The sequence below is a fragment of the Gryllotalpicola ginsengisoli DSM 22003 genome (assembly GCF_000419445.1).
GTDB lineage: Bacteria > Actinomycetota > Actinomycetes > Actinomycetales > Microbacteriaceae > Gryllotalpicola > Gryllotalpicola ginsengisoli.
Map to the genome: position 1 here is coordinate 167,737 of NZ_AULK01000003.1, position 113,469 is coordinate 281,205.

The window sequence follows — 113,469 nt, forward strand, 5'->3', positions numbered from 1 at the left end:
CCTCCTCGCGCACCGGTTCGGCGTCGGCAAGACCGATCTGCGCGCCCTCGTGTTCCTCGTGCGCAACCAGCACGCGACGCCCAAGCAGCTCGCGGAGCATCTGCAGCTCTCCACGAGCGCCACGACCAACCTGATCGATCGGATGGAGGCCGCGGGGCTCGCTGCCCGGACGCCGAACCCGGCGGATCGCCGCAGCTCCGTGCTGGAACTCGCTCCGGAAGGCGAGGAAGCGGCGCGGCGCGTCAGCGCCTTCTACCACGAGGTGTTCGGGAAGGCCGTGCCGGCCAAAGACCTGGGCGTCATCGCCCGCGCGCTGCAGTCCATCGGTGACGCGCTCGTGGAGGCGGCCGAGGCGCACCCCGTGATCGGGCAGGAGACGCCGACCCCGACCGCACGCGAATCCCAGGAGAGCGAAGCGGCCTGAGGTCCAGGCGACCTCGGTAGCCGACGCGCGACCGAGTCCTGGACGCACGCCGGGGTCGACACGGTGCTGCGCCCCGAGGACACCATCCTGGTCACCGGGCCGACGCGCAAGGCCGAGGCGTTCAGCCAGCTCGCCTGACGCTGCGCGCGGCGCAGGCGAGGCATCACACGGCATAAGCGGATGCCGCACCGCGTTGCACCCCGCATGAGTGAGACCGGCGCGGCGGCGCGCGACGTGCACACCCTCGGCATCCTGGGCGCGGGCAAGCTCGGCACCCGGCTGGCGAAGCTCGCGGTGCAGGCCGGCTATCGGGTGATCGTCGCCGGCTCCGGCGACCCGGCCCGGATCAGCCTCATCGTCGACGTGCTGGCGCCCGGCGCATCCGTCGCCGCTGCGGCCGACGCCGCACGCGAAGCCGACGCCGTGATCCTCGCCCTGCCGCTCGGCAAGTACCGCACCCTGCCCGTCGACGCGCTCGACGGCAAGCTCGTGATCGACGCCATGAACTACTGGTGGGAGGTCGACGGCCTGCGCGACGACCTGAACGACCCGCGCACCTCGACCAGCGAGCAGGTGCAGGCGTTCCTCGCGGGCTCGCGTGTGGTGAAGGGCTTCAACCACATGGGCTACCACGACATCGAGGACGAGGCGCGGCCGGCCGGAACGCCGGGCCGCAAGGCCATCGCGATCGCGGGCGACGACGAGGCGGACGTCGCGACCGTGGCCCGCATCGTCGACCGGCTGGGCTTCGACCCCGTGGTCGCGGGCCCGCTGGCCGAGGGCGTGCGGATGGAGCCCAACACCGAGCTCTTCGGCGCCGACGTCGACGCGGAACAGGTGCGCGCTCTGCTCGACTCGTTCCCCGACTCCGCGCGCGGCCGAGTGGTCGCCCGGGCCCGCGAGACCGCCGCGTAGCCGCGGCCCCTCAGCGCTCCCGCCGCTCGCCGCCGCCTCCCCCTCGCTCTCCGGTTGCGCTACTCGGATCCGCTCTGCGCGCCTCGGGGCCGAGTGGCGCGATGCGGATCCGAGTAGCGCAAGGGGGCCGATCAGGCGCGAGCGGCGGGCACGGATGCCGCGGCGGGCGCCGGCGCCGCCGGCTGCTTCCCCGGCAGGGCGAGCGAGAGCAGCACGCCGATGCCGGTGAACCCGATCGCCCACCAGAACGACTGCTGGAAGGCGCCGGTCAGGCCCGCGGGAGTCGTGGCGGCGCTGACGGCCCCGGTCAGGATCACGGCGAGCACCGCGCTGCCGAACGAGCCGCCGACCTGCGTCGCGATCCGGGTGATGATCGAGGCATCCGGCACCTGGCGCCGCTCGAGCCCGCGGAAGCCGAGCGCCATCAACGGCACGGTCACGGCACCGAGCCCGGCGCCGCGCACGAACAGCGCCGCCATCAGCCACCACTCGTTCGTGTGCGCGTCGGCGAAGGCGAAGGGCAGGGTTCCGACCAGGGTGATCAGGAAGCCGCCGACGGCGAGCCAGCGGGCGCCCATGCTGTCGGAGAGCCGGCCTGAGATCGACCGGGTGGCGAGCGTGCCGAGGCCCTGCGGGATGAGCAGCAGGCCGGCCACGAGCACGGTGGTGCCGCGCAGCTCCTGGAAGTAGAGCGGCAGCAGCAGCATGGCGCCGTACAGCGTGATGCCGGAGAGGAAGAGCAGCAGCGAGGACGAGGCGAGCGGCCAGTGCTTCAGCAGCAGCAGGTCGACGAGCGCGCGGCCCTTGCGGCGCAGCGCCCAGACGATGAAGGCGGCGAGCAGCACCACGCCCGCGATCAGCGGGCCGAGCACGTCGCCGCGGGTGAAGGCGCCCGCCTTGCTCGTGTTCGACAGCCCCCAGAGCACGCCGACCAGGCCGGGCGCCATCAGCAGGAATCCGACGAGGTCGAAGGGGGCGCGGGCGACGGGGCCGTCCTTCGGCAGCATCAGGGCGGCGAGCACGAGGCCGACGACGCAGAACGGCACGTTCACCCAGAACATCCACGACCAGTGCAGGTGCTGCAGGATGAGCCCCCCGACCACGGGCCCCAGGATGGGCCCGAGCACGGCGGGAAGGCTCACGACCGACATGATCTTGCCGAGCCCGTGGCCGCCGGCGGCCTGCATGACGATCGTCGACATCAGCGGCAGCATCACGCCGCCGCCGACGCCCTGCACGACGCGGAAGGCGATCAGGCTGCCCGCGCTCCAGGCGAGGCTCGACAGCACGGAGCCGACGAGGAACAGGGTCAAGGCGAGGAGCCAGAGGCGCTTTGCGCCCAGCATCCGTTGCGCCCAGCCTGCGATCGGGATGGTCACGCCCAGCGCGAGCAGGTAGCCGGTGGTCACCCACTGGATCGTGGCGACGGATGCGTGCAGGTCGCTCGCCAGGGTGTGCAGGGCGACGGCGACGATGGTCGTGTCGAACAGCACCGCCAGCGCTCCGACGAGCACGGCGGTCACGGTGCGCCACACGGTCGGGTCGACCTTCGCGGGCTGTGCGGCGGGTTCTGCGGCGGGTTCTGCTGCGGGTTCTGCTGCGGTGGACATCTGCGACTCCTTAGAAACAGTCTGTATCTTAACGGTAGGACGCTAGACTAAGAAACACAATGCCTCCTAAGGACGAAATTCCGGCCCCGCAGCGGCGCCGGGGCGCGGCGCTCGAGACGGCCCTGCTGGACGCCGCCTGGGACGAGATCGTCGAGAAGGGCTACGACGGATTCACCATCGAATCGGTCGCCGAGCGGGCGCAGACCAGCCGGGCCGTGATCTACCGGCGCTGGGCGACGAAGCCCGACCTCGTGCGCGCGGCGGCCCTGCACGGCATGCGGCGCGAGCCGGCGTCGATCCCGGACACCGGGTCGCTGCGGGAGGACGTCATCGCGCTGCTGAAGGGCGCGAACCGCACCCGGGCGCGGTACGGCCTGCTGGTGCTGCTGCAGCTGAACCGCTACTTCGCCGAGACCGGGTCGAGCTTCGCCGACCTGCGCGAGGACTTCATCGGGGGGCGCACCACCGCGCTCGCCGAGATCGTGGCGCGGGGCGTCGAGCGCGGGGAGGCCGACCCCGCCAGGCTCACCGACCGCGTCGTCAACGTGCCGTTCGACCTGTACCGGCAGGAGCTGCTGATGACGCTCAAACCCGTGCCCGACGAGGTGATCGAGTCGATCGTCGACGAGGTGTTCCTGCCGCTCGTGCGCCCCGCCTGAGCGTGCGCTACTCGGATCCGCCCTGCGCGCCTCGAGACCGAGTGGCGCAGAGCGGAAGCGAGTAGCGCAGGGACCGGCTCGGATAGTCTGGCCACGTGCTGCTCAGCGACCGTGACATCAGGGCCGAACTCGACGGCGGCCGCATCCGGCTCGACCCGTACGAGCCCGCGATGATCCAGCCGTCCAGCATCGACGTGCGCCTCGACCGCTTCTTCCGGCTCTTCTCGAACCACAAGTACCCCTACATCGATCCGGCGGAGAACCAGCCCGACCTGACGCACCTGGTCGAGGTGAAGGGCGAGGAGCCGTTCATCCTGCACCCCGGCGAGTTCGTCCTGGGCTCGACCTACGAGCGCGTCGCGCTTCCCGACGACATCGCCGCCCGCCTGGAGGGCAAGAGCTCGCTCGGCCGCCTCGGCCTGCTCACCCACTCCACCGCCGGATTCATCGACCCGGGCTTCGGCGGCCACGTCACCCTCGAGCTGAGCAACGTGGCGACCCTGCCGATCAAGCTCTGGCCCGGCATGAAGATCGGGCAGCTGTGCTTCTTCCGGCTCACCTCGCCGGCCGAGAAGCCCTACGGCTCGGCCGACTACAGCTCGCGCTACCAGGGCCAGCGGGGGCCGACGGCGAGCCGCTCCTACCTGAACTTCCACCGCACCGACGTGAGCACGGCCGAGACCGGCCGGCCGGCGGAGTAGGCGCCGCCGCCCGAGAGAGCCGCCCAATACGGAGAGGAGCCGCCATGGACGACGCGACGCAGGACTTCGTCCGCGCCCTCCTCGCGGAGGGCCCGCAACACCATCGGCGGCTGCGCAACTTCGGCAAGCTCGTCGGCGCCTGGCACGTCGAGGGCCGCCGCTTCGACGAAGAGACGGGGCAGTGGCAGCCGCGGGACTTCCGGTACCTCGTCGCGTGGGTCTTCGAGGGCCGCGCGATCCAGGACCTCGAGGTCGTGACCGACCCCGACGGCACCGAGCACACGATCGCGATGGGGCTGCGCGTGGCTGACCCGCACGCCGGCATCGCGCGGGTCAGCTACTTCTCCCCCGTCACCAACCAGTACGCGAACCTGGTCGCCTCCACCTGGCGCACCGGGGTGCGGCAGGACGGCTCGCAGAACGACGGCCGCCCCATCCGCTGGAACTTCACGCACATCGGCGAGCATGACTACACCTGGGAGGGCTGGGTCAGCGACGACGAGGGCGCGACCTGGCGGCTCGTCGAGGAGCTCGCGGGCACGCGCCTCGCGTAGCCACGCAGACTCGGCTCAGCGGGCACGCATCGCGGCCAGGCGGGTGAGGTTCCGCATGGCCATGGCGATGGTGAGCGGGCCGACACGCGGCACGAAGGCGCGCGCGCGTTCCATCACGGATGCGTCGAAGTTGGAGTACTCCGCGACGTCGACGCAGATCGCGCCCTCGCGGATCTCGTCGCCGCGCACCAGCTCGAAGTCCTTGGACGGCACCGCGGAGATCACGACGTCGGCGGCGGCCAGGGCGGCGACCCGGTCGATGCCGGAGTCGCGCACGTCGTGCGTCCTGCGGCCGATCGCCGGTTCGAAGGTGACCGAGCCGCTCAGGTCGAGGGAGTGCACGCGCGCCCCGTCGTTGGCGAGCATGGCGGCCAGCGGCAGGCCGACGAGGTCGCTGCGGTTGATGACGCAGGCGGTCACACCCTCAAGCGGCGCGTTCACGTTGGTGCCCTCCATGCCGGCGTGCTGCAGCAGCTTGAGGATGGCCAGCGGCGTGCAGGGCAGGATGGCGCGCATCCGATGCTCGGCGTCGACGAAGCGCTGGTTCTCGTACAGCAGCCGGCTCCAGAACGAATGCAGGCCCTCGACGTCCTTGCGCGGGTCGACGAGCTCGCGCAGCCAGCGGTCGCCCGCCCGGTCGGTCAGCGGGTAGTACAGGAACACCCCGTCGACCTCGGGGTCGACGTTGGCCTCGGCGACCGCCGCCTCCACCTGCTCCGCGTCGACGTGGCGCACGTCGAGGTCGATGCCGACCGCCTCGCAGCCCCGGCGCGCGTAGCGCGCGTAGGTGGCGGCCGGGCCCTCCTCCTGGGCGAGCAGACCGCGGATGCGGGGCCGGCGGCCGGCCGCATCCGTCAGCCGCTCGACCTCGCGGCGCACCTCTTCGCGATATTGCGCGGCGATCGGCGACGGGTCGAGCACTTCAGCGGTCACGGGGTCTCCTCCGGGCTGGTCTTCTGCAGGCTCGCGACGAGGGCGTCTCTGCGCGTGCGCAGCCCGGCCGCTGCGGGCGAGGCGAGCCGATCGAGCTGGTCCAGGTTGATGTCGGCGGTGCGCACCGCGGCGCGTGCGGCGCCGATGACGAGGTCGCGCCCGGCGAGCACATCGCTGCGGATGCTCGCCTTCACCAGCGGCTCGAGCTCGCGGGACAGAGCGATCGCGTCGACGAGCGTCGCCACGAGCGCGAGCGGGCGCTCGGTCGCGGCGATGCTCGCGGCCTCGATCGCCTGGGCCCTGGCCGCGCGCTCGGCGTCGCTGCTGCGCGGCAGCCGGTAGGCGGACATCAGCGCGGTGAAATCCTGCACGTCGCCGTCGGCGGCGGGCTCGACCGCCGCGCGCACCGCCGCGAGACGGGCGGCGCGGTCGTCGAGGGCGGGATCGGCCGTCACCGCGACGGCCATCTGCACGAGGCCGACGCCGAGCGCGCCGCACACGGCCGCGATCGAGCCGCCGCCGGGGGTCGGATCGGGCGACGCCGTCATCGCCAACAGCTCTTCGGCGCTCGCCGCCCACAGACTCTCGCTCACGCGACTCAACCCTACCGACTGGCCCGGCTGCCGACTGGCCCGCGGGGCGCCGCTGCCGCGGCATCCGTCACCTGGTCCCAGACGCCTGCGGCTCAGACGCCGCGCACCTCGTCGTGCAGCCGCTGCATCTTCTCGTCGAGATCGCTCGCGACCTGCGCCGCCTCGCGCAGCCCGCGCAGCAGCTCGGCCGGCACCGTCTTGTCGTACTTGTAGTAGATCTTGTGCTCGAGGCTCGCCCAGAAGTCCATGGCGACGGTGCGCAGCTGCACCTCGACGATCACCGGGTGCGGTCCGTCGCTCAGGAAGACGGGGACCTCGATGATCGCGTGCAGGCTCTTGTAGCCGTTGGGCTTCGGGTTCGCGATGTAGTCCTTGACCTGCAGCACCCGCACATCCGATTGCGCGGTGAGCGCTTCGAACACCCGGTACACGTCGGAGACGAACGAGCAGACGACACGGATGCCGGCGATGTCGGTGATCTGCTCGCGGATGGCCTGGTACGACGGCTCGCACCCCTTGCGCGCCACCTTCTGCATCAGCGACTCGGGCGTCTTGACGCGGCTGGAGATGTGCTCGATCGGGTTCTCGTCGCGCAGCGCCGCGAACTCCTCGCGCAGGATCGAGATCTTGGTCATCACCTCGTCGATGGCGAACTTGTACGGCATCATGAACCGCGCGAAGTCGTCGCGCAGGCTGGTGATCTCGTTGAGGGCCGACTCGTCGAGACCCTCGAGCATCTCCTCGGTGCGCTCGGTGAGGATGCGCTTGTCGAAGTTCGCCTTGGGGTCCCTCGGGATGACGTCGCTCACGTCGCAGGACGCTATCGGCGGTAGTTGAGCGGATGCCGCGAGGCCGGTGTGCTCCGGGTAATCAGACCGGCTGCCGGCCAGCGAGCTTCGCCCCGCCCGGCTTCACCGGCAGCATCACCAGCAGGCCGATCAGCAGCACCAGCACGATGCCGATCACGCCGTAGATCTGCTTGCCGCCGAGGTCGACGAACAGCGCGAACGCGGTCGGGGCGAGGAACGTCGCGGCGCGACCCGTGGTCGCGTAGAGGCCGAACACCTCGCCCTCGCGCCCTTCCGGGATGAGCCGGGCGAGGAAGGTGCGCGAGGCCGACTGCGCGGGCCCGACGAAGAGGCACAGGATCAGCCCGAAGATCCAGAACATGATCTGCCCGCCGTCGTGCAGCAGGAAGACGAGCGCGCCGGCGATGACGAGCCCGATCAGCGAGGTGACGATCACGGGCTTCGGCCCGAGCCGGTCGTCGAGCGCGCCGGTCGCGATGGTGGCCACGCCCGCCACGATGTTCGCGGCGATCGCGAAGACGATCACGCCGCCGCTCGAGAAGCCGAAGCTGCCGGCGGCGAGCACGCCGCCGAAGGTGAACACGCCGGTCAACCCGTCGCGGAAGATCGCGGAGGCCAGCAGGAACCACACCGTGTTCCGGCTCTCCTGCCAGAGCCCGCGGATGGTGCGGAACAGGGTCGCGTAGGCGCCGAAGAACGAGCTGCGCTCGCGCGCGACGGCGGCGGGCGCCCGGTTCTCGTGCACGGCCAGGAGCACCGGCACGGCGAACACGGCGAACCACACGGTCGCCACGAGCATGGACACCCGCACGTTCCAGCCGCCGTCGGTGGAGACGTGGAACAGGCCTCCGTCGCCGGAGATGAAGCCGACGTACACGATGAGCAGCAGCACGATGCCGCCGACATAGCCGAGGCCCCAGCCGAGACCCGACACCTTGCCGATCGTCTTCGGCGTCGAGACCTGGGTGAGCATCGCGTTGTAGTTCACGGCGGCGAGCTCGTAGAAGATCGTGCCGACGGCCACCGCGCCGATGCCGAGCCACAGGTAGCCGGGCTCCGCCTTGACGAAGACGGTCGCCAGCAGGCACAGCGCGACGAGGGCCGAGAAGACCGCCAGCCACAGCTTGCGGCGGCCCGCGGCATCCGTCAGCTCGCCCGTGGCCGGCGCCGTGAGGGCGACGAGCACGCCCGCGACGCCGAGCGCCCAGCCGAGCAGCGCCGAGGTGTGGTCGGTGTCGCCGAAGCTCTTGCCGGTCAGGTAGACGGTGAAGACGAAGGTGGTCGCGACGGCGTTGAAGGCGCTCGAACCCCAGTCCCAGGCGCCCCAGGCGAGGACCTTGCGGGTGGGGATCTTGACCTCGGGCGGGGCGGCCGGCACTGTGCTCACGGCGCACAGACTAGAGGGCGCCGGTGACCGGCCGGTATCGACACACACCCCCAATACTGTGGGGGCATGGCCTTCGCGGAATGGGCGGACATCGCCGGCCCCTACGACCGTTCCTTCGGGGCGCTGTGCGCGCAGACGATCCCGGCGGTGCTCGAGGAGCTGGGGGCGGCACGCTTCGAGGCGCGTCCTGCGGACGCTCCTCAGCGACCCTTGGCAGGGACTCCTGCGGACGCTCCTCAGCGCGCGGGGTCGGGGGTCCTGCTCGACGCCGGAACCGGCACCGGGGCGCTCGCGGTGGCGGCGGCGCAGGCGGGCTGGCGGGTGCAGGCCTTCGATGCCGAGCCGTCGATGGTCGACTTCGCGCGCGCCCGCACGGATGCCGGGGGCATCCGCTTTGACGTCGCGCGGATGCCCGGGGTGCCGTACCCCGACGCATCCGTCGACGCGGTCGCCGCCAACTTCGCCATCAACCACGTCGACCACCCGCGCGACTGCCTCGCCGACCTGCGCCGCGTGCTGCGGCCGGGCGGCCGGCTCGCGGCCACGGTCTGGCCGTGGGAGCCGACCCCGACCGGGCGGCTGTGGCGGGAGATCCAGGAGGAGACCGGGGCGCGCCCGCCCGAGCAGAGCCGGCTGCCGGCCGGCAGCGACTTCGAGCGCACCGAGGACGGCCTCGCGGGCCTGCTCGCCGACTGCGGCTTCATCGAGGTGCGCGCCCGCCGCGTGCGCTTCACCTGGCGGATCGACGTCGACGACCTGTGGTCTGGCGTCGAGGCGGGCATCGCCGTGATCGGCTACGCCTGGCGCGCCGCCGACGAGACGACGCGAGAGCGGATGCGCGCCGCCTACGACGCCCGCACCCCGGCGCTCACCGGCGAGGACGGGCTGCTGCAGTTCGAGATGTCCGCGGTGCTGGCGAGCGGGGCGAGGCCTGTCGAGTAGCAGAGCCGGCCGATGAGCAGAGCTGATCCAGCAGCAGAGCTGGTTAGTTAGCAAAGCTAAACTCATGGCGATGACTGCACCCGCCCCGCTGCCGCCCGCGCGCCGCACGCTCGCACTCGTCTCGATCCTGCTGTCCACCCTCGCCGGCACGATCGACACCTCGATCGTCAACGTCGCCCTGCCCAAGCTGGCGGTCGAGCTGCACGCGGCGCCGTCGGAGACGGTGTGGGTCGCGACCGCGTTCCTGCTCGCCGTCTCCTGCGCCGTGCCGGCGACCAGCGCCCTCGGCGACCAGATCGGGCGGCGGCGGATGTACCTGATCGGGGTGCCCGTCTTCACCCTCGCCTCGCTCGGCTGCGCGCTCGCGCCCACGCTCGGCCTGCTGGTCGCCTTCCGGGTCGTGCAGGGGCTCGGGTCGGCGGTCATCCTCGCGGTCGCGATCCCGCTCTACCGGCGGCTGTTCCCGCCCGAGCAGCTCGGACAGGTGCTCGGCATCAACGCGATGACGGTGGCGCTCGGCACCTCGGCGGGGCCGACGCTGGGCGGCCTGATCCTGGCGGCGCTGCCGTGGCCGTGGCTGTTCCTGATCAACGTGCCGATCGGCGTGATCTCCTTCGTGCTGGCCTGGATCGTGCTGCCGGCCGGCACCCCGCAGCGCGGCGACTACGACTGGCAGGGCGCCGTATGGGCCGCGGCCGCGATCGCGTCGCTGCTCGTCGGCGTGCGGCAGCTGGCCGCCGTCGCGACGCTCTGGCACGCGGCGGTGCTGCTCGCGGCGTGCGCCGTGTTCGTCGCGCTGTTCCTGCGCCGCGAGCGGATGGCGCCGCGACCCTTGATTCCGCTCGGGCTGTTCACCGGCACCTTCAGCCTCACCGTCGCGACCGCATGGGCGTCGTTCCTCGGCCAGGGCGTCGCCTTCGTCGCGCTGCCGTTCCTCTTCCAGAGCGCCTACCACGCCACCCCGCTCGAGTCGGCGCTGCTGTTCACTCCGTGGCCGCTCGTCATCGTGTTCGTGGCGCCGCTCGCCGGCCGCGTCGCCGACCGGGTGCGGCCGGCCTATCTCGCGCTCACCGGCCTCGTGATCCTCACAGGCGGACTCGTCATGCTCGCCCTGCTCGGGTCGAATCCGCCGATCTGGCTCGTGCTGCTCTCGACCGCCGTCTGCGGCTTCGGCTTCGGCACCTTCCAGAGCCCCAACAACCGCGACATGATGGCCGCGGCGCCCCTGCTCTTCTCCGCGAGCGCGGCCGCCGTGCTCAACACCAACCGCACGATCGGCCAGTCGGCCGGGTCGGCGGCGGTCAGCATGGCGCTCGTGCTGAGCGGAGCCGCGGCGGGATCGGCGGCCGAGCAGGCCTCGGCTGCGGCATCCGTGCTGTGGATCGCCGTGCTCGCCGCGGTGCTCGCCGTCGCGCTGTCGGCCGCGAAGCTGCGCGCCACCGTCCCCGCGCCGGCGTGATCGGGCGGGCCGCGACCGAACGCAGGAGCAGCGCGGCCTCGAGCCGATATCTCCCTCGACTCGGCACTGGTCCTGAATTCGGCCGCGCAGCACGCGCAGAAGGGCCCGGCATCGCGCGCGACGCCGGGCCCTGGTGAGAGCGGATGCTTACGCGAACGGCCGCACCACGAAGTCGCCGCCGTACACGCTCGTGACGTGCACGCTGTTGGTGCCGCGCGGCGGTGCCGCCTCGATCATCTTGCCACCGCCGATGTAGATCGCCACGTGGGACGTCGAGCCGCCGTGGGTGCCCCAGAAGATCAGGTCGCCCTTCTTCATCTGGCTGACCGACAGGTGGCCCTTGTAGGTGAATCCGTTGCCCTTGTAGACGTTCTGCGAGCTGGTGGCCATGCCGATGTCGATGCCGGCGCCGGCCCAGAACGCATACTCGGTCAGGCCCGAGCAGTCGTAGCCGGCCCGGTTGTAGTCCTGGTAGCCGCTCGGGCTCACCGCGCCGCTGCCGCAGGCCGCGCCGCCCTTGCCGCCGGCGCCCCACGAGTAGCTCCAGCCCTTCTTGGTCTCGGCCAGCGCCGCGGCGACGACCCGGTCGATCTTCTGCTCCCGGGTGCCGGCGGTCGACCCCTTGGTCTTCGCCGGGCTGCCGGCATAGCGGCCGTGGCCGATCACGGTGCAGTTGTGCGAGCTGGGCGCCGCGCCGGAGCCGCTGCCCGAGCTCGAGCCCGAGCCCGTGCCTGTGCCCGAGCCCGTGCCCGTGCCCGTGCCCGAGGGCTTGTCGTTGTCGCAGCGCGGCATGTTCGGCACGAAGCCCGTGTAGCCGGTGTGCATGTAATAGTCGGGCACGAACAGTCCGTCGCCGGTCTTGTCCCAGATCGCGCTGCCGTAGGCCTCCTGGCCGTACGCCTGGCAGGTCACCTTGATCAGGCTGCCCTCCTGGTAGACCTTCGCGGCCGCCGCGGAGACCTTCTTGGTCTTGCGCCCGTTGAGGTCGTCGGTGGCGCGGAACGCCGTGCCGGCCATCGAGGTGCCGCAGCGCGGCAGGCGCGGGTCGAAGCCGCTGTAGCCGGTCTTGACGTATGCGTCGGGCACCCAGATCCCCGCGGCGGTGCGGTCCCAGATCTTCGAGCCGTACGCCGAGCCGCCGGTGCGCTGGCAGCTCACGGTGATGGTCGTGCCCTTCTTGTACATGTCGGTGCGGGCGGTGACGGCGGCGAGCGACGGGCCGGAGCGGCCGTTCAGCGTCGCGGTCACCCGGTACTTGTGGGCGGCGGTGGCGGCGTCGGCGGGCGTCGCTGCGGCCGTGCTGAGGCCGGAGAAGACCCCGGCCAGTGCGAAGCCGGCCACGATGAACGCGGCACGGCGGCGTGATGCGTGCATGATTCCCCTCTCGAGGTGTTCGGCGGGCCCCCTGCCCGCTCGCCACCACGATGGAGCAGCGGCGCGCGCGTGCCCATGGGCAGCACTCTCCTGGGGAGCACTCCCCACGGCGCCGGGGCGGGGCAGCCGGCCGGCGGCGTCAACGGCCGGCGGCGTCAGCTGAAGCGGCCGAGCCGCACCCCCGCCAGCGCGAGCGCCGCGATCGTCTCGTTGTCGGTGATGCGCCCGTCGCCGATCATGCGCACCACCTCGTCGAAGGGCACGAACCACACGGCCGAGATCCCCTCCTCGCTCTGCGTGACGCTTGCATCGGATGCCTCGCGCAGCCGCCTGGCGAGGAAGACGTGCTCCGGGGCATCCGCCGCCCCGTTGAGCGCCCTGACCTGGCCGATCCGCACCCACTCCTCGGCCTCGAGGCCGGTCTCCTCGAGCAGTTCGCGCCGCGCCGCCTCGAGCGGGTCCTGCCCGTCGCCGCCCCCGCCGGGGATCTCGATCGAGCGACCGACCGTGTACCGGTCGATCTCGATGAGCGCCACCTGGTCGTGCTCGTCGACGGCCACGATGAACACGGCGGGCCGCAGCTCGATCACGCCGTAGATCGTCTCGGTCCCGTCGGGGTGCACCACCTGGTCCTCGCGCACCCGGATCCACGGGTTCTGGTAGGCGGTGCGGGTGCTCAGGGTCTGCCAGGCCATGCGCCGAGCCTACGTCGGGAAAGTTTCCGCACTTCGCGCGTCACGATCCCCGCCCGCCCGGGTCTTCTCAGGTGAACGGAACGCATTCATCGAAAGGAACACAGCAATGCTGAAGGGGTTCAAGGAGTTCCTCATGCGGGGGAACGTGATCGATCTGGCCGTCGCCGTGGTGATCGGCGCCGCGTTCGGCGCGCTCGTGACCGCCGTGGTCGAGAAGATCATCAACCCGCTGATCAGCGCCGTCTTCAACGCCAGCAGCCTGGACAAGGCGCTGCAGGTGCAGATCCCGACCGTCTCCGGCGGGCACGCGACCCTCGCCTTCGGCGCGGTGATCGCGGCGGCGATCAACTTCGTGATCATCGCCGCGGTCGTCTACTTCGCCTTCGTCGTGCCGCTGCTGCACCTGCAGCGCCTGCGGAAGACCGAGGAGGCCGAGGAGGTGCCGGCCGGCCCGAGCGAGGCCGAGCTGCTGACGCAGATCCGCGACCTGCTCGCGGTGCGCACGGACTGGTCGGCCGCCGGCAAGCACTCCGCGGCCGAGTGATGAGACCCCCGGCGGCCGCCGCGGGGGCGGGCGGCCGCCGGGACCCTGATGAGCAGGCGCCTGTCGAGCAGAGACCCGAAGAGCGCAGGCCCGGCGAGCACAGACCCGACGGGCAGAGAGAGGACAGCATGGGACAGATCGTCGACCTCGAGGAGATCCGTCGCCGGCGCGCGCTCGAGTCGGAGGTGGAGTCGACCGCGTGGGACAGCCTGCTGGCCGCCGTGGCACGCGACGTCGTCGAGCACCTGCCCGACGTGCTGCCGTGGCGCGCGGCGCCGACCATGCTGCGCATCACGCGGGAAGAGCTCTACGACGTCGCGCTGCAAGGGCGCCTCGCGATCGCGCGCGTCGACGGCGAGCTGTGCATCCTCTCCCGCCGCAGCGAGGGATGCCTGATCGAGCTGCTCTCCGGCCGACTCGCGCTGCCCGCCACCGTGCAGCCGCGCCGCGATGAGGGCGAGTCGCGCCCGGAACCGCCGGGCCTGTCGCGGCCGGTCGCGAGCATCGATCGTGCGGTGGACGGAGGCGGGCGTTGAGCTGGGCCCGCCTCCTCCCCGCGCTCCCCATGACCTCACGGGTGTTGCGCGCCGCCCGCCTGTCATAGGATCGCACCCGATTCGATACGGATGCATCGACTTACGCACCCATGACCTCCACCCCTGAGCCCCAGACCCCCGCGGCCGAGAGCGACGCCGCGCTGCTGGAGCGCGCCCGCGGAGGCGACCGCTCGGCGTACGCGGCGCTGTGGCACCGGCACAGCGAGGCGGGACTGAAGGCGGCCAGGGCCATCACCTCCGCCTTCGACGCCGACGACCTCGTGTCGGAGGCGTTCCTGCGCGTGATGAAGGCGATCGAGCGCGGCAACGGGCCGACGGTCGCCTTCCGGCCCTACCTGATCACGGCCGTGCGGTCGGTGGCGGCCCGCTGGGGCTCGAAGCCCGCCGAGCTCACGCCCGAGGAGCTCGAGATCGTCGACCCGGCCTTCAGCGACGAGGCCCTGTCGACCCAGTTCGACAAGACCCTGACCGTGCAGGCGTTCAACTCGCTGCCCCGGCGCTGGCAGGAGGTGCTCTGGTACACGGAGGCCGAGCAGCTGCCGCCGCGCGAGGTCGCCACGCTGATCGGCATCAAGCCGAACGCGGTCTCCGCCCTCGCCAAGCGGGCGAAGGAGGGGCTGCGGCACGCGTGGGTGCAGGCGCACATCGCGAGCGTGCCCGCCGACTCCGAGTGCCGGTGGGCCGTCGACCGGCTCGCCTTCGCTGCGCGCAAGAGCCTGCCCGAGCGGGAGCGGGCGCGCCTGGATGCGCACCTGGACGACTGCGACCGCTGCCCGCTGGCCGCCGAGGAGATCACCGCCGCGACTCGCCGGCTCGGCGCCGTGCTCGTCATCGCGGCCGTCGGCGGCTCCGCGGCGGCCGCCTACGGCGTGCTGCTCAAGCCCGCCGCCGCGAGCGCCGCCGCGGCCGGATTCCTCGCCAAGCCGGGTATGGCCCGCAAACTCTCGCTCGGCGCCGGCGGAGCGGCGGCAGCCGCCGTGGTCGCCGTCGCCGCCGCCTACGGCGCGGGCGGGTTCCGGGGTGCCGAGCCGGCCTCGGTGAGCAGGCCCGCGGCCGTGGGGGCCGCCCCCGCGGCAGGAGCGCCGGCCGAGGCATCCGTGCCCGCGCCGGAAACCCGCGCCGCGTCGCCCGCGCCCTCGCGCACGCCTGCGCCCAGCCCGTCCCCCACGCGCCCGCCCGCGGCCGCGTCGTCGCCCGCGGCGACGAGCAGCGCCGCGTCGTCGTCGTCGGCGATACCGACCCCGGCCGACACCCCCGCCGACTCCTCGGCATCGCCGACCCCCACCGTCACCGCGACTGCCACCGCCACCGCGACTGCCACCGCCACCGCAGCCGTGCGGCTGACCGTCACCCAGGTCGACACCGGCGACGGCCTGTACTTCCCGATCATCTCGGGTACCGCGGAGCCTGGCGCCGCCGTCACCGGCGCCTACGGCGGCCACGGCGTCCAGGCGAAGGCGGCCACCGACGGCTCCTTCACGCTGCCGACCCTCACGGCGCTGCCCACGGGCGACAGCACCGTCACCGTCTCCGAGAAGACCGCGTCGGGCGGCACCGCGAAGACCACCGCCTCGGTCTCGCTCGAGGCGGCGAGCATCACCGAGGTGGTGCCTGCGCTGCTCGGCGGAGGATCGACCGAATCGATCACGGGCGTCGGCGGCGCCACGGTCGACGTGTGGAGCGACACCGACGAGGCCGCCCTGCGCGTCACCCTCGGCTCGCTCACCGGCCTCGGCATGGTGCAGCTCGACGGCGCGAGCTCTACCGCGTACGTGCGTTACACGACGACGGATGGCTCCCGCGTCGGCCCCACCGTCGCGGCCGCGCTCGGCTGACGGCGACGGCGGCTCTGGCGGGGCGTCCCGCCCGCAGGAGCTGGCGGGCAAGGGCAGGGTTCGACGTGAAGGGCACTCCGGAAACCGATGTCCGAGGTGCCCTCTACCAGGCGGACGCGGGCGCGGCGACGATGGGAACGTCGACCGCGTGCCACAGCGAGCCGTAGCCGTAGTGGCTGCTGGCCCAGGCCGAGTTCATGATCGCCTGCGCCGTGATGGCGGGATCCGAGTCGGCCGCGAGCGCCGAGGCGATGCCCGAGAACAGCGGCCGCTGCAGCTGCGCGGCCACGAACTCGGCCGCGGTGCCGAGGTTGTCATAGCTGCCGAAGCCCCCGCCGCCGCCCGAGCCGAGGCCGTTGTTGAGCGGGTTGTTGCGCAGCCACCAACTCTGCGGCGAGTTCTCGGAGTCCATCCACTGCAGCATCACCGTGAGGTTGTTCTGCGTGAGCGGCAGGCCCGCGTCCTTCAACACGAGCGCCGCCCAGTCGGCGTTCGTCACACCGCCGACGGTGATCGCGGCCGACGACTTCTGCGAGGTCGCGCCGTCCGAGGCATCCGCCGAGCCGGAGACGGACGCATCGAAGGTCACGAGGTCCGGCTTGGTCTGGCTCACGTCGGCGGCGACCTCGAAGGTCTGCGTCTCACCGAGCAGCTGGCTGGCGAGCATGGTGCCGGATTCGGCCGGCGCCGCATCGGCGGGCAGAGCCACGAACGCTCCTCCGGCCATCAGCACGGTCGCGACGGCGGCGACCGCGACGCGCAGCTTGGAGCGTGACAGCGGATGCGCCGTGACCCGGTGCCGCGATACGTGCTGCGGTGCGCGAATCCCGGCCTCTGCCTCGCGGCGGGCGCGGCGTGTGGGGTACTCGGTCATAGGCGGTCAGGAGGCTATCAGGCCCGCCTGGATGCGTCAGCCCCCCGTCTGCCATCCGTCTTTCCGCGGATGGGAATGTCTGCGCCCCCTGCAAAGTTGACACGAGCAGACTCAAGTTCGGGAGGTGCCGGATTGACAGGCATCCGTCGCCCGATAAAGTTGAGTCATCGCGGCTCAAGCAGTCGCGGCTGAGCTTTGGAGGCTTCGAGACGCCGGCGCCGCCGGTGCTCGGCCAGCGGAGGAAAGTAGGAGGGCCAGACACATGGCACGTGCAGTAGGTATCGACCTCGGAACCACCAACTCGGTGGTTGCGGTGCTCGAGGGTGGCGAGCCGGTCGTCATCGCCAACGCGGAGGGCTTCCGCACCACCCCGTCGGTCGTCGCGTTCACCAAGGACGGTGAGGTGCTGGTCGGCGAGACCGCCAAGCGCCAGGCCGTGACGAACGTCGACCGCACCATCTCGTCGGTCAAGCGCCACATGGGCACCGACTGGAAGAAGGAGATCGACGGCAAGCAGTACACGCCGCAGGAGATCTCGGCGCGCATCCTGGCGAAGCTGAAGCGCGACGCCGAGCAGTACCTGGGCGACACCGTCACCGACGCCGTCATCACCGTTCCCGCATACTTCAACGACGCCGAGCGCCAGGCGACCAAGGAGGCCGGTGAGATCGCGGGCCTCAACGTGCTGCGCATCATCAACGAGCCGACAGCGGCGGCGCTGGCCTACGGCCTCGACAAGGGCAAGGAGGACGAGCTCATCCTCGTCTTCGACCTCGGCGGCGGCACCTTCGACGTCTCGCTGCTCGAGGTGGGCAAGGACGACGACTTCTCGACCATCCAGGTGCGCGCCACCGCCGGCGACAACCGCCTCGGCGGCGACGACTGGGATCAGCGCATCGTCGAGCACCTGATCAAGCGGTTCAAGGAGTCCACGGGCGTGGACGTCTCGAACGACCGCATCGCGCTGCAGCGCCTCAAGGAGGCCGCCGAGCAGGCGAAGAAGGAGCTGTCGAGCTCGATGTCGACGAGCATCCAGCTGCCGTACCTGTCGCTGACCGAGAACGGCCCGGCCAACCTCGACGAGACGCTGACCCGCGCCCAGTTCGAGCAGATGACCAGCGACCTGCTCGACCGCACCAAGAAGCCGTTCAACGACGTGATCGCCGAGGCCGGCATCAAGGTCTCCGACATCGCCCACGTGGTGCTCGTCGGCGGCTCGACCCGTATGCCCGCCGTCAGCGAGCTGGTCAAGAAGGAGACCGGCAAGGAGCCGAACAAGGGCGTCAACCCCGACGAGGTCGTCGCCGTGGGTGCGGCCCTGCAGGCCGGCGTCCTCAAGGGCGAGCGCAAGGACGTGCTGCTCATCGACGTCACCCCGCTGAGCCTCGGCATCGAGACCAAGGGCGGCATCATGACCAAGCTCATCGAGCGCAACACGGCCATCCCGACCAAGCGCAGCGAGACCTTCACGACCGCCGACGACAACCAGCCGTCGGTCGCCATCCAGGTCTTCCAGGGTGAGCGCGAGTTCACCCGCGACAACAAGGCGCTCGGCACCTTCGAGCTGACCGGCATCGCGCCGGCGCCGCGCGGCGTGCCGCAGATCGAGGTCACCTTCGACATCGACGCCAACGGCATCGTGCACGTCTCCGCGAAGGACAAGGGCACCGGCAAGGAGCAGTCGATGACCATCACCGGCGGCTCGTCGCTGCCCAAGGAGGACATCGAGCGCATGGTGCGCGAGGCCGAGGAGCACGCCGCGGAGGACAAGCGCCGCCGCGAGTTCGCCGAGACCCGCAACACCGCCGAGCAGCTCGCCTACTCGATCGAGAAGCTCATCAAGGAGAACGAGGACAAGCTGCCCGAGGACGTCAAGTCCGACGTGCAGGGCGACCTCGACGCCCTGAAGAGCGCCCTCGCCGGCGAGGACGACGACGCCGTGAAGAGCGCCTTCGAGAAGCTGTCGGCCAGCCAGCAGAAGCTGGGCGAGGCGATCTACGCGCAGGGTGCGTCCGAGCAGGCGGGCGCGCAGAGCGCGGGCACGGATGCCCCGTCCGACGGCTCCGCGTCCTCCTCCTCCGACGAGGACGTGGTCGACGCCGAGGTCGTGGACGACGAGGAAGAGAAGAAGTAACCGATGACGGACGAGAACAGCGACAAGCACGAAGAGCGCGAGGAGCCGATCGTCCGTGACCGGCGGCGCATCGACCCGCAGACCGGGCAGGTGCGTCGGCCTGAGAGCGCCGACGGGGCCGAGGCGGATGCCTCGGCCCCCGAGGGGCAGGCGGCCGAGGCATCCGATGCCCCTGAATCGGCGCCCGAGGCGGCGCCCGACGCGACGGCGGAAGGCGAGAGCGGCCAGGACGGCGAGGAGCTGTTCGTCGAAGACATCCTGAACGCCGCCGAGGCCGAGACCTCCGAGCCGAGCGACGAGCACCTCGCCGACCTCAAGCGCGTCACCGCCGAGTACGCGAACTACCGCCGTCGCACCGAGAGCGAGCGCGTGCTCGAGCGCGAGCGCGCGGTGCGCGACACCGTGAAGGTGCTGCTGCCCGTGCTCGACGACCTCGACCGGGCGCAGAAGCACGGCGACCTGGAGGGCGAGGGCGCGTTCCCGACCATCGCCGCGAAGCTGCGCGGCGCCGTCGAGAAGCTGGGCCTGAAGCCGTTCGGCGAGGTCGGCGAGGTGTTCGATCCGCAGAAGCACGAGGCGATCTACCAGCAGCCGACCCCCGGCGCGACCGAGACCACCGTGCTCGACGTCGTCGAGGTGGGCTACACCCTCGGCTCCACGCTCGTGCGCGTGGCCAAGGTGGTCGTGGCCACCCCGGCCGACTAGTCCCTTCCGACCCCCGCTGGTCGACCCACGCCGCAGGCGTGAATGCAGACCAGCACCCCACCCGTTACATCCCACCGCACACAAGGAGGCGCGTTGGCCAGTCAAGACTGGTTCGACAAGGACTTCTACAAGGTCCTCGGCGTGAGCAAGGACGTCTCTGACGCCGACCTGAAGAAGACCTATCGCAAGCTCGCGCGGCGCTACCACCCCGACTCGAACCCGGGGGATGCCGCGGCCGAGGCGCGCTTCAAGGAGATCAGCGAGGCGTACTCGGTGCTCTCCGACCCCGAGCAGCGGCGGGAGTACGACCAGATCCGCGCGATGGGCTCGGGCGCCCGGTTCACGGCGCCCGGGTCCTCCGCGGGCGGGGCCGGCGGCTTCGAGGACGTGTTCGGCTCGATGTTCGGCGGCGGCTCCGGCAGCCGCTCGTACACCTTCCGGCAGGGCGGCGCCGACTACGACGACCTGCTCGGCGGGCTGTTCGGCGGCGGCAGGGGCTTCGGCCAGGCTTCGGGCGGGTTCCGGGGGTTCGGCGGCCCGACCAAGGGCCAGAACATCGAGGCCACCACGACGATCGACTTCCTCTCCGCCGCCCGCGGCGAGACGGTCACTCTGCAGGGCACCGGCGGCAAGCCGATCAAGGTGCGCATCCCCGCGGGCGTGTCCGACGGGCAGAAGATCCGGCTGCGCGGCCGGGGGCACCCGAGCCCCGACGGCGGTGAGGCCGGCGACCTGATCCTGCACGTCTCGGTGCGCAAGCATCCCGTGTTCGACCGGGACGGGCTGAACCTGCGGGTGAACGTGCCGGTCACCTTCGTCGAGGCGGCGCTCGGCGCCACCATCGAGGTGCCGACGCTCGAGGGCGACACGGTGAAGCTGCGCGTCGCGCCGGGCACCCCCTCCGGCCGGGTGCTGCGGGTGAAGGGCCGCGGCATCAAGACGCCGAAGGCGACCGGCGACCTGCTCGCCGTCGTGCAGGTGGCGGTGCCGAGCCACATGAGCGCCGAGGCCGAGAACGCCCTGCTGCAGTTCGCCGCGAAGCTGCCCAAGGAGAACCCGCGCGAGGATCTGCTGGCGCGGGCGCGCGAGTAACTAACCTGTGGCCATGCCTTCGCCCATGGACGTCGATCAGGACACCCCGCTGTTCGCGATCGCCGCGGCCGCGGAGCTCGCCGAGTTGCACCCGCAGACCCTGCGCCAGTACGACCGGCTCGGGCTCGTGAGCCCCAAGCGCACCGCCGGCAAGTCCCGGCGCTACTCGCTGCGCGACATCGCGCAGCTGCGCGAGATCTCCCGCCTCGGCGCCGAGGGGGTCTCGCTCGAAGGCATCCGTCGCGTGCTCACCCTCGAGAACCAGGTCGCCGCGCTGCAGGAGCGCGTGCGCGAGCTCGAGTCGGCGCTCGCCGAGGAGGTGCTGAACCGGCCCGGCCGGCGCGTGTTCGCCTCGGATGCCTCGGGCGAGGTCGTGCCGCTGCGCGCCGGCACCCGCGTGCAGCGCCGCGACCAGCTCGTCGTGTGGCGGCCGTGGGGGCCGCTGCTCTGAGCCGCTGACCGCGCGGGCACCGCTGTCGGCGGCGCGTGACAGCATGGTGCGGTGGCCGAGGCGGACTGGAAGCGCGCGTTGCGACCGCTCGCGCGCGCCCGCGAGGCCACGGATGCGTCGGCCGAAAGCACCTCGCCGTCTGGGGCTCCCGCGCCGTCGACGCCCCTCGGGGTGCAGTTCGAGGTGCGCGAGGTGGTGCGCCGCGGCTCGGCCCGCTGGCAGCACACGAGCAACACCACCGTGGCCGCGACCGCCGAATCGATCGGGCCGCTGCGGCTGACCGTGCGCCCCGTCATGCCGGGCCGTTCCGGCGGCTGGGTCGGCGCGAACCTCGCCTGGACGGGGCTGCAGTACCAGGTGCACCAGCTCGGACTCGGCCCGGCCCAGGTGCGCTGGTTCACCGAGTTCGCCGCGCTCGCCCGCGCCTCCACCGGCAGCTTCCTCGGGCAGGACGGCGTGCGCATCGCGCTCGACGAGTTCGGCTCGGCGCTGCTGTGGCGGCTGTTCGACGAGGCGCGGGCGCTCGGCATCACCCTGGTCGCGGCCGGCCGCGACCCGGCGCTCGCCGTCGCCGACTCGGCCGAGGCGCGGCTCGAGGCGGCGGAGGCGCCCGGCGGAGGGCTGACGTTGTCGCCGGTCGTGACCATCGGCGCCGCCGAGGTGACGGGCCAGTCGCTCGGGGCGCTCGGCCGGCACGGGCTGTACGCGGTCGAGTGGCCGCCCGGCGGCGGTCCGGTGATCCGGCTGGGGCCGGCGCCGCGGCCGATCACGGCCGAGGTGCTGCGGCTGGTCGCATCCGATGCCCTCGAGATCCCGCGCGAGGGGCGCGACGAGTTCCTCGCCGACTACCTGCCCGCGCTCGCCCGCGTCGTCCCGGTCACCGGCATCGAGCCCCCGCACCCTGAGGAGCCGCCACAGGCGGCGTCCCCGTTCCCTGAGGAGCCGCCGCAGGCGGCGTCCCCGTTCCCTGAGGAGCCGCCGCAGGCGGCGTCTCGAAGGGCGGCGCCCCCGCCCGGCACCCCGCCGCCCGACGACTCCCCCGTGCTGGCCGGCGTGCCCGGGCTCACGGTCACCGCCGTGCCCAGTGACGAGCGCGACTGGCTCGACCTCGGCTTCGTCGTCACCGTCGACGGCAAGCAGGTGCCGTTCGCGCCGCTGTTCGAGGCGCTCGCCGGCGGAAAGAAGGTACTGCGGCTCGTCGACCGCTCGGTGCTGCGCCTGAACCAGCCGGTGTTCGCGCGGTTGGCCGAGCTCATCGCCGAGGCCGAGGGGCTCACCGAGTGGCAGACGGGTGTGCGCATCCACCGCACGCAGGTCGCCCTGTGGCGCGAGGTCGAAGAGCTCGCGACCGAGTCGCAGGCGGCGCGCGAGTGGCGCGACACCGTCGCGAGGCTCACGGATGCCGCACCCGAGCCGCTTCCGGCGCCCGAGGGCCTCGACGCCGAGCTGCGCCCCTATCAGCTCGCCGGCTACTCGTGGCTCGCGTTCCTGTACGACCACGGGCTCGGCGGCATCCTCGCCGACGACATGGGGCTCGGCAAGACGCTGCAGACCCTCGCCCTGATCCAGCGGGCCGCTCGGTCTCCATTCAGCGGCTCCGCCGCTGAGTCGACCGGCGGGCCGCCCGAACCGCCCGAGCCGCCGGTCGACTCGGCCGCGCAGCGGGCGAATGGAGACCACGGCGCCCCGCGCACCCCCTGGCTCGTCGTCGCCCCCGCGTCGGTCGTCGGCAATTGGGTCGCGGAGGCGCAGCGCTTCGCGCCGGACTTGCGGGTCGCATCCGTCACCCGCACCCAGTCGCGGCAGACCACGAAACTCGCGCAGCTCGCCGCCGAGAACGACGTGATCGTGATGTCGTACAACCTGTTCCGGCTCGACTTCGACGACGTCGAAGACGTGCGCTGGGCCGGGCTCGTGCTCGACGAGGCGCAGTTCGTGAAGAACCACCGCAGCCGCGCCCACGAGTGCGCCGCCGCGCTGCCCGCCCCGTTCAAGCTCGCGATCACCGGAACGCCGCTGGAGAACAACGTGCTCGAGCTGTGGTCCATCCTCGCCATCGTGGCGCCGGGGCTGTTCCCGAGCCTGCGGCGCTTCACGGAGCAGTACGTGCGGCCCCTCTCGCACGTGCGCGACCCGAACACCGTGCCGGCGGGCATCAGCGCGGATGACGCCCGGCGCGTGGTGGAGCGGCTGCGGCGACGCATCCGCCCCTTCGTGCTGCGCCGCACCAAGGCGCTCGTCGCGCCCGAGCTGCCCGAGAAGCAGGAGCAGGTCATCCGGGTCGAGCTCGCCCCGAAGCACCGGCGGCTCTATGACCAGGTGCTGCAGCGCGAGCGGCAGAAGCTGCTCGGCCTCGCCAAGGAGGAGTTCGACCGGCAGCGGTTCATCCTGTTCCGCTCCATCACGCTGCTGCGCCTGCTCGCCCTCGATGCCTCGCTCGTCGACGACGCGTACGCCGATGTGCCGTCGGCGAAGCTCGACGCGCTCTTCGAGCAGCTCGACGACGTGATCGCCGAGGGGCACCGGGCGCTTGTGTTCAGCCAGTTCACCTCGTACCTGCACCGGGTCGAGGCGCGGCTGAACGACGCCGGCATCGCGTACGAGTACCTCGACGGGTCGACCACCGACCGGCAGAAGGTGATCGCCCGCTTCAAGGAGGGCGACGCGCCCGTGTTCCTCATCTCGCTCAAGGCGGGCGGCTTCGGCATCAACCTCACCGAGGCCGACTACGTGTTCCTGCTCGACCCGTGGTGGAACCCGGCCAGCGAGGCGCAGGCCGTCGACCGCACCCACCGCATCGGGCAGGAGGCGAAGGTCAACGTGTACCGGCTCGTGGCCGACGGCACGATCGAGGACAAGGTGATGAAGCTGCGCGACGAGAAGGCCGAGCTGTTCGGGCGGGTGCTCGACGACGACGGAGCGTTCAGCGAGACGCTGTCGGCCGACGACATCCGCGGTCTACTGGAGCTATGAGCGCTCCCGCGATCGACCTCGCCCGGCTGCGCCGCCGCCCCGACGTCGAGGCGCCCAACCTGGTGGCGGTCGACGCCGCCGACCGGCTGCTGCTCGACGAGGCGGCTCCGTTGCTCGCCGGCACCGGGCCTGGTGCCGCGCCCGGCGCCGTGGTCGTGCTGGGCGACAATTTCGGCGCACTCACGCTCGGCGCCCTGGCCGCGGGTGCCCAGCGGGTTCGCGTGCATCAGGACGCGCTCGTCGGCGAGCTGGCCCTCGCCGCGAACGCGGCCGACGTGGGCGTGGCGGGCGGGTACGTCTCCCTCGACCTCGGGGCCGAGTTGCTGACGGATGCTTCGCTCGTGCTCGCTCGGCTGCCGAAGTCCCTCGACCAGCTCGACGAATGGGCCGAGCTGATCGCGGCGCACGCGGCGCCCGGCGTCACCGTGCTGGCCGGCGGCATGGTGAAGCACATGACCCGGGCGCAGAACGACGTGCTCGCGCGCCACTTCGCCGACGTCACGGCGAGCCTCGCCCGGCAGAAGGCCCGCGTGCTGCGCGCATCCGGGGTCTCCATTCGCGCTGCGCGCGAGTCGACCGGCGGCCCCTCCCCTTCCGCTGGTCGACTCGGCGGCACGGCTGGCTCCGCTGGTCGACTCGGCGGCACGGCTGGCTCCGCTGGTCGACTCGGCGGCACGGCCGGCTCCGCTGGTCGACTCGGCGGCGCAGCCGCCGAATGGAGACCGAGGAGCTGGCCGAAGACCGCCCGCCTCGACCCGCCCGGCATCACCGTCAGCGCGCACGGCGGCGTCTTCGCCGGCGCCTGCCTCGACATCGGCACCCGGTTCCTGCTCGAGCACCTCGACGACGCGAAGCCCGACGCCCGCACCGCGATCGACCTCGGCTGCGGCACCGGAGTGCTCGCGGCGGCCATCGCCCTCGCCCGCCCCGGGCTGCGGGTGCTCGCGACCGATCAGTCGGCGGCGGCCGTCGCCTCGGCCCGCGAGACCATGGCGCTGAACAGTCTCGGTGACCGTGTGACCGTCGTGCGCGACGACCGCCTCTCGGCGCAGCCCGACGACAGCGCCGAGCTGATCCTGCTCAACCCGCCGTTCCACACGGGCACGACGGTGACCGCCGATGTCGGCATCCGTCTCATCGCCGATGCGGCGCGCGTGCTCGCGCCCGGCGGCGAGTTGCGCGTCGTGTTCAACTCGCACCTGCGCTACCAGCCGACGCTGCGCCGGCTGGTCGGCCCCACGCGGCAGGTGGCCCGCAACGCCAAGTTCACGATCACGGCGTCGGTGAAGCGATGAAGGGCTACTCGGCCGAGCAGATCCGGGCGGCGGAGGCCCCGCATCTCGCCGTGGGCGAGCCGCTCATGGCGCGCGCCGCCGCCGCGGTCGCCGGCGAGGTCGAGCGGATGCTGGGAGCTCGCGTCGTCGCCCTCGTGGGCGGCGGGAACAACGGCGGCGACGCCCTCTTCGCCGCCGCGACGCTGGCCGAGCACGGCGCCCAGGTCGAGCTGATCCGCACCTCCTCGCGGGTGCACGAGCAAGGGCTGGCTGCCGCGCTCGCCGCCGGCGCGCACCTGCTCGACGGCGACGCGGACGACCTGGCCGCGGCCGCCGCGCGGGCCGACGTGATCGTCGACGGCATCCTCGGCACGGGAACGAGCCCTGATCCGCGCCTGCGCGGTCCCGCCCGCGACCTCGTCGTGGCGATCCGCGCCCTCCCGTCGGTCGCGCGGGTGGTGGCCGTCGACATCCCGAGCGGCATCCACCCCGACACGGGCGCGGTGCCCGACCCGGCGGCGGTGCTGCCCGCCGACGTCACGGTGACCTTCGGCGCGGCGAAGGCCGGGCTGCTGATCGAACCCGGGCGCAGCTTCGCGGGAGCCATCCGTGTCGTCGAAATCGGCATCGAGGCCGACCTCGAACCGCTGACCCCTCTCGTCGACCTCGACCCGGACTGACACGCGCACACATCAGCCGGCCGCCGACACTTACGCCTGTCAAACAGGATCGGACCGTGCAGAACGGGCCTACGATGCGCCCATGAACACGGTCAGAGAGAGAATCACGCACGCCTCGGACTGGCTCGATGACAAGCTGATCCCCGTGCTGGGGCCGGCCCCGCTCGGTCCCTTCGAGCCGGGCCCCGACGTCGACCCGGCCCCGGGCGAGTTCGACGCCCTGTGCCCGGTCTGTCACGGCGCGATGGCGCGCCACGAGCACCACGTCGACGCGTCCACCGGCCACGTCTACCTGCGCTGCCCCGACACGGGCGTCGAATTGGAGACCGCGCGGCACGAGTGACGCGCGCCTCAGGCATCCGATCGGCGGCGCTGCCGCAGGTCGAGGTAGCCGATCACGGCCGCGACGAGCAGCAGCCCGAGCGCCACGGCGTACCCGGCCACGACGGCGTGGTCGTACGCGGGGCGCCCGCCGCCGGATCGGCCGGTGAAGAGGAAGAACACGGCGGTGATCGCCGCCACCCCGACCGCGGTGCCGATGCGCTGCCCCAACTGCTGGATCGACCCTGCGACGCTGCCGTCCTCCGGCGGCACCTCGGCGAGCGTCAGCGTCTGATTCGGCGAGATCACGAGCCCGCCGCCCACCCCGCCGACGAGCATGGCCGCCGACATCGTCCACGGCGCAGCCTCGGCGGGCGGCAGCACCGCGCCGACCCCCAGCCCGACGATGCCCGCCGCCACGAAGCCGAGCCCGAGCTGCACGACCGCCCGCCCCCGTCGCTGGACGAGCCGGCCGCCGAACCAGGCGAAGACCGCCGAACCGAGCGCGAACGGCACGACCACGAGTCCCGCGTCGAGCGGCGGCAGGTCCAGCCCCTGCTGCAGGAACAGCGTCGTGACGAGGAAGCTCGCCGGCATCGCCGCGAAGTACGCGGCGGCCAGCAGCGTGCCGTTGCGGTAGGAGCCGCGCCGGAACAGCTCGAAGTGGATGACGGGTGAGCGGCCGTTGCGCGCGTAGCGCCGCTCCCACCACACGAACACGGCGGCGAGCGCCGCGCAGGCGAGCAGCCACAGCCAGCGCGCCGCCTGATCGCCGCTGCCCGTCGTGAGCAGGAACGGCAGCATGAAGCAGAACACGGATGCCCCGAGCAGCAGCAATCCGACCGGGTCGAGCTCCGTGTCGCCGCTCGACGGCTGCTCCCGCGGCACCAGCCGCAGCGCGAAGACCAGCGCCGCGAGCCCGCACGGCACGTTGAGCCAGAACAGCAGGCGCCATCCGTCGCTCTCGCCGCCCACCGCGATCAGCAGGCCGCACAGCGTCGGCCCGAGCGCGGTCGAGATGCCGACCATCGCGCCGAACGCCCCGAAGGCGCGCGGGCGCGTCTCGGCGTCGAAGAGCTGCTGAATGAGCCCGAGCACCTGCGGCATCTGGGTGCCGGCCGCGGCGCCCTGGGCGAACCGGGCGATCGACAGCCACGCGTCGTTCTGCGCCAGCGCGCACAGGGCGCTCGCCGCGACGAATCCGGCCAGGCCGACGAGGAACATGACCCGGCGCGAGCGCATGTCGCCGAGGCGACCCGACGGCACCAGCGCGAGCCCGAACGCGAGCGCGTAGCCGGCGACGATCAGCTGCAACTGCGAACTGGAGGCATGCAGCCCCTTCTCGATCGACGGCAGCGCGACGTTCACGCCCGAGAGGTCGAGGATCGTCAGGGCGCCGACGCCGATGCACACGACGAAGGCGGGCCACCGCCCGCTCTCGCGCAGTCCGGAACGCGATGCCTCAGCGGTCTCTTCTGCCATGCGGGCCAGGTACCCGCATCCGTTACTGCGTCCTTACCGCATGATCCTTTATCGCGGGCGTTACCGCGGGCGTTGCCGCAGGTGAACGCGTGCGCCTACTGCACGCCCACCGGCTCGAGCAGCTGGGCCGACTTGATGATCGATCGGATGCTGGGCACCGTGTCGCGCACCTGCGCAGAGCCGCACGTGCCCACGGCGTAGACGATGTCGGTGACCGCGGCGTGCGGCACGATCGTCAGCACGCAGATCTGGAACAGCGAGTCGACGTTCGGCATGAGGAAGCCGCCCTCCATGCGGTACGAGTCGCGACCGCCGAAGGCCTGCACCACCTCCTGGCCGATGCCCTCGAACTCGGGGCTCTTCGCGAAGCGCTCCCAGGTGTTGCGGCCGACCTCGTCGAGGGCGACGAGGCCGGGCGCGCGCTCGACGGTCACGCACACATTGGGGCGGAACCCCTCCCACTCGGAGATCGCGGCGGCGACGATCACCTCGGGGTTCGGCATCGCCTCCCATCCGTCGGGGAGCTCGAGGGAGACCCGCGGGTAGTCGGGGAACGGCTCCTCGCCGCTCCTCACGATCGTGGTCATCTGGGGATCGCCTCCTTGTCGTGCTGGTCGTGATCGTGGTGCTCGTGGTGCCGGTCGTGCTCGTGGTGCAGCCCCTGCATCGTCGCCTCCGCCGTGTCTGGTCGGCCGTGCGTCACCACGGCGTGAGGTCGCCGACGACGTTGGACACCGCGGAGCCCGCGTCGCTGAGCGCTCCGCCGACGTCATCGGCGGCGCCGCTGACCGCGCCGCCGACGTCGCTGACCACGGTCTTCGCGTCATCGATCATCTCCTTGGGGTGCACGTGCACGTCGATGTTCACGTCGGCGCCGATGCCGAGCGCACCGCCGACCTTCAGCGAGACGCCGACGTCGTCGGCGCTGAAATCGCCGCCCGCACCCACGTCGATGCCGACACCGGCGCGCACCCCGACGCCGGCCTTGGCTTCGACGCCACCGGCGTCGACGCCGCCTTCGACACCCGCCCGCGCGCCCGCGTACGCTTCCACGCCCGCCTTCGCCGAGACGCCGTCGGGGCCGATCGCCAGCTTGCCGCTCGCGGTCGCCGCCGCGCCGGCCTGCGCGGTGCCCTCGCCGCTGGCCTTCACGAGGCCGTCGAGCGCCGACACGGAGCCGCTCGCCGTGGCCTTGGCTTCGGCCGCCGCCGTGGCGGTCGCCTCGGCGTCCAGGCCGTCCTTGCCGAGGGTGAGGGTGCCACGGCCCGTGGCGAGCAGGCCGACGTACGCGGTCCCCGAACCGGCGATGGTGGAGGCCATCAGCCCGCTGCCCAGGTTGATCGACCCGCTCGCCGAGGCGGTGCCGCCGAAGAAGACGGTGCCGCCCGCGGTCGCGCTCAGTCCGTCGGGGCCGAGCTGGAAGCTGGCGTCGCCGTAGCTGAGGTAGCCGGCTCCGTAGCTGACCTGGCCGCCCGCGCTTCCCCACGAGCCCGACGTGCCGGTCGTGTGCACCTTCCACACACCGGTCGAGTCCTTGCCCGAGGTGCTGTGCGAGATCACGCCCACCCCGGGGATCGCCGGGGCCTTTCCGATCTTGTCGGCGATGTCGTTCAGCGCCTTCACGGCCGCCTTCGCCGCGAGGTCGTAGTCGGTCTTGGCGCCCTTGGCGAGGTGCTTCTGCTTCTCGATGATCGCCTGCGCGTCGTCCATGTCGCCCTGCGCCGTGCTCATGTGCTGCTGCGCGGTGGTCATGCTCGTCTGCCGCGCCTGCTGCTCGGTGCTCCCCGTGGCCGGAGGCTCGTGGTGCATCGCCGTCCACGAGTTCTGCGCGCGCTCGTAGTCCGTCTGAGCCTGGTCGTAGGTCTGCTTCGCCTCCGTGGCGAGCTTCAGGGCGTGGTCGGCCGTCTTCTGCGCGGCCTCCACGGCGGTCGCCCAGGTGCCGAGCGCGGTCGCGGCATGACTGAGCCATCCGCCTGACTTCGTGAACGCGGTGTTGAGGTCCTCCATGTTGCTGCGGAACGTGTCGCCGGAGTCACCCTGCCAGGCGCCCTTCTGCTCGGCGACGCCCTTGGCGGCCCTGGTCTGCTGCGAGGCGGTCGTGACCGAGGTGCCGGCGGAGCGCCAGCTCTTCACGACGGTGCGGATCGACTCCGGGTCGCCGGGCACGGGGTCGGCGTCGTAGCCGAGCACGTCCCATCCGGTGGGGCGGGCCATCAGTGCTCACCCCCGTGGTGTGCGGGCTCGCGGGTCACGGTGGTGTGCGAGGTGCCGTCGGCGTGCCCGTCGGTCGTGACGGTGATGCTGCTGCCGTCGGATGCTTCGTGGCTGAACGTGCGGGTCGATTCGCCGTCGTACGCGTTCGACTCATCGGTCGCGGTCACGGTGCCGTTCTCGTCGGTGTGGCTAATCGTCTCGCTGCTGTCGCCGGTCACCACGTTCGTCTCGACCTTGTGCTCGGTCTCGGTGTCGCCGCGGTAGGTGTTCCGATGCGCCGAGATCCCGCCGATGGAACCCATGTCCAGGTCGGTGACGCTGATGCCGGTTCTGCCGTCCGTCGAGTTGCTGAACGTGACCGCCTTGTCATCGCCCTTCGGCGCCATCTTGGGCGCCGCCGCCTCGAGCTGCTTGTCGAAGATGCCGATGGTGTCGTTGGCGTCGTCCACCGTGCTCTGGCAGGCGCCGACCCCGACGCTCAGGCCCTGGGTGAACGCGTTCAGGCCGATGTAGAGCTCGGACGCCGCGGAGGTGACGGTCGGATCCCCCAGATCCGAACCCGACGGATCGACCAGATCGAAGTCGGCGATCTCCGCCAGCGCCCGCCCCAGCGCCGTGGAGATGTCCTTCGCCGCCTTGTCTGAGAAGACCAGCTCACCGCTCACTCGTGACTCCCCCTCATCGCATCCGTGATCGACGTGCGATCACCGGCCGGCCGGCCGTGCGACCGCCCTCTGATGCCCCTCAGACTATGGCCGGGCCCGGAAGGGGGCCAATGGGGAGAGCTCCCCGTGCCCCCCGTGCCCCCCGGCACCCCCGGCACCCCCGGCACTCCCTGCACCGACCGCGCCCACCGCGCCGCGGCTACTTGATCGCGCCCAGCGACAGCCCTTGCACGAGCTTGTCCTGCGCGGCGAAGCCGGCGACCAGCACCGGCAGCGAGATCGCGATCGAAGCGGCGCACACCTTCGACAGGAACAGCCCCTCCGAGGTCACGAACGAGGTGAGGAACACGGGCGCGGTGTACGACGTCGTGCTCGTGAGCACGCTGGCGAACAGCAGCTCGTTCCAGCTGAAGATGAAGCAGATCAGTGCCGTGGCGATGATGCCGGGCGAGGCGAGCGGGATGATGATGCGCCGGAAGGTGAGCAGCAGCCCGGCGCCGTCGACCTGCGCCGCCTCGATGACCTCGAGCGGCACCTCGGCGAAGAACGACCGCATCATCCAGACCGCGATGGGCAGGTTCATCGCCGTGTACAGGATCACCATCAGCCCCACGGTGTCGAGCAGGCCCAGCGTCTTCGCGATCAGGTACAGCGGTAGCAGGCCGGCGACCATCGGCAGCATCTTCGTGGTGAGGAAGAAGAACAGCACGTCCGACCACTTCTTCACCGGCCTGATCGCCAGCGCGTATGCGGCGGGGATCGACAGCACCAGCACGAGCAGCGTCGAGCCGATGCTCATCATCGCCGAGTTGATCAGCGGCGGCCACGGGCTCGCGCCGCTCGAGGCGCCGAAGAAGTTGGCGTAGGAGCTGAGCGTCAACGGCGCGAAGAGGCTCGGCGGGTTCGTGGCGGCGTTGCTCTCCGAGTGCAGCGAGGTCAGCAGCATCCACACGATCGGCCCGAAGAAGATGAGGCCGACCACCCACGCGACGATGCCGAGCACGACGGTGCGCCGCCGCTCCCGACCGCGCAGCGAGACCGATGAGACGGGGGCAGAGCGGATGCGGCGAGCATCCGTGCTCTCGATGGCGGCGGTCATCTCGACTCCTCTCGCAGCAGCGACGAGACCGTGCGCAGCACGAACGTCGCCAGGATCATCGAGCCGATCACGACGACGACCCCGGCGGCGGAGGCCTGCCCGTAGTCATGCGCCTCGAAGAACGTCTGATAGATGGTGTACGGCAGGTTCGCGGTGCCGAGCCCGCCCGAGGTGATGGTGAACACGGCGTCGAAGTTCTGCACGATGTAGATGCAGCCGAGCAGCGCCGCCAGCTCGAGGTACTGGCGCAGATGCGGCAGGGTCATGTGCCGGAACACCTGCCACTCGGTGGCGCCGTCGATGCGCGCGGCCTCGATCACGTCGAGCGGCCGGCTCTGCAGGCCGGCGAGCAGGATCAGCATCATGAACGGCGTCCACTGCCAGATCAGCGCCGCGTCGACCGCGCCGAGCGGGTGGGCGCTGACCCAGTCCGGCTGGGGAGCGCTGTCGGCCTTGCCGAAGAGACCCCAGATCCAGGTCAGCGTGCCGTTCAGCAGTCCGTACGACGGGTTGAAGATGGCGTGCTTCCACACCAGGGCCGCGGCGACCGGCACGATCAGGAACGGCGCGATCATGATCGTGCGCACGAAGCCGCGCCCCCAGAACCTGCGGTCGAGCAGCACGGCCACGAGCAGCCCGATGACGAGGCTGATCAGCACCACACCGACCGTGAGGAACACGGTGGTGAGCACCGACTTGAGCATCGACGAGTCGGTGAACACGGCGGCGTAGTTCGAGAACCAGTCGAACCCGATGTCGTTCGGGTACAGCGCGTTCCAGTGGATGAACGAGATGACGAGCGTGGCGACGAACGGCAGCTGCGTGATGATGATCATGAAGATCAGCGCCGGCAGCAGGGGCGCCCGCCTGGCCCAGGCGGACGCCCTGCTGAGGGTCTGCTGCGCCGCGCTCTCGGTGACCGCGGTGGACATTACTTGTACTTGTCCCCGACCTTCTGCGCCTCGGACTGGACGGCTTTCAGCGCGGCGCTCACGCTGGTCTTGCCGGCGATCGCATCACTGAACTCCTGTGAGGCATCGGTGCCGAGGTTCGCGAACTCGGGGATGGCGACGAACTGGATGCCCGGAGCCGGCCGCTTCTGCACGCCCGGGTTCGTCGGGTCGGCGGAGTTGATGGCGTCCTGCACCTGCTTGTAGAAGGCCCCGGCGTCCTTCTGGTAGTCCGGGTTCTCATACAGAGAGGTGCGGGTTCCGGGCGGCACCTGGGCCCAGCCGTACTTCTTGGCGACGAGGTTCGCGTAGTCCGGACCGGAGGCCCATTCGATGAACTTCTCAGCGTCCGACTGGTTCTTGCTCGCCTTCTCGATGCCCCACGCCCACGAGTACAGCCAGCCCGAGCTCTTGGTCTGGTCGACCGGCGCGGCCGCGTAGCCGATCTTGCCCTTGACGGGCGAATCGGATGCTTCCAGCGAGCCTGCCGCGGCGGTGGCGTCGTACCACATGGCGGCCTTGCCCTGGGTCATGTCGTTGAGGCACTCGGTGTACCCGGCCTGCGCCGCGCCCTTCTCGCCGTCCTTCTTCACCAGGTCGATGTAGAAGTTCGCGGCCTTGGTGAAGCCGGCGCCGGTGACCTGCGCGTTCCAGTCGTCATCGAACCAAGTGCCGCCCATCGTGTTGACCACCGTGGTGAGCGGGGCGATCATCTGGCCCCAGCCCGGCTGTCCGCGCAGGCAGATGCCCGCCATGCCCGGCTCCGCGTTGTTCAGCTTGTCGGCGAGAGCGGCCACCTGTTCCCAGGTCGGGTTGGCCGGCATGGTCAGGCCTTCCTTCTGGAAGATGTCTTTGCGGTAGTAGAGCATCGACGACTCGCCGTAGAACGGTTCGGCGTAGATCTTCCCGTCGGAACCGGTGAGCGCGTCCTGGATCGGCTGCAGGATGTCGTCCTGCTTGAATGACGCGTCCTTGGCCACGTTGTCGTCCAGCGACAGGAGCCATCCGTTCTTCGAGTAGAACGGCACCTCGTAGTTGCTGATCGTGGCGACGTCGTACTGTCCGGCCTGTGCCGAGAACTCCTGGCTCGCCTTCGCGCGCAGGTCGTCTTCGGGCAACACCGTGTAGTCGACCTTGATGCCGGTCTGTTTGGTGAAGTTGTCGGCGGTGAGCTTCTGCAGGTCGACCATCTGCGGGTTGTTCACCATCAGCACCTTGAGCGTTCCGCCCGAGGCGTTGGTGCTTCCGCCGCCGGCGCCACTGCAGCCGGCTAGGGCGATCGCGGCCGTGGCGGCCATGGCGATCCCCGTGATCGCCGTGGCCAGGTGTCTCCTCGTCATCGTGGGCACCGTTGTCCTCTCGTGGGTCTGCGCGAAGAGGGCAGGGCCGCAGGTGCTGTGAACGCCCACTTCGCTGTGTTCTCGTTCCGATCGCGCGAATTCGATCTCGCGCAGCGACAACATAGTCACGCGAACTCACGGATTGCAAGCAAAACGGGCACGCCTCCACAAGAATTCTTGCCAACCCGGGCAATACCGGGCATAGTTGTGCTGCCCCGGCACCGATTCGGGCACGTCGATGACGACGAGAAGACGAGAGAGGTTCCCATGGTTCGTCTGTCCGCTGCCGCGCTCTCCGCCTCACCTGCGGAGCTCACCCCCGAAGTGGGCGTGCCCGGCTACGACCGGTCGCAGCTGAAGGCCGGCATCGTGCACTTCGGCGTCGGCGGCTTCCACCGCGCGCATCAGGCGATGTACGTCGACCGGTTGATGAATGCCGGCGACGCGGCCGAGTGGGGCATCTGCGGTGTGGGCGTGCTCGAGTTCGATGCGCGGATGAAGCAGGTCATGGACGAACAGGACTGCCTGTACACGCTCGTGCTCAAGCACCCGGACGGCACCCTCGAGCCGCGCATCATCGGCTCGCTCATCCAATACCTGTACGCGCCCGACGACCCGCAGGCGGTCGTCGAGAAGCTCGCGTCCCCCGACACCCGCATCGTGTCGCTCACGATCACCGAGGGCGGCTACAACTTCGACCAGATCACAGGCGAGTTCATGGCCGACACCCCGGCGGTCGCGGCGGATCTTCGGCCGGGCGCCGTGCCGACCACCGTGTTCGGACTCGTCACGGCGGGCCTCGCGCTGCGCCGCGCGCGCGGCCTGAAGCCTTTCACCGTCATGTCATGCGACAACATCCCCGGCAACGGCCGCGTCGCGCGCAAGATGTTCACCGCCTTCGCGCGCCTCAAGGACCCGGGCCTCGCCGACTGGATGGACGCCGAGGTGCACTTCCCCAACTCGATGGTCGACCGCATCACCCCGGCGACGACCGATGCCGACCGGGAGCTCGTGCGCGAGAACTGGGGCATCGACGACGGCTGGCCCGTCGTGGCCGAGCCGTTCGAGCAGTGGGTGCTCGAGGACGATTTCGGACTCGGCCGGCCGCCCTACGAGCAGGCCGGCGTGCAGGTCGTCGACGACGTCGAACCGTACGAACAGATGAAGCTCCGGCTGCTCAACGTCGGCCACCAGGCCATCGCCTACTTCGGCTCCCTGGCCGGCTACCGCTATGCCCACGAGGCCGCGCACGACCCGCTGCTCGTCGGGCTGCTGCGCAGGTACTGGCAGCGCGAGGGGCGACCCACGCTGGCACCCGTCCCCGGCGTCGACCTCGACGCGTACACCGATGAACTGGTCGCCCGGTTCGGCAATGAGCACGTGCGCGACACGCTCGCGCGGCTGGCGGCGGAGTCATCCGATCGCATCCCGAAGTGGCTCGTGCCGGTGATCCGCGACCGGCTGGCCGCGGGCGGCGAGGTCGACGCCTCGGCCGCGATCGTCGCCAGCTGGGCGCGGTACGCCGAGGGCGTGGATGAGGCGGGCGAGCCGATCACGCTCGTCGATCGGCTGGCGCACTCGCGGCACGAGGCGGCGCTGGCCCAGGCATCCGACCCGCTCGCCTTCTTGCGCGACGCGAGCCTCTTCGGCGACCTCGACGCGCATCCCGCCTTCACCGAGCCGTACCTGCGCACGTTGCGCGTGCTGCACGAGGGCGGCGCCCGCGCCGCTCTGGAAGACCTTCTCGCGCGCCCCTGACCGGGTGGCTTCCCGGTCGGCGCGGCTCGCCTACGCGAGCACGAGCTCGACGCCTGCGCCGCGCAACTCGTCGGCGTGCTCCTCGCTCACCCCGTCGTCGGTGATGAACAGCTCGAAGTCGTCGAGGTCGGCGAAGCGCACGAACGAATCCGCTCCCACCTTGGAGTGGTCGGCGATGAGGATGCTGCGCCGGGACTGCTTCATCGCCGCCGACTTCACCTCCGCGATCGCGGCGTCGGGCACGGTCGCGCCGCGCTTCACCGAGATGCCGTTGGCGCCGATGATGGCGAGGTCGAGCACCATCGTCTCCAGCATCTCCACGGCCCAGAAGTCCACGGCGCCGAGCGTCTTGGCGCGCACCCGCCCCCCGAGCGAGATCACCTCGACGTTGGGCCGGCCGGCGAGCGACGACGCGATGGCCAGCGAGTTGCTGACGACGGTGAGCGGGCTCGTCGGCCTGATGCGATCGGCCAGCAGCTGGAAGATCGTGCCCTCGTCGACGTAGATCGCCTCCGCGTTCTCGAGGTGCGCGATGGTCGCCTCGGCGATGCGCGACTTCTCCTCGATCATCCGCTCGCTGCGCGTCGCGAGATCGGATTCGAAGCCGAGCCGCTCCACGGGCACCGCCCCGCCGTGCACGCGCCGGATGAGCCCCGCCCGCTCCAGCGTGTTGAGGTCGCGTCGCACGGTCTCGGCCGACACCTTGAGCAGCTTCGACAGCTCCGCCACGTCGGCGCGCCCGGTCTCGCGGGCGTGATCGACGATGACCTTGCGCCGTTCGATCGAGAAGAGCGACATGGCGGCAGTGTAGCGACCGTTCGGCAGGGCAACGTACCGAAACGGGCAAAAACGGGCAGCGGATGCGTCAGCCGACGGTGCTCTGCCTGATGACGCTGCCCGTGCCGTTCAGCAGCAGTTCGAGCGTCGTCGCCGCGCTGGTCTGCAGCGAGATGAGCTCGATCGGCTCGCGGATGCCGGCGAGCACCAGTTCCACCGGAAGCCCGGTCTTGAGCATCCGCACCCCCGGCAACTCGGCGACGGCCGCCAGCATCTGGGGCGTCTCGCGGCGGTGCGGCAGGTAGACCACTTCGCCCTCGCGCGCCCGCGCCGCCACCCAGCGCAGGTACGCGTCGGGGTCGAGGTGGCCGTCGGTGGGCAGCGCGCTGCCGAGCAGCACGCGGCCGCCGGGCAGGTCGAGCGGGTCGGTCGCCTGCCGGGTCCAGGCGAAGGAGTGACGGGTGACACGGATGCCTCGGCGCTCGAGCGCCGCCGTGCGCTGGTCGCCGAGGGGGAACACGGTGAAGATCTCGAGGGCCTCGCGGTCGGCGAGGGAGTGCAGCCGGTGCCGGGCGACGTCGCCGAGCAGGCGGTTCACGGCGCCCTCGCTGCGGCGCGGCCGGTGGAACGGGGTGCGACCGAGCAGCGCGTCGGCCAGGGCGAGCGTGTTGGCGCCGTCGTCGAGAAGGGTGACGTGCTGGGGCGGCAGGGCCGTCGTCACCGCGCGGAACTGACCGCTGAATCCGTCGCCGATCGCCCAGTCGCGGTCGCGGGCGAGCGTGCCCCACGGGATGCCGACGTACGGCACGATCTCGGCGAACGGGGCGCCGCGCCGCAGCAGCTCGGCGGCGGTGGTCTCCATCTGCGGCCCGGTCAGCCGCATCGCCACCCGGATGCGCCGGCCGGCCGCATGAGCGTATTCGGCGGCGCTCAGCAGCTGGAACGGCGACTCCACCCAGGCCGGCATGCGTCCGAGTCAAGACGGCGAAGGTGAACCGCAGTTGCCCCTGCGGTTAACCGCGGACGGTCGGTGCGCCCGAGGCGGCGCTCGCCGGAGCGCTGCGTGCTGCCCTCGGGCCGCACCGGGCGCTCGCGCTGCATGGGGTCTCGCGCGTGCGCTGTTCAAAACTCCGGTGATTCTTGTGGCGATCCCGGCGCCGACCGCGGGAAACCGCGGGAGCCGCGGTGCCAGGGCCGCAAATCACCGGAGTTTTGCGCGGAGGGGGCCGGCGCTCGCCCGGTAGCGGCGCAGCGACGGCACCGCGGCGGCGATCACGACGGCCAGTGCGGCCGAGACGGCGCCGCCGACGAACATCGAGAAGGCGGCGCTCGACGCGTCGGCGACGAGGCCGGCGCGGATGTCGCCGAGCTTCGGTCCGCCGGCTCCGACGAGGAAGTCGAGGGAGTTGACGCGCCCGCGGTACGCGTCAGGCGTCACCGACTGGATGATCGCGGAGCGGCTCACGACGGATGCCACATCGGCGGCGCCCGTGATCGCCAGCAGCACAAGCACCGCCGGCAGCCACGGCACGAGCCCGGCGCCGGCGATCGCCGCGCCCCACACTCCGCTCGCGACGATCATCACGACGCCCTGCCTGCGGGCGCTCGTGATGCGGCCGGAGAGGAACCCGGCGAGTACCCCGCCGAGGCCGAGCGCGGGCAGCAGCAGGCCGAGGGTGACCGGCGACCCGCCGAAGCGCTGCGAGTTCAACACCGGGAACAGTGCCACCGGCATCGCCAGCACCGTGGCGTTGAGGTCGGCCAGCAGCAGAGCCGCCACGATCGGGGTGCGCGCGACGAACCGCACGCCCGCGGCGATCTGGCGAGCCGCCGAGGCGGGCGCGTCGCCGCTCTCCGGCCGGCCGAGCCGGGGCAGCCCCCACACCCCGTATACCGACGCGAGGAAGCTCGCGGCATCGAACACCATGCACCAGGCCGGACCCCACGCGGCGAGCGCCAGGCCGGCGGCGAGCGGCCCGAGCAGCATGGTCACCTGACCGCTGGTGTGGTTGATCGCGTAGGCGGCGGCGCGCTGGTCGTCGTCGACGATGGAGGCGATGAAGGTCTGGGTCACCGGCTGGCCGATGGACGACAGCGCCGACTCCACGGCGATCAGCGCGAAGAGGGGCCACACGGCGTGGGCGGTGAGGATCACCAGCGCCGCGAGCACCGCGGCGGCGACGACCTGGGCGACGCGCACGGCGATGATCAGCCGGCGCCGGTCGTAGCGGTCGGCCCAGTGGCCGCCGAGCAGGGTGAACACGACCATCGGCACGAGCTGGGCGAGGCCGATGAGGCCGACGGCCGCGGCGCTGTGCGTGCGCTCCCAGACGACCCACGAGATGGTGAAGGCCGCCATCGTCGTGCCGAAGCCGGAGATGAAGTTGCCCGCCCACAGCCGGCGGAACGTGGGGCTCTGTCGCAGCGGCCGCACGTCGACGAGCAGGCCCGACAGGGCGCTCACCGCTGCTCGCCCGACTGCTCGTTCCGCGGCTCACCCGGCCGCTCGCCCGGCCGCTCGATGAGCTCCATCGCCCGGTCGGCGAACGGCTTCGCGTCGAGCGCGGCATGCAACTCCTCGGCCAGCTGCGACAGCGGGTACGGCGTCTCCTGCTCGAGCTGCGCGAGCGCCGCCTCGGTCGCCGTCCATTCGGCGCGCAGCAGTGGCACGATCGCCCGCCCCTTCTCGGTGAGGCTGACCAAGCGGTGCCGCGCATCGTCCGGCGAGGGCACGGATGCCACGAGCCCGGCGCTCCTCATCGCCGAGACGGTCTGGCTCATCGCCGAATGGCTGACTCCGCAGTCGTAGGCGAGCCGGCGGATCGTCATCGGCCCGTCGTCGAGGAACATCAGCGTCGCCGAGTAGCGCGGCCGCACGTCGGTCACACCGATGCGCTCGTACACCTCGGCGATCCCGGCATCGACGCGGCGGAACACCTCGTGGATGCGACGCCAGAGGCTCGGCAACTCGTAGCGGCGGGGCTCGGGCGAAGCATCCGTCGCGTCGTCGCCGTGCGCGTTCTCACTCGGTGTCTCACTCCGCGTCTCACCCGGTGTCACAGCGCTAATGTATAAGCGCTGTGACAATCTCGCAAGCCGCACGTGAGGCGCGCACGGCGTCGGTGTCGCTCAAAGGCCACGCATAGCGGTAGTTTGACGAGCATGTCTTTGGCAACGGAGCTGAACACGAGCCTGGGTCGCTCGATCTCGAACACGCTCAAGGGGTCCGCGGGGAATCTCGTCGAGTGGTACGACGTGTACGTCTACTCGACTTTCGCGAGCTACTTCGAAGACAAGTTCTTCGACCCCGCGGACAAGAACTCGACGATCTACGTGTGGGCGACCTTCGCGGTGACGTTCCTGATGCGCCCCGTCGGCTCGTGGTTCTTCGGCCGTTACGCGGATCGCTACGGGCGCCGCGCGGCGCTGACGCTGTCGGTGTCGATCATGGCGCTGTGCTCCATCGCCGTCGCGGTCATGCCGACGCGCTCCGTGTTCGGGGTGGGCGCGGCCGTCCTGCTGATCCTCGCGCGCCTCGTGCAGGGCTTCGCGACGGGCGGCGAGTACGGCACCAGCGCGACCTACATGTCCGAGGCGGCGTGGCACGGCAAGCGTGGCTTCCTCTCCTCGTTCCAGTACGTCACGCTCGTCGGCGGCCAGGTGATCGCCCAGCTGGTGCTGCTGATCATGCTGCTGACCATGGGCCACGACGCGATCGCCGCATGGGGCTGGCGGGTGGCCTTCGCCATCGGCGGCGTCGCGGCGATCGTCGTGTTCTGGATCCGCCGCACCATGGACGAGTCGCTCAGCTCCGCCGACATCCACGCCGCGAAGACCGGCGTGCTCGAGGCCAAGACGCACGGCTCGATCGTGGAGCTGTTCGGCCGGTACTGGCGCGAGGTGCTGCTCGTGATCTTCATCACGATGGGCGGCACGCTGACCTTCTACATCTACACGGTGGTCGGCCCCTCGATCGTGGCCGGGTCTGTGGGGGCCAGCTCGCCCGTGCTCGCCTCGACGATCAGCCTGATCGCTCTCGCGATCTACATGTGCCTGCAGCCCCTCGGCGGCTGGCTCGCCGACATCGTCGGGTACAAGAGCCAACTCGTGTTCTACGGTGTCGGCGCATTCGTGTTCACCTGGGTGTTCGTGCTCGTGCTGCCGAAGGCGAACGGATTCGCGGCCTTCGGCCTGCTGATCGTCGCCTTCCTCATCGAGACCGCATACACCTCGATCTCCGCGATCGTGAAGGCGCAGGTGTTCCCCGCGCACGTGCGCGCGATCGGCGTCGGCATCGCCTATGCCGTCGCCAACTCGCTCTTCGGCGGCACGGCGCCGCTGATCTACGCGGCCTTCACCGGCGCGAACAACGTGGCGGGCTTCATCATCTACGCGATGATCGTCATCGCCGCCTCGCTCGTGACCTACCTGTTCTTCCTGCACAACAAGGGCGCCAACTGGCTCGACGACCCGGAGGAGATGTTGCGTCGGCGCCAGGCGCGCTCCGGCTCGCTGGCGGCGTAGCGGCGGCGTTCCCGCTGCGGGCAGCGTGACTGAAGGCCGGGGCGAAACCGCGGCAGCGTTCACGCTGCGGGCAGCGTGACTGTGAACACAGTGCGCCCCGGCGCGCTCTCGAGGGCGACGGATCCGCCGTGCGCCTCGGCGATCGCCTTCACGATGGCGAGGCCCAGACCGGTCGAGCCGCCGTCCCGGTTGCGCGCCGAGTCGCCGCGCGCGAACCGCTCGAACACGGTGGGCTGCAGCTCCGCCGGAACGCCGGGCCCGTCGTCGGCCACGGTGAGCGTGCACGCGCCGGAGGCGGCGCGCAGCCCCACCCGCACGGACGTGCCCGGCGGGGTATGGGTCGACGCATTCGTCAGCAGGTTGCGCACGAGCCGGCGCAGCTGCGACTCGTCGCCGCGCACGACCACCGGTTCGGCGTCGAGATCGAGGGACCAGCTGTGATCGGATGCCGCCAGCCGGGCGTCCCCCGCCGCCTCGGCGACCACAAGCGAGAGGTTCACCTCGTCCCGGGCGGGCTGCGTCACCCCGGCCGCCGCCCCGGCGTCCAGCCGGGCGAGCAGCAGCAGCTGGTCCACCAGCTCGCCCATCCGCACCGACTCACGGTCGATGCGGGCGATGTTCCGCTCGAGGTCGTCGGGAAGCTCGGGGTGCTCGCGGGCCGACAGCTGCGCATATGCGCGCACGGTCGCGAGCGGTGTGCGCAGCTCGTGGCTCGCGTCCGCGACGAAGCGGCGCATCGTCTGCTCGCTGGCCTGGCGCACGGCGAGCGCGTCGCCGACGTGCTCGAGCAGCGCATTGAGGGCGTGACCGACCTGCCCGACCTCTTCGGTCGAGTCGAGGTCGGCCTCCTCGACCCGGGCGTCGAGGCGCACGTCGCCGCGATCCAGCTGCACGTCGGTGACGGATGCCGCGGTGGCCGCCACCCGCCGCAGCGGCCGCAGCGCGCGGCCGATGACGACTGCGCCGGCGACCGCGGCGACCACGGCGGAGGCCACCACGACGGCGCCGATCACCCACGCCAGACGCCACAGGATCGTGTACGCCGACCCGAGCGGCAGCGCGGTGATCACGGTGTCGCCGTCGACGTCGGTGACGCTGGCCGCCCGGTAGGGCCCGAGCTTCCCGCCGAGGTCGACCGTCTGCGGCTGGGCGCCCGGGCGCAGGGCCGCCAGCGCCTGCTTCGCGGCCTGCGACAGGGCGTGCCTGGTGCCGTCTTCGTCGACGAATCCGCTCACGATGAACTCGCCGTCGCTGTCCACGACCGCCACGACCGTGCGCGCCGACTGCCCGGGCACGCCGACGAACTCGGAGGTCGGCGGGTGCGGCGCGGGTGTGCTGCCCTCGGGGGCGTGCGGCAGCTGGCCGGTGTCGCGCTCGGTGCGGTTCGAGGCCGCGGTGAGCAGGTCGTCGACCTGGCCGACGAGGTAGCCGTGCAGCGCGAGCAGGGTGATGCCGCCGATCACGATGCTCGACGCGGCGACCAGCGCCGACGCGATCAGCACGATGCGCCAGCGCAGGCTGCGCAGGGGGCGGGAGATCACGTGTCGTCGGGCTCGCGGGTCTTGAGCGCGTAGCCGACGCCGCGCACGGTCTGGATGACGACGGCGCCGTCGGCGGCGAGCTTGCGGCGCAGGGTGGAGACGTACATCTCGACGAGATTGGATTCGGCGCCGAAGTCGTAGCCCCACACCGCGGTGAGCAGCTGCTCCCGGCGCAGCACCTTGCCCGCGTTGCGGGCGAAGAACCTGAGCACCTCGAACTCCGTCGCCGTCAGCTGCAGCGGCACCCCGGCCTGGGTGGCCATCCGGGCGTCCTCGTCGATCTCGAGGTCGGCCACGGTGAGCGGGCCGCGGCCCGAGGCATCCGTCATGCTCGGCGCCGTGCGCACGAGGGCGCGGGCGCGGGCGAGCAGCTCCGGCACGTCGAACGGCTTGGTGACGTAGTCGTCGCCTCCGGCCGTGAGGCCTTCGATGCGGTCCTGCTGGGTGTCGCGTGCGGTGAGGAAGAGCACCCGCACATCGTCGCGCACCTGCCGGATGCGGTCGAGCACCTCCAGGCCGTCGAGGTCGGGAAGCATGATGTCGAGCACGACCACGTCGGGCCCCCACTCGCGCACCGTCTGCGCGACCTCGCGGCCGCGGTGGGCGACGCGCACCTGCCAGCCGTCGCCGGTCAGCGCGAACGCGACGGCCTCGGCGAGCGGCACCTCGTCGTCGACGACGAGGGCGCGGGCGGGGGTGCCGTCGGCACGGCGCAGCGGGGGCAGGTCGAGAGCGGGCACGCGACTATCACGCCATGCCTAGCCGTGAATCTCCTATGACTCGGCCCAGCGCAGAGTCAGCACATTCGGCGGAGTTCCAGCACGCCAAGCGGCCCGCCGACTCGTCACGGAGCCGGGCTACGTGCGGGGATGCGGGGCGGATTGCGCGGCGGCGAGTTTCGCGGCGAGCCGCTGCTCGAGCATCCGCTTCACCTCGGGCCAGTCCGCGGCGGTGATCGCGTGCATCGCCGTGTCGCGCGGCAGGCCCTCCTCACCCTCCGCGGCGGAGGGCTGCCAGTTGCGCAGCACGCCCTCGAATCTCGCCCCGATGGCCTGGATCGCGGCGCGGGAACGGGCGTTGCGGGCATCCGTCTTCAGGTCGAGCCGGGCGACGCCCCAGGTCTCGAACGCGTGCGCCGCGAGCAGCAGCTTGGCCGCCGTGTTGAACGCGGTGCCCTGCACGCTCGGGGTGAGCCAGGTGTGGCCGATCTCGACGGCGAGCAGCCGACCGTCGGGGAACCAGCGCGGGGACAGGTACGAGGTGTGCCCGACGACCTCGCCGGTGGCGGCGTCGAGCTGCGCGAGCGACCAGCATTCGCCCGCGTCGGTGCGGGCGAGGCTCGCGCGCAGGTACTCCTCGGCCGTGGCCGGGGTGGGCACGGTGGTGAGGGCGAAGCTGTCGCGCGGCGCATCGGCCGCCCGTCTCAGTCCCTCGAGGTGGCGCGGGCTCAGCGGCTCGAGCCGGGCGACGGCGTTCTCGAGCACGGGCACGGTGAGACGAGAGGGCACGTGAAGACGCTAGTGGTGGCATCCTCTCGCTGTCCGGCGAATGCCCCGTTTGCGGGTACCGCCGGGCCGGAATAAAGCTCCCTGCTGCCAAGTTGAGCCGAGTAGACTCAAGTTTGAGATCGACGGATGCTCGCAGCATCCGTGCCCGTACTTCGATGCTCGTGCTTCGCAGAACACACAACGCGGCGCACGGGAATCGCAACTGAACAGCACGACCAGAAGGAAACACCGACATGGCCAACATGCAGGGAGTGCCGCCGACCACCGACGAGGGCAAGAGCGCCCTCGAGCAGTTCGGCATCAACCTGACCGAAGTGGCCCGACAGGGCAAGCTCGACCCGGTGATCGGCCGCGACGCCGAGATCCGCCGCGTCAGCCAGGTGCTGACCCGACGCACCAAGAACAACCCCGTGCTCATCGGCGAGCCCGGCGTCGGCAAGACCGCCGTCGTCGAGGGGCTCGCGCAGCGCATCGTCGCCGGCGACGTCGCCGACTCGCTGAAGGGCAAGGAGCTCGTCGCGCTCGACATCTCCGCGCTGGTCGCCGGCGCCATGTACCGCGGCCAGTTCGAGGAGCGGCTGAAGGCCGTGCTCAAGGAGATCAACGAGTCCGAGGGCAAGATCATCACCTTCATCGACGAGCTGCACACGCTGATGGGTGCCGGCGGCGGCGAAGGATCCGTTGCGGCCGCGAACATGCTGAAGCCCATGCTGGCCCGCGGCGAGCTGCGCCTGATCGGCGCGACCACGCTCAACGAGTACCGCGAGTACATCGAGAAGGACGCCGCTCTCGAGCGCCGCTTCCAGCAGGTGTACGTGGGCGAGCCCAGCGTCGAGGACACCATCGCGATCCTGCGCGGCCTGAAGGAGCGCTACGAGGCGCACCACAAGGTCACCATCGCCGACTCGGCGCTGGTCGCGGCCGCCGCGCTCTCGAACCGCTACATCACCAGCCGCCAGCTGCCCGACAAGGCCATCGACCTGATCGACGAGGCGGCGAGCCGGCTCAAGATGGAGATCGACTCGAGCCCGGTCGAGATCGACGAGCTCAAGCGTGCCGTCGACCGGCTCAAGATCGAGGAGCTCGCGCTGAAGAAGGAGAAGGACGACGCGAGCCGCGAGCGGCTGGCGAAGTTGCGCGAGGACATGGCGGCCAAGCAGGCCGAGCTCGACCAGCTCGAGGCGCGCTGGAACGCCGAGAAGGCGTCGCTGCACTCCGTCGGCGACCTGAAGACCCAGCTGAACGAGGCCCGCATCGAACTCGACCGCGCCATGCGCGAGGGCGACTACCAGAAGGCCGCGAAGCTGAACTACGAGACCATCCCCGGCATCGAGAAGGCGATCGGCGCCGCCGAGCAGGCCGAGACGAACGGGCCGCGCATGGTCAACGAGCAGGTCACCGACGAGGACATCGCGGCGGTCGTCGCCGCGTGGACCGGCATCCCGGTCGACCGGCTCAAGCAGGGCGAGACCGAGAAGCTGATCAACCTCGAGCACGAGCTGCACCGCCGGCTGATCGGCCAGGAGACCGCGATCACCGCCGTCGCCGACGCCGTGCGCCGCTCGCGCTCCGGCATCAGCGACCCGAACCGCCCCACCGGCTCGTTCCTCTTCCTCGGCCCCACCGGCGTCGGCAAGACCGAGCTGGCCAAGGCGCTCGCCGAGTTCCTCTTCGACGACGAGAAGGCGATGGTGCGCATCGACATGAGCGAGTACGGGGAGAAGTTCTCCGTCTCGCGGCTGGTCGGCGCCCCTCCCGGCTACGTCGGCTACGAGCAGGGCGGCCAGCTGACCGAGGCCGTGCGGCGGCGCCCGTACTCGGTGATCCTGCTCGACGAGGTCGAGAAGGCGCACCCCGAGGTGTTCGACGTGCTGCTGCAGGTGCTCGACGACGGCCGGCTGACCGACGGCCAGGGCCGCACGGTCGACTTCCGCAACACGATCCTGATCCTCACCTCGAACCTGGGTTCGCAGTTCTTGACGGATGCGTCGCTTCCGGCCTCCGAGAAGCGTGATGCCGTGCTCGCCATGGTGCGCCAGTCGTTCAAGCCCGAGTTCATCAACCGCCTCGACGACATCGTCATCTTCGATGCGCTGACGGCCGACGAGCTCGGCGAGATCGTCTCGCTCTACGTCGACCGGCTGCAGAAGCGCCTGCAGGAGCGCCGCCTCGAGCTCGGGGTGACGCCGGATGCGCGGGCCTGGCTCGCCGAGCGCGGCTACGACCCGGTGTACGGCGCCCGCCCGCTGCGCCGCCTGATGCAGCACGAGATCGACGACCGGCTGGCCACGGCCCTGCTGCGCGGGGAGATCAAGGACGGCGACTTCGTGCGCGTCGACGTCGCGCCCGACGGCGACTCGCTCATCGTCGAGCCGGGTGAGGCGCTGCCGCCGATCGACCTGGACGAGGAAGCCGAGGTGCTGTAGGCGGCGGCATCCGTCTGCGCCCGCGCCTATCGGTCGCGGCGCCGCTTCCGCCTACCGGTCGCGGCGCCGCTGCAGCGCGAAGTAGGCGGCGACGGCCGCACAGAGCAGGATCACGACTCCGTAGCCGATGATCCGGTTCCAGACCAGGTGCGCGGCCTCGGCGTCGCGATCGGCGACGGCCGACGCGTTCTCATCGGATGCAGGGTCGGTGCCGTTCCCGGACCCGGTGCCACCCGGCGTCGGCCGCGCCGACGACGTGCTCGTGGGAGTCGGGGTGGCGCTCGGCCGGGCCGAGGGAGTCGCCGTCGCTGGGGGCGCGGGCGTGGACGGCGCGGCCGGCTGCGTCGCGGCGGCCGTGCCGACCCACTGCTCGGTGCCCACGCAGGTCGTGCTCTGGCCGGCTCGCACGGTGACGGCGTCGTGCTCGACGGTCACCGGCCGCGACGTCGACTCGAGGTAGCAGTACCAGCCCGCGAACCGGTACTCGCCGTCGCGCGCGACGGTCGGCGCGATGTCGAGCGAATAGCGGCCCGCCGACACCTCGGCGCTCGCACCGGTGCGGCCGGTGACGACGCCGCCGTCGCCATCGGCCACGAGGCTCCAGTCCTGCGCCTCGGCCGGGCCCGTAGCCGAGCCGGTGTGATCGGCCGCGGGGGCCAGCTCGGCGCGCAGGGTCAGGAACGCGCGCGTCCAGCTCGCCGTCACCCGGCAGGCGACCACGTCGCCGCGCGACAGGGTGACCACGCCGTCGGCTGCTCCGCCGTGCGAGGCGCCGGTGCAGCTCCACGTGCCGAGCGCATACCCGGACAGCTCGCTGCCGGCCCCGATCGCCGCCGAGAGCCGGTACGCGCCCGAGTCGACCGCGGCGTCAGTGACGTCGGATGAGCCCGGGGCGCCGCTCGCGACGGCCGGGCCCGAGGCTGTGAGCGACCAGTCCGCGGCGGTGGTCGGGCCGCCGTCGACCGTGATGTTCAGGGTCAGCCGCGGGGCCGCGTAGGTGAGGGTCGCGGTGCAGGTGACGTCCTCCCCCGCGCCGACCGTGACCGTGCTGCTGGAGCCGTCGCTGCTCGCGCCGTCACCTTTCGCGGTGGCGCTGTTCGCGCTTGCGCTCGCCGCGGCTCCCGTGCACGACCACGCCGTCGTGTAGTCGCTCCACGGGGTTCCCGACGAATGGGGCGAGGCCGTGAGGGTGAATTCCCCCGGGGTCACCGGCACCTGCGTGACCGCCGCCGCGCCGGAATCGCCGGAGAGGGTCGTGCCGCTGCGTGCATCCGTCGCCGTCAGCGCCCAGCCGGAGGCCTGCGCCGGGCCGCCCGAGACGCGCGCGACGAGGGTCAGCCGCGCGGCCGACTGCGTGCTGGGCGCCGGAGAGGGCGTCGAGCTCTCGTCGGCGACCGCCGCGGAGGGGGCGCCGACCGCCGCAGCGGCGATCAGGGCGAGGCAGAGCAGCGCGACGGCGGCCGCCGTCCGCCGCATCCGTCTCGAAGCCATGCCTCCCCCTTTTGCCCCTGCCGTGCCGACGCGTTGCCCCGCACCCTAACCCGTCGACCTCAACGCCCCGAGGCGTAGCCCTGCATTCCGCGCGGGTTCGCAGCCGCCCAGAGGGTGCCGGTGAGCGGGTCGCGTCCGGCGCCGGAGAGGCGGCCGAGGCTCCAGTCGCCGGCGACGGTGACGCGGTGGCCGCGCGCTTCGAGCTCGGCGATGACGGATGCCCCGAGCCGGCCCTCCACGACGAGGCCGGCCGGCTCCCACACCCGGGGCCAGAAGCTGGAGAGGTGGCTCGTGGTGTGGAAGGTCGGCGCGTCGATCGCCTGCTGCGGCTCCCACCCGCCGACGAGGGCGCGCAGCAGGGCGGGCAGCTGCCACTGCTCCTGCTGGTCGCCGCCGGGGGTGCCGAAGCCGAACAGGGCGCGCCCGTCTGCGTCGGTCACGAGCGTCGCCGACAGCGTCGTACGCGGCCGTGCGCCCGGGGTGAGCGCGCTCGGCGCCTCGGAGTCGAGCCACGTCATCTGCAGCCGCGTGCCGAGGCAGAAGCCCAGCTCGGGGATCGTCGGCGACGACTGCAGCCAACCGCCCGAGGGCGTGACCGTGACGATGTTGCCGAAGCGGTCGACGACGTCGAGATGGCAGGTGTCGCCGCGCGTGGCTCCGTTGCGGTCGACCGTGGGCTCGCCGACGCCGGGTGCGGCGCCGGTGGCGGCTGGTTCACCGGCGGTGGCTGAGGTGCCCGCGAACAGTCGCGGCGTGCGCCCGTCCGGCGATCCGGGCCGCAGCTCGGCGCTCGCGGTCTCGCCGATCAGCGCGGCGCGCTCCGCCGCGTACTCGGGCGACAGCAGCGTCGCCAGCGGCACGTCGACGAAGCGCGGATCGCCGTACCAGGCGTCGCGGTCGGCGAGCGCCAGCTTCTCGGCCTCCGCGATCACGTGCACGCCGAACGCGGTCGACGGGTCGAGGTGCTCGTCGGTGAGGCCGTGCAGGCGGCCGTATGCCTCGAGGATCAGGAGGGTCTGCAGCAGCGCGGGCCCCTGGCCCCACGGCCCGGTCTTCGCGATCGTGTGACCGCGGAACTCGATCGTCACCGGCTCTTCATCGCCAGGCTCGAATGCGGCCAAGTCGGCTGCGGTGAGCACGCCGGCGTGGTCTCGGTCGTCGGAGTGCCGGTGCGGGATCTTCACGAACTCCTCGATCGCGCGGGCGACGAAGCCGGACTTCCACTCGGCGCGCGCGGCCGCGATGCGCTCCTCGCGGGTCGCGCCGTCGCCCGCGGCTGCCCCGGCGGCGACGAGGCGGCGCAGCACGGCGGCGTATTCGGGGTTCGTCACCACGTCACCGGGCCTGGGCGCGGCGCCGTCGGCGTCGAGCCAACGCGCGGCCGAGGTGGGCCAGTGGGCGAGGAAGTGCGGCCGGATCCGCTCGATCGCGGCCGCGACGGCCGGGGCGATCGGATGCCCCTGCTCGGCGTACCCGATGGCGAAGTCGAGCACGTCCCCGAGCTCCCAGCTGCCGTGCTCGGCCAGCAGCCAGAGCCAGGCGTCGACCGAGCCCGGAACGGCGGCGGCGAGGGCGCCGGCGCCGGGGACCTCGGCGAGCCCCTCGGCGTCGCGGTAGTGCTCGATGGTGGCGCCGGCGGGGGCGGGACCCTGACCCATGAAGACGCGAGCTGAAGCATGGTTGCTGAGCCCCGTCGAAGCATCCGTCGCCTGGAAAAGCCCCGTCAGATCGCCGCCCGGCCCGTTCAGGTGCGGCTCGACCACGTGCAGCACGAAGCCCGCCGCCACGGCGGCGTCGAACGCGTTGCCGCCCCGCTCGAGCACGGCCTGCGCTGCGGCCGTGGCGAGCCAGTGGGTCGAGGCCGCCATGCCGAAGGTGCCGCGCAGGGTGGGGCGGGTGGTGAAGGTGTCGGGGCTCGTGTAGGTCACAGGCCCAACGCTATCGGCGAGCAGTCCCAGTCGAGCGCTTCGACGGCCACGCGCTAACGTCGGGGGCATGCGCTCCCGGCACGGTCTGACGCAGAACCTGACGCAGAAACAGCTCGCCGAACACGAGGACGAGCTGGGGTTCACCCCGCAACGGGCGGTGCGCTGGCTGTCGCCCACGCAGCTGATCAACTCGGGCGTGCAGGTCGCGATCGCCCAGCAGTTCGCCGACTTCGCCGACCGGCGCGACGTGCAGGTCGCCTACCCGCAGGGCGCGATCTGCGTCGACGGGGCCGACACCGATGAGGAGCTGTGGCTCGACTTCGTCGCCGACCTCGGCGACGGGTTCGACGCCACCTACACGATCGCCGCGCTGCTGGCCGCGCCGCAGCACGAGGTGCGCGACTCTGCCGGGGAGGGCCACCGGCTGCCGCGCGGCTCGGTGCTCATGATGGGCGGGGACGAGGTGTACCCGACCGGCTCGACGGATGCGTACCACGACCGCACGCTCGGACCGTATGCCGCGGCATCCGCCGACCTGCCGCGACGCAGCGGCACGCTGCTCGCCCTGCCCGGCAACCACGACTGGTACGACGGGCTCGCCTCGTTCCTCCGGCTGTTCGCCCGCGGGTCGGACGTGGGCGCATGGCGCACCGTGCAGCGGCGCAGCTACTTCGCCGTGCGGCTGCGGCCGGGCTGGTGGCTCGTCGCCGTCGACGCGCAGCTCGGCACGACGCTGGATGAGCCGCAGCTCGACTACTTCCGCGACACGCTCTGGCCTGAGCTGAAGCAGGGCGACGCGATCATCCTGTGCACGGCCTCGCCGTACTGGGAGACGACCCCGTACGACGCCGACGCGTTCGACACGACGGCGTGGTTCGAGAAGAACATCCTGCGCAACAAGCGCACCGACCGGCACGACCCGAACAGCCCGATGGAGCCGACCGGGGCGAAGGTGCGGCTGTGGCTGTCGGGCGATCACCACCACTACGACCGGTACGAGCAGCGCCGGCCGGAGGACCCGCCGGGGCCGCTCGCGCCCGACTCTCGGCGCACGCAGCTGATCACCTGCGGGCTCGGCGGCGCATACACGATGGGGGTCGACCGGCTGGCGCCCAGGCTCAAGCTGCCCGACCCCAACTCGCGCCCGCGGCCGGCGCCCGAGGAGGTCGTCGACTTCGACGCGGGGCCCGAGCGCTTCCCGGGACCGCGGCTGGCGAAGCGGATGAACGGGCTGCTGGCTGCGCCGCTCACCAAGCACTGGCTGCCGCGGCGCAATCCGCTGTTCGCCACCAGCATGGGCCTCGCGGTGCTGGCGCTCGTGGGAGGGCTGTGGCTCGCCGACTTCGTCGTGCGCTCGTTCCACGTGCACTGGGCGGGCGGGGCGGCGGCCACCCGGCTCGGCGACGCGCTGCTCGCGGTCGGCGTCGTGCTGGTCGCCGGGCCGCTCACCTTCTTCTTCGCCGGCGAGTACAGCCGGATGCGCCGGGGCCGGCGCTCGCGGCGGCTGCGCGGCGAGCGGGTGAAGCGCGAGCGGGGCATCGGCCTGCTCAGCCTGCTCGTCGGCTACCTGTCGACGCTCGTCATCGTGGGCGGGCTCTTCCTGCTCACCGCCGTCGACGCCTGGGGCCTGTGGGGCGTCGCCTGGATCGCCATCGTCGCCGTGGTCGGGGGCGTGCTCGGCAGCCAGGCGTTCGCGCTCGTGGTGCTGTTCGCGCCGCCGTCGGCCATGGGCGACTTCAAGGCGACGGGCCTCGCCTACGAGGACGGCAAGGGATTCCTGCGCCTGCACCTCGACCCGAAGAACGATCGGCTGACCGTGTACCCGCTCGTCGTCGACGAGACGGTGCACCGCTGGTCGATGCATCCGTTGCCCGGGTCGAAGGTCGTGCCCGCGCCCGCGTCGGGGGCGTGGCCCGAGCCGCGGCTCATCGAAGACCCGATCGTGCTCTCGCGGGAAGGGTTCGGCGGGCCGGGATTGGCGTGAACCGGCGCGCGCCTCGCAGGGCCGGCGCCTCATAGGTCGCGCCTCATAAGCCCCGCGCCTCATAAGCTCGAGGCATGCGTGCAACGGTGATCCACGGTGAGAGAGATGTCCGCCTCGAAGAGGTTCCCGACCCGGCACTGAGCGGCACGGGCACGGATGCGATCGTGCGCGTGGTCGCCGCCTGCGTCTGCGGCTCGGACCTGTGGCGCTACCGCGGTGTCAACCCGGTGCGCGAGCCGGCGCGCATCGGCCACGAGTTCGTCGGAGTGGTCGAGCAGATCGGCGACCGGGTCGAGAAGATCAGAGTCGGCGACTTCGTCATCGCGCCGTTCTACGACTGCGACATGACCTGCGCCAACTGCCGCAACGGCTTCTCGCCGTCCTGCCTCGAGCACGGCGCGTGGGGAGGCCGCGACCACTGGGGCAACCCGGTCGACGGCGCGCAGGGCGAGTACGTGCGCGTGCCGCACGCGGATGGCTCGCTCGTCGCGACCCCCGAGCAACCCGCCGACGAGCTGGTGCCCCACCTGCTCACCCTCGCCGACGTGTTCGGCACGGGCCATCACGCCGCCGTGGCGGCGGGTGTCGGCCCCGGCCGCACGGTCGTCGTGCTCGGGGACGGCGCCGTCGGCCTGTCCGGCGTGCTCGCCTCCCGGCGGCTCGGTGCCGAGCGCATCGTGCTGATGTCGCGGCACGCACCCCGGCAAGCGCTCGGCCGCGAGTTCGGCGCGACCGACGTGATCGAGGCGCGCGGAGACGAAGGCGTCGCGGCCGTGAAGGAGCTCTTCGACGGCATCGGAGCCGACTGCGTGCTCGAGTGCGTGGGCACCGGCGCGGCGATGGAGCAGGCCATCGCCTCGGCGCGGCCCGGCGGCCAGGTCGGATTCGTCGGCGTCCCCGCCGAGGGCAACGCGGTGCCCGTGCGGCGGCTGTTCAACACGAACGTCGGCCTGCGGGGCGGCGTGGCCCCGGTGCGCAACTACCTCGACGAGCTGCTGCCCGAGGTGTGGCGCGGCGAGCTGCAGCCGGGCCGGGTGTTCGACCTGACCCTGCCGCTGGCCGAGGTCGGCGAGGCGTACGCCGCCATGGACGAGCGCCGCGCGATCAAGGTGCTGCTGCAGCCCTGAGCTGCGGTGCTACTCGTTGACGAGCAGCAGCTCGGGCAGCGGCTTGCGGGTGCGCGGCTGGCGCTCGCGCTCGGCCAGCACCTCGTCGAGGTCGTCGGGGGTGCCGACCGTGCCGATGGCCGACACGCTGAAGGGCATGAGGTTCTCGGGCAGGTCGAACGCGGCGGCGAGCCGGTCGCGCTCGAAGCCGGTCATCTGGTGCACGTGCAGCCCGTCGTGGTGGGCCTGCACCGAGAGGTGCGCCATGGACTGACCGAGGTCGTACAGCGCGGTCGGCAGCGGCTTGCCCTCGCCGTCCGCAACCTGGGCGACGGCGACGAGAAGAACGGATGCCTTGGGCGCCCACGCCTTGTTGAAGCCCATGAGCGTCGCCGCGATCTTCTCGAAGGCCTCGGATCCGCGGCGGGCGACGATGAAGCGCCACGGCTGCGAGTTGCCGGCCGAGGGGCTCCAGCGGGCCGCTTCGAGGGCGGCGGCGAGCTTGCCCTCGTCGATCGGGTCGTTGGTGAAGGAGCGGGGGCTCCACCGCCCGGCGAGCACCTCCAGGATCGGCGCATCCGTCTGCGCGGTCTTGAGATCGTTGATCAGCGTCATGGCGCCGGCTCTCCCGTTCTATCGTCGTGTGGATCGGCGCCATTGCCGATGGTTCCTACAACTGCATGCGAACGCATGCGAGAGAGAGCTTATTCCGCGGCCCGGCGGCTCGCCCGCGCCCGCTGCACGAAGTGCGCGACGAAGAGGTATCCGGCGTAGAGCAGCAGTGCCCCGGCGGCGAGCGGGATCACCCAGCTGTGCTCGCTGCTGCCGACGGCGGAGTTGACCCACCCGAGCCAGGGCACGGCGTACCAGAGCACCGCCTGGATCTGCTTCGCCTGCACGGGGGCATCCGCCTCGGCGTTGTTGTCGCCCTTGACCGTGAAGATCTTCGTGCCGTCCGACTCGGCGGTGATCGCAATCACGCGGTGCGAGATGACGGTCGGGTCATTCGGGTTCGGCTCGTAGGTGACCACGTCGCCGATGCGGATGTCGTCGATCGGCACCTTGTGCACCACCAGCAGGGTCCCCGGGGGGAAGTGCGGCTCCATCGACTGCGTCAGCACAGTCAGGGGCACCGCGCCCGTCGCCCGCGGAATGATGATGACGAGCACCGCGATGCCCACGACGATCGCGAGGATGCCGGCGCTCAAGCCCAGGCCGAGCGCGTGCAGGATTTCGCGAGGGCGCGAGTCGCGACGGGGCCGACGCGACTCGCGACGCGGCCGACGCAAGTCTTGGTGCGGTTCGGTCGCCGTGCGGGCGTCGGTTTGTTCGTCGCGGTGCCTGTCGATCACGGACATGCGAACGTCCTTCCTCCGCCATTGCTGACGATCACGGAGGCGGTGAGCACGGTTGTGCCGGTTGATGTATTCCTCAACTCGAGGGTCTGTGTGCCGGTCAACGATTGCGGATAGTTGGCCTTGCCAAGCGTTTGGTTGCTGATGCTGACGTTCCCGCTGTACGACGTGGCCTGGATTTCGAGATCCCAGCCTCCGAGGAACACTTCCCAGGGCCCATCGCCGAACTGGGCGAACATGGCGTTGCCGTTCCAGGTGACAGCGATGTTGCTCGCCGAGTAGAACACGCAGGTTCCCTGCTGCGGCGTCGGGGCGGAGGCGACCTGCTGCGTGAAGGCGCTTCCCGTGCCAGTGGCGGTCCACGCGCCGTTCGCGGCGGTGACGCTCGGGGTCACGGTGACGCTCGTGCCGGCCGTGCCGCTCGGGGCGGTCGCGGGGAACGTGGTCTTGATGCAGTACGTCAGCTGACTGCCGCTCGCGAGGTCGCTGAGCTGCAGGGTGGGCGGCGCCGCGAGCGTCGATGTCGACGTCGGTGCGGTGCCGCAGCTTCCGTCGGACTGGGCTGCCCAAGTGACGACCGAGATGGCCTGTTCGGTTGCAGCCGTACCGGTGACGGCGAACGTGATCGAGGCGGTCTTGATCGCGACGGTGCCGGTGTTCTTGACGGTGAACGTGGATTGCGAGCTCTGCGTGCTCGTCGCGCTGAGCGCGTAGGTCGGGCTCAGGCTCGCCGGGCCGGTCACGGTGACGCCGATCGAACCGGCCGTGGCGGAAGCCGCGGCGGTCGCGCTCGACGACCACAGCGCCTGCGCCGCCGTGCCGCCCGCGAAGGTGAGGGCGGTGATGAGGGCGGCCGCGACGGCGATGTTGCGGCGCTTCATCAGGACGTCTGCTTTCCGGTGATGGTGTACGTCACGCTGGTGGTCTTGCTCTGTGCCGAGGCGGGCGCCTGGCTCGAGAGCGTGAATTCGACGCACGCGGGCACGGATGCTCCGGGCTGGAGCGTGTACCCGAAGGAGGCGACCGCGTATCCGGTCACGGGGCTGGTCGCCGCGCCGATCGCGGTGGTCGTGCACGTGGAGGTGTTCACGGTCACCTTGGTGAGGAGGCTCGCGGCGAGCCCGGTGTCCGCCGTCACGGTGGTCGCGTCGAGCGAGAGCGCGAGCGGGACGGTGCCCGTGTTCTTCAGCGTCACCTGCTGCAGCACCGAGTCGCCGGGGCCGAGCGCAGTGGTGCCCAACGAGCTCAGCGTCGCCGATGACGTGCCCTGAATCGTGAGCCCGGTCGTGCCGGAGGTGATCGTCGCGTTCGTGATCGGCGTCGACGTGTTCCAGAGGGCGTAAGTGCCGCCGGTCGCGAACAGGGCCGCGACGACGGCTCCGGCCACTACGGCCACCATGGCGAGCACGCGCACGCCGAAGTGGCGCGGACCGTCGGCCCGCGCCATCTCGGCTGCGTGTGCTGTCATCGAAGCTCAGGAAGTCTGCGTGAGAGTGAGCTTGAGGGCGTTGAGGTTGACCGTCTCGCCCTGACCATCCTGGCCGTGGTAGCTGCCGTCGGTGCCGGCATTTCCGACTTCGCTGGGCAGCGCGATGTCCACGGTGACTGTTACGGACTGGGTGCCGTCAAGGTTGTTGCTGACCTGGTACACATTGGTCGACTTCTTTGTAACGCCCGTGCCAGACGCGGACAGAGAATACTGGAGCGCGCTCTTCAGGAAGGTGCTGCCAGTTACGTCGCTGGAGTTGATCGAAAGCTCGGCGGAAAGGTTCTTGCCGAGCGCGGTGATCGGGACCGCAGCCACGTACTCGAGAGTGTCACCGGGAACGATGAGAGTACTCGCCAAATCGCTCGACGCGATGGTGGTGGTTTCGCTGGAGCCCGCGTGCTTGAGCGTCCAGGTAGGACTGCCGGTACCGTCCGGGCCCGTGGGCGTACCCAACTTGAGGGAGCCGGAATTGATCGTGCTTCCGCTGCCAATGGCAGCCGAGTCGTTCCACAGCGCGAAGGTGCCTGCGCCGCCGAGGAGCAGCGCGATGCCTGCGGCGCCTGCGACGGCGCCCTTGATGAGCTTGTTCATGGGTGTGTCTTGCTTCCTGGGTCGGGCAGGCAGGCATGACAAGACGGCACCCCGGCCGGGGGCGATAGGGACGCCGGCCGACCGGGGAACCGTCTGAGCAGACTGCTCTGCATCGGGGGGACTGGCAGGCCGATTCGGGTGTGCTGCAGGAAGATCGGGTTTCCCGCGGCATCGGCCTCGGCTAGACATTACGACCGCATCCGGCCCCGATGTACAGGGGTCTGTCTACCCCGTCCGGGGGGACCTAGGGGTTTCCCCCTAGCGCGGTTCGAACATGCAAATGCATGGATTCGAACACCCGCGTGAACCTCGCGCGAGCACTGCGCAAACCTTGAGGTTGCGCCTCTTCAGGGCGTTTCTTGAGGCTGCCGCTCACCCCTCGTCGAGCGCGTCGAGGATCGCATCCGCGAACGCCTCGACGTCCTCCTCGGTCGTGTCCCACGCGGTCATCCAGCGCACCTCGGTCGTCGTCTCGCCGTGCCGCGGGTTCCAGTCGTAGAAGTGGAACTGCTCCCGCACACGGTCGGCCGCCGCCCTGGGAAGCGCCGCGAACACGGCATTGGACTGAGTGGCCTGCGTGAAGGTGAGGCCGACCGCCGAACCATCCGTCACCGCTTCTTCGAGCCGCTCGCGCAGCAGCGCGGCCATCTCGTTCGCGTGCTGGGCGGCGCGCAGCCACAGGCCGTCCTCGAGCAGGGCGACCAGCTGGGCCGAGATGAAGCGCTGCTTCGAGGCGACCTGCATGTCGGCCTTGCGCAGGTACTCGATGCCGAGCGTCACCTCCGGGTCGACGATCACGACGGCCTCGCCGAACGCCATGCCGTTCTTCGACCCGCCGAAGCTGATGATGTCGACGCCGACGTCGGTCGTGAACTCGCCCAGATCGAGGTCGAGCGCGGCGGCGGCGTTGGCGATGCGAGCCCCGTCGAGGTGCACGGTCATGCCGCGGCGGTGCGCGTGGTCGCAGATGTCGGCGATCTCGTCGGCGGTGTACACGGTGCCGAACTCGGTGGCCTGGGTGATGCTCACCACGCTCGGCTGCGCCCGGTGCTGATCGCCCCAGCCCCACGCCTGCCGGTCGATGAGATCGGGCGTCAGCTTGCCGTCGGGCGTCTCGACCGGCAGCAGCTTCAGCCCGCCGACGCGCTCGGGTGCGCCGTTCTCGTCGGTGTTGATATGAGCGGATGCTGCGCACACGACGCCGCTCCAGCGCTCGGTGACGCTCTGCAGGGCGAGCACGTTGGCCCCCGTGCCGTTGAGCACCACGTGGGCCTCGGCGGCGTCGCCGAAGTGCTCCTTCACCAGCTCCTGCAGCCGGGCCGTGTAGGCGTCGGCGCCGTAGCTCGACTGGTGCCCGCCGTTGGCGACCGCGATCGCCTCGAGCACCTCGGGGATCACGCCCGCGTAGTTGTCGCTCGCGAAGGTGATGACGGACGGATCGTGCAGGCGCTCGATGGGCATGCGTCTATCTTGTCGTGCACGGGCCGACTCAGTGCGTGGCGGTCACGATCTCGGCGATGCGGGTGGGCGCCGTCTCATCCTGCAGGCTGGTCGCGTCGCCGAGCGGGCGACCGTCGACGATGTCGACGAGAAGCCGACGCATGATCTTGCCCGAGCGGGTCTTCGGCAGCTCGGGCACGAGGAAGACGTGCTTGGGCTTGGCGATCGGGCCGATCGCGTCGGCCACGTGCGCGCGCAGGCTGTGCGCCGCGGCATCCGCTGCCCGCGCCCACGCGGTCGCCCACCCGCGCCCCGCCGACGAGTCGTTCGCGCCCGGTCGCGACGACGGGATCACGAACGCCGCCACCGCCTGGCCCGTGACCGCATCGGAGACGCCGACGACCGCGGCTTCGCCGACCGAGGGATGCGCGACGAGCGCGCTCTCGATCTCGATCGTCGACAGCCGGTGGCCGGAGACGTTGATCACGTCGTCGACCCGCCCGAGCACCCAGACGTCGCCGTCGGCGTCGTACTTGCCGCCGTCGCCGGAGAAGAACCAGCCGCGTTCGGAGAACTTCGCCCAGTACGAGTCGTAGAAGCGCTGCGGGTCGCCCCACACGGTGCGAGCCATGCCCGGCCAGGTGCCGGCCACCACGAGGTATCCGCCCGAGCCGTTCGGCACGCGCTCGCCCGCCTCGTCGACGACGAGCGCGGTCAGCCCGGGCACCGCCCGCAGCGCGGATCCCGGTTTCAGCTCGTCCACGCCGGGAAGCGGGCACATCACGGCCGCGCCCGTCTCGGACTGCCACCAGGTGTCGACGATCGGCGCGGTGCCCCGGCCGTGGTGCGTGCGGAACCACACCCACGCCTCGGGGTTGATCGCCTCGCCGACCGTGCCGAGCAGGCGCAGGCTCGAGACGTCGTGCCCTGCCGGCAGGCCGTCGGGCCACCAGGTCATGAAGGTGCGCACGAGGGTCGGCGCCGTGTAGTAGATGGTGACGCCGTAGCGCTCGATGATCTCCAGGTGCCGCGTGCGGCTCGGGGTCTCAGGCGTGCCCTCGTAGATCACCGAGGTCGCGCCGTTGGAGAGCGGGCCGTAGATGGCGTACGAGTGCGCCGTCACCCAGGCGAGATCGGCGGTGCACCAGTAGACGTCGTCGTCCTTGAGGTCGAACAACGCCCAATGGGTCCAACTCGCGTGGGTGAGGTAGCCGCCGCTCGTGTGCACGAGCCCCTTGGGGCGGCCCGTAGTGCCGCTGGTGTAGATGATGAAGAGCGGGGTCTCGGCGTCGAAGAACTCGGGTTCGTGGCGATCGGATGCCGCGGCCAGGGCCTCGTGCCACCACACGTCGCGCCCCTCGGTCCAGGGCACGTCGTCGCCGGTGCGCCGCACGACGAGCACGTGCTCGACCGAGCCGATGCCGGTGGCGGCCGCGTCGGCGGCGTGCTTGACGGGCACGGCGGCGCCTCGGCGGAACTGCCCGTCGCTCGTCACGAGCAGCTTGGCCCCGGTGTCTTGCAGGCGGAACCGCACGGCTTCGGCGCTGAACCCGCCGAACACCAGTGAGTGGATCGCGCCGATGCGGGCGATCGCGAGGGTGACGATCACCGTCTCGGGGATCACCGGTAGGTAGACCACCACACGGTCGCCCTTGCCGATGCCGAGCGCGGTCAGCGCGTTGGCGGCCCGGGCCACGTCTCGCTGCAGCTGCGCGTACGTGATGGTGCGGCGGTCGCCAGGCTCGCCCTCGAAGTGCAGGGCGACCTTGTCGCCGCGGCCCGCAGCCACGTGCCGGTCGACGCAGTTCACGGCCACGTTGAGCGCGCCGCCCTCGAACCAGCGCGCCTCGGGAGGCGTGCCGCCGGGCAGGCCGTGGCCACGGGGCCCCGGCTGCGGCGGCCGCCAGGTGTGCGCTGTGCGCCACGGCGTGTGCCAATCCAGCCGGCGGGCCTTGTCCTCCCAGAAGCCGACGGGGTCGGCATCCGCTGCCTCGCGCAACGCCCGAGCGGCGTCGGCGTCGATGTTCGCCTGGGCGGCGAACGCGTCGGCCACCGGGTAGCGGCGCGTCTCGGTGAGCAAGTTGGAGAGCACGGCTGCGGGTACGGTCGCTGCGGGCGTGTGGGAGGCAGATGAGTGAGAGGGCATATCAACTCCAGCGTCGGGTCGCGACCCGGCTGACGAGGCCGACCACGAGGTCGGAGACGCTGCCGAGGATCGCCAGCAGGAAGATGGCCAGGAAGGTCTGGTCGGTGCGTCCCACCTGCTGCGACTGGGTGAGCAGATAGCCGAGGCCCATGGAGGCGCCGAGCAGCTCGGCGGCCACGAGGAAGAGCCAGGCCTGGGCGAGGGCGAGCCGCAGTCCCGAGACCACCGACGGCAGAACAGCGGGCAGCTGCACGGCGCCAAACAGGCGCGCCCCGGAGTAGCCGTAGGCGCGGCCGGCCTCGATCAGATGCGGGTCGACATGCCGCAGTGACCCGGCGACGGTGGTGTAGACGGGGAAGAAGGCGCCGATGGCGACCAGGATCACCTTCTCGGCCTCGCCGATGTGGAACCAGATGATCAGCAGCGGCACCCAGGCCAGCGAGGGGACGGCGCGGATCGACGCGAGGGTGAACGAGAAGAACGCGGCCCAGAACCGGGACAGGCCGACGAACGCGCCCAGCACGATTCCGAGTGCCGCCCCTGCCGCGAATCCGATCAGCACCCGCTGCGTCGAGATCGCGACGTACTGCCCCAGCAGGCCGCGCCGGCCCAGGTCCAGCGCCGCCTGCCACACCAGCTCGGGCGACGGCAGCTGGGTGATCGTGAAGAGACCGCTCGTCGACAGCAGCTGCCATGCGACGAGCACCGCGACCGGCAGCACTGCGGCGACGGCCGCCCGCCCCCAGCGGCGCGACAGGGGCCGGGTGAGGTCAGTCGCCACCGATGGCCTCCGGGTCGGCCTTCTTCGCGAAGGAGTCGTCGATGATGGAGTCGAGAGCCGTGTCGACGGCGTCCTGGCTGGGCACGTCGCCGTTCTTCACGAAGGTGGGGCCGATGGTCTTCCACACCTTCAGCTGCGCCTCGCCCGGCACGCCGGAGACCTCGAGGTTGGTGCGGTCCGTGATCACGGTCTTCGCGACGGCGGGATCGATCTGGGCGACGTCGGCGAGGATCTTCACCGTGTCGTCGGGGTGCTGCTCGGCCCAGCGGCGTGCGTGCTCATATGCGTCGACCACGGTCTGCGCGACGTCGGGTTCGTCCTTCAGGAACGACTCGGTGGCGATCAACGCGCCGTAGCTGTTGAAGCCGGGGTGGTCGTAGATGATCTTGGCGCCGGCGGTGACCTGCGCGTTGGCCATGATCGGGTCGAGGCCGCTCCAGGCGTCCACCGAGCCGTTCTGCAGCGCCGACCAGCCGTCGGCGTGGGCCAGGTTGACGATGGTGACGTCGTCGGCGCTGAGCCCATTCGCCTGCAGCGCCTGCAGCAGGAAGAAGTACGGGTCGGTGCCGAGCTGGGCTGCGATCTTCTTCCCCTTCAGCTGCGCGACGCTGGTGATGTTCGAGTTCTTGCCGACCACGATCGCGGACCAGTCCGGCTGCGAGTAGACGTCGACGACCTTGATCGGGGAGCCGTTGGCGCGGTTCAGCACCGCCGCGCTTCCGGCGCTCGAGGCCACGTCGCCCGACCCGGATCGCAACAGCTGGTTCGCCTGGCTGGATCCGGTGGACTGCACCCACTTCACCGTGATGTCCTGCTTCTTCAGGGCGTCCTCGAGCCAGCCTTCCTGCTTGATGACGAGGCTGAGTGGGTTGTAGGTCGCGTAGTCGATGGTGAGGGTGCCGCCGTGCGTGCTGCCCGCCGCGCCCGACGGATCGGATGCGCTCGAAGCGGCGTCCTCTCCCGCGACGCAGCCGGTGAGCAGCAGTGCGGTTGCGGCGGCCGCGGCGAGGGTGCCGAGCAGGGTGCGGGTGCGGGTCATGGCGGTTCCTTGCTGCTTGGTTGGGGCGGTTGAGTTGGGGCGGGTTGCGTTGGGGACGGGTTGCGGTGAGGCGGGTTTCATTGCGGCGCGCTTCACTGGGGTGGGTTGCGTTGGGGCGGGTTCCGGTGCGTGTCGATGCCGAGGCCTGCGAGCAATTCGGCGCGCAAGTGCGCCAGGCGGGCATCACCGCGGTCGCGCGGGCGCTCGCCGGGGACGGCGACGACGCGCGCCACGACCGTGCCGTCCTGGCCTTCATCCGACTCGTCGCGGGAACCCTCTCGGGAATCGCTTCGGGAATCGCCTCGCGAACCGAGCAGTACGACCCGGTCGCCCAGTTGCAACGCCTCGTCGACGTCGTGCGTGACGAGCAGCACGGTGGTGGGAGCGTTGGCGTGCACGTCGAGCAGGAGGTCTTGCATCTTGAGGCGCGTGAGCGCGTCGAGCGCGCCGAACGGCTCGTCGAGCAAGAGCACGCCCGGGTTGCGGGCGAGAGCACGGGCCAGGCTGGCGCGCTGGGCCATGCCGCCGCTCACCTCGCGGGGGCGCTGCTCAGCCGCGTGGGTGAGGCCGACGAGCTCCAGCAGATGGGAGACGCGCTGCGCAGCATCCGTCTTGGCGAGTCCGCGCGGCAGACCCAAGGCGACGTTCTGGGCCAGCGTGCGCCACGGCAGCAGGCGCGGCTCTTGGAAGCCGATGGCGCACCGCGGGTCGTAGGGGGCGACCGGCGACCCGGCGATCGACACGCGGCCGCCGCTGGGCCTGTCGAGTCCGCCGAGGATGCGCAGCAGGGTCGACTTGCCTCCCCCGGAGGGGCCGAGGATCGTGACGATCTCGCCGGCGGCGACCTCGAGGTCGATGCCGCCGAGCACAGTGCGCCCGCCGTAGGACCGGGTCACCTGTTCGAACGCGAGCGGCAGGGCGGTGGCGACCGCGGGTGAGGGCGCGGCCCTGCCGGAGGTGAGCGGCGTCAGGCGGGTGGTCGGGGTGGTCGGGACGGTCGGGGGCATGGTGGCACCACGGTACGGGCGCACCGGGTGGCGGTTCCAAGGGCGCCGTTGTACGGCGTAACAAATAGCCTGAAGAGATGGCCGGCGTGTTCGAGGGGTTCGCGATCATCGCGTTCGTCATCGCCGTCGGCTACGTCGTCGGCCGCGCCGGGGTCGGCGGTCCGCACACCGGCTACGTGCTCAATCGCATCGCCTTCTTCGTCACGAACCCCGCGCTGCTGTTCACGGTGCTCGCGAAGGAGGACATCTCGGTCGTCTTCTCCGGCGCCGGGCTCGCGACGAACCTCGCGGCGGTCGGCGCCGCCGCCGTGTTCCTGATCGCGAGCCGCGTGTTCTTCCCGCGGCCGGCGGCCCGCACGACGATCGGGGTGCTCGCCTCGAGCTACTCGAACTTCAACAACATCGGTATTCCGGTTGCGGCATACGTGCTCGGAAGCGCGTCGTACGTGGCACCGGCGCTGCTCGTGCAGCTCATCGTGTTCGCGCCGATCGCGCTCACCACCCTCGACGTGACCAGCCGCGGCCGGGTCAGCGTGCGCGACATCCTGCTCAACCCGGTGCGCAACCCGATGATCATCGCGTCGGTGGCGGGCGTCGTCATCGCGGCGATCGGATGGCAGCTGCCGAAGCCCGTCGACAGCGCATTCACCCTGCTCGGCGGCGCGGCCGTGCCCCTCGTGCTGATGGCCTTCGGAATGTCGCTGCACGGCGCGGCGCCGCTGCGCGAGACGGATGCGCGGGCCGAGGTGCTGCTCGCGGCCGGATTGAAGAACGTTCTCATGCCGCTGCTGGCATATCTCATCGCGCGCTTCGGCCTTGGCATCGGCGGGCATGAGCTCTTCGTGACGGTGGTGCTCGCGGCGCTTCCGGCGGCGCAGAACGTGTACAACTTCGCCGCCCGCTACGAGCGGGGCGAGATCGTCGCCCGGGATGCGGTGCTGCTGACCACGGTGCTCTCCGTTCCGGCGATCGTGGTGATCGCGCTGCTGCTGGCCTGAGCCCCGTCGCACGTGCGCTACTCGGATCCGCGCTGCGCCGCTCGGGACCGAGGCGCGGAGCGCGGATCCGAGTAGCGCAACGCGGTGCGCGGCGGCACCGGTCCCCGGCAGGATGGGGGGATGGGGATCACGGTGCGGCGCACGACCGAGGACGACTGGGTGCGGATGCGCGCCCTCCGGTTGCAGGCGCTGCAGGACACCCCGATGGCATACCTGCAGACGTACGAGCGCGCGCTCGAGCTCGGCGAGGACGACTGGCGCGAGTACGCCGCGCGCGGCCAGGAATCCGGGCGGACCTTCGTGGTCGCCGTCGACGACGAGAGCGGCGAGTTCGTCGGCATGATGGGCGGTGCCACGGACCGCGACGGCGGCGCGCCGTACCTCGTCGCCGTGTTCGTCGCGCCGGAGTGGCGCGGCGCGCGGCACGGGGTCACCGACCTGCTGCTGGAGGCGATCGAGGACTGGGCGCGCGAGCGCGGCGGAGCCTTGCAGCTCGACGTGCACGAGGACAACCTGCGCGCCAAGCGCTACTACGAGAACCACGGCTTCGTGCCCACCGGCAAGTGGATGCCGTACCCCCTCGACCGCAGCAAGCGCGAACTGAACATGATCAAGCGGCTCTGACGGCGCGCGGCAAGCGCGGCTCGCCCCCGGCGCCGCTCACGTCTTGCGCCGCTCAGATCTTGCGCCGCTCACGTCCCGGGCCGCTCAGATCGTGCGCCGCTCAGATCTTGGGCCGCTCACGTCCTGAGCCGCACCGCCCTCGCGGGATTGACCGGCGTCCAGTCCGAGGCGTGCCGGCCGAGGACCCACCGCACCCAGGCGGTGCCGTCGCGGATGCGGAAGCGCCAGGGCCCGGTGTCGATGGTGTGGTGGTGGTACCAGCACAAGAGGATGCCGTTGTCGACGTCGGTCGGGCCGCCGTCGCGGTATCCGATGACGTGGTGGGTCTCGCACCAGGCGGCCGGCGTGGTGCAGCCGGGGATGGCGCAGCTGGGGCCGTCGCGCAGGGCGATTGCGCGGCGCTGGGCATAGGAGAACCCGCGCCTCGTGCGGCCCAGGCGGAGCACGTCGCCATCCGGCCCGAAGACGACCTCCTGCAGTCCGCCCGCGCAGGACGCCTGCTCTGCGGCGGCGATCGGAACCGGAGTGGTGCGGAAGAAGGCCGTGCCGCGGCCGTCCTCGAGTTCGGGCGTGGTCGTCGCGATCCACACGGTGGGGTGGTCGCCGCCCATCGTCGGCACATCGGCCGAGCGGGCGGCCAGCGCGAACACGTCGCGCAGGGTGTCGGCCCGCTTCTGGCCGGGCGTGCGGGTGTCCGCAGGCGCATCCAGCACGTCAGCGTCGGGAGCGAGCTCGCCCGGAGCGACACCGTCGGGAGCAGCAGTGCCGGGAGCAGCACAGCCGGGAGCGAACGCGACCTTCGCCCGCGGTTTGGCGTATGCCTCAAACACCGAGCGGATGACTGTGGCGTGCTCTGCGGGCAGCAGCCCGGCGACCTTCGCCACGCCGTCGCGGACGGGAGAGATGGTGAAGAAGCGGCGGGTCATGGGCTCCTCGTCGGGCGGCGGCCCGTCGGGGTCGAGCGCGGCCGCCCAGAGCCGTGCCTGCTCGTCCACGAGCTCCACCTGAAGGGTGCGGCAGGAGGCGACCAGCGCCTCCTCGGCGGCGCACAGGTCCGCCGGATCGGCATTGCGCAAGGCCGGCCGCAGCCGGTCGATCACCGCCTGCGCGTGCTCCCGGCCGACCCGGCCGGCGTAGACGGCCTGCCCGAGGATCGGCAGCCGGGCGAGGTGCCGGACGTCTTTGATCCGGCGCCGCGCCTCCACCTCGGAGACGCGGGTGACCATCGCCAGGGCCTGCACGGGCGAGCGGTGCCCGAGCGTGTGTGCGAGTGACGGCACGCCGTCGGAGTCGGGATGCGAGCGGGCATCCAGCTCCCGCGCGCCGGCGAGCTGGAGCGCACTCAGATGCGCCTGCGCCGTCTCGACATCGTGGAGGAAGTCGACCAGTTGCTGATCCGACAACGACGACGGATCGAGCCGCGACAATTCGGCCGCACGCCGGAAGGCGGCACCCGCGGCATCCCCCGCGGGTACGTCGATCGGCTCGGCCAGGCTCATGCCGTCAAAGTACGAGGAACCACTGACATTGGCGGGCCGAAAAGCGCCTCTGACCGGGACCTGTGTGAAACTCGCGGGCGGGCCGGCCTGTGCGGGGAGAGTCGGGCGAGGGGCTTCGAGACGCGCTGCGCGCTCCTCAGCGGGCGGGCGCGGCGCGACGGGAAGCTCAGAACACCATCGGGCGGTCGTACTCGTCGTCGCCGAGATCGATGTCGAGGTCGACCAGCACCGGCACATGATCGGATGGGGCATCGCCCTTGCGTTCGTCGCGATGGATCGAGGCATCCGTCACCAGGTCGGCGAATGCGCGCGAGCCCAGGATGAAGTCGATGCGCAGCCCCTCGTTGCGCGGGAAACGCAGCTGCTTGTAGTCCCAGAACGTGAATCCGGAGGGCACGTGCGGCCGCACCACGTCGCGCAGGCCGACCGTCTCGAAGGCGGTGAACGCCGAGCGCTCCGGGGGCGAGATGTGCGTCGAGACGCCCGGCACGAACGACGGGTCGCCGACGTCGGAGTCGAGGGGCGCGATGTTCCAGTCGCCCATCAGCGCGAGCGGCAGCTCGGGTTCGGCCGCGAGCCACTGCTGCGTGTCGTGGGCGAGCGCCGCCAGCCAGTCGAGCTTGTAGTCGTAGTGCGGGTCGCCGAGCGCGCGCCCGTTGGGCACGTACAGCGACCACAGCCGCAGCCCTTCGACCGTCACGCCGAGCGCACGCGCCTCGAGCGGCAGATCGGGCCCCTCTGCGCCCTTGAGGAAGCCCGGCTGGCCGGGGAACGAGGTCGCCACCTCCTCCATCGGGAAGCGGGAGGCGAAGGCCACGCCGTTCCACTGGTTGAGCCCGTGGATCTCGAGCTCATAACCCGCCTCGGCGAACGCCTCCACCGGGAACTGCTCGGGTCGGCACTTGATCTCCTGCATCGCGAGCACGTCGACGTCCTCGCGCAGCATCCAGTCGATCACCCGGGCGTACCGGGTGCGGATCGAGTTGACGTTCCAGGTGGCCACGCGCATGTGATGAAGCCTATTTGGCATCATGGGGCGGGTGTCCGGGGGACGAGGACGTCGAGCGCACGGCGCCGCCTACTGGGTGGCGCTGGTGATCGGATGCGTCGCCGTGCTCGTCGCCGGCTACGTGATCTACCTCGCCCAGGTGCCCGAGGCGTCGCCCTTCGTGCCGCAGCCCACCTTCTCGCAAGGCCCCGGCGGGCTGTACGACCCCGGCACCACCGTGGTGCCGATGCCGCCGGCGAGCGGGCAGCCCACGCCGTGAGCTGGTCTCCATTCAGCGCTGCGCGCTGAGTCGACCAGCAGAGCGCGCTGCGCGCTGAGTCGACCAGCAGAGCGCGCTGCGCGCTGAGTCGACCATCAGGTCAGAATGGAGCCATGCCCTCGCTGCTCGCCCTCTGCCGCGTCGACAAGCTGCTGCCCGACCCCGGCTCGGTGGGCGTGACGGCGATCGACAAGCGCCCGGTGCTCGAGCCGCTGCCCGTGAAGCCGTACGGCGTGTACGGCGACGTGCAGGCGGACCGCAAAAACCACGGCGGGCTGTTCCAGGCGGTCTACGCCTACGCGCAGGAGGACGCCGACTGGTGGGCGGCCGAGCTGGGTCGCGAGATCCCCCCGGGGCTGTTCGGCGAGAACCTGCGCACCGAAGGCCTCGAGGTGAGTTCCGCCGAGATCGGCGAACGCTGGCGCATCGGAGCCGACCTCGTGCTCGAGGTCACCTCGCCGCGCACCCCGTGCGCGACGTTCCAGCGCCGCATGGGCGAGCCGCAGTGGGTCAAGCGCTTCGCGCAGGCAGGCCGGGTGGGCGCCTACCTGCGCGTGGTGCAGAAGGGGGCGATCGCGGCGGGGGATCAGATCGAGGTGGTGCACCGGCCCGGGCACGGGGTCACGGTGAGCGGATTCTTCGCGGCGGAGGGACGCGGCGAGGCATCCGATCTCGCGCGCGTGCTCGCCGCGCACCTCGACGCGCTGCACCCCGACATCGCCGAGCTCGCCGACCTCGCCGCCCGATGAGCGGACCGATGAGTGGCCCGATGAGTGGCCCGCACGTTGCGGCGTGGGCGCCCGGCGGCATCGGCGAGATCGCGCCCGGCGACGACCTGGCCGAGATCATCGGCGACGCGCTCGAGCGCGACGAGCACGGATGCCGCGACGGTGACATCCTCGTCGTCACCTCGAAGATCGTGTCGAAGGCCGAGGGGCGGGTGGTGCAGGCATCCGATCGCGAGGACGCGATCACGGCCGAGACGGTGCGAGTGGTCGCCACGCGCGCCTACGACGGCGGGCTCACCCGCATCGTCGAGAACCGGCTCGGCGTCGTCGGTGCCGCGGCGGGCGTCGACGCCTCGAACACGCCCGAGGGCACCGTGCTGCTGCTGCCGCTCGACCCGGACGCGAGCGCCCGGGCGCTGTGCGCGGCGCTGCGCGCGCGGTTCGGGGTGCGGCTCGGCGTCATCGTCTCGGACACTCTCGGCCGCGCCTGGCGCATCGGCCAGACCGACATCGCGATCGGCGCCGCCGGCGTGCGGGTCATCGACGACCTGCGCGGGTCGACGGATGCGCAGGGCCGCACGCTCGCCGTCACGCAGCCGGTCGTCGCCGACGAGCTCGCCGGCCTCGGCGACCTCGTGAAGGGGAAGGCCTCCGGTCGGCCGGTCGCCGTCGTGCGTGGGATGGGGCGGCTCGTGACCGACGAGGTCGACACCCCGGGGGCGCGCACACTGCCGCGCACCGGGCCGACCGACATGTTCCGCCTCGGCACCGACGAGGCGTACCGGGCGGGGTACGCCGACGGGCGCGCGGGGGTCGCGCCGCGCCCTGAATCGGCGGGAGTCGCGCCGCGACCTGAGTCTCTGAACGACGCGAGGTCTCTGAACGACGCGAGGTCTCTGAACGATGCGAGGGATGGATGAGCTGGCTGATCGTGATCCCGTTCAAGGGGGCGCCGGGTGCGAAGAGCCGCCTGGCGGCCGTGTACGACGACGGGCAGCGGTCGGCGCTCGCACGCGCCTTCGTCGCCGACACCGTCGCCGCGGTGCGTGCGGTTCCCGCGGTCGCGGGGGTCACCGTGGTGTCGAACGAGGCGGGTCTCGACCGGCTGCTCGGCGCCGCCGAGGGGATCGCCCCCGCGAGCGCGCTCGCGCCGGTCGAGGTGCTGCCCGACCCGGGCGACGGGCTCAACGGAGCGGTGCGGCACGGCATCGCCTCCTTCCGCGGGCAGGAGCCCACCGGGCACATCGCCGTGCTGCTCGGCGACCTGCCCGGGCTCGCGCCCGAGGAGCTGGCACGTGCGCTGGAGCTCGCGCAGGAGCATCCGCTCGCCTATGTGGCGGATGCCTCGGGCACCGGCACCACGATGATCACGATCGCCCCGGACGCGGCGGCCGAGCCGATGTTCGGGGAGGGGTCGGCCGCCGCGCACGCCGCCGCCGGGTTCACGCGGCTAGAGGTGCCGGCGGAGTGGGGCCTGCGCCGGGACGTGGACTCGCCCGAGGATCTCGCCGCGCTGCCCGCGCCGGGCCGGCACACGCGGCTCGCGATGTCGGCCGCGTAGAGCGGGACCCGCCCAGGCGGCTCAGGCGGCTCAGGCGGCCTGCGCGATCGCCTCGAAGTCGGCGTCGGAGAGCTGCACCGAGGTGGCCGCGATGTTGTCCTCGAGGTGCGCCACGCTCGACGTGCCCGGGATCGGCAGCATGGCCGGCGACCGCTTCAGCAGCCAGGCGAGGGCGAGCTGCGACGGCGTCGCGCCGCTCTTCTCGGCGATGGCCGCGAGCGGGCCGCCGGGCTTCGCCAGCTCGCCGGTCGCGAGCGGGAACCACGGGATGAAGCCGATGCCGTGCTCAGTCGCGTGGTCGAGCAGGGCCTCGGACTGCCGGTTCGCCACGTTGTAGAGGTTCTGCACGGTGACGATCTCCGCGATCTGCTGCGCGGCCTGCAGCTGCTCGATCGAGACCTCGGAGAGGCCGATGTGGCGGATCTTGCCCTCGTCCTGCAGCTTCTTCAGCTCGCCGACCTGGTCTTCGAGCGGCACCTCGGGATCGATGCGGTGCAGCTGCAGCAGGTCGATGCGCTCGAGGCCGAGGTTGCGCAGGCTCAGCTCGACCTGCTGGCGCAGGTAGGCGGGGCGGCCGACCGGGGTCCACTGGTCCGGGCCCTGGCGGGTCAGGCCCGCCTTCGTCGCGATGACGAGGCCCTCCGGGTACGGGTGCAGCGCCTTCTTGATCAGCTGCTCGGCCACAACCGGGCCGTAGCTGTCGGCGGTGTCGATGAAGTCCACCCCGAGCTCGACGGCGCGGCGCAGCACGCGCACCGCCACGTCCGGGTCCTTCGGGTCGCCCCACACGCCGGGACCGGTGAGCTGCATCGAGCCGAAGCCGAGCCGGTTCACGGTGAGGTCGCCGCCGATCGTGAAGCTGCCCGAAGCGGCGGCGTTGATGGTGGTGGTGTCTGTGATCGTCTGCGCGGTGTTCTCTGTGTTCGTCTCGGGGGTGCTCATGTTGACGGTAAGTACCCGCGGGCGCGGTGCATTCCCGGGGTCGAGCGGAAGCAGGATGCCGTGGATGGCTCGAGCGGCGCGAAATCACCCTTCTGCCCGGTGGTGAGGGCACATTTCGCACCTCTCGTGCGACGCCCGCCGGCCTCAGAACTCCGCGGCGAAGTCGAGCGCGGCGCCGGCCAGGGCGGCCGACGAGGCGGCGTCCTTCATCCACAGCGGCACGGCCCGGGTGCGGATGCCGAGGGCTTCCACGCGGGACACCGCGTCCGCGTCCTCCTCGGCGACGAGCCATCCGTCGAGAATGCCGTTCCGGCGCCGGCGGGCGCCGTAGAACTCCGCGACCGCCGCGGACGAGGTCTCCACCCCGATGGCCGACAGGCAGGCGTCGGCCATGCCGCGCACGACCCGGCCGGCGATGATCGGCGAGACGCCGATGACGGGGGCGGATGCCGCGGCGAGCGCCTCCCGCACCCCGGGCACCGCGAGGATGGTGCCGATCGACACCACCGGGTTCGAAGGGGCGAGGAGCAGCGCATCCGCCTGCTCGATCGCCTCGCGCACCTGCCACGTGGTCGACGCGCCCTGCAGCCCGACCTGCTCGAAGCGGGTGGTGGGCAGCGCGGCGCGGTAGCGCACCCACCACTCCTCGAAGTGGATGAGCTCGGGGCCCTCGCCGCGGTCGACCTCGACGTGGGTCTCGACCTCGGAGTCCGTCATGGGCAGCAGTCGCACGGGCAGGCCCGCGCCGTCGTTCCAACGGGCGGTGAGCCGCTCGACGGCGGAGGTCAGCGACAGGCCCTCGCGCAGCATCGCCGTGCGGGCGATGTGGGTGCCGAGGTCGAGGTCGCCGAGGGTGAACCACGGCCAGCCGACCCCGTATGCGGCCAGCTCGGCCGACACGCGCTCGGACTCGCCCGCGCGCCCCCAGCCGCGCTGCTCGTCGTTCACCCCGGCGAGCGTGTACATCATCGAGTCGAGGTCGGGGGTGACGCGCAGCCCGGCGATCCAGGCGTCGTCGCCGGTGTTCACGATCGCGGTCACGTTCGGACGCTCGGCGGGCGAGGGATGCCGCCGCTCCAGCTCGGCGACGAGCCCGCGCGTGAAGCGCGCTCCGCCGACTCCTCCGACGAACACGACGAGGTTCTGTTTCTGCACCTGATGAGCCTAAGCGGCCCTCGTCGCACGCTTTGTCGCGGGGAGCTCTCCCCATTCCGCGGGGGCGGGAGCGCTCATAGCGTGCTCCTAACATCCGGACCGTGAAATCCGATCCGCGAGGGTCCGCGAGGGGGGAAGTCATGAATCGCACTGTCAGCAGCCCGTCCGCCGCCGTGGCCGGGCTGATCGCCATCGGGCTGGTCGCCGCCCTGACCGGCTGCGGCTCCCACGACGCCGAGGAGAGCGCGTCGAAGACCGCGCCGAAGACCTCGGCGTCGGCCTCACCGACACCCAAGCCGCAGCTGATCGAATACAACGGCGCCGTGGAGCTGCTGGGGGTCAGCGGCGACGGCTACGCGCTGCTGGCGCAGGACACCCGGATCGCCGGCGGCGACGCACCGGTTCTCGAGAGCACGTTCACGGATGCAGAGTCCACGACGCACTTCGCCGTCGTGGATGACACCGGCACGACCGTGGACTGGGCGGATGCGCCCCAGATCGACGTGTTCCAGGCGCGGCTCAGCGAGGCCGGGGTGATCGTTCTGGGCACGAGCGCCGATTCCGCGCTCGGTGCCTCGGGCGTGGTCGCCGCGCTCGACCCGAAGACGGGCGCGACGAAGTGGTCGGTGGAGGCCGACGTGCCGGATTCCGAACTGAGCGACGACGGCTGCGAACTGGAGTTGGCGCAGAAGAGCGCCGTGGTGCTCGCCTGCGAGCAGGACGACGACACCGCCTACCGGGTGCTCGACGCGAGCGACGGCAGCGAGCGCTTCGTGCAGGAGCCGACGAAGCTCGCCGGGACGTCGTGGATCTCGGTCGCCGACCCCACCGTCGCCGTCTACTCGGACGGGACCAAGAACACGATCTCCGTGGTCGACGAGGAGGGCGAGCCGAGCAGCACCTTCGAGTCGGAACACTGGCAGCCCGGCCTCGACTCGGTGAGCGCGGACAGCGATACCGCGAACTACGATCCGCGGTACGACGACACCGCGACGGTGAACGGCGCGTTCCCGGTCACGGGCTACCGGGACGCGAAGACCGTCGCGAAGGGCACCGTGTCGCTGATCAAGCAGGACGGCACGGCGGCCTGGAGCGTGAAGACCGACGGCGAGGTCGTCGGCGCGAACGACGACTACGTCGTCGTCACCGTCCCCTCGACGCACAAGCTGGTCTTCCTCGACGGGGCGACCGGAAAGGTGGCGAAGACCGTCGACGCGCCGGCCGGCAGCGCGCTCGAGCAGGTGGCGCAGGTGGCATTCGTCGACGACGACACCGTGGCGATCACCTTCGGCGGCACCGAGCTGAACTACGACTTCGGGGATGTCGACAAGCTCGCGAGCACCGTGCTCCTCGCCCCGATCGACACGCTCTCCCAGGCCGCCGCGCTTCCGCCCACGCCCACGGCGACCCCGAGCCCCGAGTCGAGCTACTGAGTCGAGCTACTGAGCTGAGCGACCGAGTCGAGCCCCGAGTCGAGCTACTGAGCCGCAGGGCGCCGCTGCCGACGCGTTCCGGGCGACATAATCGGTACATGTCAGACCCTGCGCTGGACCCCGCATCCGACTTCGCGCTGGACCCCGCCGACCAACGGCTCGCCTCCGAACTCGACCGGGCACACGTGTTCCACTCCTGGTCGGCTCAGGCGAACCTCGACCCGCTGGTCTTCGCCGGCGGCCGGGGCGTGCGGCTCTGGGACTACGAAGGCCGCCGATACCTCGACATGTCGAGCCAGCTGGTCAACGTGAACATCGGCTACCAGCATCCGAAGGTCGTCGCCGCCATCCAGCAGCAGGCCGCGCAGCTGACCACCATCGACCCGAAGCACGCGAACCTCGCCCGCGGCAAGGCGGCCCGGCTGATCCTGGAGAAGGCGAACCTGAAGGGCGCCGACTTCAACCGCGTGTTCTTCACCAACGGCGGAGCCGACGCCAACGAGAACGCGATCCGCCTCGCCCGCCTCACCACCGGCCGCGACACCGTGCTGTCGACCTACCGCTCCTACCACGGCAACACGGGCGCGGCGATCGTCGCCACCGGCGACTGGCGACGGATGCCCAACCAGTACGCCCGCGGCCACGTGCACTTCTTCGGGCCCTACCTCTACCGCAGCGAGTTCTGGGCCGAGACCGAGGAGCAGGAGAGCGAACGCGCGCTGCACCACCTCGAGCGGGTCATCCAGGCCGAGGGACCCGACACCATCGCGGCGATCCTGCTCGAGACGGTGCCGGGCACGGCCGGCGTCATGGTGCCGCCGCCCGGCTATCTCGCCGGCGTGCGCGAGCTCGCCACCCGGTACGGCATCGTCTTCATCGCCGACGAGGTGATGGCCGGGTTCGGCCGCACCGGGCACTGGTTCGCGCACCAGGCGTGGGACGTGACGCCCGACCTGATCACCTTCGCCAAGGGCGTCAACTCGGGCTACGTGCCGATGGGCGGGGTGATCATTTCGCCCGCGATCGCGGAGCAGTTCGACGAGCGCGTCTTCCCCGGAGGGCTGACGTACTCCGGGCACCCGCTGGCCGCAGCATCCGTTGTCGCCACCATCGAGGCGATGACCGACGAGCGCATCGTCGAGAACGCGGCGTCGCTCGGCGCCACGGCGATCGGCCCCGCGCTCGCCGAGTTGCAGGCCAGGCACCCCGAGGTGGTCGGCGAGGTGCGCGGGCTCGGCTGCTTCTGGGCGATCGAGCTCGTGACGGATGCCGCGAGCCGCACGCCCCTCCCCGACGCCGTGATGGCGCGCATCAAGGCGGGCCTGCTCGAGCGCGGGGTGCTGCCGTTCGTGCAGAACAACCGCATCCACGTGGTTCCTCCGCTCGTGGCGACGCCCGACGACATCGCCGAAGCCTTCGCGGCCTACGACGCGGTGCTCGCCGACGTGGCCGTGCCGGCCTGAGCTGTGCCGGCCTGTGCTGTGCCGGCCTGTGCTGTGCCGGCCTGAGTAGGCTCGCGCCGCGCGGGCGCGAGCCTGCTGTCAGCAGGCCATCAGTAGGATGTACGCCGTGACCGACGCACGTCAGCAGCTCATCGAGTACATCAAGTCCGACGCCGTGTTCCACGGGGACTTCACGCTGACGAGCGGCAAGAAGGCCAGCTACTACGTCGACCTGCGCAAGGTCAGCCTCGACCACCGGGTCGCCCCGCTGATCGGCCAGGTGATGCTCGACCTGATCGCGGACATCCCCGACGTGGCCGCGGTGGGGGGCATGACCATGGGCGCCGACCCGATCGCGGCGGCGATCCTGCATCAGGGAGCGGCCCGCGGCCTCGCCTACGACGCATTCGTCGTGCGCAAGGAGCCCAAGGACCACGGCCGCGGCCGCCAGGTCGAGGGCCCCGACCTCGCCGGCAAGCGCGTCATCGTGCTCGAAGACACCTCCACCACGGGCGGGTCGCCGCTGAAGGCCATCGAGGCGCTGAAGAAGGTCGGCGCCGAGATCGCCGCCGTCGCCGTCGTCGTCGACCGCGCGACCGGCGCCAAGGAGGCCATCGAGGCGGCCGGATACCCCTACTACGCCGCCGTCGGTCTCGACGATCTGGGGCTGGCCGGGTGAGCGACCCCACCGAACCGCGCGAGCCGCACCCGTCGCACGAGCCGGACCCGCAGCAGGAGCCGGGCGAGCAGGAGCCGGGCGAGCAGGCCGCGCAGGCCGAGGGCGCGGCCGCGGCGCCCGAGCCGGGTTCCCCGGAGTGGTTCCTCGCGCAGCTGACCGGCGGCCGCATCACCAGCCGTCGCGAGCGGCGCGAGGCCGAGGCGGTGCTCGAGGCCGAGGGCGTCGAGGTTCCCGCCGAGCTCGCGAGCGACGACACGGGTGAGACGGATGCGTCGGCCGAGCCGGCCCCGCGACCGGATGCCCCGCACGCCTCGGATGCCTCGGATGCCTCGGAAGCCCCGGAATCCTCGGAGTCGCAGCGCCCCAAGACGCGCTTCTCCTGGGACACCGGCCTGGTCGAGCCGATCGCACCGGAGGAGCCCGCGGAGCCCATCGGTTCCGCAGAGCCTGCAGAGCCTGCGGAGCCCACGGAGCCCGCCGGTGCTACGACGGAGGGCGAGAGCGACACCGCCGTGCCCTTCATGTGGCACCTCGCCCCGACCTCCGACCCCGACCCGTTCGTCGTCCCGGCGAAGCCCGCGCTCCCCGAGGAGCGCGAAGCGCCCTCCTCTCCGGTCCCTGAGGAGCGCGAAGCGCCGACCTCTCCGGTCCCTGAGGAGCGCGAAGCGCGTCTCGAAGGGTCCACCCCTCCGGTCCCTGAGGAGCGCGAAGCGCGTCTCGAAGGGTCCTCCTCTCCGCTCCCTGAGGAGCGCGAAGCGCGTCTCGAAGGGCCCGCATCCGACGAGCCCCGAGACGAGCCGGCCGTCGACGGCCTGCTCGGCCGCCCGTTGACGCCGCCCGCGTTCGACCCCTTCGCGCAAGACCTCTTCAACCCGCACCCCGAGATCAGCACGCCCATCCCGTCGGTCGACGAATTCACGATCCCCGACGAGGAACCGGTCGACGAGCCCGCATCCCCGCGCCAAGACGGCCCCCACATCACATCAGACTGGAGTGACATCACCGCGCTCTTCGGAGGCGGCAGCGTCGGCGAAGACGACGAAGACGACGACGCGGACGTAGATGCAGACGCGGACGACGCAGACGCAGACGACGCAGACGCAGACGGCGCAGACGCAGACGTAGACGACGAAGACGTCGACGACGAAGCCGCCGCGGCTGCGCCCACGGTCGCCTTCACGCCGGGAACGGCCACCCCGGGCGCATCCGAGACGCCGTCCACCGAAAAGCCGGTCGACGCATTCGACGGTGCGCTGGCACGCCAAGCATCCCCCGCGCCCACGGCCCCGCTGCTCTCGGCCGCCGTCCCTCCCGTTCCGCCGTATCTGGACCGGCCGTATCCCAACCAGCCGGCGACGCGCCCTCAAGCCGAGCACACGCGCACCCCGCGCACGAACCGCTGGCTGCTCCTGGTGGCGGTCGTGCTCGCCGCCGTGCTCGTGGCGGTCGGGCTCTACGCGCTCGGTCGCGCGGTGGCATCCGGCGGGAACCGCGCGCCCGCGGCGGCGAGCACGACCTCCGCGAGCGCCCGCGCGACGACCTCCTCGAGCCCGACGCGGACCAAGACGGCGAGCGCCACTCCGAGCGCGACTCCGACGCCGAGCATCCCTGCCACCGGAGCGCTGCCGGCCGGCACCTACCAGTGGGACGAGTTGCGCGGCGGCGAGTGCCTGCAGCCCTTCACCACGCCCTGGGCGCAGGAGTTCACCGTCGTTCCGTGCCAGGGGCCGCACGCGGCGCAACTCGTCTACACCGCGCCGTACTCCAGCGACCCGGATGCCGCCTTCCCCGGCGAGAGCGCGATCGCCGCGCAGATCAACCTGCTGTGCAGCAAGCCGGGGATCATCGACATGACGGCGGCGGCCGCGTACAACGACATCCAGCTCGTCGGCGCCTACCCGGTCACCGAGGAGCAGTGGAACAACGGCCAGCGCAACTACTACTGCTTCGCGGACCGCTCGTCGGGGCAGCCGCTGACCGCGTCGATCGCCGGCCCCGGGCCCACGCAATAGCGCTGCGTCACTGCAGCATCACAGCAGCCCGAGCTCCTGCGCGCGCGTGACCGCCCGCGTGCGGTCGTCCACCTCGAGCTTCTCGAAGACGTGCAGCAGGTGCGTCTTCACCGTGGCCTCCGCGATGAACAGCGCCGCCGCGATCTGCGGATTGCTGCGCCCCGCCGCCACCAGCGCGAGCACCTCGAGCTCGCGGGCCGACAGCTTCGGCGCGCCGGCGCGTCCGTCCCGCACCCGGTTCACGAGCGCGGCGGCGATCGACGGCGCGAGCGCCGTCTTGCCGGCGGCGACCGCCCGCACGGCGGCGACGATCTCCTCCGCGGGCGCGGCCTTCAGCAGATAGCCGCTCGCGCCCGCCTCGATCGCGGCGAGGATGTCGTCGTCGGTGTCATACGTCGTCAGCACCAGCACGCGCGGAGGAGCCGAACCGCGAAGCATCCGCTCGGTCGCATCGGCGCCGCCCAGTGCGGGCATGCGCAGGTCCATCAGCACCACGTCGGGTGCGGTCTGCGCCGCCGACGCGACCGCCTCGGCTCCGTCGGCCGCCTCGCCGACCACCTCGATGTCCGCGGCGCTCGCGAGCGTCGCGACGATTCCGCTGCGCACGATCGGATGGTCGTCGGCGACCAGCACCCGGATCACGACGCCGGCTCCTGCCCGACCGGCCCCTGTCTGACGGGCAGCTTCCCGACCGGCGGCTTCCCGACCGGCAGGGCGATGACGAGCTCCGCGCCGCCCGTCGGCCGGTTCGCGAGGGTGAGCCGGCCGCCGAGCATGCGCACCCGCTCGCGCATGCCGTCGAGGCCGAATCCCCGGTCGCCGAAACCCCCGTCGCCGAAACCCCCGCCGCCGGTTCCCGGGTCATCGGATGCCTCGCGCACCCCCACCCCGTCGTCGCGAACGGTCAACCGCGCCTCGGTCCCGGCCGGATCACCCGCGGACACGAGCGCGACCTCGAGCTCGACCCGCTGGGCCGCGGCGTGCTTGCGCACGTTCGCGAGGCCCTCCTGCGCGCAGCGCAGCAGCACCACCTCCTGCTCGCGGGCGATGCGCGGCTCTCCCCCGTCAGGCCCGTCAGGCCCACCAGGCACACCAGGCCCGTCGGGCCCGTCGGGCCCCACGTCCACCGTCACCTCGATCCCGGTCTCGCGGCGGAATCGCGCGGCGAGCCGGCCGAGCGCCTCGGCCAGCCCCGACTCCATCGGCACCGGGGTCGTGGTCGCGACGAGGGCCCGGGTCTCTGCGAGCGTCTCGCGCGCGGTGGCCTCGATGGTCGCGATGGTCTCCGCCGGGGTGCTCGGGTCGCCCCCGCGCAACTCCCGGCCCGCGCGCTCGGCGAGCATGACGAGCGCGGTCAGGCTCTGCGCGACCGTGTCATGCACCTCGCGGGCGAGCCGCGCCCGCTCGCTGGTGACCCCGGCCTCGCGGTGCATGGCGGCGAGCTCGTCCTGCGCGGCTGTGAGCTCGGCGAGCAGCCGCGCCCGCTCCGCGCCGTAGCGGGCGATGTTGCTGATCCAGACGCCCAGCACGATCGAGAAGGTCACCGACAGCACCGCGACCGCGGCGCCGCCGGTCCAGCCCGCCGCATCCCGTCCGTTCATGGGGCTCAGGCCATAGCCGAGGAACACCGCCACGCCGATGGCCAGGTTCGCGGCGATCGCCCCGCGGGTGCCGCTCCAGGGCAGCGTCCACACCAGCGGGTAGGCCACACACTGCAGCGTGGCCAGCGCAGGGTATCCGTACACGCTCACCCCGACCAGCGCGGCCACGATCACGGCGCACGCGACGGATGCGACGGGTGCCGTGCCATCGGCGACGGTCAGCAGCCGCCGGGCGAGGAACGCGTAGACCAGCGCGAATCCGGCCAGCATGCACCAGCTGACCGGGTTCCGGTTGAACGGCTCCGACATGCCGAGCAGCACACCGCACGCCCCGAGACCCGCCGCGATCACGGCGTCCCACCAGCGCGGTTGGATCAGCATGCGATCACTCTTTCACGCGCTCGCGCTGCCGCCACAGGCATCCGTGCCCACACCTGCATGCCCTCACCTGCGTGCTCTCACGCGTCCGTGCGGATCCAGCGGAACGTGAGCCGCGTGACCACGAGCCCGAGCACCAGCCACCCCGCCAGCACGAGCGCCACCCAGCCGAGGTTCCACTCATGGCCGACCTCGAGCGTCTTGAAGCCGTCGGGCAGGAACACCGAGCGCATGCCCTGCGCGAGCCACTTCAGGGGGAAGAAACTCGCGAGGTTCTGCATCCACGTGGGAAGCTGCGCGAAGGGCAGGTAGACGCCCGAGATGAACTGCAGGAACAGCACCAGCGGGATCACCACCGCCGTCGCGCTGCGCCCCGACCGCGGCACCGCCGACAGGGCGATGCCGAGCAGCGAGCAGGTGAGGATGCCGAGCAGGTAGATCCAGGCGAGGTCGAGCCAGCGTTCGGGGTCGCTCGGCAACGCGATGCCGAACACCGTGCGCGCGAACAGCAGCAGCAGGATCAGCTGCACGACGCCGGTGAGCAGGCTCGAGAGCATCTTGCCGATGAAGTACGACAGCGGCGGCAGCGGAGTGCCGCCGAGTCGCTTCAGCGTGCCGTCGCTCTTCTCCTGGGCGATGGCGACGGCCAGGTTCTGCACCCCGGACAGCAGCACGCCGGCCGCGACCATGCCCGGCAGGTAGTAGGCGCCGAAGCTCACCTTCGGCCCGCCGGGGCCGGTGCCGATGTCGCCGGTCGCGCTGAACGCGGCGGTGAAGATGCCGAGCATGATGATCGGGAACAGGAAGGTGAAGAACAGCGCGTCGAACTGCCGGAAGTAGGAGACGATCTCGTAGCGCGTGCGCACCGCGCCCAGGGCGATGGTGTTCATGCGGCCGCGCCTCGGATCAGCTGCAGGTACACGTCCTCCAGGCTCGGGCGGATCACTTCCAGACGGGGCGGTTCGCCGCCGAACCGCGCGGCGAGCTCGGCGACGAGGCGGGCCGGCTCATGCGTGCGCTGTTCCCGGATGCCTGCGCCTTCGGCCCATCGCACGTAGGGCACCCGGGCTTCGGCCCCGCCGATGCGGTCGACCGGCCCGATGTCCACGAGTCGCCCGGCGGCGATGATGCCGACCCGGTCGGCGAGCTGCGCCGCCTCGTCGAGGTAGTGGGTGGTGAGCAGGATGCTCGTGCCCTCGTCCCGCAGTCGCCGGATCAAGCCCCAGAACTCCCGCCGCGCCGAGGGGTCGAAGCCCGTGGTCGGCTCGTCGAGGAAGAGCAGCTCGGGTCGTCCGACGATGCCGAGCGCCACGTCGACGCGGCGCCGCTGCCCTCCCGAGAGCCTGTCGATGCGCGCATTCGCCTTCTGCGTGAGACCCACGGCGTCGATCACCTCGTCCACGGGGCGCGGGTGCGGGTAGAAGCTCGCGAACTGCCGCAGCATCTGCCGCACCGTGAGCACGTTCTGCTCGCTCGCCGACTGCAGCACGATGCCGATGCGCGCCTTCCAGGCGAGCAGCGCCCGCCCGTGCAGCCGTTGCGGATCGGCGCCGAGAACCTCGACGTCGCCCGCCGTTCGGCGGTGGTACCCCTCGAGGATCTCGATGGTCGACGACTTGCCGGCCCCGTTCGGGCCGAGCAGCGCGAACACCTCGCCGTGCCCGATGTCGAAGTCGATGCCGTCGACCGCTGTGACGGTGCTGCGGGTGCTGCCGATGCTGCCGGTGCTGCCGGTGCCCTCGCTGCCGCCGTACTCCTTGCGCAGGCCGCGGACGGCGACGGCCGGTTCAGGTGACGATGTCATGCGCCCACACTGGCTGCTCCCCGTGGCCGCCGAAAGCGGGCATCCGATTGATCTCGACATCAACCTGTCGGTTGATGCGCGGTGATCTCAGCATCAACCGCATGGTTGATGCGCAGAGTGCGCGCTACACGTCGTGGCGCGGGCCTTCGCCCTCCCACTCGACGGGCTCGGAGGCGACCAGTTCGCTCACGCCCGAGATGATCTCGTCGGGTCGGAACGGGTAGCGCAGCACCTCCTTCTCGTCGCTGATGCCGGTCAGCACCAGGATCGTGTGCAGGCCGGCCTCGATGCCGGCCACGATGTCGGTGTCCATGCGGTCGCCGATCATCGCCGTCGTCTCCGAGTGGGCCCCGATCTTGTTCATCGCCGAGCGGAACATCATCGGGTTGGGCTTGCCGACCACGTACGGCTCCTTGCCGGTGGCCTTCGTGATCAGCGCCGCGATCGCGCCCGTCGCGGGCAGCGGCCCGTCGGCGCTCGGGCCCGTCGCGTCGGGATTGGTCGCGATGAAGCGCGCGCCCTTGTCGATGAGACGGATCGCCTTGGTGATCGCCTCGAAGCTGTAATTGCGCGTCTCGCCGACGACCACGAAGTCGGGGTTGGTCTCGGTCATGATGAACCCGGCCTCGTGCAGCGCCGTCGTGATGCCCGCCTCGCCGATCACGAACGCACTGCCGTTCGGGATCTGGCTCTGGCAGAACGCCGCCGTCGCGAGCGCCGAGGTCCAGATCCGCTCTTCGGGCACCGAGATGCCCGAGATGCGCAGCCGTGCGGCGAGGTCGCGCGGGGTGAAGATCGAGTTGTTGGTCAGGATCAGGTACTCCAGACCCTGCGCATCCCACTGCGCCAGGAGGTCGGAAGCGCCGGGAAGGGCCTTGCTCTCGTGCACGAGCACGCCGTCCATGTCGGTCAGCCAGGCTTCGATCTCGCTGCGGTCTCGCATACGCCCAGGTTATTAGGCTTGCGGGGTGGACCAGACCCCGCCGGAGTCGCCCGAGCTGAGCACGCACGGTGTGGGTCCCTGGCCGGGCGGCCGGGAGGCCTGGCCGGCCGGCGAGCAGTACGACCCCGAACTGCTCGCCCGCGGCGACACCCGCAACGTGATCGACCGGTACCGGTACTGGCGCATGGAGGCGATCGTCGCCGACCTCGATCGGCGGCGGCATCCGTTTCACATCGCCATCGAGAACTGGCAGCACGACCTCAACATCGGATCGATCGTGCGCAGCGCCAACGCGTTCCTCGCCGACACGGTGCACATCGTCGGCCGGCGCCGCTGGAACAAGCGCGGCGCCATGGTCACCGACCGCTACCAGCACGTGCTGCACCACGACTCGGTCGACGAGCTCGCCGCGTGGGCGCGCGAGCGTGAGCTGCCGATCATCGCCGTCGACAACGTGCCCGGCTCGGTGCTGATCGAGCGGTTCGCGCTGCCGCGGGCATGTGTGCTGCTGTTCGGCCAAGAAGGGCCGGGTCTGACGGATGCCGCGATCCGGGCCGCCGACGCCGTCGTGGAGATCTCCCAGTTCGGTTCCACCCGGTCGATCAACGCAAGCGCGGCCGCCGCGATCGCGATGCACCAGTGGGTCGTGCAGCACGCGCGGCTGCCCGCAGCATCCGACCGCTGAGGAGCCGCGACCCTTCGAGACGCGCGATGCGCTCCTCAGGGACCACCCTTCGAGACGCGCGATGCGCTCCTCAGGGACCACGGCGTCTCGAAGCGTCCGGCACGCTCGTGTCACCCCCACCCGTTAGCCTGCGCTCATGCGCATCCTGCACCTCTCCGACACGCATCTGCTCGCCGATCCCGAGGCCCGTCACAACGGGATCGACACGACCGCCGCACTCGAGCGCGTGCTCGCCCGCGCCGCCGTGGTCGAGGGCGTCGACCTCGTCGTCGCGAGCGGAGACCTGAGCGAAGACGGCGCTGCCGCCGCCTACGAGAAGCTGCGCGACCGCATCGAGCCGTTCGCCGCGGAACGCGGCGCCGCGACCGCCTACGTCATGGGCAACCACGACCTGCGCGACGGGTTCGAGCAGGTTCTCGGCCCGCGCGACGGCGTCGTCGAGGTGGCGGGTTACCGCGTGCTGCGCCTCGACACCTCCGTGCCGGGCGCCGGCTACGGCGAGCTCTCCGCCGAGCAGCTCGCGTGGGCGCGGCAGCAGCTCGCCGCCCCGGCCGAGCACGGCACGATCGTCGTCATGCACCACCCGCCGGTTCCGGCGTGGAGCGTGCTGCTGCACGCCCTCGAGCTGCAGAACCCGGCCGAGGCCCTCGAGGCGTTCGCCGCCGGCGACGTTCGGCTCGTCCTCTCCGGCCACTACCACCACGCCGTCGCCACCTGGGTCTCCGGCATCCCGGTCGTCGTCGCCCCCGGGGTCACGAACACGACCGACGCGCTCGCGCCGGCCGGGCACGAGCGGGCCGCGAGCGGCAGCGGATTCGCCGTGGTGGACGTGCCTGTGCAGGGGTCGCCCGCCGCGACCTTCGTGACCGCGCCCGCACCCGACGACGGCCGCTGGCTGTTCGATCTCGACCCGGACGGGGTGAAGGCCGTCGCGGAGAAGTTCGGGCCGCGGGTGTAGACCCGAGGTTCGGCCCCCGAGTGGGGGACTGTGGCGTCTCCCAGGTGCCGCCTGCGATACTGGGCGGCGCTTATGTCCAGACACCGCCAAAACCGTTCCGTCCTGGCGACGGTCGCGCAGTACCGCCGCCCCGCGGCGCTCGGTGGACTCGTCGGCGCAGCGTGCGCATTCGCGATCGCCGGAGCCTTCGTGACCTTCGGGATCGCCACGCACACGGGCGTTCAGTTCTCGCAGTCTGCGGCCGCGGTCGAGAGCGGCCCGAGCACCTCGGACGGCTCGTCGACGGCCGGATCCGCCACGACGCGTCCGCACCCGAGCACGACGACGAAGCCCCTCGCCGTGCGCAGCACCCCGCGCGCCTCCGGCACCCCGAGCGCTGCCGAGGCCGCCGCAGCCGCCGCGACGAAGACGGCCTCCCGCGCCGCCAACCCGGCACCCGTCACGCCGTCGCCGACGCCGACCGCTGCGAGCGGCTCCTCTGCGAGCGGCGCTTCCGCCTCGCCCAGCTCGAGCGCCTCCGCGAGCCAGGCGTCGTCCTCGGCCGGCGCCGCATCGGCGGCGCAGCCGACGACAGCTGCCGGCTCCTCTGCCGGCTCGTCTGCCGGGTCCTCCCCGAGCGCGACGCCCAGTTCCGCAGCCACCGCCCCTGCCACCGGGGGGTCGAGCGAGGACTGCACCGTCGCCCTCGGCTCGCTCTGCCTGATCCCCTGAGCCCTCAGGCGCGCAGCCACGCCGGCTCGAGCGCGGGCGAATCCAGTTCGGCGCCGTACGCCAGCACCGCCGTGCGCTCGATCAGTTCGCGCACCTCGCGCCAGCCCATTCCGGCGATGCCGAGGACGCACTCGATCACGAGGTCGTGGCCGCGTGCGGGCGCGAGGAAGGTGCGGCGCGACTCCGCGAGCACCGACAGCGCGGTCGATTCGATGAGGCGCGCCAGCGACGACGGGTCGATGTCGTCACGGATGGCTCCCGATGCGGCTCCGCGCTCGACGGTCTGCCTCAGCCTGATGCGCACCGGCTCGAGCATCCGTGCCACCTGATCGCGATGCCGGCCGTGGCCGGCGAGCCGGGTCAGCAGCCGCACGTCCTCGCTGTCGGCCCACAGCCGGGACGCGTGCAGGGCGAGCTCGACGCGGGGATCGGGGTGCGAGATCGGGTCGAGGGCCGCGGTCAGCTCGGCGGCCGCGTGCAGCAGCACCGCGTCGATGAGGTCGTCTCTGGTGTCGAAGTGCCCGTAGATCGCGCGGCGGGTGAGTCCGGCCTGCCGTGCGATCGCCTCGAGCGGAGTGTTGCGGTCCTGCATCAGCAGCACCGCGGCGGCGTCGAGGATCGCCTCGCGGTTCGCCTCGGCATCCTTGCGCGGCGCGCGCGGCTTCGAGGCGGATCCCTTCGACGCAGCGGTACCCCGAGAGGCGGTGTTCCCTCGAGTTTCGGCCATCCCCCGAGCGTACGGCATCCGCGCACGGCGGTGTGCAACATCAAGGCGGCGTGTGACGATGCGGCGAATCCCCGGCATGGCCCTGCCACGGCGGCGCGTGCGCAATAGCATGGCGAGCATGACGGACGAGTACCACGAAGACGAGCCGCGCGAGCGGGAAGAGTCGACGGAGGAGTCCGACGAGGGCATCGAGGGGCGCGTCGCCGCGGATGCCGCCGCCGCTCTCGACTCCGAGACCGCGGGCAAGATGGCGGCCACGGCCCCGCCTACCGCTCCTCCCGCCGCCCCGCCCACGGAAGCGATCATCCTGAAGAGCTCGGACTGAAGAGCTCGGACTAGAAATCCGCCGGCGACGCCCCGGTGTTGCCGGTGATCAGGTGCGACGCCGCGCGGGCACGCCGGGATTCACCGGCGACCAGTCGGAGCGGTGCCTGCCCACGACCCAGCTCACCTCGGGTCTGCCGCCCACCATGCGCAGGCGCCATGGCCCGGCGTCGATCTCATGGTGATGGAACCAGCACAGCAGCACGCCGTTGTCGAGATCGGTACGCCCGCCGTCTTTGTGGGCGATCACGTGGTGGGCTTCGCAGAGATAGGCGGGAGTGCTGCAGCCGGGGATGACGCAGCGCGGCCCGTCTCGCAGCGCCATTGCGCGACGCTGCCGCCGGCTGAAGGCGCGCCGGGTGCGCCCGAGCCGCAAGAAGGCGCCGGACTCGTCGAAGACGACCTCTTGCACTCCCCCGGTGCACGCGGCCTGGTCGACGAGCGCGATGCCGACCGGCTCCGCCGCGCCGGCGAGGTAGCCCAAGCCCGCCCCCTCGGCGAGCTCCGCCTCGGTCGTCGACACCCAGACCACCGGGTGGTCGCCCGCGATGTCCGGAGCCTCGTCGCTGCGGGCGTAGTGGCTGAAGATCGCGTGCAGCAGGTCGGCGCGCTTCTGCCCGGCCGTGCGGGGATCGCGCGGGCGATCGGATGCCGCGGCGTCGGCGCCCGCGTCCGCAGCAACGGCTGCATCCGCGTCGGCGCCCGCGCCGCCAACAGCGGCATCATCCGCCTCCGCCAGGGCGAAGGCCGGCCGTACCCGCGGATTCAGGTGCGCGTCGAACACGGCGCGCAGAGTGGCGGCCTGAACGGTGGGCAACAGCCCCGAGACCTTCACCAGCCCGTCGACGTCTTTGCCGAGGGTGAAGAACCGCTTGGCCATCGCCGCGTCCTCCACCGGTTCGCGCCCGTCGGGATCCAGCACGGCGGCCCAGACGACGGCCTGCTCGCGCACCAGATCCGCCGGCAGCGTCGTGGCCGACTCGACGAGGTTCGACTCCGCGGCCGCGGCCAACTGCGGATCGGCCACGTGCAGCGTCTTCGCGATCGGATCGAGGATCGCCTCGGCGGCCTCCCGACCGACCCGGCCGCACGCGACGGCCTCGGCCAGCACCGGGAACCGGCACAACGCGAGGGCGTCTCTGACCCGCCGCCGCGCCTCCCCGGCGCTCATCAGCCCCACCGTCGCGAGGGCCTGCGCCGGCGTGCGCTGGCCCAGCCGGTGCGCGAACGACTCCTCGCCGTCAGAACACGGATGCGACCGCGCGTCGTACTCCTTCGCCACCGCCAGCTGCAGCGCCGCGAGGTGCCGGCCGGCGGCCTCGAGCGCCTCGGTGTACTCGATCAACTGCTGATCCGACAATGCGGGAACGTCGCCCGGGCCGAGCGCGGCGGCACGGGCGAACGCATCCCGCGCTTCCTGATCCCGCTGCGCCATGACGCCCCCCATCGAAAGTGTCATCGATTTTCCGACGCGAGCAACGCTACTCGGCACCCCCGACATTGAGCGGGGAAAAGCTGCGATCTGTGGAAAAGACGTTCGAAGGTCAAGAGCTCAAGCGTGCGAGACGCGGATGCGCGAAGCATCCGCTCACTCACCCGAAAGCGGCCATCCGCTCACTCACCCGTTCGCTCCGCACCGTCCGCCCCGGCTTGGATGTGGTGCCGGATCACCTCGGTCACGACGAAGTTGAACCACTTCTCGGCGAACTCCGGGTCGAGGTTGCTCTCGGCCGCGAGCTCTCGCAGCCGGGCGATCTGGGTTCGCTCGCGCTCGGGATCGGCCGCGGGCAAGCCGTGCGCCGCCTTGAGCTCGCCGACCGTCTGCGTGAACTTGAACCGCTCCGCCAGCAGGTGCACCAGCGCCGCGTCGATGTTGTCGATGCTCTGGCGGATGCTCATCAGCCGCTGCCAGGCGGCCTCGTCGCTGTCGGGAGTGCTGCGGGTCATGGCTCACACCCTACCGACGCCCGTGACCCTCAGCGCGCCGGAACCAGTGCCGGCACCAACGCCGTCGGCGCCCCGGTCGGCACGCGCTGCACGATCTCGCCCGGCATGCCGTCTCCGTCGAGGGCGAATGCGGTGATCTCGTCGCCGTGCTGGTTCGCGACGTACAGCCGCGACCCGAGCAGCAGATGATGGCGCGGCCACGCCGCCCCCGAGGGCACTTCGGCGAGCGGCGACGGGATGCCGCGCTCGCCGACCGCGAGCACCGCGATCACATCGGACTTCCGGATCGTCGCGTAGATCAGCCGGCCGTCGGGCGACACCGACACATGCGCCGCAGCCTCGCCCGGCTGCAGCGGAGCGCGGCGCAGGCGCGACGAGCCGGCGATGTCGTAGCGCCCATCGATCGCGGGCTCGAGCACGAACACCGACACCGCGTACTCGCAGTCCACGTAGAGCCGCCCGTTCGGCGCGAGCGCGACGTGCCGCGGCCCCGCGCCGAAGGGGAAGACGATCTCGTAGTCGAGCTCGAGCCCTCCGGCCCCGGCGTCGTACGTCCACACCCGCGCCAGGTCGAAGCCGAGATCGGTGGTCAGCAGCTGCCCGTTCGGCAGCAGCTGCGCGAAATGCGCACGGCTGCGGCGCGGGGCGTAGTCGGGCCGCGGCGCCGTGAGCTCGGTCTCGGGCACGCCGGCGTACGGGTCGCTCGCGGCTGCGGCATCCGATCGACCCGTGATCTCGCCCGTCTCGGGGTCGAGCGCGTAGAGGATCACCTGGCCTGAGCCCCAGCAGGCCACCACGGCGAAGCGGCCGCCGTCGTCGACGGCGACGTGACAGGCCGCGGCCCCGGCGGCGAACACCCGGCCGAGCGGCGCGAGGGCGCCGTCGTCCGCGATGCGGAAGGCGCGGAAGGTGCCGTCCTTCTCGCCGACCGCGTACAGCACGGGCAGAGACGGATGCTGCGCCACGAAGCTCGGGCTGCGCATCGGCGCCGCGAGCTTCGGCGTGCCGAGGGTGCCGTCGGGCGCGACCTCGACCGAGGCGATGCCGCGCGCGGTGCCGGCCATGTCGGAGGTGTAGCCGCCGATCCAGATGCGGGTCACCCCACCCATCAGCCCACCAGGTCGTGCCGCACGATGATGGCGTCGCGGCCGGGCCCGACGCCGATCGCCGAGATGCGCGTTCCCGACATCTGCTCCAGCGCGAGCACGTAGTCCTGCGCGTTCTTCGGCAGCTCCTCGAAGCTGCGCGCGCCGGTGATGTCCTCGCTCCAGCCTGGGAACTCCTCGTAGATCGGCTTCGCGTGGTGGAAGTCGCTCTGCGAGACCGGGACCTCGTCGAACCGTCGGCCGTCGACGTCGTAGGCGACGCACACCGGAATGCGCTCGAGCCCGGTCAGCACGTCGAGCTTGGTCAGTACGATGTCGGTCAGGCCGTTGACGCGGCTTGCGTACCGGGCGATGGGCGCGTCGTACCAGCCGGGCCGGCGGCGCCGGCCGGTCGTGGTGCCGAACTCGCCGCCGTGCTCGACGAGGAAGTCGCCCCACTCGTCGAACAGCTCGGTCGGGAACGGGCCCGCGCCGACGCGGGTGATGTACGCCTTCGCGATGCCGATCACGCGATCGATGCGGGTCGGGCCGACGCCCGAGCCGGTCGAGGCGCCGCCGGCGGTCGCCGACGACGAGGTCACGAACGGGTAGGTGCCGTGGTCGACGTCGAGCATGGTCGCCTGGCCGCCCTCGAACAGCACGTTCTGGCCGCGCTCCAGGGCGCTGTTCAACTCGAGCGCGGTGTCGCACACCATCGGCGCGACGCGGTCGGCGTACGAGAGCAGCTCGGTGACGATCTCGTCGACCGTGATGGCGCGGCGGTTGTAGACCTTGAGCAGCAGCTGGTTCTTCTGGAACAGCGCGCCCTCGACCTTCTGCCGAAGGATCGACTCATCGAACAGGTCTTGAATACGGATGCCGACGCGATTGATCTTGTCGGCGTACGCCGGCCCGATGCCGCGCCCCGTGGTGCCGATCTGCCGCTTGCCGAGGAACCGCTCGGTGACCTTGTCGATGGTGCGGTGGTAGGGCGCGATGATGTGCGCGTTGGCGGAGATCTTGAGCTTCGAGATGTCGACGCCGCGGGCGCTCAGCGCGTCGAGCTCTTCGAACAGCACCTCGAGGTCGATGACGACGCCGTTGCCGATGACCGGCACGACGCCCTCGGTCAGGATGCCCGACGGCAGCAGGTGCAGCGCATACTTCTCGTCGCCGATCACCACGGTGTGACCGGCGTTGTTGCCGCCGTTGAACTTGACGACGTAGTCGATGCGGCTTCCGAGCAGGTCGGTGGCCTTGCCCTTGCCCTCGTCGCCCCACTGGGCGCCGACGATGACGATTCCCGGCACGTGGTCCTCCTCACAGCTGGGTGGTGGACCGCGATCGCGCGTCCACCCCATCCTATCGAACCGTCGTGTCGGCTCTCGGGAGTCGCTGGGCGCGGTGCCGCTACTCCGAGATGCCTACTCCGAAATGCCCTGCGCGGCGCGACCCGGGCGCGCACCCTCGGGCGCCGCGTAGTACGCGCCCTCGGTGTACCCGACGACCGGGCCGAAGTGCTCGGCGAGGGTCGCGCGGTGCGCGGCCCGCAGCTCCTCCACCCCGACGGTGAACAGGCCCTGCACCTCGAGCACGGGCACCTCTCCGGAGACCGCGTCGGTCACGCCGATGCGGGCGACCGGGTATCCCCGCCCCTCGCACAGGCCCCGAAATTGCACGTCGTCCTCGCGCGCGACCGAGACGAGCACGCGGCCGGTCGACTCGCTGAACAGGGCGGTCGCCGCGTCGATGCCGTCGCGCTCGAGCAGCTCGTCGAGGAACACTCGGGCGCCGACGCCGAAGCGCAGCACCGACTCGGCCAGCGCCTGCGCGAGGCCGCCGTCGGAGAGGTCGTGCGCCGAGGTGATCAGCCCCTCGAGCGCCGCCGCGTGCAGCAGCCCGGCCAGCCGCTTCTCGCCCTCGAGCGAGACGGCCGGCGGGCGGCCGCCGAGGTGGCCGTGCACGGTGCCGGCCCACGCCGAGCCGTCGAGCTCGAGCGCGGTGGTGCCGAGCAGGTAGACGTTCTCCCCCGGGTCCTGCCACCCAGAGGGGATGCGCCGGGCGACGTCGTCGATGATGCCGAGCACACCGACGACCGGAGTCGGGAAGATCGGGGTGGACCCGGTCTGGTTGTAGAAGGAGACGTTGCCCCCGGTGACGGGGATCTCCAGCTCGAGGCATCCGTCTGACAGGCCCTCGACGGCCTGGGCGAACTGCCACATCACCTCGGGATTCTCCGGCGAGCCGAAGTTGAGGCAGTCGGTGACCGCGACCGGCACGGCGCCCGAGACGGCGACGTTGCGGTAGGCCTCGGCGAGCGCCAGCTTCGCGCCCTGCTCGGGGTCGAGCTGGCAGTAGCGGCCGTTCGCGTCGGTGGCGATCGCGAAGCCGAGGCCGGAGCGCTCGTCCACGCGGATCATGCCGGCGTCGTCGGGGAACGCGAGCGCCGTGTTGCCGCCCACGTAGTAGTCGTACTGGTTCGTCACCCAGCTCTTGTCGGCGAGGTTGGGCGAGCCCACCAGCGCCAGGAACTGCTCGCGCAGCTGCGCCTTTCCTTCGTCGACGGATGCGTCGGGCCGGGGCAGTTCGGAGGCGGAATCCGCCTGCAGCGCATCGAGCCAGCCAGGTCGGGCCACGGGGCGGTCGTACACGGGCGAGTCGACGGCGACGGTGCGCGGGTCGACGTTGACGATCTCCTCGCCGTGCCACTGGATGACCAGGCGCCCGGTGTCGGTGACCTCGCCGAGCACGCTGAACTCGACGTCCCACTTGCCGAGCACGGCCCGGAACTCGTCGAGCTTGTCGGGGCGCACGACGGCCATCATCCGCTCCTGCGACTCGCTCATCAGGATCTCTTCGGCGGTCAGGGAGGGGTCGCGCAGCAGCACCGAGTCGAGCTCGATGAACATGCCGCCGTCGCCGTTGCTGGCCAGCTCGCTCGTGGCGCACGAGATGCCGGCCGCGCCGAGGTCCTGGATGCCGTCGACCAGCTTCTTCTCGAACAGCTCGAGGCAGCACTCGATGAGCACCTTCTCGGCGAACGGGTCGCCCACCTGCACGGCGGGGCGCTTGGTGGGGCCGGTGGCTGAGAAGGTGTCGGAGGCGAGGATCGAGGCGCCGCCGATGCCGTCGCCGCCGGTGCGGGCGCCGAACAGGACCACCTTGTTGCCGACGCCCTCGGCGTTGGCGAGGTGAAGGTCTTCGTGGCGCAGCACGCCGACGCTCAGCGCGTTGACGAGCGGGTTGCCCTGGTACACCGGGTCGAAGTACGTCTCGCCGCCGATGTTCGGCAGCCCGAGGCAGTTGCCGTAGAAGGAGATGCCGGAGACGACGCCGTGCACGACGCGGGCGGTGTCGGGGTCGTCGATCTTGCCGAAACGCAGCTGGTCCATGACGGCGACCGGGCGCGCGCCCATGGAGATAATGTCGCGCACGATGCCGCCGACGCCGGTCGCGGCGCCCTGGAACGGCTCGATATACGACGGATGGTTGTGGCTCTCGACCTTGAAGGTGACGGCCCAGCCCTCGCCGATGTCGACGACGCCCGCGTTCTGGCCCATGCCGACCATCAGCTTCTCGCGCATCTTGTCGGTGACCTTCTGCCCGAAGATGCGCAGGTACTTCTTGCTCGACTTGTAGGAGCAGTGCTCCGACCACATCACCGAGTACATGGCGAGCTCGGCGCTGGTCGGGCGGCGGCCGAGGATCTGCTTGATCTGCGCGTACTCGTCGGCCTTGAGGCCGAGCGCCTCGAACGGCTGCTCCTTCTCGGGAGTCGCGGCGGCCTGGGCGGTGGTGTCGAGAGCCGCGGTGGGAACGGCGATCTCGCTGGCGTCGGTCACGGCAGCGATTCTACCGGGGACACCGCCGCCTCTTGCCTCGGCCCCGTGGCCGGCTGCTCACGCCCCTCGATGGGGTGCTCGACGCGGGTTGCGCCGTCCGGCTAGGTTGAGGGCACTTCATGCAGGAGCGAGGGAGCATCGTGAATTCGTGGTTCTTCTCCCTTGGCGCGATCTTCGCGATCGTGCTCTATCTGCTGCTCTTCGCCTTCATCGCCTGGGGCCTCTATGCCGTCATCAGAGGCGCGGTGCGCACGGCGCTCGACGACCACTACCGCAAGGTGCAGTGGTACGAGGAGACGGGCCTGTGGTACAGCGGCCGTCCGCCGAAGGGCCTCCCAGGCGCGACCCAGCTGAACCGCGACGAGCGGAAGAACCTGCCCAAGACGGCCAAACCCGAAAAGGGCGCGTAGCGCGAGCGGACGCTGGCGCGCGTCGCCGACGTGCCCCGATCCGAGCGCAGGGGCGCTGCGGGTTGCTCCGCTCCGACGCGAGAATCCCAAGACGCAGGATGCGGAGGACGTTTTCGGTAGAAGTTCCTCCATAGCGTGAGTCTTGGGCGATTCGGTGCGGGAGGCGTTTCGCGAGCGGCACCGTTCGTCGCGAAGGGCACTCCGAAACCGCGCGGACGGGGTGCCGCCGGGCGCGAAGCGTGCCCTTCGCGAAACGGTCGCGTCGGGCGGCCCTTCGAGACGCGGCCCGGTGGGCCGCTCGTCAGGGACCGCCCTTCGAGACGCGGCCTGCGGTCGCTCCTCAGGGACCGCCCTTCGAGACGCGGCCCGGTGGGCCGCTCCGCAGGGACCGCCCTTCGAGACGCGGCCCGGTGGGCCGCTCCTCAGGGGCCGGCCCTTCGAGACGCGGCCTGCGGCCGCTCCTCAGGGACCCCGACCGCTACCCCAGCCGGTACGCCCGGTTCTTCGACTGCGGGGGCGCCGTCGGGATGAGCGCGCGCTGGTCGACGAGCACGCGCAGCCGCTGGCGCACCACGTTCACGGTCGAGCCGGCCCGTTCCGCGATGTCCTGCACGGCGAGCTCCCCGGCCTCGCGCACGGCGGCGATGATCCGCTCGTCGAGCGCACCCCGCACCGCGGGCTCCCGCGGCGGCGAGGAGAACACCCCCGGCGCGAGCTCGCGGATCTCCTCGTGCTGCAGGCGCGGCCCCCTTCGGTAGGCCTCGCCGGGCCGCGGCGGATACCTGAGCCATCCGTCGTCGACGAGCGAGCGCAGCACGTCCTGCGCGTCATGCGAGTCGATGCCGAGCAGCGCGCGCAGCAGCTGATCCTCGACGTCGAGGTCGCGGTGCACGAGCGCGAGCGCGCGCTGCTGGTCGGGCTCGAGCCCGTCGGCGCCGATCTCGGCGAGCCATTCGCTGACGTCGGGCGAGAGCAGCCCGTGCCGCTCCAGCACGACCGTCATGGCGGTGAGCGTCGCGTCGAAGCGCGGCGCGGCGAGCCCGGCGCGGCCGAGCGACCCGGTCATGCGGGGGATGCCGCTGCCGGCGTTCTCCGACACGGTGTCGGAGCCGTGCGGCATCGGCACATCCGTCAGCAGCGCCGCGAGCCGGGCGTTGCGCGAGCGCGAGTTGCCGTCGAACAGCTCGGTCACGCGCCGGCCGCCCCAGATGCCGCCCGGATTGTGGATCTCGAGCCGGTCGGGGTACAGCTCGACGCGCACCTGGTCGCCCTGCGCGAGCGGGCTGTAGTCGCGGTGCGTCAGCGCGTTCACGACCGCTTCGCGGATCGCGTCGACGGGGATCTCCGGCTCGTCGTACGCGCCCGCCCCGCGCGAGATGCGCCGGTGCTGCAGATTGCCGAGCACGGCCCGCACGGTGTCGTCGACGATGACGGGGATCGGCCCCTCGAGGGTGCGCCGGTCGAGCATCCGCACGTCGCCCGCGACCGCGTCCTTCGTGAGCCCCGGGTACGACGCGAAGGTGACCATGAGCTGCGGGAAGAACTGCTGCGGGTACCGGCCGAGCGCGAGCAGGCCGGCGAGCGTCGGCGTGCGCCGGTCGGAGCTGAGCACCTTGAGCCGGGCGAGCACATCGGCCTGCGAGCTCAGCCCGTCGACCGAGCGCGGGCGCACCCGGCGCAGCCGGTCCACGAAGCGCTCGACGAGGGCCGGGTCGAGGTCGTCGACGGATGCCTCGGGCACCGGCTCCACGTCGGTCGTCGGCTGCGTCGCATCCGTTCTCAGCAGGAAGACGCCGTACCGCCCCATCACGCGGTCGCCGTCGGCCACCCGCTGGTAGCTGCCGTTCTCGATGCCCTGCGTGGTGACGTAGCAGGGGCGCGCGTCGGCGGGCAGCTCTTCGACGTCGACGACGACCACGGGCGCGCCGTCGACCTCGGCGATGTCGATCACGCCGCTCGGGGTTGGGGTGAGCGGGCCGGGGATGTCGCGCGCCGAGCGCGGCCGGAACGCCTCGGCGACCGCGTCGCGCACCCGCGGGGCATCGAAGCCGGGCGCCGGGGCGAAGCCGTTCGTCTCGTCGAGGCCGAGGATGACGAGCCCGCCGTCGCGGTTGCTGAACGAGCTGATGGTCGGCCAGAGGCCGCGCGGCACGCCGCCGACGGCCGCCTTCACCTCCACCTGCGTGAGGTCGGTGCCGGTGCGGCGCAGCCGCGCGACGACCTCGTCGAGCGGGCCCTGACTCGTCTCCATCGGATGCTCCCGGTTCAGTGATCCGTGACTTCTGATCCGTCACGTCGGTTCAGTGAAGTTCAGTGACGGTCAGTGAAGGTCAGTGACGTCTGGCGAGCTTCAGTGACGATCACTGATGCCCATCACTGAAGTTCACTGACGAGCATCACTGAACTTCAGTGATCGCGCGGGAGGCACGCGGCGCCCCTGCGAGAATGGACTGTGCCTGATCTCGGACTGCTGCTCGACGTCGACGGACCCATCGCGAGCCCCGTCACCCGCACCATCGCCATCCGCTCCATCGCCGACGACCTGGTCACCCTGGCCGCGGCGGGCGTGCCGATCGCGTTCATCACCGGCCGCAGCGACCGGTTCATCGACGAGCAGGTGGTGCGGCCGCTGCTGCAGCGCGGGCTCGCCGAGGCGCTCGGCGCTCCGGGGGCGCGGATGTTCGGGGTGTTCGAGAAGGGCGGAGCCTGGGCGGCGATCGGGCCGACGGGCCTCGCATCCGTCACCGTCGACCGCAGCGTCGCCCCGTCGGCCGTGCTCGCCGCCGACATCCGCTCCCTCGTCGAGGAGCGCTTCCGGGACACGATGTTCTTCGACGAGACGAAGCGGGCCATGATCTCGGTCGAGCAGCGCCGCGACGTCGAGTCGTCGATCTACCTGAAGGCGCAGGCGCACTTCGACCACGCGGCCTTCGACGTGCTGGTCGACCACGGCGTCGGCGTGCACCACCGCGACCGCGTCGCCCCCGACGTGAACGGCGAAGTGACCTTCCGCCTCGACTCCACGATCATCTCCACCGACATCGAGTCGGTGCTGCTCGACAAGGATCGCGGCGCGCAGCGCGCCCTCGAGCACTTCGCGGCGCTCGGCGAGCTGCCGCGGCGCTGGCGCTCTGTGGGCGACTCGCGCAGCGACTACAAGATGGCCGACTTCCTGCACGAGGCCGGGTTCGAGACGGCGCACGTCGACGTGCGGCCATCGGATGGCGTGCTCGAGAAGCCCTACCCCGTGGTCGCTGACCACGGCGCGCTGCACGACGAGGCCGGGGCGCTGTTCCTGCGGCACTGGGTGCGCGAGCTCGACCTCGCCTGACCCGCCGCCGCCGGTCGACTCGCGCGCAGCGCGAATGGAGACCGCGGGGCCCTAAACCGCCTGCAGCGCCTCGATCGCGGCCGTGAACAGCTTCAGCCCGTCGGTGCCGGAGCGCATGGCCACCGAGGTGTCGGGGCCGAACCCCGGCTCGACGGCGTGCTCGGGGTGCGGCATCAGGCCGACCACGTTGCGGCCGGCGTTCGTGATGCCCGCGATGTCGTTCAGCGAGCCGTTCGGGTTGACGTGCCGGTAGCGGAACACGACGCGGCCCTCGCCCTCGAGCTCGGCCAGCGTCTCCGCATCCGCGATGTAGCCGCCCTCGCCGTTCTTCAGCGGGATGACGATGTCCTGCCCCTGCTCGAACTGGTGCGTCCACGCGGTGTCGGTGCACTCGACCTTGAGCACCTGGTCGCGGCGGATGAACGTGCCGTGGTCGTTGCGGATGAGCCCGCCGGGCAGCAGGTGCGCCTCGACGAGCACCTGGAAGCCGTTGCAGATGCCGAGCACGGGCATGCCGGCGTTCGCCGCCGCCACGACCTCGGTCATGATGGGCGAGATCGAGGCGATCGCGCCCGCGCGCAGGTAGTCGCCGTACGAGAAGCCGCCCGGAAGGACCAGCGCGTCGACGCCCTGCAGGTCGTGGTCGCCGTGCCAGAGCGCAACGGGCTCTGCGCCGGCGAGACGGATGGCGCGGTGGGCGTCGCGCTCGTCGAGGGAGCCCGGGAAGGTGACGACGCCGATCTTGGTCACGCTCACACCTCCTGCCGCGCGGCGGGCTCGAGCACCCGCACGCCGACGACGTCTTCGATGACGCCGTTGGACAGCACGTGCTCGGCGATCTCGCGCACCTCATCGAGCAGCTCCTGCGTCACGACGCCGGGCACCGTGAGTTCGAACCGCTTGCCCTGGCGCACCTGGAACTCGCCGCGGCCGGTGCGGGCCAGGGCGCCCGCGATGGCCTTGCCCTGCGGGTCGAGCAGTTCGGCCTTGGGCATGACTTCGACGACGATCGTGGGCACGTGGTTCTCCGTCCGGTGCTCGCTAGGGGGACTGCCGCCGATTCTACCGGGCGTCATCACCGGTTCATGCGGCGTTGTTTTGACACCAAATATTCCGCCCGGAATAATCGACGGGGAACGGGTTGGAACGGAGGTGGCGGCTCGCGATGACTCCCCTGGCGATTTCGGCGCTCGCGCTGCTGAGCGAGCATCCGATGCATCCGTACGAGATGTATCAGACGCTCATCCAGCGGCACGAGGACCGCATCGTCAAGGTGCGCCCGGGCTCGCTCTACCACACCATCAACAAGCTCGCCGAGCTCGGGCTGGTGCGCGTCACTGGCACCGAGCGCGAGGGCAACCGCCCCGAGCGCACCACCTACGAGATCACCGAGAAGGGTCAGCTCGCCCTCGCCGAGCGGATCGCCGAGACCATCGGCGAGCCGGTCTACGAGTTCCCGAGCTTCCCCGTTGCCATCGGGGAGGCGCACAACCTGCCGCGGCATACCGTCATCGACCTGGTGCGGCGCAGACTGAAGGCGCTCGACCTGCAACGCGCCGAGCTCGACGACGCACTCGCCGAGCTCGGCCGCAAGGAACTGCCCCGCCGGTACTGGCTCGATGTGAGCTACCTCGAGGCCGTGCAGGGCGCCGAGCGTGCCTGGCTCCAGGGATTGCTCGCCGACCTGGAGTCGGGCGAACTCGACTGGGGCGACGGTGGCAGCGACCCCGCGCCCTCAGCCCCGACTTCCAACGCACAGCCTTCCCGGGCACAGCCTTCCCGGGCACAGCCTTCCCGGGCACAGACTTCCCACCAGTAGAAAGAGACCTCAACGATGGACAACAAGGAGATCCGCCCCTGGCCGGCGCTGTGGGCGCTGGTCATCGGCTTCTTCATGATCCTGATCGACACGACCATCGTGTCGGTCGCCAACCCCTCCATCCAGGAGGGCTTGGACACCTCGACCGACAACGTGATCTGGGTCACGAGTGCGTACCTGCTCACCTACGCGGTGCCGCTGCTCGTCACCGGCCGCCTCGGCGACCGCTTCGGCCCGAAGCGCATCTACCTGATCGGCCTCACGGTCTTCACGCTCGCCTCGCTGTGGTGCGGCCTGGCCGACGCCCTGCCCGGCAGCGGCATCGCCAACCTGATCGTCGCCCGCGCGGTGCAGGGGCTCGGCGCGGCGCTGATGACGCCGCAGACGATGGCGGTCATCACCCGCATCTTCCCGCCGCACAAGCGCGGCTCCGCCATGGCTCTGTGGGGCGCCACGGCCGGCGTGGCCACGCTCGTCGGCCCGATCCTCGGCGGCGTGCTCGTGGACGGCCTCGGCTGGGAGTGGATCTTCTTCGTCAACGTGCCGATCGGCATCGTGGCCTTCATCCTCGCCACGGCGCTCGTCCCGACCCTCCCGACGCACACCCACAGCTTCGACTGGCTCGGCGTCGGGCTGTCCGCGCTCGGCATGTTCCTGCTGGTCTTCGGGCTGCAGGAGGGCAACACCTATGACTGGAACGGATGGGTGTGGGCATCCGTCATCGGCGGCGTCGTCGTGCTGGCGTTGTTCGTGCTGTGGCAGCGCGTCAACCGGAAGGAGCCGCTGCTGCCGCTCGGCCTGTTCTCCGACCGCAACTTCTCGCTGGCGAACACCGCCATCTCGGCCGTCGGGTTCTCGATCACGGCGATGTTCATCCCGCTGATCTACTTCTTCCAGGCCGTGCGCGGCATGACGCCGACCGAGTCCGCGCTGATGAGCGCGCCCATCGCGGTGTTCTCGCTCGTGCTGGCGCCGATCGCCGGACGCCTCGCCGACCGGGTGCACCCGCGCATCCTGGCGCTGCCCGGCGTGCTGCTGGTGTCGGCCGCGATGTGGCTGTACGTCGTGATGCTCTCGCCGCCCATCGCCTGGGGCTGGCTGCTCGTGCCCGCGGGCGTGCTCGGCCTCGGCAGCGCGTTCATGTGGGGCCCGATCGCCTCCACCGCCAACCGGAACCTGCCGCCGCGGCAGGCCGGCGCCGGCTCGGGCGTCTTCAACACCACCCGCCAGGTCGGCGCCGTGGTCGGGTCGGCGGCGCTCGCCGCGCTGATGACCGGCCGCATCACGTCCGACCTGACCAGTGCGCTCCCCGCCGGCACGAAGCTGTCGGGCGGCGAGGCGGCGCTCGGCTCGAGCGCGCTGCCGGACATGCTCAAGGCGCCGTTCACGGATGCGATGAGCGAGACGATGATCCTGCCCGCCGTGGTGGTCCTGGTCGCCGCCGTCGCCGTGGCGTTCTTCGTCAAGCCGCACTTCATGCGCGAGGGCGAGGTTGAGGGCGGTGGCGCCGACGCGGGTGAGGCGCCCGCCGGCGCTCCAACCACAGCGCCGACGCCGGCGGCCGAGTAGCCCCGCGCGTCAGCACGCCGGGTCGTCAGCTCGTCAGGCGGCCGATCAGCTCCCGGTAGCGGTCGGCCGTCTGCGCGACGATCACGGCGGGCAGTTCCGGCGGAGTGCCCTGTCGGTCCCAGTTGGCGGCCAGCCAGTCGCGCACGATCTGCTTGTCGAAGCTCGCCATGCGCTCCTCGGGCGTCGCCCCGGAGCGCCAGGCGGCCAGATCCCAGTAGCGGGACGAGTCCGAGGTCAGCACTTCGTCAGCCAGCCGGATCCGGCCCGTCGCGCGGTCGGCGCCGAACTCGAACTTGGTGTCGGCGAGCACGAGCCCCTTCGACTCGGCGATCCCGGCCGCCGTCTCGTATATCTTCAGCGACAGCGAGCGCAGCGCCTCCGCGGCATCCGCCCCCACCAGTTCGACCATGCGCTCGAAGGTGATGTTCTCGTCGTGCGCGCCCTGCGGCGCCTTCCACGCGGGGGTGAAGATCGGCTCGGGCAGCCGGTCGCCGTTGCGCAGGCCCTCGGGAAGCGGGATGCCCGTGACCGACCGCGTCTGCTGGTACTCGGCCCAGCCGCTGCCGGTGAGATACCCGCGCACGACGCACTCGACCGGGAACATGTCGAGCGGCTCGACGATCATGGCTCGATCGGCGACGGATGCCGGCAGCCGGTCGGCCCCGCCGGGTGCCAGGTGGTTCGGCACGTCGGCGAGCTGCGCGAACCACCAGTTCGAGAGCGTGGTCAGCAGCGCGCCCTTGCCCGGGATGCCGGGCGAGAGCACATGGTCGAAAGCGCTCACCCGGTCGCTGGCCACGACCAGCAGTTCGCTCGCCGTCTCGAGGCTCTGCCCGGCCGGCACGTACAGGTCGCGCACCTTGCCCGAGTACGCGTGGTGCCAGCCGTCCAGATCCGTCGCAGTCACACTGGCATGCTACCGACGGGCCGGGCAGAGCCCGGCCGGCGGGAACCGTCCGGCAGAGACCGGCTAATATGTCGCGAGAGACAACAAAGAAGTTGAAGGAGGGCGACCGTGGGCGAGGCCAACTGGTCGGGCAACTACGAATACCGTGCGAGCCGCATCGTGCGGCCGGGATCGCCGGACGAGATCGCCGAACTCGTGACCGCGGCGACGGATGCTGCGCCCGTGCGCGCGCTCGGAACGCGGCACACCTTCAACGACCTCGCCGACCCGATGGCGACCGGAACCCTGATCTCGACCGCGGGTCTGCCCGCGAAGGCCGAGGTGGACGAGGAGCGGCGCGTCGTCGCCGTCTCCTCGGGGCTGCGCTACGGCGACCTCGCGCTCGAACTGCAACGCCAGGGCTGGGCCCTCGCCAACCTGGCGTCGCTGCCGCACATCTCCGTCGCGGGAGCGGTGGCGACCGCCACCCACGGCTCCGGCTCGCGCAATCGCAACCTGGCCGCCGCCGTCGCGGCGGTGACCTTCGTCTCCGGCACCGGCGAGCTCGTCGCCCTGCGCCGCGGCGACGAGGGCTTCGACGGAGCCGTCGTCTCGCTCGGGGCGCTCGGCATCGTCACCGAGCTCGAGCTCGACGTCGAGCCCGCCTACGAGATCGCGCAGAGCGTCTACCTCGGCGTGCCGTACGAGCACATCGACGAGTTCCTCGACGGCGCGTACAGCGTGAGCGTGTTCACGGACTGGACCGCCGACGCGATCAACCACGGCTGGGTGAAGGCGCGCACGGATGCCGCATCCGATCGCCTCGAACTGTTCGGCGCCACGCCCGCGTTGCACAAGATGCACCCCATCCCGTCGGTCGACGCCGCGGCGACGACCGAGCAGTTCGGCGTGCCGGGCGCGTGGCACGAGCGGCTGCCGCACTTCCGGCTCGACTTCCAGCCGAGCGCGGGCGACGAGATCCAGGCCGAGTTCCTCGTGCCGCGTCGGCACGCGGCCGCCGCGATCGAGGGCGTGCGGGGGATCGGCGAGAGGATCGCGCCGATCCTGTTCACGAGCGAGCTGCGCGCGGTCGCCGCCGACGGCTTGTGGCTGTCGACCGCGTTCTCGGCCGGCGACGACGACTGGGCGGACGGCGCCGTCGCCTTCCACTTCACCTTCATGCGCGACCAGCAGGCGGTGGAGGCCGCGGCGGCCGCGCTCGAGGGCGTGCTCGCGCCGTTCGGCGCCCGCCCGCACTGGGGCAAGGTGTTCACCGACGCCGCCCGCGTGCCCGGCCTGTACCCGCGGTTCGCGGACTTCCGCGCCCTGGTCGGCCGGTACGACCCGAACCGGGTCTTCCGCAACCCCTACACGGCAGCGCTGGGCCTGTAGCGACTGCGCCGGTGGCGGCTGCGCCTGTGGCGGCCGCGCCTGGAGCGGCTGCGCCTGTGGCGGCGGCCCGCCGCACGTGCGCTACTCGGATCCGCTCTCCGCGCCCCGGATCCGAGGGGCGCACTGCGGATGCGAGTAGCGCAAGCGCCGGACGTGACCGGTTGCGCAGCTAACGAGCGACGCGCGCGGCGATGTCGGTGCGGTACTGGCCGCCCTCGAGGTGGATCTTCCCGATCGCGTCGTAGGCCCGCTCGCGCGCCTCGGCGAAGTCGGAGCCGAGCGCGACGACGCTGAGCACGCGGCCGCCGGTGGCGATCAGCGACTCGGCGGTCCAGCTGCCGTGCAGTCCGTCGTCGGGCAGCGTGCCCACCTCGGTCGCGGCGTGGTCGACCCACACGCCGGGCACGGCCTCGGCGGCGTCGAGGCCGGCGAGAGGCCGCCCCGTGATCGGCTTCTCCGGGTACCCCTCGCTGGCGAGCACCACGGTGACCGCGACCTCGGATGCGAACTCGGGCCGGGGCAGGCCGGCGAGGCCGCCCGTGGCGGCGGCGAGCATGAGGCGCGAGAGGGGCGTGGTGAGCCGGGCCAGCACGACCTGCGTCTCGGGGTCCCCGAAGCGGGCGTTGAATTCGATGACCTTCACGCCGGAAGCGGTGACGACCAGTCCGCAGTAGAGCAGGCCGATGAACGGCGTCTGCTCGGCCTCGAGCCGCCGCACCGTCGGCAGCGCGATGGTCTCGACCACCTCGTCGACGAAGGTGCCGGGAAGCCACGGCAGCGGCGAATACGCGCCCATGCCGCCCGTGTTCGGGCCCGCGTCGCCGTCGAGGAGGCGCTTGTAGTCCTGTGCGGGCGACAGCGGCAGCACCTCGTGGCCGTCGCTGAGCAGGAACAGGGAGACCTCGGGACCGTCGAGGAACTCCTCGACCAGCACCGCGCCGTGCTCCAGCCAGCGGGTGGCGTGGGCGAGCGCCGCGCCGCGGTCGGGCGTCACGAGCACTCCCTTTCCGGCCGCCAGCCCGTCGGCCTTGACCACATAGGGCGCCCCGTACTCGTCGAGCGCGGCCTCGGCCTCCGCGAGGGTGGCAGCCCGCACGGCCCGCCCGGTCGGCACGCCGGCCTCGTCCATGATCCGCTTGGCGAACGCCTTCGAGCCCTCGAGCTGTGCCGCCGCCTTGCCCGGGCCGAAGACGGCGATGCCGCGTTCGCGCAGCGGGTCGGCGACCCCGGCGATCAGCGGCGCCTCCGGACCCACGACGACGAGCTCCACCGCCCGCTCGACCGCGAAGTCGGCGACGGCGACCGGGTCGAGCGGATCGATGTCGACGACCGGGGTCTCGCGCGCGATCCCGGCGTTGCCGGGGGCCACGAAGACCTCGTGGCTCTCGTCCTCCGAGAGCAGTGACTTGACGATCGCGTGCTCGCGGGCGCCCGAACCGAGGATCAGGATTCTCACCCGGGCATCCTACCGACGCCGCGCGCGGCGGCTCCGGCGGCCGGTGCCGCGGGAGGAAGGCAGGCCGGGCGCGGGAGGAAAGCGGGCCGCACGCGGGAGAATGGGCGGATGGCGAAGGGACGCATCGACGACGGCACGGGCTTCGACGCGGTGCGGGCGGCGCTCGCCGAGGCATCCGTGCCCCGCGACACGCTCGCGACCGCCGCGCGCTACCTGCTGCAGCTGCTGGCCGAGAAGGCGCCGGGGCACACCGTCGAGGTGCGGGTGCCGCCGTTCGGCGCGGTGCAGGTCGTCGAGGGACCGCGCCACACGCGCGGCACGCCCCCGAACGTCATCGAGACGGATGCCTCGACCTGGATCTCCCTCGCATCCGGCCGGTCGAGCTGGGCCGAGGCCGTGGCCTCCGGCCGGGTGTCGGCCTCGGGCACACGCGCGAGCCTCGAGGGGCTCGTCCCCGTGCTGCCGCACAGCTTCACGCTGGGAGAATGAGGGCATGTCCGACGAGCATCCCGAGCCGCGCGAGCAGGTCGATCAGACCCTGGTCGAGGTGCGTCGGCACCCCAAGTACTGGAACTTCATGCTGCTCGGTGCCGTGGTGTTCGCGATCGCCGGCCTCGTCGTCACCTTCGCGATGCCGTACGACGCGCAGACGGCCACCTACAGCCGCGGCACGGTGCTCGGGTTCACCCTGCTGATCGCGGTGGCCGCCGGCCTGGCCCTGGGAGCGGTCGCGGCACTGGTCGCCGAGCGGGTCACCCGCCGCAGCATCCGTCTCGTCGAGGCCGAGCACGTCACCGGCCGCCCGGACGACGTCGACGGCCCCGACGGGCACGCGGACTGAATCGGACCGCGGAATCTCGTCCCAAGGGCGGCGCTTTTCTCGCACAACGTGCGCGTTTCGCTCGAGCTACCGCGCCGGCCCTCGCATGCTCTGAGGTATGGAGTTCGTGAGGTGGGAGTCGGCCACGCCGGACTCCAGGGGCCGTCATGTCGGCATCTTCGGCCTCGCCAACGGCCTCGGCCGCCGCGGACTGCTCGCTCCGGCGGATCACGACTGGTGGCGCTCGGCCAATGACTGGTTCAACAGCGCATACGTCGACCCGAACAGCGTCGCGAGCGGCATCTTTGCCGCGCATCCGTCGGCCACGTGCTGGTTCAAGACGACCGCGACGCACTTGATCGAGCGCATTCCGCCCTATCTCGCCCTGCTTGACCGGTACTCGGTCGCGTGGCGCGAGCGGCTATCGGATGCTCCGGGCCGCGTGATCTACGAAGATGAGGTGCAGGTCGTGGTCGTCGAGGCCGAGGCCGACTCTGATCGCTGAGGAGCCGCGCAGCGGCGTCTCGAAGTGATCGGAGCGGCAGATGATCGTTTCGAGACGCGCGCCGAAGCGCGCTCCTCAACGAACGAGGCTCGTCAACTGAGCTGAGTCGCCTCGACCCAGGCGAGGTACTCGTCGGTGACCGTGCCGGTCACGTACTCGCCGGTGAAGCAGCTCATCTCGAGGTCGTTCACCGCGCTCTGCCCCTCGAGGATGGCGGACTTCATGTCCTCCACCTCCTGGTAGATGAGGTTGTCGGCGCCGAGCAGCTGGGCGATCTCGGGGATGGTGCGGCCCGCGGCCACCAGCTCCCGCCGCGAGGGCATGTTGATGCCGTAGACATGCGGGTAGCGCACCGGCGGCGCGGCCGAGGCGAAGGTGACCTTGTTGGCGCCGGCGGCGCGGGCCATGTCGACGATCTCCTTCGAGGTCGTGCCGCGCACGATCGAGTCGTCGATGATCAGCACGTTCCTGCCCTTGAACTCGCTCGACATGGCGTTGAGCTTCTGCCGCACGCTGCGCTTGCGCTGCGCCTGCCCCGGCATGATGAAGGTGCGGCCGACGTAGCGGTTCTTGTAGAAGCCCTCGCGGTACTCGATGCCGAGCTTCTGCGCGACGTTCATGGCCGCGGGGCGCGAGGAGTCGGGGATCGGCATGACCACGTCGATGTCGCCGCCCGGCACGTGCGCCGCCACGGTGTCGGCGAGGCGGTCGCCGAGACGCAGCCGCGCCTCGTACACCGAGATGCCGTTCATGATCGAGTCGGGGCGGGCGAGGTACACGTACTCGAACGAGCACGGCACGAGCCGCGGCGAGCGGGCGCACTGCTTCGAGTACAGCTGCCCGTCCATCGTGATGAACACGGCCTCGCCGGGCGCGACGTCGCGCACGATCTCGTAGCCGCCGGCCTCGAGCACGAGGGACTCGCTCGAGAGCACCCACTCGTCGCGGTCGCCGGACAGGCCGGTGCGGCGGCCCAGCACGAGGGGGCGGATGCCGAACGGGTCGCGGAAGCCAAGCAATCCGTGCCCCGCGATCATCGCGATCGTGGCGTACGACCCCTCGACCCGCTCGTGCACCTGGCTCACGGCGGCGAAGACCTCGTCGGGGCTGAGCTCGAGCCCGGAGATCTGCCCCTCGAGCTCGGTGGCCAGCACGTTGACGAGCATCTCGGTGTCGCTCGTCGTGTTCATGTGCCGGCGGTCGATGGAGAACAGGTCCTGCGACAGCTCGCGCGTGTTCGTCAGGTTGCCGTTGTGCACGAGGATGATGCCGTACGGCGCGTTCACGTAGAACGGCTGCGACTCCTGCTCGTTGGCGGCGTCGCCCTTGGTCGTGTAGCGCACGTGGCCGAGGCCCATCGTGCCGAGCAGGGCGCGCATGTCACGGGTGCGGAACGCTTCGGTGACCATGCCGCGGGACTTGTGCATGTGGAACATGCTGCCGTCGGCGGTCGCGATGCCGGTCGAGTCCTGTCCGCGGTGCTGCAGCAGGAGAAGGCTGTCGTACACCTGCTGGTTGGCCGGTTCGGTCGAGACGATTCCGACGATGCCGCACATGAGCTAAGCGGTCTCCAAAGAACGAGGATGCGGGTCCCGGATCCGGGCCGCTCAATCCTCCCACATGCCGCATCACGGATGCCTGAGCGAGCCGCCCCGCGACCCTGAGCGCCCGCTCGCCGCCCGGTACCCTGGACGCGTGACCGAGAACAGCACGACCTACCGCGAGGCGGGGGTCGACACGGCGGCCGGCGACCTCGCGGTCGAACTCATGAAGGCCGCCGTCGGCCGCACCCACGGGCCGGAGGTGCTCGGCGGCGTCGGCGGCTTCGCCGGTCTCTTCGACGTCTCGTTCCTCAAGGCGTACACCCGCCCGCTGCTGGCCACCTCGACCGACGGCGTCGGCACCAAGGTCGCCATCGCACAGGCCATCGACAAGCACGACACCATCGGGCAGGACCTCGTCGGCATGGTCGTCGACGACATTGTGGTCGTCGGCGCGAAACCGCTGTTCCTGACCGACTACATCGCCTGCGGCAAGGTCGTGCCCGAGCGCATCGCCGACATCGTCGCCGGCATCGCCCGCGCCTGCTCCGAGACCCGCACCGCCCTGGTCGGCGGCGAGACCGCCGAGCACCCCGGTCTGCTCGGCCCCGACGACTACGACGTCGCGGGCGCCGCCGTGGGCGCCGTCGAAGCGGATGCCGTGCTCGGCGCCGACCGCGTCGCCGACGGCGACGTCGTGCTCGCGCTCGGGTCGTCGGGTCTGCACTCCAACGGCTACTCGCTAGTGCGGCACATCCTCTCCCGGGCCGGCATCGGCTACGGCGATCGCTCCGAGGAGCTCGGCACGACGTGGGGCGAGGCGCTGCTCGAGCCGACCCGGCTCTACACCGCGTCGCTGCTGCGCCTGCTCGCGGACCCGAAGCTCGGCGCATCCGTGCACGCCCTCTCGCACGTGACCGGCGGCGGGATCGCCGCCAACCTCGCCCGCGTGCTGCCACGCGGCTCGTGGGCCGAGATCGACCGGTCGAGCTGGTCGCCGGCGCCCGTGTTCCGCGTGCTCTCCGACGTGGCGGGCAACACGCTCGAGAGCGCCGAGGGCACCTGGAACCTCGGCATCGGATTCTTCGCCGTCGTCGCGCCCGGCGCGGCCGACGCGGCGATCGCGAAGCTGGCCGTCGACGGGATCCCCGCCTGGGTCGCCGGCACCGTGTCGACCGCGCCGCGCGACCTCGCGGGCTTCGAGCAGGGCGCCAAGGGCGTCGACGGCGGGGCCGTGCGCCTCGTCGGCGGCTACGCCTGAGCGATCCGGCCCAGCCTCGACAGCTGACCGGCGCTGATCGCGCGCGAACCCGCCTGAACGGCCGAACGCCCCGCCACCCGGAACGGGAGCGGGGCGTTCGTCACGCGTGACGCGGGGCCTCACGCGCCTTTCGGCTGACGGGCCTCGTATTCGTCTTCCTCTTCGTCCTCGGCCGCGTAGCCTTCCGGCTCGTAGTCGGCCCAGGCCGCATACGGATCGTCCTGGTCGTGCCCATGGCCGCTGAGCTCGCGCTCGAGCGCGGCGTAGTTCACGTCCGGGCTGTAGGACTTCAGCTCACGAGCGATCTTCGTGTGCTTTGCTTTCTGACGGCCGCGCCCCATGCGAGACCCCCTTACGAAGACGGGCCGGACGGGCAATGAGGCGCCCGGCGCACAAACAGACAAGAAATCTAGCGGGTAGTTTAGCATGGGCGACTCGCGCCACCCGTGACTCGATCCTGCCCCACGACCCCGCCGTCTGCCTAGAGAGTCCCGTGTCCCTGCTGCCGCCTTCGACCCAGGTCGTCATCATCGGTGCTGGTCAGGCGGGGCTTTCGGTCGCGTATTTCCTGCGCAGATTCGAGCTCGAGCCGGGCGTCGACTTCGTCGTCGTCGACCGCGGTCCCGGCACCGGCGGCGCCTGGCAGCACCGGTGGTCTGCGCTGACGCTCGGCAGCGCGCACCGCGTCGCCGATCTGCCCGGCATGACCGAGCTCGGGCTCAGCTTCGAGACCGCCGACCACCACCGACCGGCGCGCGACATCGTCGCGGAGTACTACCGCGCGTACGAGCAGCACTTCGGGCTGCAGGTGAAGCGGCCCGTCGAGGTGATGAGCGTCTTCAACCGCGGCGCCGACCTCGTGGTCAACGCCCGCACGCCCGACGAGCACGACGACGACTACCGCGAGGAGATCGTGACGCGGCTCGTCGTCAACGCGAGCGGCACCTGGCAGGCGCCGTTCGTGCCGTACGTTCCGGGCATCGGCGACTTCCGCGGCCGACAGGTGCACACCAACGGCTACGTCTCCGCCGAGGAGTTCCGCGACCAGAGCGTCGTCGTGGTCGGGGGCGGCACGAGCGCCATCGGCTTCATGCTCGAGCTCGAGCCCGTCGCATCCGATCTCACCTGGGTCACCCGCCGGCCGGTGGAGTTCGCCGACGACGAGCGGCTCAGCATGGAGGGCGGGGTGCGCGCCGTGACCGAGCAGGACGCCGCGGCGCGTGCGGGCCGGCCGCTGCCGAGCATCGTGCACGGCACCGGCGTGGCCAAGACACGACGCATCGCGGCCGGCATCGAGCGCGGCCTACTGGTCGCCCGCCCCATGTTCTCGCGCATCGAACCCGAGGGGGTGAGGTGGGCGGACGGCTCGTTCCAACGCGCCGACGCGATCATCTGGGCGACGGGTTTCCGCCCGGAGCTGCGCCACCTCGCGCCGCTGCGCCTGCACAACCGGGGCGGCGGGGTCACGGTGCGCAACGGGGCCGCGCAGGCCGACCCGCGCATCTTCCTGGCCGGATACGGACCGCAGGCCTCGACCATCGGCGCCAATCGTGCGGGCCGGGCGGTGGCGCGGCAGGTCGTTGCCGCGCTCAGCTGAGCCCGCGTGCGGCCGGGGCGGCTGAGCCGCGCTATGCCTTGGCCAGGCGCAGGGAGAATTCGACGGAGCCCTTCGGCTGCACGGTCACGAAGCCCAAGCTGGGCGCCTGCACGCCGTAGTCGGCGAAGGTGATCGGGATGCTGCCGGCGACCTGGGCATCGGCGCCGTCGAAGGCGGCCTGGAGCTGCACGGTGACCTGCTTCGTCACACCGGCGAGGGTCAGATTCCCGGTGGCGTCGTAGCTCTGCGCCTCGCCCACCTTCGGCGTGCCGCTCGCCTGCACCGGCGAGGCCAGCTCGAACACAGCCGTCGGGTACCGGTTGACCCGCATCGCGGTATCGCGGAAGTAGCTGTCGCGCGCCGGCTCGTCGGTCGCGATGGACGCCACGTCGACCTGGATCCGCGCGCTGGTGAGCCGCAGCCCCGAGACGGTGAGGGAGCCGGTGACCTTCTCCGTCCGGCCGACGACCGTGACATCCGTGCCGTTCAGCACCTCTTTGACGCGGTAGCCGGCGTACGAGCCATCCGTCACCTGCCAGCTGCCGTCGACGTCGCTCGCGGCCACCCGCGTGCCCGCGTCGGCGACCCCGGTCGGCGAGAGCGTGACCGTCGGCGCCGCGACCCCGGACCGATCGGCCGCATTGCGATACAGCTTCGGGCCGACGACCGCCGCCACGGCGCCGAGCACCACGACCGCGGCGGCGATGGACAGGAACACGACCGTTCGCCTGCGCATGTGTGCGAGTGTGCGCGCGGTCGGCTGAAGAAGCGCTGGGCGCGGGTGAGGCGATCGCTACGAGACGGATGCCCCGGCCGCGTCGTGCGCGCCGTCGTCGGTCAGCCGGCGGATGCTCGAGGTGCCCTCGACCAGCATCCGGTACACCCGCTCGTAGCCCTCGGCCATCACGGGCACGTCGAAGCGGGCCTCGGCGTGGCGCCGGGCAGCGGCCGGGTCGAGCTCGTCGCTCAGCTCGAGCGCGCGGGGGAAGTTGCGGAAGTCGTCGACGACGAATCCGCTCACCGAGTGCTCGACGATCTCGGGCACGCTGCCGCGCCGCAGCGCGACGACCGGCGTGCCGCACGCCATCGCCTCGATCATGACCATGCCGAACGGCTCCTCCCACTGGATGGGGAACGCCAGGGCGCGGGCTCCGGAGAGCAGCTCGCGCTTGAGCGCCGCGTCGGCCTCGCCGACGTATTCGGCCCCCGGCCCCAGCAGCGGGCGCACCACCTCGTCGAAGTAGCGCCGCTCCTCCGGCTCGTTGAGCTTGCCGGCCAGCACGATGCGGCGGCCCGCCGCGCGGGCGGCCTCGATGGCGAGGTCGGGCCCCTTGTCGGGGCTGAAGCGGCCGAGCCAGAGCACGTAGTCGTCCTTCTGCTCCCGGAACGGGAAGGTGGAGACCTCGATGGCGTTGTGCACCGTGCCGACCCAGTTGAGGCGCGGGTTCAGCCGGCGCTGCGCGTCGGAGATCGCCACGATGTCGACCGTGCGGCCGAGCCGCTCATGGTAGTCGCCGCCCTCGCCCGTGACGGGCCCGTGCATCGTGACGACCGTCGGCTGCGTGCGGCCCCGGGCCAGCAGCGGCCCCGCGAGGGTGTGGTCGTGCACGAGGTCGATCTCGAGCCCCTCCAGGGCGCGCGCCGCCTCGGCGGCGGCGATGACCTCGGGCATCGGGGTGCCGAGCCGCTCGGTGGGCGGCGCCGGATACACCTGGTGAAAGCGCGTGGCCGCCGTGCGGTGCTCGCCGGCGCCGATCAGCGTGACCTCGTGCCCGCGCGCCACCAGCCCGTCGACCAGCGCCGCGACGACGGCCTCGGTGCCGCCGTAGCCGCGCGGCGGCAGCTCGAACCAGGGCGGTGCGATCATGGCGATCTTGAGGGCCGGGCGCCCGTCGGCGGCGAGGCCGGGCTGCGGTTCGTCCGGCATGCGGGCCGGGGTGTCGACGATGGTCATCTGATCCTCCTTGAACAAGCCGTGCGGGAACGGAGTGAACGAGAAGGTCCTGCGCCGTTGGAGGAACCAAAGTTGCAATTCGAGTTGTAACATTGGTGGAGTCGCATTCGCAACATACGTCACCTGGAGTTCATGGCACGGAAGCCGTCGGATGGGAGGTCGTGGAATGTCTGACCCGAATCAGCCCGCATCGAATCAGGGCATCATCACCGTCGCGCCGACCACCGTCACGCTCGTGGAGGGCTCGTCGTTCTGCGTGAGCTCGGCCAACGGCGACATCCACGGGGAGAGGTCGGAGGGACTGTTCGTGCGCGACACCCGTCTGCTGTCGCGCTGGGCGCTGCACATCGACGGTGCGCCCGTCGAGGCGCTGTCCGCCATTCCGGCAGAACCGTACGAGGCGCGCTTCATCGGCCGCGCCGCCGCGCGCCCCGGCCAGGTCGAGCCGACCCTGGTCGTGGAGCGCTCCCGCTACATCGGCCAGGGCATGCGCGAAGACATCACCCTGCGCAACTTCGGGCAGGAGGCGGCGGGCGTCGAGCTGCGGCTCGCCGTCGACGCCGACTTCGCCGACCTGTTCGAGGTGAAGGAGCACCGGCCGCCGCGCGGACGGCACGTGTCCCGGCGCGCCGTCGGCTCCGACCTCGTGCTGTGGACGGAGCACGGCGACGGCCGCGGCGTGCGGGTGAGCGCACCGGGGGCGATCGCGCTCGAGCACCAGCTGCGCTTCGATGCCGTCGTACCCGCCGGCGGGGAGTGGTCGGCGACCGTGGAGGTCGTCGCGAGCGTCGACGGCCAGGAGCTCGCCGCCTCCTTCCCCCTCGGCGAGCCCGTCGACGACGCCGAGCCCGCTCGCCGCATGCGCGGCTGGCGCGCCTCCGTGCCCGACATCACCGTCGCCGACCCCGCCCTCGCGCAGGCGCTCGAGCGCAGCGAGCAGGACCTCGGCGCCCTGAGGATCGTCGACCCCCGGCATCCGAACGACGATGTCGTCGCTGCGGGCGCGCCCTGGTTCATGGCGCTGTTCGGTCGCGACTCGCTCATCACCAGCTGGATGACGCTGCCGTTCTCGCCCGAGCTCGCGATGGGCACGCTGCGCACGCTGGCACGGATGCAGGGGCGCAAGGTCGACCCGCTGACCGAGGAGGAGCCGGGCCGCATCCTGCACGAGGTGCGCCTCGGCGCCGACCTGTCGCTCGCGCTCGGCGGCGACAGCGTCTACTACGGCTCCATCGACTCGACGCCGCTGTTCGTGATGCTGGTCGGCCAGGCGGCGCGCTGGGGCGTTCCGCTCGACCAGCTCGAGCCGCTGCGGCCCGCCGTCGACGCCGCTGTGCGCTGGATCGTCGAGTACGGCGATCGCGACGGCGACGGATTCGTCGAGTACCAGCGCGGCACGGACCGGGGCCTGCTCAACCAGGGCTGGAAGGACAGCTTCGACGCGATCGCCTTCCGCGACGGCGCCGCTGCGACGGCGCCGATCGCGCTCGCCGAGGTGCAGGGCTACTGCTACGCGGCGTTCCTGGCCAAGGCCGACCTCGACGAGCGCTTCGGCGACGCGGGCTCCGCCGAGGAGTGGCGCCGCCGCGCCGCGGAGCTGAAGGCGCGCTTCCGCGAGGCGTTCTGGCTGCCCGACGAGGGGTACCTCGCCCTCGCGCTCGACCGCGACAAGAGGCCGGTCGACGCCATCGCCTCCAACGCGGGGCAGTGCCTGTGGTCCGGCATCGTCGACGAGGCCGACGCGGGAGCCGTCGTGGAGCGGCTGCTGTCGGACGAGATGTTCACCGGCTTCGGCATCCGTACCCTCGGCACGCGCAACGCGCGCTACAACCCCGTGAGCTATCACAACGGCTCGGTGTGGCCGCACGACACGGCGCTGATCGCGGCGGGCATCGCCCGCTACGGGTACACGGAGCAGGCCCAGCGCGTCGTCGACGGACTGATCGACGCGGTGCGCGCCTTCGGGGGCCGGCTGCCCGAGTTGTTCTGCGGCTTCGACCGGACCGACAAGCCGGTGCCGGTGCCGTACCCGACCTCGTGCTCGCCGCAGGCGTGGGCGGCGGCCGTGCCGTTCGAGCTGCTGCGCATCTCACTGGGCCTCACGCCCTCCGGCGAGCCCGGCCGGCTCGACGTGGGCACCGCGCCCGAGCGGCTCGGCGAGGTGACGATCGACAAGCTGCCGTTCGAGCACGGCCGCGTCAACGTGCGGGCCGACAGCGCGGGCGGCTCGGTCACCGACGGCTCGGTCACCGACGGCTCGGCCACCGGCGGCTCGGCCACCGAAGACAGTCGGCTCGCGCCGGCCGAGGCGAACTGAGCGGGCGGGGAGAACGATGAGCGGCGCATCCGATGACAGGGCGCGCACCGGCCCGGCCGGGCCGGCCCGCGACGAGCCGTTCTACACGATCGGCCAGGTCGCCACGCTGCTCGACGTGCCGCAGGCGCA

Annotated in this window: 108 protein-coding genes (2 of these 108 cut by a window edge); 48 read left to right on the top strand and 60 right to left on the bottom strand. The window is 71.5% G+C overall.

The annotated features are described in order from the left end of the window. A protein-coding gene (locus H563_RS17325) for a MarR family winged helix-turn-helix transcriptional regulator (RefSeq protein WP_022881994.1) crosses the window boundary here: on the top strand, window positions 1–424 show its 3' portion. The gene continues 134 nt to the left of window position 1, outside the view; the window shows 424 of its 558 coding nt (coding positions 135–558); its start codon lies beyond the left edge, outside the window; the stop codon is at window positions 422–424. A gap of 204 nt (window positions 425–628) precedes the next feature. Continuing rightward, entirely contained in the window at window positions 629–1,339 is a 711-nt protein-coding gene (locus H563_RS0107545; RefSeq protein WP_022881995.1) for an NADPH-dependent F420 reductase, read from the top strand. 131 nt (window positions 1,340–1,470) lie between these two features. On the opposite strand, the gene H563_RS0107550 is transcribed toward H563_RS0107545, so the two are convergent. Beyond that, window positions 1,471–2,949, bottom strand: a complete 1,479-nt coding sequence (locus tag H563_RS0107550) for a DHA2 family efflux MFS transporter permease subunit (protein WP_022881996.1) — start codon at window positions 2,947–2,949, stop codon at window positions 1,471–1,473. Window positions 2,950–3,008: 59 nt separating this feature from the next. Here H563_RS0107550 and H563_RS0107555 point away from each other — a divergent pair, with 59 nt between their 5' ends. From H563_RS0107555 to H563_RS0107565, 3 genes are all read left to right on the top strand, one after another. Then, window positions 3,009–3,608 (top strand): TetR/AcrR family transcriptional regulator, encoded by a 600-nt coding sequence (locus H563_RS0107555; RefSeq protein WP_022881997.1) that lies wholly within the window; start codon window positions 3,009–3,011, stop codon window positions 3,606–3,608. Between the two features lie 95 nt (window positions 3,609–3,703). Next, window positions 3,704–4,309, top strand: coding sequence for a dCTP deaminase (dcd, locus tag H563_RS0107560; protein ID WP_022881998.1), 606 nt, complete (start codon window positions 3,704–3,706; stop codon window positions 4,307–4,309). Between the two features lie 44 nt (window positions 4,310–4,353). Next, window positions 4,354–4,863 (top strand): hypothetical protein, encoded by a 510-nt coding sequence (locus tag H563_RS0107565; RefSeq protein WP_022881999.1) that lies wholly within the window; start codon window positions 4,354–4,356, stop codon window positions 4,861–4,863. A gap of 15 nt (window positions 4,864–4,878) precedes the next feature. Here the strand turns inward: H563_RS0107565 and H563_RS15580 are convergent, their stop codons facing one another. The 4 genes from H563_RS15580 to H563_RS15590 all read right to left on the bottom strand — a co-directional run bounded on the left by H563_RS15580 (window position 4,879) and on the right by H563_RS15590 (window position 8,585). After that, a complete protein-coding gene (locus tag H563_RS15580) occupies window positions 4,879–5,796 on the bottom strand; it encodes a bifunctional methylenetetrahydrofolate dehydrogenase/methenyltetrahydrofolate cyclohydrolase (protein ID WP_022882000.1) in 918 nt (305 codons plus the stop codon). Continuing rightward, entirely contained in the window at window positions 5,793–6,389 is a 597-nt protein-coding gene (locus H563_RS15585) for a cyclodeaminase/cyclohydrolase family protein (protein WP_022882001.1), read from the bottom strand. The genes H563_RS15580 and H563_RS15585 overlap by 4 nt, the downstream gene beginning before the upstream one ends. A 92-nt stretch (window positions 6,390–6,481) precedes the next feature. Further along, window positions 6,482–7,126, bottom strand: coding sequence for a GTP pyrophosphokinase (locus tag H563_RS0107580; RefSeq protein ID WP_051142695.1), 645 nt, complete (start codon window positions 7,124–7,126; stop codon window positions 6,482–6,484). 133 nt (window positions 7,127–7,259) lie between these two features. Further along, entirely contained in the window at window positions 7,260–8,585 is a 1,326-nt protein-coding gene (locus H563_RS15590) for an MFS transporter (RefSeq protein WP_245556833.1), read from the bottom strand. 66 nt (window positions 8,586–8,651) lie between these two features. On the opposite strand from H563_RS15590, the gene H563_RS17330 reads away from it, so the two are divergent. Both H563_RS17330 and H563_RS0107595 read left to right on the top strand, forming a co-directional pair. Then, a complete protein-coding gene (locus H563_RS17330; RefSeq protein WP_022882004.1) occupies window positions 8,652–9,527 on the top strand; it encodes a class I SAM-dependent methyltransferase in 876 nt (291 codons plus the stop codon). A 70-nt stretch (window positions 9,528–9,597) separates the two neighbouring features. After that, entirely contained in the window at window positions 9,598–10,986 is a 1,389-nt protein-coding gene (locus H563_RS0107595) for an MFS transporter (protein WP_162138930.1), read from the top strand. Between the two features lie 147 nt (window positions 10,987–11,133). Here the strand turns inward: H563_RS0107595 and H563_RS0107600 are convergent, their stop codons facing one another. Beyond that, on the bottom strand, window positions 11,134–12,360 hold the full coding sequence (locus tag H563_RS0107600; RefSeq protein ID WP_022882006.1) for an NlpC/P60 family protein: 1,227 nt from the start codon (window positions 12,358–12,360) through the stop codon (window positions 11,134–11,136). 155 nt (window positions 12,361–12,515) lie between these two features. Next, window positions 12,516–13,055, bottom strand: a complete 540-nt coding sequence (locus tag H563_RS0107605) for an NUDIX domain-containing protein (RefSeq protein ID WP_022882007.1) — start codon at window positions 13,053–13,055, stop codon at window positions 12,516–12,518. A gap of 106 nt (window positions 13,056–13,161) precedes the next feature. On the opposite strand from H563_RS0107605, the gene mscL reads away from it, so the two are divergent. The 3 genes from mscL (at window position 13,162) to H563_RS17335 (ending at window position 15,991) form a co-directional block, all read left to right on the top strand. After that, window positions 13,162–13,599, top strand: a complete 438-nt coding sequence (mscL, locus tag H563_RS0107610) for a large conductance mechanosensitive channel protein MscL (RefSeq protein WP_022882008.1) — start codon at window positions 13,162–13,164, stop codon at window positions 13,597–13,599. 128 nt (window positions 13,600–13,727) lie between these two features. Next, a complete protein-coding gene (locus H563_RS17895) occupies window positions 13,728–14,135 on the top strand; it encodes a hypothetical protein (RefSeq protein WP_022882009.1) in 408 nt (135 codons plus the stop codon). 110 nt (window positions 14,136–14,245) lie between these two features. Further along, the gene (locus H563_RS17335) at window positions 14,246–15,991 is read left to right on the top strand and encodes a sigma-70 family RNA polymerase sigma factor (RefSeq protein ID WP_022882010.1); all 1,746 of its coding nucleotides are present in this window, start codon (window positions 14,246–14,248) and stop codon (window positions 15,989–15,991) included. A gap of 103 nt (window positions 15,992–16,094) precedes the next feature. On the opposite strand, the gene H563_RS17340 is transcribed toward H563_RS17335, so the two are convergent. Further along, complete coding sequence (locus H563_RS17340) at window positions 16,095–16,865, bottom strand: hypothetical protein (RefSeq protein WP_022882011.1); 771 nt, start codon at window positions 16,863–16,865, stop codon at window positions 16,095–16,097. A gap of 262 nt (window positions 16,866–17,127) precedes the next feature. Here H563_RS17340 and dnaK point away from each other — a divergent pair, with 262 nt between their 5' ends. The 8 genes from dnaK to H563_RS15615 all read left to right on the top strand — a co-directional run bounded on the left by dnaK (window position 17,128) and on the right by H563_RS15615 (window position 26,517). Further along, on the top strand, window positions 17,128–18,999 hold the full coding sequence (dnaK, locus tag H563_RS0107630) for a molecular chaperone DnaK (protein ID WP_022882012.1): 1,872 nt from the start codon (window positions 17,128–17,130) through the stop codon (window positions 18,997–18,999). Window positions 19,000–19,002: 3 nt separating this feature from the next. Continuing rightward, entirely contained in the window at window positions 19,003–19,704 is a 702-nt protein-coding gene (locus H563_RS0107635) for a nucleotide exchange factor GrpE (RefSeq protein WP_022882013.1), read from the top strand. 93 nt (window positions 19,705–19,797) lie between these two features. Then, window positions 19,798–20,796: a DnaJ C-terminal domain-containing protein gene (locus tag H563_RS0107640; RefSeq protein ID WP_022882014.1), complete on the top strand. Its 999-nt coding sequence runs from the start codon at window positions 19,798–19,800 to the stop codon at window positions 20,794–20,796. Between the two features lie 13 nt (window positions 20,797–20,809). Beyond that, the gene (locus H563_RS0107645) at window positions 20,810–21,247 is read left to right on the top strand and encodes a heat shock protein transcriptional repressor HspR (RefSeq protein ID WP_027479223.1); all 438 of its coding nucleotides are present in this window, start codon (window positions 20,810–20,812) and stop codon (window positions 21,245–21,247) included. Window positions 21,248–21,298: 51 nt separating this feature from the next. Beyond that, window positions 21,299–24,220, top strand: coding sequence for a DEAD/DEAH box helicase (locus H563_RS18385; protein WP_022882016.1), 2,922 nt, complete (start codon window positions 21,299–21,301; stop codon window positions 24,218–24,220). Beyond that, window positions 24,217–25,515, top strand: coding sequence for a class I SAM-dependent methyltransferase (locus tag H563_RS18195; RefSeq protein WP_022882017.1), 1,299 nt, complete (start codon window positions 24,217–24,219; stop codon window positions 25,513–25,515). Before H563_RS18385 ends, H563_RS18195 begins: the two co-directional genes overlap by 4 nt. Continuing rightward, window positions 25,512–26,174 (top strand): NAD(P)H-hydrate epimerase, encoded by a 663-nt coding sequence (locus tag H563_RS0107660; RefSeq protein ID WP_027479224.1) that lies wholly within the window; start codon window positions 25,512–25,514, stop codon window positions 26,172–26,174. The genes H563_RS18195 and H563_RS0107660 overlap by 4 nt, the downstream gene beginning before the upstream one ends. 82 nt (window positions 26,175–26,256) lie before the next feature. After that, window positions 26,257–26,517 carry a hypothetical protein gene (locus H563_RS15615; RefSeq protein WP_033210023.1) on the top strand — a complete coding sequence of 87 codons (261 nt, stop codon included), beginning with the start codon at window positions 26,257–26,259 and terminating at the stop codon, window positions 26,515–26,517. Between the two features lie 8 nt (window positions 26,518–26,525). On the opposite strand, the gene H563_RS0107670 is transcribed toward H563_RS15615, so the two are convergent. From H563_RS0107670 to H563_RS0107705, 8 genes are all read right to left on the bottom strand, one after another. Further along, complete coding sequence (locus tag H563_RS0107670; protein WP_022882018.1) at window positions 26,526–27,977, bottom strand: MFS transporter; 1,452 nt, start codon at window positions 27,975–27,977, stop codon at window positions 26,526–26,528. Between the two features lie 95 nt (window positions 27,978–28,072). Then, window positions 28,073–28,564 (bottom strand): LpqN/LpqT family lipoprotein, encoded by a 492-nt coding sequence (locus tag H563_RS0107675; protein WP_022882019.1) that lies wholly within the window; start codon window positions 28,562–28,564, stop codon window positions 28,073–28,075. Next, window positions 28,561–28,683: a hypothetical protein gene (locus H563_RS18390; RefSeq protein WP_281169778.1), complete on the bottom strand. Its 123-nt coding sequence runs from the start codon at window positions 28,681–28,683 to the stop codon at window positions 28,561–28,563. The genes H563_RS0107675 and H563_RS18390 overlap by 4 nt, the downstream gene beginning before the upstream one ends. Further along, the gene (locus H563_RS18095; protein ID WP_162138931.1) at window positions 28,677–30,191 is read right to left on the bottom strand and encodes a putative T7SS-secreted protein; all 1,515 of its coding nucleotides are present in this window, start codon (window positions 30,189–30,191) and stop codon (window positions 28,677–28,679) included. Before H563_RS18095 ends, H563_RS18390 begins: the two co-directional genes overlap by 7 nt. Beyond that, window positions 30,191–30,856: a hypothetical protein gene (locus H563_RS0107690; protein WP_022882021.1), complete on the bottom strand. Its 666-nt coding sequence runs from the start codon at window positions 30,854–30,856 to the stop codon at window positions 30,191–30,193. Before H563_RS0107690 ends, H563_RS18095 begins: the two co-directional genes overlap by 1 nt. Window positions 30,857–31,055: 199 nt before the next feature. Then, on the bottom strand, window positions 31,056–31,955 hold the full coding sequence (locus H563_RS0107695) for a carbohydrate ABC transporter permease (RefSeq protein ID WP_022882022.1): 900 nt from the start codon (window positions 31,953–31,955) through the stop codon (window positions 31,056–31,058). After that, window positions 31,952–32,887, bottom strand: coding sequence for a carbohydrate ABC transporter permease (locus tag H563_RS0107700; RefSeq protein WP_022882023.1), 936 nt, complete (start codon window positions 32,885–32,887; stop codon window positions 31,952–31,954). Before H563_RS0107700 ends, H563_RS0107695 begins: the two co-directional genes overlap by 4 nt. Then, window positions 32,887–34,245 carry an ABC transporter substrate-binding protein gene (locus H563_RS0107705; RefSeq protein WP_051142682.1) on the bottom strand — a complete coding sequence of 453 codons (1,359 nt, stop codon included), beginning with the start codon at window positions 34,243–34,245 and terminating at the stop codon, window positions 32,887–32,889. The genes H563_RS0107700 and H563_RS0107705 overlap by 1 nt, the downstream gene beginning before the upstream one ends. 267 nt (window positions 34,246–34,512) lie before the next feature. On the opposite strand from H563_RS0107705, the gene H563_RS0107710 reads away from it, so the two are divergent. Next, window positions 34,513–36,003 (top strand): mannitol dehydrogenase family protein, encoded by a 1,491-nt coding sequence (locus tag H563_RS0107710; RefSeq protein WP_027479228.1) that lies wholly within the window; start codon window positions 34,513–34,515, stop codon window positions 36,001–36,003. Between the two features lie 30 nt (window positions 36,004–36,033). Here the strand turns inward: H563_RS0107710 and H563_RS0107715 are convergent, their stop codons facing one another. The 4 genes from H563_RS0107715 to H563_RS0107730 all read right to left on the bottom strand — a co-directional run bounded on the left by H563_RS0107715 (window position 36,034) and on the right by H563_RS0107730 (window position 39,840). Then, the gene (locus H563_RS0107715) at window positions 36,034–36,801 is read right to left on the bottom strand and encodes a DeoR/GlpR family DNA-binding transcription regulator (RefSeq protein WP_022882027.1); all 768 of its coding nucleotides are present in this window, start codon (window positions 36,799–36,801) and stop codon (window positions 36,034–36,036) included. A 67-nt stretch (window positions 36,802–36,868) separates the two neighbouring features. Then, the gene (locus H563_RS15620) at window positions 36,869–37,747 is read right to left on the bottom strand and encodes a hypothetical protein (RefSeq protein ID WP_022882028.1); all 879 of its coding nucleotides are present in this window, start codon (window positions 37,745–37,747) and stop codon (window positions 36,869–36,871) included. A gap of 234 nt (window positions 37,748–37,981) precedes the next feature. Next, window positions 37,982–39,244 carry an MFS transporter gene (locus H563_RS0107725; RefSeq protein ID WP_022882029.1) on the bottom strand — a complete coding sequence of 421 codons (1,263 nt, stop codon included), beginning with the start codon at window positions 39,242–39,244 and terminating at the stop codon, window positions 37,982–37,984. Next, a complete protein-coding gene (locus H563_RS0107730) occupies window positions 39,241–39,840 on the bottom strand; it encodes a MarR family winged helix-turn-helix transcriptional regulator (RefSeq protein ID WP_081416195.1) in 600 nt (199 codons plus the stop codon). The genes H563_RS0107725 and H563_RS0107730 overlap by 4 nt, the downstream gene beginning before the upstream one ends. Before the next feature lie 102 nt (window positions 39,841–39,942). On the opposite strand from H563_RS0107730, the gene H563_RS0107735 reads away from it, so the two are divergent. Next, window positions 39,943–41,304, top strand: coding sequence for an MFS transporter (locus H563_RS0107735; RefSeq protein WP_027479229.1), 1,362 nt, complete (start codon window positions 39,943–39,945; stop codon window positions 41,302–41,304). Window positions 41,305–41,363: 59 nt separating this feature from the next. Here H563_RS0107735 and H563_RS0107740 read toward each other — a convergent pair whose 3' ends face one another. From H563_RS0107740 to H563_RS0107750, 3 genes are all read right to left on the bottom strand, one after another. Then, window positions 41,364–42,845: a sensor histidine kinase gene (locus H563_RS0107740; RefSeq protein ID WP_022882032.1), complete on the bottom strand. Its 1,482-nt coding sequence runs from the start codon at window positions 42,843–42,845 to the stop codon at window positions 41,364–41,366. Beyond that, window positions 42,842–43,585: a response regulator transcription factor gene (locus H563_RS0107745; RefSeq protein ID WP_022882033.1), complete on the bottom strand. Its 744-nt coding sequence runs from the start codon at window positions 43,583–43,585 to the stop codon at window positions 42,842–42,844. Before H563_RS0107745 ends, H563_RS0107740 begins: the two co-directional genes overlap by 4 nt. A 117-nt stretch (window positions 43,586–43,702) precedes the next feature. Continuing rightward, on the bottom strand, window positions 43,703–44,353 hold the full coding sequence (locus H563_RS0107750; protein ID WP_022882034.1) for a GNAT family N-acetyltransferase: 651 nt from the start codon (window positions 44,351–44,353) through the stop codon (window positions 43,703–43,705). Between the two features lie 233 nt (window positions 44,354–44,586). Between H563_RS0107750 and H563_RS15625 the strand changes: the two genes are divergently transcribed. Beyond that, window positions 44,587–46,779, top strand: a complete 2,193-nt coding sequence (locus tag H563_RS15625) for an ATP-dependent Clp protease ATP-binding subunit (RefSeq protein ID WP_022882035.1) — start codon at window positions 44,587–44,589, stop codon at window positions 46,777–46,779. A 51-nt stretch (window positions 46,780–46,830) separates the two neighbouring features. On the opposite strand, the gene H563_RS0107760 is transcribed toward H563_RS15625, so the two are convergent. Together H563_RS0107760 and H563_RS0107765 are read right to left on the bottom strand one after the other, a co-directional pair. Then, a complete protein-coding gene (locus tag H563_RS0107760) occupies window positions 46,831–48,270 on the bottom strand; it encodes a hypothetical protein (RefSeq protein ID WP_155865082.1) in 1,440 nt (479 codons plus the stop codon). A 59-nt stretch (window positions 48,271–48,329) separates the two neighbouring features. Then, window positions 48,330–50,198: a gamma-glutamyltransferase family protein gene (locus tag H563_RS0107765; protein WP_022882037.1), complete on the bottom strand. Its 1,869-nt coding sequence runs from the start codon at window positions 50,196–50,198 to the stop codon at window positions 48,330–48,332. 67 nt (window positions 50,199–50,265) lie between these two features. Here H563_RS0107765 and H563_RS0107770 point away from each other — a divergent pair, with 67 nt between their 5' ends. Both H563_RS0107770 and H563_RS0107775 read left to right on the top strand, forming a co-directional pair. Further along, window positions 50,266–52,182, top strand: a complete 1,917-nt coding sequence (locus H563_RS0107770; RefSeq protein ID WP_022882038.1) for a metallophosphoesterase — start codon at window positions 50,266–50,268, stop codon at window positions 52,180–52,182. 74 nt (window positions 52,183–52,256) lie between these two features. Continuing rightward, on the top strand, window positions 52,257–53,309 hold the full coding sequence (locus tag H563_RS0107775) for a zinc-dependent alcohol dehydrogenase family protein (protein ID WP_022882039.1): 1,053 nt from the start codon (window positions 52,257–52,259) through the stop codon (window positions 53,307–53,309). A 9-nt stretch (window positions 53,310–53,318) separates the two neighbouring features. On the opposite strand, the gene H563_RS0107780 is transcribed toward H563_RS0107775, so the two are convergent. The 10 genes from H563_RS0107780 to H563_RS0107830 form a co-directional block, all read right to left on the bottom strand. Beyond that, window positions 53,319–53,903, bottom strand: coding sequence for a nitroreductase family protein (locus H563_RS0107780; protein ID WP_022882040.1), 585 nt, complete (start codon window positions 53,901–53,903; stop codon window positions 53,319–53,321). 89 nt (window positions 53,904–53,992) lie between these two features. Then, a complete protein-coding gene (locus tag H563_RS15630; RefSeq protein ID WP_162138932.1) occupies window positions 53,993–54,496 on the bottom strand; it encodes a signal peptidase I in 504 nt (167 codons plus the stop codon). Window positions 54,497–54,636: 140 nt separating this feature from the next. Continuing rightward, a complete protein-coding gene (locus tag H563_RS17345) occupies window positions 54,637–55,524 on the bottom strand; it encodes a hypothetical protein (protein WP_022882042.1) in 888 nt (295 codons plus the stop codon). After that, window positions 55,524–56,111 (bottom strand): TasA family protein, encoded by a 588-nt coding sequence (locus tag H563_RS0107795; protein WP_081416196.1) that lies wholly within the window; start codon window positions 56,109–56,111, stop codon window positions 55,524–55,526. The genes H563_RS17345 and H563_RS0107795 overlap by 1 nt, the downstream gene beginning before the upstream one ends. Before the next feature lie 6 nt (window positions 56,112–56,117). Continuing rightward, window positions 56,118–56,723, bottom strand: a complete 606-nt coding sequence (locus H563_RS17350) for an alternate-type signal peptide domain-containing protein (RefSeq protein WP_022882044.1) — start codon at window positions 56,721–56,723, stop codon at window positions 56,118–56,120. A 372-nt stretch (window positions 56,724–57,095) separates the two neighbouring features. Continuing rightward, a complete protein-coding gene (locus H563_RS0107810) occupies window positions 57,096–58,184 on the bottom strand; it encodes a threonine aldolase family protein (RefSeq protein ID WP_022882045.1) in 1,089 nt (362 codons plus the stop codon). Between the two features lie 28 nt (window positions 58,185–58,212). Further along, a complete protein-coding gene (acs, locus tag H563_RS0107815; RefSeq protein WP_022882046.1) occupies window positions 58,213–60,309 on the bottom strand; it encodes an acetate--CoA ligase in 2,097 nt (698 codons plus the stop codon). A 1-nt stretch (window position 60,310) separates the two neighbouring features. Beyond that, the gene (locus H563_RS0107820) at window positions 60,311–61,090 is read right to left on the bottom strand and encodes an ABC transporter permease (RefSeq protein WP_022882047.1); all 780 of its coding nucleotides are present in this window, start codon (window positions 61,088–61,090) and stop codon (window positions 60,311–60,313) included. Then, window positions 61,080–62,129 (bottom strand): aliphatic sulfonate ABC transporter substrate-binding protein, encoded by a 1,050-nt coding sequence (locus H563_RS0107825; RefSeq protein WP_022882048.1) that lies wholly within the window; start codon window positions 62,127–62,129, stop codon window positions 61,080–61,082. Before H563_RS0107825 ends, H563_RS0107820 begins: the two co-directional genes overlap by 11 nt. Window positions 62,130–62,221: 92 nt before the next feature. Next, window positions 62,222–63,136 carry an ABC transporter ATP-binding protein gene (locus H563_RS0107830; RefSeq protein WP_022882049.1) on the bottom strand — a complete coding sequence of 305 codons (915 nt, stop codon included), beginning with the start codon at window positions 63,134–63,136 and terminating at the stop codon, window positions 62,222–62,224. A gap of 77 nt (window positions 63,137–63,213) precedes the next feature. On the opposite strand from H563_RS0107830, the gene H563_RS0107835 reads away from it, so the two are divergent. Beyond that, window positions 63,214–64,134 (top strand): AEC family transporter, encoded by a 921-nt coding sequence (locus H563_RS0107835; protein ID WP_022882050.1) that lies wholly within the window; start codon window positions 63,214–63,216, stop codon window positions 64,132–64,134. A 120-nt stretch (window positions 64,135–64,254) separates the two neighbouring features. After that, complete coding sequence (locus H563_RS0107840) at window positions 64,255–64,758, top strand: GNAT family N-acetyltransferase (protein WP_022882051.1); 504 nt, start codon at window positions 64,255–64,257, stop codon at window positions 64,756–64,758. A gap of 116 nt (window positions 64,759–64,874) precedes the next feature. Here the strand turns inward: H563_RS0107840 and H563_RS0107845 are convergent, their stop codons facing one another. Both H563_RS0107845 and H563_RS0107850 read right to left on the bottom strand, forming a co-directional pair. Further along, window positions 64,875–66,257, bottom strand: a complete 1,383-nt coding sequence (locus tag H563_RS0107845; RefSeq protein ID WP_022882052.1) for an HNH endonuclease signature motif containing protein — start codon at window positions 66,255–66,257, stop codon at window positions 64,875–64,877. A gap of 166 nt (window positions 66,258–66,423) precedes the next feature. Further along, window positions 66,424–67,266, bottom strand: a complete 843-nt coding sequence (locus H563_RS0107850) for an exodeoxyribonuclease III (protein WP_022882053.1) — start codon at window positions 67,264–67,266, stop codon at window positions 66,424–66,426. A gap of 22 nt (window positions 67,267–67,288) precedes the next feature. On the opposite strand from H563_RS0107850, the gene H563_RS0107855 reads away from it, so the two are divergent. From H563_RS0107855 to cofC, 4 genes are all read left to right on the top strand, one after another. Then, window positions 67,289–67,525: a hypothetical protein gene (locus H563_RS0107855; protein WP_162138933.1), complete on the top strand. Its 237-nt coding sequence runs from the start codon at window positions 67,289–67,291 to the stop codon at window positions 67,523–67,525. A 113-nt stretch (window positions 67,526–67,638) separates the two neighbouring features. Beyond that, entirely contained in the window at window positions 67,639–68,274 is a 636-nt protein-coding gene (locus H563_RS0107860) for an MOSC domain-containing protein (RefSeq protein WP_022882055.1), read from the top strand. A gap of 20 nt (window positions 68,275–68,294) precedes the next feature. Beyond that, window positions 68,295–69,173 carry a coenzyme F420-0:L-glutamate ligase gene (gene cofE / locus H563_RS15645; protein WP_022882056.1) on the top strand — a complete coding sequence of 293 codons (879 nt, stop codon included), beginning with the start codon at window positions 68,295–68,297 and terminating at the stop codon, window positions 69,171–69,173. Then, a complete protein-coding gene (cofC, locus tag H563_RS0107870; RefSeq protein ID WP_022882057.1) occupies window positions 69,170–69,814 on the top strand; it encodes a 2-phospho-L-lactate guanylyltransferase in 645 nt (214 codons plus the stop codon). The genes cofE and cofC overlap by 4 nt, the downstream gene beginning before the upstream one ends. Window positions 69,815–69,844: 30 nt before the next feature. On the opposite strand, the gene H563_RS0107875 is transcribed toward cofC, so the two are convergent. Beyond that, window positions 69,845–70,714, bottom strand: coding sequence for an aldo/keto reductase (locus H563_RS0107875; RefSeq protein WP_407635316.1), 870 nt, complete (start codon window positions 70,712–70,714; stop codon window positions 69,845–69,847). Between the two features lie 186 nt (window positions 70,715–70,900). Continuing rightward, window positions 70,901–71,911, bottom strand: a complete 1,011-nt coding sequence (gene cofD / locus H563_RS0107880; RefSeq protein WP_022882059.1) for a 2-phospho-L-lactate transferase — start codon at window positions 71,909–71,911, stop codon at window positions 70,901–70,903. 140 nt (window positions 71,912–72,051) lie between these two features. On the opposite strand from cofD, the gene H563_RS0107885 reads away from it, so the two are divergent. The 4 genes from H563_RS0107885 to H563_RS0107900 all read left to right on the top strand — a co-directional run bounded on the left by H563_RS0107885 (window position 72,052) and on the right by H563_RS0107900 (window position 77,477). Next, complete coding sequence (locus H563_RS0107885; protein ID WP_033210030.1) at window positions 72,052–73,344, top strand: PQQ-binding-like beta-propeller repeat protein; 1,293 nt, start codon at window positions 72,052–72,054, stop codon at window positions 73,342–73,344. 98 nt (window positions 73,345–73,442) lie between these two features. Continuing rightward, entirely contained in the window at window positions 73,443–74,807 is a 1,365-nt protein-coding gene (locus H563_RS0107890; RefSeq protein ID WP_022882061.1) for an aspartate aminotransferase family protein, read from the top strand. Between the two features lie 106 nt (window positions 74,808–74,913). Further along, entirely contained in the window at window positions 74,914–75,465 is a 552-nt protein-coding gene (pyrE, locus tag H563_RS0107895) for an orotate phosphoribosyltransferase (protein WP_022882062.1), read from the top strand. Continuing rightward, complete coding sequence (locus H563_RS0107900) at window positions 75,462–77,477, top strand: hypothetical protein (RefSeq protein WP_022882063.1); 2,016 nt, start codon at window positions 75,462–75,464, stop codon at window positions 77,475–77,477. Before pyrE ends, H563_RS0107900 begins: the two co-directional genes overlap by 4 nt. Window positions 77,478–77,495: 18 nt before the next feature. Here H563_RS0107900 and H563_RS0107905 read toward each other — a convergent pair whose 3' ends face one another. The 5 genes from H563_RS0107905 to H563_RS0107925 form a co-directional block, all read right to left on the bottom strand. Then, complete coding sequence (locus H563_RS0107905; RefSeq protein ID WP_022882064.1) at window positions 77,496–78,119, bottom strand: response regulator; 624 nt, start codon at window positions 78,117–78,119, stop codon at window positions 77,496–77,498. Further along, window positions 78,116–79,459 carry a sensor histidine kinase gene (locus tag H563_RS15650; protein WP_022882065.1) on the bottom strand — a complete coding sequence of 448 codons (1,344 nt, stop codon included), beginning with the start codon at window positions 79,457–79,459 and terminating at the stop codon, window positions 78,116–78,118. The genes H563_RS0107905 and H563_RS15650 overlap by 4 nt, the downstream gene beginning before the upstream one ends. 77 nt (window positions 79,460–79,536) lie before the next feature. Next, entirely contained in the window at window positions 79,537–80,346 is an 810-nt protein-coding gene (locus H563_RS0107915; protein ID WP_022882066.1) for an ABC transporter permease, read from the bottom strand. Then, entirely contained in the window at window positions 80,343–81,260 is a 918-nt protein-coding gene (locus H563_RS0107920; RefSeq protein WP_022882067.1) for an ABC transporter ATP-binding protein, read from the bottom strand. The genes H563_RS0107915 and H563_RS0107920 overlap by 4 nt, the downstream gene beginning before the upstream one ends. 124 nt (window positions 81,261–81,384) lie before the next feature. Beyond that, a complete protein-coding gene (locus H563_RS0107925) occupies window positions 81,385–82,203 on the bottom strand; it encodes an HAD-IIA family hydrolase (protein ID WP_022882068.1) in 819 nt (272 codons plus the stop codon). A 25-nt stretch (window positions 82,204–82,228) separates the two neighbouring features. Between H563_RS0107925 and H563_RS0107930 the strand changes: the two genes are divergently transcribed. Both H563_RS0107930 and H563_RS0107935 read left to right on the top strand, forming a co-directional pair. Continuing rightward, complete coding sequence (locus tag H563_RS0107930; RefSeq protein WP_022882069.1) at window positions 82,229–82,888, top strand: TrmH family RNA methyltransferase; 660 nt, start codon at window positions 82,229–82,231, stop codon at window positions 82,886–82,888. A 136-nt stretch (window positions 82,889–83,024) separates the two neighbouring features. Beyond that, window positions 83,025–83,846 carry a metallophosphoesterase gene (locus tag H563_RS0107935; protein ID WP_022882070.1) on the top strand — a complete coding sequence of 274 codons (822 nt, stop codon included), beginning with the start codon at window positions 83,025–83,027 and terminating at the stop codon, window positions 83,844–83,846. A gap of 221 nt (window positions 83,847–84,067) precedes the next feature. Here the strand turns inward: H563_RS0107935 and H563_RS0107940 are convergent, their stop codons facing one another. Next, window positions 84,068–84,487 (bottom strand): hypothetical protein, encoded by a 420-nt coding sequence (locus tag H563_RS0107940; protein ID WP_155865089.1) that lies wholly within the window; start codon window positions 84,485–84,487, stop codon window positions 84,068–84,070. Window positions 84,488–84,561: 74 nt separating this feature from the next. Next, entirely contained in the window at window positions 84,562–85,284 is a 723-nt protein-coding gene (locus H563_RS15655) for a TetR/AcrR family transcriptional regulator (RefSeq protein ID WP_022882072.1), read from the bottom strand. Window positions 85,285–85,402: 118 nt separating this feature from the next. Here H563_RS15655 and H563_RS0107950 point away from each other — a divergent pair, with 118 nt between their 5' ends. Then, a complete protein-coding gene (locus H563_RS0107950; protein ID WP_155865091.1) occupies window positions 85,403–85,609 on the top strand; it encodes a hypothetical protein in 207 nt (68 codons plus the stop codon). A 48-nt stretch (window positions 85,610–85,657) separates the two neighbouring features. On the opposite strand, the gene H563_RS0107955 is transcribed toward H563_RS0107950, so the two are convergent. The 5 genes from H563_RS0107955 to purL form a co-directional block, all read right to left on the bottom strand. Continuing rightward, window positions 85,658–87,043 (bottom strand): HNH endonuclease signature motif containing protein, encoded by a 1,386-nt coding sequence (locus H563_RS0107955; RefSeq protein ID WP_022882074.1) that lies wholly within the window; start codon window positions 87,041–87,043, stop codon window positions 85,658–85,660. A gap of 179 nt (window positions 87,044–87,222) precedes the next feature. Next, window positions 87,223–87,555: a chorismate mutase gene (locus H563_RS0107960; protein WP_022882075.1), complete on the bottom strand. Its 333-nt coding sequence runs from the start codon at window positions 87,553–87,555 to the stop codon at window positions 87,223–87,225. A gap of 29 nt (window positions 87,556–87,584) precedes the next feature. Next, window positions 87,585–88,655 (bottom strand): lactonase family protein, encoded by a 1,071-nt coding sequence (locus tag H563_RS0107965; RefSeq protein ID WP_022882076.1) that lies wholly within the window; start codon window positions 88,653–88,655, stop codon window positions 87,585–87,587. Window positions 88,656–88,663: 8 nt separating this feature from the next. After that, window positions 88,664–89,950, bottom strand: coding sequence for an adenylosuccinate synthase (locus tag H563_RS0107970; protein WP_022882077.1), 1,287 nt, complete (start codon window positions 89,948–89,950; stop codon window positions 88,664–88,666). Between the two features lie 114 nt (window positions 89,951–90,064). Next, entirely contained in the window at window positions 90,065–92,482 is a 2,418-nt protein-coding gene (gene purL, locus H563_RS15660) for a phosphoribosylformylglycinamidine synthase subunit PurL (RefSeq protein WP_022882078.1), read from the bottom strand. A 140-nt stretch (window positions 92,483–92,622) separates the two neighbouring features. Here purL and H563_RS0107980 point away from each other — a divergent pair, with 140 nt between their 5' ends. Next, window positions 92,623–92,892: a hypothetical protein gene (locus H563_RS0107980; protein ID WP_155865093.1), complete on the top strand. Its 270-nt coding sequence runs from the start codon at window positions 92,623–92,625 to the stop codon at window positions 92,890–92,892. 478 nt (window positions 92,893–93,370) lie between these two features. Here the strand turns inward: H563_RS0107980 and H563_RS0107985 are convergent, their stop codons facing one another. Then, the gene (locus H563_RS0107985; RefSeq protein WP_022882080.1) at window positions 93,371–95,143 is read right to left on the bottom strand and encodes an ATP-binding protein; all 1,773 of its coding nucleotides are present in this window, start codon (window positions 95,141–95,143) and stop codon (window positions 93,371–93,373) included. Window positions 95,144–95,344: 201 nt separating this feature from the next. Here H563_RS0107985 and H563_RS0107990 point away from each other — a divergent pair, with 201 nt between their 5' ends. After that, window positions 95,345–96,223, top strand: coding sequence for a hypothetical protein (locus tag H563_RS0107990; RefSeq protein WP_022882081.1), 879 nt, complete (start codon window positions 95,345–95,347; stop codon window positions 96,221–96,223). A gap of 51 nt (window positions 96,224–96,274) precedes the next feature. Here H563_RS0107990 and purQ read toward each other — a convergent pair whose 3' ends face one another. Both purQ and H563_RS0108000 read right to left on the bottom strand, forming a co-directional pair. After that, the gene (gene purQ / locus H563_RS0107995; RefSeq protein WP_027479239.1) at window positions 96,275–96,973 is read right to left on the bottom strand and encodes a phosphoribosylformylglycinamidine synthase subunit PurQ; all 699 of its coding nucleotides are present in this window, start codon (window positions 96,971–96,973) and stop codon (window positions 96,275–96,277) included. 2 nt (window positions 96,974–96,975) lie between these two features. After that, window positions 96,976–97,242, bottom strand: a complete 267-nt coding sequence (locus H563_RS0108000; RefSeq protein WP_022882083.1) for a phosphoribosylformylglycinamidine synthase subunit PurS — start codon at window positions 97,240–97,242, stop codon at window positions 96,976–96,978. Window positions 97,243–97,388: 146 nt separating this feature from the next. On the opposite strand from H563_RS0108000, the gene H563_RS15665 reads away from it, so the two are divergent. Both H563_RS15665 and H563_RS0108010 read left to right on the top strand, forming a co-directional pair. Continuing rightward, on the top strand, window positions 97,389–98,042 hold the full coding sequence (locus H563_RS15665) for a PadR family transcriptional regulator (RefSeq protein WP_022882084.1): 654 nt from the start codon (window positions 97,389–97,391) through the stop codon (window positions 98,040–98,042). A gap of 15 nt (window positions 98,043–98,057) precedes the next feature. After that, window positions 98,058–99,611 (top strand): DHA2 family efflux MFS transporter permease subunit, encoded by a 1,554-nt coding sequence (locus tag H563_RS0108010; protein ID WP_022882085.1) that lies wholly within the window; start codon window positions 98,058–98,060, stop codon window positions 99,609–99,611. Between the two features lie 25 nt (window positions 99,612–99,636). Here H563_RS0108010 and H563_RS0108015 read toward each other — a convergent pair whose 3' ends face one another. Further along, window positions 99,637–100,518, bottom strand: a complete 882-nt coding sequence (locus tag H563_RS0108015; RefSeq protein WP_022882086.1) for a phosphoribosylaminoimidazolesuccinocarboxamide synthase — start codon at window positions 100,516–100,518, stop codon at window positions 99,637–99,639. Between the two features lie 108 nt (window positions 100,519–100,626). Here H563_RS0108015 and H563_RS0108020 point away from each other — a divergent pair, with 108 nt between their 5' ends. Beyond that, window positions 100,627–101,889, top strand: a complete 1,263-nt coding sequence (locus H563_RS0108020; protein ID WP_022882087.1) for an FAD-binding protein — start codon at window positions 100,627–100,629, stop codon at window positions 101,887–101,889. A 169-nt stretch (window positions 101,890–102,058) separates the two neighbouring features. On the opposite strand, the gene purD is transcribed toward H563_RS0108020, so the two are convergent. Continuing rightward, the gene (purD, locus tag H563_RS0108025; RefSeq protein ID WP_022882088.1) at window positions 102,059–103,345 is read right to left on the bottom strand and encodes a phosphoribosylamine--glycine ligase; all 1,287 of its coding nucleotides are present in this window, start codon (window positions 103,343–103,345) and stop codon (window positions 102,059–102,061) included. A 108-nt stretch (window positions 103,346–103,453) separates the two neighbouring features. On the opposite strand from purD, the gene H563_RS0108030 reads away from it, so the two are divergent. The 3 genes from H563_RS0108030 to H563_RS0108040 all read left to right on the top strand — a co-directional run bounded on the left by H563_RS0108030 (window position 103,454) and on the right by H563_RS0108040 (window position 104,670). After that, the gene (locus H563_RS0108030) at window positions 103,454–103,834 is read left to right on the top strand and encodes a sterol carrier family protein (RefSeq protein ID WP_022882089.1); all 381 of its coding nucleotides are present in this window, start codon (window positions 103,454–103,456) and stop codon (window positions 103,832–103,834) included. Between the two features lie 4 nt (window positions 103,835–103,838). Continuing rightward, complete coding sequence (locus tag H563_RS15670; RefSeq protein WP_022882090.1) at window positions 103,839–104,186, top strand: hypothetical protein; 348 nt, start codon at window positions 103,839–103,841, stop codon at window positions 104,184–104,186. A 97-nt stretch (window positions 104,187–104,283) separates the two neighbouring features. Then, the gene (locus tag H563_RS0108040; protein WP_022882091.1) at window positions 104,284–104,670 is read left to right on the top strand and encodes a hypothetical protein; all 387 of its coding nucleotides are present in this window, start codon (window positions 104,284–104,286) and stop codon (window positions 104,668–104,670) included. Window positions 104,671–104,762: 92 nt separating this feature from the next. On the opposite strand, the gene purF is transcribed toward H563_RS0108040, so the two are convergent. Then, entirely contained in the window at window positions 104,763–106,226 is a 1,464-nt protein-coding gene (gene purF / locus H563_RS0108045; protein WP_022882092.1) for an amidophosphoribosyltransferase, read from the bottom strand. Window positions 106,227–106,365: 139 nt separating this feature from the next. Here purF and purM point away from each other — a divergent pair, with 139 nt between their 5' ends. Further along, window positions 106,366–107,472, top strand: coding sequence for a phosphoribosylformylglycinamidine cyclo-ligase (purM, locus tag H563_RS0108050; RefSeq protein ID WP_027479240.1), 1,107 nt, complete (start codon window positions 106,366–106,368; stop codon window positions 107,470–107,472). A gap of 119 nt (window positions 107,473–107,591) precedes the next feature. Here purM and H563_RS0108055 read toward each other — a convergent pair whose 3' ends face one another. After that, complete coding sequence (locus H563_RS0108055; protein ID WP_022882094.1) at window positions 107,592–107,813, bottom strand: DUF3073 domain-containing protein; 222 nt, start codon at window positions 107,811–107,813, stop codon at window positions 107,592–107,594. Window positions 107,814–107,965: 152 nt separating this feature from the next. On the opposite strand from H563_RS0108055, the gene H563_RS0108060 reads away from it, so the two are divergent. Next, window positions 107,966–109,069 carry an FAD-dependent oxidoreductase gene (locus H563_RS0108060; RefSeq protein ID WP_022882095.1) on the top strand — a complete coding sequence of 368 codons (1,104 nt, stop codon included), beginning with the start codon at window positions 107,966–107,968 and terminating at the stop codon, window positions 109,067–109,069. 31 nt (window positions 109,070–109,100) lie between these two features. Here H563_RS0108060 and H563_RS0108065 read toward each other — a convergent pair whose 3' ends face one another. After that, window positions 109,101–109,805: a YceI family protein gene (locus H563_RS0108065; RefSeq protein ID WP_022882096.1), complete on the bottom strand. Its 705-nt coding sequence runs from the start codon at window positions 109,803–109,805 to the stop codon at window positions 109,101–109,103. Window positions 109,806–109,862: 57 nt separating this feature from the next. Further along, window positions 109,863–111,023, bottom strand: coding sequence for a glycosyltransferase family 4 protein (locus H563_RS0108070; RefSeq protein WP_022882097.1), 1,161 nt, complete (start codon window positions 111,021–111,023; stop codon window positions 109,863–109,865). Between the two features lie 166 nt (window positions 111,024–111,189). On the opposite strand from H563_RS0108070, the gene H563_RS15675 reads away from it, so the two are divergent. Both H563_RS15675 and H563_RS15680 read left to right on the top strand, forming a co-directional pair. Beyond that, window positions 111,190–113,340: an amylo-alpha-1,6-glucosidase gene (locus tag H563_RS15675; protein WP_022882098.1), complete on the top strand. Its 2,151-nt coding sequence runs from the start codon at window positions 111,190–111,192 to the stop codon at window positions 113,338–113,340. A 16-nt stretch (window positions 113,341–113,356) separates the two neighbouring features. Beyond that, window positions 113,357–113,469, top strand: the beginning of a protein-coding gene (locus H563_RS15680) for a MerR family transcriptional regulator (protein WP_022882099.1). It continues 244 nt past the right edge of the window; the window shows 113 of its 357 coding nt (coding positions 1–113); it begins with the start codon at window positions 113,357–113,359; its stop codon lies beyond the right edge, outside the window.

Bases quoted from the DNA above. Each gene is read 5' to 3' on its own strand.
- H563_RS17345 (WP_022882042.1), bottom strand. From the start codon at position 55,524: ATGAAGCGCCGCAACATCGCCGTCGCGGCCGCCCTCATCACCGCCCTC.
- H563_RS0108055 (WP_022882094.1), bottom strand. From the start codon at position 107,813: ATGGGGCGCGGCCGTCAGAAAGCAAAGCACACGAAGATCGCTCGTGAG.
- H563_RS0107920 (WP_022882067.1), bottom strand. From the start codon at position 81,260: ATGACATCGTCACCTGAACCGGCCGTCGCCGTCCGCGGCCTGCGCAAG.
- H563_RS15615 (WP_033210023.1), top strand. From the start codon at position 26,257: ATGAACACGGTCAGAGAGAGAATCACGCACGCCTCGGACTGGCTCGAT.
- H563_RS0107835 (WP_022882050.1), top strand. From the start codon at position 63,214: ATGGCCGGCGTGTTCGAGGGGTTCGCGATCATCGCGTTCGTCATCGCC.
- H563_RS0107660 (WP_027479224.1), top strand. From the start codon at position 25,512: ATGAAGGGCTACTCGGCCGAGCAGATCCGGGCGGCGGAGGCCCCGCAT.
- H563_RS0108030 (WP_022882089.1), top strand. From the start codon at position 103,454: ATGGCGAAGGGACGCATCGACGACGGCACGGGCTTCGACGCGGTGCGG.
- H563_RS15655 (WP_022882072.1), bottom strand. From the start codon at position 85,284: ATGGCCGAAACTCGAGGGAACACCGCCTCTCGGGGTACCGCTGCGTCG.
- purF (WP_022882092.1), bottom strand. From the start codon at position 106,226: ATGTGCGGCATCGTCGGAATCGTCTCGACCGAACCGGCCAACCAGCAG.
- H563_RS0107635 (WP_022882013.1), top strand. From the start codon at position 19,003: ATGACGGACGAGAACAGCGACAAGCACGAAGAGCGCGAGGAGCCGATC.
- H563_RS0108065 (WP_022882096.1), bottom strand. From the start codon at position 109,805: ATGCGCAGGCGAACGGTCGTGTTCCTGTCCATCGCCGCCGCGGTCGTG.
- H563_RS18195 (WP_022882017.1), top strand. From the start codon at position 24,217: ATGAGCGCTCCCGCGATCGACCTCGCCCGGCTGCGCCGCCGCCCCGAC.
- H563_RS0107780 (WP_022882040.1), bottom strand. From the start codon at position 53,903: ATGACGCTGATCAACGATCTCAAGACCGCGCAGACGGATGCGCCGATC.
- H563_RS0107735 (WP_027479229.1), top strand. From the start codon at position 39,943: ATGTCTTTGGCAACGGAGCTGAACACGAGCCTGGGTCGCTCGATCTCG.
- acs (WP_022882046.1), bottom strand. From the start codon at position 60,309: ATGCCCTCTCACTCATCTGCCTCCCACACGCCCGCAGCGACCGTACCC.
- H563_RS0107710 (WP_027479228.1), top strand. From the start codon at position 34,513: ATGGTTCGTCTGTCCGCTGCCGCGCTCTCCGCCTCACCTGCGGAGCTC.
- H563_RS0107550 (WP_022881996.1), bottom strand. From the start codon at position 2,949: ATGTCCACCGCAGCAGAACCCGCAGCAGAACCCGCCGCAGAACCCGCC.
- H563_RS17330 (WP_022882004.1), top strand. From the start codon at position 8,652: ATGGCCTTCGCGGAATGGGCGGACATCGCCGGCCCCTACGACCGTTCC.
- H563_RS0108040 (WP_022882091.1), top strand. From the start codon at position 104,284: ATGGAGTTCGTGAGGTGGGAGTCGGCCACGCCGGACTCCAGGGGCCGT.
- H563_RS0108070 (WP_022882097.1), bottom strand. From the start codon at position 111,023: ATGACCATCGTCGACACCCCGGCCCGCATGCCGGACGAACCGCAGCCC.
- H563_RS0107860 (WP_022882055.1), top strand. From the start codon at position 67,639: ATGCCCTCGCTGCTCGCCCTCTGCCGCGTCGACAAGCTGCTGCCCGAC.
- mscL (WP_022882008.1), top strand. From the start codon at position 13,162: ATGCTGAAGGGGTTCAAGGAGTTCCTCATGCGGGGGAACGTGATCGAT.
- H563_RS15675 (WP_022882098.1), top strand. From the start codon at position 111,190: ATGTCTGACCCGAATCAGCCCGCATCGAATCAGGGCATCATCACCGTC.
- H563_RS17350 (WP_022882044.1), bottom strand. From the start codon at position 56,723: ATGAACAAGCTCATCAAGGGCGCCGTCGCAGGCGCCGCAGGCATCGCG.
- H563_RS15665 (WP_022882084.1), top strand. From the start codon at position 97,389: ATGACTCCCCTGGCGATTTCGGCGCTCGCGCTGCTGAGCGAGCATCCG.
- H563_RS0107675 (WP_022882019.1), bottom strand. From the start codon at position 28,564: ATGACCACGATCGTGAGGAGCGGCGAGGAGCCGTTCCCCGACTACCCG.
- H563_RS17895 (WP_022882009.1), top strand. From the start codon at position 13,728: ATGGGACAGATCGTCGACCTCGAGGAGATCCGTCGCCGGCGCGCGCTC.
- H563_RS0108010 (WP_022882085.1), top strand. From the start codon at position 98,058: ATGGACAACAAGGAGATCCGCCCCTGGCCGGCGCTGTGGGCGCTGGTC.
- H563_RS0107825 (WP_022882048.1), bottom strand. From the start codon at position 62,129: ATGACCCGCACCCGCACCCTGCTCGGCACCCTCGCCGCGGCCGCCGCA.
- cofC (WP_022882057.1), top strand. From the start codon at position 69,170: ATGAGCTGGCTGATCGTGATCCCGTTCAAGGGGGCGCCGGGTGCGAAG.
- H563_RS0107695 (WP_022882022.1), bottom strand. From the start codon at position 31,955: ATGACCGCCGCCATCGAGAGCACGGATGCTCGCCGCATCCGCTCTGCC.
- H563_RS0107775 (WP_022882039.1), top strand. From the start codon at position 52,257: ATGCGTGCAACGGTGATCCACGGTGAGAGAGATGTCCGCCTCGAAGAG.
- H563_RS0107935 (WP_022882070.1), top strand. From the start codon at position 83,025: ATGCGCATCCTGCACCTCTCCGACACGCATCTGCTCGCCGATCCCGAG.
- H563_RS18095 (WP_162138931.1), bottom strand. From the start codon at position 30,191: ATGGCCCGCCCCACCGGATGGGACGTGCTCGGCTACGACGCCGACCCC.
- H563_RS0107715 (WP_022882027.1), bottom strand. From the start codon at position 36,801: ATGTCGCTCTTCTCGATCGAACGGCGCAAGGTCATCGTCGATCACGCC.
- cofE (WP_022882056.1), top strand. From the start codon at position 68,295: ATGAGTGGCCCGCACGTTGCGGCGTGGGCGCCCGGCGGCATCGGCGAG.
- H563_RS0107670 (WP_022882018.1), bottom strand. From the start codon at position 27,977: ATGGCAGAAGAGACCGCTGAGGCATCGCGTTCCGGACTGCGCGAGAGC.
- H563_RS0107795 (WP_081416196.1), bottom strand. From the start codon at position 56,111: ATGACAGCACACGCAGCCGAGATGGCGCGGGCCGACGGTCCGCGCCAC.
- H563_RS0107595 (WP_162138930.1), top strand. From the start codon at position 9,598: ATGACTGCACCCGCCCCGCTGCCGCCCGCGCGCCGCACGCTCGCACTC.
- H563_RS0107545 (WP_022881995.1), top strand. From the start codon at position 629: ATGAGTGAGACCGGCGCGGCGGCGCGCGACGTGCACACCCTCGGCATC.
- H563_RS0107950 (WP_155865091.1), top strand. From the start codon at position 85,403: ATGACGGACGAGTACCACGAAGACGAGCCGCGCGAGCGGGAAGAGTCG.
- H563_RS0107840 (WP_022882051.1), top strand. From the start codon at position 64,255: ATGGGGATCACGGTGCGGCGCACGACCGAGGACGACTGGGTGCGGATG.
- dnaK (WP_022882012.1), top strand. From the start codon at position 17,128: ATGGCACGTGCAGTAGGTATCGACCTCGGAACCACCAACTCGGTGGTT.
- H563_RS0107855 (WP_162138933.1), top strand. From the start codon at position 67,289: ATGGGGCGGGTGTCCGGGGGACGAGGACGTCGAGCGCACGGCGCCGCC.
- H563_RS0107985 (WP_022882080.1), bottom strand. From the start codon at position 95,143: ATGGAGACGAGTCAGGGCCCGCTCGACGAGGTCGTCGCGCGGCTGCGC.
- H563_RS0107555 (WP_022881997.1), top strand. From the start codon at position 3,009: ATGCCTCCTAAGGACGAAATTCCGGCCCCGCAGCGGCGCCGGGGCGCG.
- H563_RS15625 (WP_022882035.1), top strand. From the start codon at position 44,587: ATGGCCAACATGCAGGGAGTGCCGCCGACCACCGACGAGGGCAAGAGC.
- H563_RS0107760 (WP_155865082.1), bottom strand. From the start codon at position 48,270: ATGGCTTCGAGACGGATGCGGCGGACGGCGGCCGCCGTCGCGCTGCTC.
- H563_RS0107850 (WP_022882053.1), bottom strand. From the start codon at position 67,266: ATGCGCGTGGCCACCTGGAACGTCAACTCGATCCGCACCCGGTACGCC.
- H563_RS15670 (WP_022882090.1), top strand. From the start codon at position 103,839: ATGTCCGACGAGCATCCCGAGCCGCGCGAGCAGGTCGATCAGACCCTG.
- H563_RS0107960 (WP_022882075.1), bottom strand. From the start codon at position 87,555: ATGACCCGCAGCACTCCCGACAGCGACGAGGCCGCCTGGCAGCGGCTG.
- H563_RS0107890 (WP_022882061.1), top strand. From the start codon at position 73,443: ATGTCAGACCCTGCGCTGGACCCCGCATCCGACTTCGCGCTGGACCCC.
- H563_RS0107645 (WP_027479223.1), top strand. From the start codon at position 20,810: ATGCCTTCGCCCATGGACGTCGATCAGGACACCCCGCTGTTCGCGATC.
- H563_RS0107885 (WP_033210030.1), top strand. From the start codon at position 72,052: ATGAATCGCACTGTCAGCAGCCCGTCCGCCGCCGTGGCCGGGCTGATC.
- H563_RS0107955 (WP_022882074.1), bottom strand. From the start codon at position 87,043: ATGGCGCAGCGGGATCAGGAAGCGCGGGATGCGTTCGCCCGTGCCGCC.
- H563_RS0107600 (WP_022882006.1), bottom strand. From the start codon at position 12,360: ATGCACGCATCACGCCGCCGTGCCGCGTTCATCGTGGCCGGCTTCGCA.
- H563_RS17340 (WP_022882011.1), bottom strand. From the start codon at position 16,865: ATGACCGAGTACCCCACACGCCGCGCCCGCCGCGAGGCAGAGGCCGGG.
- H563_RS0107845 (WP_022882052.1), bottom strand. From the start codon at position 66,257: ATGAGCCTGGCCGAGCCGATCGACGTACCCGCGGGGGATGCCGCGGGT.
- H563_RS15650 (WP_022882065.1), bottom strand. From the start codon at position 79,459: ATGCTGATCCAACCGCGCTGGTGGGACGCCGTGATCGCGGCGGGTCTC.
- H563_RS15620 (WP_022882028.1), bottom strand. From the start codon at position 37,747: ATGCCGGCCTGGGTGGAGTCGCCGTTCCAGCTGCTGAGCGCCGCCGAA.
- H563_RS0107830 (WP_022882049.1), bottom strand. From the start codon at position 63,136: ATGCCCCCGACCGTCCCGACCACCCCGACCACCCGCCTGACGCCGCTC.
- H563_RS0107705 (WP_051142682.1), bottom strand. From the start codon at position 34,245: ATGACGAGGAGACACCTGGCCACGGCGATCACGGGGATCGCCATGGCC.
- H563_RS0107915 (WP_022882066.1), bottom strand. From the start codon at position 80,346: ATGAACACCATCGCCCTGGGCGCGGTGCGCACGCGCTACGAGATCGTC.
- H563_RS0107810 (WP_022882045.1), bottom strand. From the start codon at position 58,184: ATGCCCATCGAGCGCCTGCACGATCCGTCCGTCATCACCTTCGCGAGC.
- H563_RS0107565 (WP_022881999.1), top strand. From the start codon at position 4,354: ATGGACGACGCGACGCAGGACTTCGTCCGCGCCCTCCTCGCGGAGGGC.
- H563_RS0107770 (WP_022882038.1), top strand. From the start codon at position 50,266: ATGCGCTCCCGGCACGGTCTGACGCAGAACCTGACGCAGAAACAGCTC.
- H563_RS0107580 (WP_051142695.1), bottom strand. From the start codon at position 7,126: ATGCTCGAGGGTCTCGACGAGTCGGCCCTCAACGAGATCACCAGCCTG.
- H563_RS0107925 (WP_022882068.1), bottom strand. From the start codon at position 82,203: ATGCGAGACCGCAGCGAGATCGAAGCCTGGCTGACCGACATGGACGGC.
- H563_RS0107700 (WP_022882023.1), bottom strand. From the start codon at position 32,887: ATGTCCACCGCGGTCACCGAGAGCGCGGCGCAGCAGACCCTCAGCAGG.
- H563_RS17335 (WP_022882010.1), top strand. From the start codon at position 14,246: ATGACCTCCACCCCTGAGCCCCAGACCCCCGCGGCCGAGAGCGACGCC.
- H563_RS0107605 (WP_022882007.1), bottom strand. From the start codon at position 13,055: ATGGCCTGGCAGACCCTGAGCACCCGCACCGCCTACCAGAACCCGTGG.